Raw genomic sequence first — 115,343 nt, 5'->3', positions numbered from 1 at the left:
GCAGGACCTGTACAGCTATTTGGGTTTGTTCCCGTGCTTCGCTGTATCCCTCGCTGCGCTTTGGGGATGCCGCTGCGCCCAGGGCTAAGCACGACCTTTCTGCAAGGAATCCGATGCAAAGTCGCTAGTTAATTTTCTCCTGCAGTATCTTTTGTTCCCTAAACCTTATTGTAGCGGTTATCCTTTTTGTTGCAGGGCCGATCATCATTTACTTACTGTCACAAAAAGATAAGAGCGGAAAGAAGGGCTGCTGCAACAGAAAAGCAATGAACCTGCTTTACAAAACAAGGCATTATATATATATAAGTTTATCATTTTTATAGGAGCGCAATGACTGTGCAACTATTTGGGTTTGTTCCTGTGCTTCGCTGTATCCCTCGCTGCGCTTCGGGGATGCCGCTACGCCCGGGGCTATGCACAATCTTTTTTGCAAGAAATCTGATGCAAAGCTGGCTGTTAATATTTAGTGATCTCCTCCGGCCACTACAACTGGTTTTGTTTTATCTCTTTTGGCTACCAATATCAATAACGGAATGACGATCACGAAAAAAAGTCCGATTAAGAAATAGCCATCGAGATAACTTGCAAAGGATGATTGTTTAACCACTACTTTTTCCATTAACATCATGGCCTGTTGTTTCGAATCATTCCAGGTGTGTCCTTTCTGGTGAAACGCATTGGTATAAGCATTGATACGGCTCACAGCGGCCTCATTATAGGGATTGATATTCGATATCAGGTCGGTTCGGTGTGCAGCTACCCGTCTGGCAATGTAGGTATTGATGATCGATATCCCGAATGATCCACCAAGCTGACGCATCATATTATTAAAAGCTGTACCCTGGGGAATATCCTTAGCTTCGAGAGAAGAAACGGCAAGTGTGCCCAGTGGAACGGTTAACAGCGCCATACCCAGGGCCCTGAAAATTAAATTTCCGGTAATGGATGCAGCGCTCGAATCGAGATTTATGCCAAACATGGAATAGTTGAAGTAGATAAAAGATAAAAAGCCGAAGAAGATAATAAGGGCTGGCGAAACACCCTTTTGAAGCAATTTACCCGAAGCAACAAGTGCCAGAACGGCTAATATCGAGCCCGGTAACAACATCAAGCCTGTTTGTGTGGGCGTAAAACCAAGGATACGCTGGGCAACCACAGGAGTAAGATATATAGAAGTGTACATCCCGATGCCGGTAATAAAGGTAAGAATGGCCGCTACACTGAGTGATCGGCTTTTCAAAATCCGCAGATTGACAACCGGATTATCCACCTTTAATTCCCATAAAATAAAACTGGTGAGACTTACTACGGCTAAAACCGTTAAAAATATAATATAACCTGCATCAAACCAATCGTCGGTTTCGCCACGCTCGAGTACGGTTTGTAGGGCGCCCACGCCAATGGCCAAAAGTGCAATGCCAAGCCAGTCGATTTTTCGTTTTCCTGTACTTATGATGGGTTCCATCAATAAAAAATAACACGACACAGCGGCTGCAATACCCAAAGGAATGTTGATGTAAAAAATCCAGGGCCAGGAGAAATTTTCGGTAATAAAACCGCCAAGGGTAGGTCCGATTGTAGGGCCTATAAAAATTCCTATGCCGAACAAAGCTGCTGCAGTGGCCTGTTTTTCTTTTGGGAAAAGCTCGTAAACCACTACCGCCGAAACCGAAAGCAACGCCCCGCCACCCAATCCCTGAAAAAACCTGAAACCCACTAGTTCCCAGATGTTTGTGGCATTTCCACACATAAAAGAACAAAAAGTGAAGAGAATGATGGATCCGATATAATAGTTCCGCCTCCCCAAATTGGTCGTCAGAAAACTGGTCATTGGGATAATAATTACGTTGGCAATGGCATAGGAGGTAATCACCCAGGAGGTATCTTCGAGTGTTGCGCCAAGGTTTCCACTCATATAGTTTAGGGCCACGTTTACAATAGAGGTATCAATAAGCTCCATGATCGCCGCTGCAATTACCGTAATCAACAACATGATTCGTTTTAATCCATTCATCGTTTTGTTTGTTCTTATTTTTATACCAATCGGTATTTTTTAATTTAAAATTTTTTATGCCTTTATTTCATCAAAAAAAAATGTTGCATGCTATCCAATGTTAAACCCGTCTTTTCATATTCTAAAATCTTTTCCATATCATTCGCTTTTTTTCACTCGGGGCGAAATGTCGGGTTGATTTATAAAGAGTAGTATTCATGCTACGAATATACCGATTGGTATTTATTTGCTGCCTGGCTGGAATAAATATTACCGTTGCGTGGCAGAAATTAATTACGAAGAGGTTTTTTAATAGGAAGGTCAGAGATCTTTTGTTTTCGCTGTTAATCCACATTATTCTTTTGCATTCTGACGCAAAGTTAAAGTAATTGTATTATTTTTGTTGCACATGAATTGATCGTCTATCCATTCACTGTAAATAGGTCTGTTTAACTTGTGATGACTTTAAACAGAAAGAGGGCGAACATGATGAATGTTTGCCCCTTTTTTTTCTAAAAGATAATGTTGATGCACCGTATTATTGTTTGCTGAGTTTTTCCTTTAAGGCCTTAATTTCCAATTCTAAGGTTGTAATGTATTGTTTTTGAGGTTCAAATAACTCTTGTATTTCAGCTACGCTGTATTTAGGGCTAATGTGCTGCGGACAATTCCAATCGTATGCCTTGATATGAAAAACCATCATCCTTTCGGGTTTAAACTTATAATCTTCGGGTTTAAGAAGATCGTACAGCTTATGATTTTCATCAATTTCGACGATCTCTGCCTCTGCATAAATTTTTAACCTTGCCCGAAGTGGATAGGAGAGTAAAATGAGCGAAACTTTTGGGTTTTTAGAGATATTACCAGTGGAAATATATTGACGGTTGCCAATAAAATCGACAATCCCAATGGTGGCCTTATCGATCACTTTGATAAAACCTTTCGGTCCGCCACGGTGCTGGATATAAGGATACCCGTTTTCGCCAAAGGATGCGATGTAAAAACTATCGAGATGCGCAATAAACTCTGCTTCTGAATCCGTTAGGCCATCAACGTAGCTCATTTTCTCCATTCTTTCATAACTGAGCCTGCTGCCCAATCTTTCCTGCAGTTTTTTAATGGCACCTGTAAATGCCAGTTCCGAATAGTTCATCTTCGTTGGGTTTAGTTCATTAATTAAAGAGACTGGATTTGCCTGATCATTTGATTGGTAAATCCCCATTCATTATCATACCAGGCCATTACTTTAACCAGGTCGCCATCTACTACCCGCGTCATTTCCAGATCTACAATCGCCGCAAAAGGGCTTTTTATAATATCGGTCGAAACTAAAGGCTCGTTGCTTGTACTGATTACGTTTTGATATCTTTCAGTAGCGGCTTCTTCGGTTAAAATGCTATTGATTTCATCTATAGTAGTTGGCCGTTCGGAAATAAAGGTAATATCAGAAATTGAACCTATTGGCACGGGCACACGGATGGCTACTCCATCAAATTTACCTAAATATTGTGGTAATGCCTTGGTGGTGGCAATGGCTGCGCCAGTTGCAGCAGGGGCAAGGTTCATTCCTGCTGCTCTGCCCATCCTTGGCTCTTTTTTAGAGGGGGCATCAACCAGTGTTTGTGATGCGGTATAGGCATGGGTAGTATTTAATATGGCCTTTTTGATTCCTATCCTTCGCCCAATAATCTCTATAATTGGACTGATGTTATTGGTTGTACAACTGGCGCAAGAGAAGATATTTACTTTGCCATCCTCTGTATTTACGCCATGTACCACCGTTGGCGTATCTTTGGTTGGTCCCGAAATAACCACAAACCTTGCGCCGGCAGCGATGTGTTTTTCTGCATCTGCCTTATTTGTAAATACTCCCGTGCTTTCTATAAGCACATCCACATTCAATTCTTTCCAGGGCAAATCATTTATTTCTTTAAGGGAAGTATATCTGATCGCTTGATCATTAATGTAAATAACATTGTCTTTATGGCTGACTTCTTTTTCATAGGTTCCATAAATACTATCATGTTTTAACAGGTACACTGCGTTTTCGATGCTCATTAAATCGTTTATGCCAACTGGCCGAAGATCTTTAGTTTCTAAAATCACTTTTAGTGCTGCTCTTCCTATTCTGCCCAGGCCATTAATTGCTATATTTTTCATTTTCTGATTTTTTTAATTCATTTTATTAATTAAAACTGCAGGCTAATCCATTTCGCCTGCAGCATTATAATTTCTGTTACTTTACTACTTTTCTGGCCAGGAAATCGCTTATTAATACTGCGATTTCCGTTCCGTGACTTTCCAATGCGAAGTGCCCGGTTTCGAAAAGATGGAATTCGAGGTTTTTAAGATCTTTTTTAAATGCTTCGGCACCTGATCCAGGAAATATATAATCGTTTTTACCATATACAATCAAGGTTTCAGGCTGGTATTTTCTGAAATATTCCTGCCATGACGGATAGAGTGGCACATTGCTTTGGTAATCATAGAACAGCGCAAGTTGAATAGCGCCGTTTTCAGGTCTGTCCAGGTGGCGGAGGTCGATTTCCCAATTATCTGGCGAAATCACGCTTACATCAGGTACGCTATGGGTGTATTGCCATTTAAGGCCATTTTCGTCGTGAAATCCGCGAAGGGATGTTTCAGCTTCTTTGTTATTAATGTCTTTCCAGTAAGCTTTAATCGGATCCCAGAAAGTTTCAAGTCCTTCCTCGTAGGCACAACCGTTCTGAATGATTAACGCATCTACTTTTTCAGGGCTGGCACTGGCTATTCTGAAGCCAACCGGTGCGCCATAATCCATTAGGTAAAGACTGTATTTATTGATATGCAGTTCTCCTAAGAGTGCGGTCACAATTTTGGCGAAATTATCAAAGGTATAATCGAATTTGGCAATTGGAGGTTGTTCACTTCGGCCGTAACCAGGGTAATCTGGAGCAATTAAATGGTATTTGTCTGAAAGATCGTTAATCAGGTTCCTGTACATGTGGGATGAAGTTGGATAGCCATGTAATAACACCAATGTTGGTTTGTTTTTATCGCCGGCTTCCCTGTAGAAAATATCCACTCCCTGGATTTTTCTGGTATGATAAGTTGTTTTCATGATGGTTAGTGAATTGGTGTAATTTTTGGAAAATCGATGTCGGTAGCCGCAACAACATTGATGTAATTGGTATAAATACTCAGCGAAACCTTGGCTACGATTTCGATAATTTCGGCTTCATTGTAGCCTGCATTTTTGATTTGTTCGATAGACTCATCGCTAACGTGACCCCTTGAGTTCAGAATGTCTTTTGCAAATACCAGTGCTGCATTGATTTTTGGGTCTGTTGAAGTTCCTTTTCTAGCGTTACTGATTGCATCAGCATCTAATCCGATTTTGTTGCTCACATAGCTGTGCGCAGCATTACAATAGTTACAGCCATTTTCGTTTGCAACGGTTAAAGAAATTAACTCTCCGAGTTTACCGCCAATTGTAGCGCTGTTTAAGGCAGCACTAAATGCTAAATATCCATTTAATGCCGCGGGAGAATTTCCCATTGTTCTCATCATATTCGGAACCATTCCCATTTTACCTTTAACAGATTCGAATAGTTCTTTGGTTTTTCCGGTAGCTTCTTCCGGATCAATTGCTTTTAAGCGTGCCATAATTTTATTTATTAAATTGTTCTGCAATATTTTCATATTGTTAGTACAAATTTGCACCGAAAAACAAGGCTGCTGATAGGCAGCTTTTCCCGAAGAGTTGGCATTTTTTCCTTTATGTTTAAAAAAGGATCGAATGCGCTGGGAAATGGAAAAAAAAGAGCATGGCAATGCCCCTGAAGAGAACTTTAAAAGAGGGGAAGGGAAGTTTAATTTTGAAGCATGGCATTTTTTTCGCGGTATTGCACCGGAGATATGCCTTCTTTATTTTTAAAAAACCTGCTAAAGGTTTGGATATCTTCATAGCCCAACTCATAAGCAATTTCTTTAATCGAAAGGTTGGTGTAATTGATCTGTAACCGTGCATGGGCCATAATCCTATCGTGGATAATGTTTAATGGCGCACGCTGAGAAACAATAGAGAATAAATTAGAAAGGGTTTTAGGCGATTTATTCAGCTTCGAAGCGTAAAAAGCAACGTCGTGGTGTTTGGAAAAGTGGCCTTCTACGAGGTAATTAAATTCTCTGATAATATCGGCCTGACTGTTTTCCAACTTGTTTAAATTGGTCGATTTTCTTAAAATTCGTACGGATAGGATCAGCATCCGTTTAAGCATGGATTGTAACATGTCTTTTTGAAGAATATCATCCTGTCCCATTTCTCTCATGAAAATGTCCCATGAGATTTCAAAATCCCTAACAATCTGTTCATCCACTGTAACAACAGGTACGCCAGTTGCCCCAAAAAACAAGAGCCCTTTACTTCCCACCTCATTATCATGGTTAATAATGCAAAAAAATGATTGATTAAAGCGCACCATTCTTGCCGTATCAACATCAATAGCATCAATTTTATGAAATTCGGTCAGAAAGATGATTTCATTTCTCAAAAGGTGGTACGGAACTTTGTCAACTGTAATATTTAGCTTCTCACCAGTATTCCAAATAAAGGTCATATCTGTTTCCCGAACATTAAAAACGCTGTTTTGGTTTTCCTTGTTCAGTTCAGTCACACATAGAAACTCATTTGAGTTATTTTTAAAAACCATGGTTGTAATACGATCTGTTTCCAAATATAAAGCTGTTTTAAGTCTCAAGCAAGGAGTCTTTACCCAAGATGTGCTTAATTTCTTTTTACCATCCCTTCTTCACCTCAATAACCATTATAGTTGTTTTATAAATGTCGTGCTGGTGACAAACCGGATGTGTATTCCGCATGATCTTTTCTTTGAAAAAAACGAGTTAACTATAGCTTTTAAGGCCTTAATGGTATTATTCAACTTCGTTGTGGTACTTTTTGCTGTAAATTTTAAAATAAATTTTATTTCATCAAACGTTGAGTAATTTTAGGTAAAAGTTGAAAACAAAAAGACATGGAAAAGAAATTCCCTTTACCACCATTTACCCGCGAAACCGCAATAGAGAAAGTACAATTGGCAGAAGATGCCTGGAACAGCCAGGATCCCGTTAAGGTTTCGCTTGCTTATACCGAAAATACGGAGTGGCGAAACAGATCCGCGTTTATCAATGGGAGGGAAGCCGTTGTTGAATTTCTTTCAGGAAAATGGGAAAAAGAGTTACAGTATAAACTCAAAAAAGAGCTTTGGGCTTTTACCGATAACCGAATTGCCGTGAGGTTTGAATACGAATACTGCGATGTTAACGCACAATGGTACCGTGCTTATGGGAACGAAAATTGGGAATTTGATGAAAATGGCCTGATGCAAAAAAGATTTGCAAGCATCAACGATCTTCCAATACAAGAAGATGAACGTAGATTATAAATATAAATATGGAACATACAGCAGCACTGAAGGTCACCTATCTTAATGGGCCTACAGCAATTATAGAAATATCAGGTTTAAGGTTTATCACTGATCCTACTTTCGATCCTTCAGGAACAGTATATCCTTTGGGAAAAGACCTCACGGTAAGCAAAACAAAAGAACCTGAAAATTTTGATATTGGAACGATTGATTTTGTCTTGCTCAGTCATGATCAGCATTACGATAATTTTGATATGGGCGGTCGGGAATTCGCCAAGGGTATGAAACAGGTTTTCACCACCGTAGCGGGTGCGCAAAGAATGGGCAAGAATGTTACCGGTTTAGAAACCTGGGGAAGTGTATCTGTAGATGCACCCAATGGAGATAAAATAACGATAACAGGCACCCCTGCACGTCATGGTCCTGCGGGAATCGAAGAAATTTCGGGTCCGGTAACGGGTTTCGTACTCAGCGTAACAGGAAGTAAAAATTTCGAAATTTACATTACCGGCGATACGGTATATTATCAGGGCGTGGCTGAAGTAGCCAAAAGATTTAAACCCAGTTATGTGTTTATATTTGCAGGAGGAGCCCAACCCAGAGGCCCGTTTAACGTAACGATGGGTACAAATGATGCTATTGATACCTCAGCTGTTTTTCCGGATGCAACGATAATTCCCTTGCATTACGAAGGATGGTCGCATTATACCCAGGGGGGTGATGTGCTTAGCCAAACTTTTAAAGCACTCGGAATAGCCAGCCGCTTAAAGCTGCTTCAGTCTGGAATAACCGAAAATCTGGCGGTTTAAACGAAATATAAGCATTATAAAAACAGGCAATCTCCATACAGATTGCCTGTTTTATTTAGGGAAATACCGTTCTGCTATAATCAGCTGACATCCTGTTGTAGAGAGGACATCATTGATCGCAATAAAAAAGCCAATACTTCTTTGTGATTAACACGATCTTTTTTGACATGGGATCAGAGATAGTAAAACTTTAGCATCTGATATGCTTTTTTAGTTAAAATCTGCATCTGTTTTCGCTATATCTTATAAGATAATTTTGTGGTCTCATTAAAAAAACATTGATCCATAAATATCCTGATATGCGAAAAAATAAATCCATCCTCATGCATTTTGAAAGTGAGCATGATTTACTGCATGGTATTGATGTGCTGCAACAATATAAAATTTCCATTAATGAGGTTTATTCTCCAAAAAATATCCGTGGACTGGATCAAAAATTGAAAATAAAGGAAATTAAAACGGGGCTGGCCATTTTAAAGTTTGGTTGTTTGGGGGGCGCGGCGCTTAGCACCTTCTTGTATTACATCTTGCAACATGGCATTACCTTCAGTTTGGATAGCGAAAGCCTTATGGGACTGATGTTAAATTTGGTTGTTATGCTGGTTACTTTCGTATTGGCCATGCAGCTGTTTCCGGCAAAAGCCCCAAAATTATTCAAGATAAAATCACGCGATCATCGCTTCCTTGTGGTCATTAAATCAAATCATGTTACCTCCGACGAAAATGTCAGTAACCTTTTAAAATATTCGGAAGCGGTTGAATTAAGCCCTTCGATAAAAGACATGATCGCTTCTTGATAAGCCAGAAAATAAAGATCTATTATTAATTTAACACAATTTACAAATGATAACACCCCCTAATTTTGACCAGCAGTATGTATTTAAAGGAAAGGTAAAGGCCTGGAGTATGGCAATGGTAGCTGTTGGCATAATGGGTATCCTATATGGTTTTGCATCAGGCGGTGGCGAGCGTACCTTCGCGAACTTATTGCTTATGGCCTATTATTTTGCCGGCATATGCATTTTTGCAGTATGTTTTTGTGCCATGCAATATGTTGCGCAAGCAGGCTGGTCGGCATCTATTGTACGGGTACCACATGTTTTTGCCAAAATGCTGCCCATAGTGGCCGTTATATTACTTGCCGTAATTAGCGCAGGGATTTTTTTTACGCATACCAGCCTGAATGAAGAAGGAAAAGAAGCGGTTTTGCCTTACCTGTACAAAGTTTGGTCGGCCCATGGTGTTACAACCCCTGGTAATGTGCATTATGATGCCATAATTGCGGGAAAATCTACATTTCTCAATATCCCTTTCTTTTTTATCAGGTTATTTTCTTACTTGACTGCCTATAGTTTTATGGGTTGGTTATTTGTGAAATACTCTGCAAATGAAGATCAGGTAGGTGGTTTAACTAACCATAGGAAAAGTTTTAAGCTGGCCTGCATATTTTTGGTTGTTGTTGGCTTTACCATTCCATTGTTTGCGTTCGATACAGTAATGTCGTTAGAGGCGCACTGGTTTTCTACCCTTTTTGGATGGTATAATTTTATCGGATTTTTTGTAACCGGTATGGTTGCAATTACCTTAACGATTATTTATCTGTATGAAACAGGCTATTTAAAATGGGTAAATGAAAGTCATTTGCATACCTTAGGTATCCAGATATTCGGTTTCTCAATATTTTGGGCTTATCTATGGTTTGAACAGTTTCTCCTTATTTATTATTCCAACATTCCTGAAGAATCGGTCTATTTTTATAAAAGACTGGAGCCACAGTTTAATAGCTGGTTTTGGCTAAATATGGTAATCAATTTTATTGTTCCTGTGTTTGTGCTGATGTCGCGCGATGCCAAAAGAAAAATCAAGATTTTAAAAATTACCTGTATTATCCTTGTTGTTGGCCATTGGCTGGATTACTGGGTCATGATTATACCCGGAACCAGTGGCGCACAAAGCGAGCATTGGTATTCGGAAATTGGCTTGATTGAAGTGAGTACTTTCCTGGGTTTTGCAGGGCTTTTTATTTATTTAACCTTAAATACCTTAAGCAAATTTAAGGCACTTGCGCCCAAAAATCACCCCATGCTGCAAGAGAGCCTTGAGCATCATGCGGGTTAAGATTATCCCGCAAAATAATCCTAAAAATTACATACAAACAGAAATATCATGTTAGAAATTGCTTTTATTTTCGCTATATATTCTATAGTGAGTTGCTTTCAGTTGGCAGCAGGAATGCTTGCTTTGCGGATTGGCAAAAGTTTTTGGATCTGGTTCTGGATTTCCCTCTTTCTGCCCATAATATCTTTGTTTATGCTGATATGGATGTGGGATGATGAAAAAGTAAAAGAAATGGGAACTTCCTGGTAAGATATAATGGAAATTGACCACCGAAATGCTTCTGTTTAAATTGGATCAACCAAAAAGTTGTCTTATTCATCGTATTTTATCTGCAAGCCTTTAGCTTTATAGGAATTATTGTTAAATATTAGGGAAATTGAGCCAATCATTATTTGATTTTTTAACATCAAATTTGTTTGTCTAAAAAAACAATAGGGAAGCTAAGCTTGATAGAATGAAACAAGGACAGGGTATTTTTAGGTATGAAGAAATTGCCAGGAAAATTGAAGCAATTGTAACCAGTTTAAGCTTAAAGGCTGGCGATCGGCTCCCTTCTGTACGCAAGATATGCAGGGAATTACAGGTAAGTGCAACTACCGTATTCCATGCCTACACCATTTTGGAAAATAAAGGACTCATCATTTCGCGTGCGAGATCCGGCTTTTTTGTAAGTAGTACATTGCATGGTATTTTAGCGACAAAATCAGCAGAAAAATACATTCCCTTACCCTATCAGGTAAGTTTAAATAACTTGATAGGGAACATGCAGCGGAATATAAGTACGTTCGGATTGGTCAACTTTTCTATTGTGGCTCCGGTAAATGAACAATTGCCCATTTCTGCTATGAGTAAATGTATCCGGGAGGCTCTTAAGGATATTAACGGTCAAAGTTTTCAATATCCATTGATAGAAGGGCATCCCAGACTGGTAGAACAGATTGTTAGAAGAACTTTTGATTGGGATGCGACGCTTGCTATGGACGATATTTTGGTCACAAATGGTTGCATTGAAGCCATTAATCTTTGTTTGGATGCTGTTGCCAGGCCCGGAGATATCATTATTGTTGAATCGCCAGCCCCATATGGTATTCTTCAAAGTTTGGAAAGCAGAAAATTACTTGCGCTCGAAGTACCTGTAACGCCAGCGCATGGTATAGATCTGGAACAATTGGAAATAGCGGTTTCAGCACATAAAGTAACGGCATGTGTAATCACTACGGTTTGTGGTGTGCCGATTGGAGGTTCGATGCCAAAAGAGAATATCATCAGGCTATTGGAAATCTTAGGTAAATATAAAATCCCTTTAATTGAGGATGATGCATTGGGCGATTTAACATTTGAACATCCACGGCCCTTGCCCGCAAAAGCTTATGATAAAGAAAACCAGGTGCTTTACTGTACGTCTTTCTCTAAAACGCTTGGCTCTGGTTTCAGGATTGGCTGGGTTTCGGGAGGGCTTTTTCATGAAGAAGTGAAACGTTTAAAATACACGGCCAATTTTTTTACAAATGGTATTTTACAAGATGCAATAGGTAGGTTTTTGCAAATCGGTCAGTATCATGTGCATTTGAAGAAAATGAAAAGTGCCATTCAGAAAAATTTATTGCGCTATCTCCAATCCATTTATAAATATTTCCCTGCCGAAATTAATATCTCCAATCCAAAAGGTGGATTTAGCTTATGGATTGAACTACCAGCTAAAATAGACGGACTGGAACTCACCAGGCGTGCTTTAAAAGAAGGCATTGGGATTTTTCCAGGACAGGTGTTTTCTACTTCAGGGAAGTACGATAATTACATCAGAATCAATTATTGTCCTATTTGGAACACAAAGATCGATCGGTATTTAAGTAAACTTGCTTTACTGATCAAAAATTACAAATAATCGTATTGGCGAACGTTCATTCATATTTGATTAGCCCTAAATAATACCATTAATAAGTTGATTGATACAATAATTAATCTGCGCCTTGTTTTTACCTTTGGTAAAGGAATTTTATTATGGAAAACAGCACTAACAATCAATTTTCAGATTTGAAATTAAGTCATGAAAAACATACTGTATCTCAATGGAGTGGTTTTGTGCATTCTAAATGCCCGAGATGTAGGATGGGATCGGTTTTTACCGGGGCTGTTTATGGATTGAAAATTCAAAAGATGAACGAAGTGTGTAAAGTGTGTGCCTTAAAATTTGAACGCGAACCCGGATACTTTTATGTGGCCATGTTTGTAAGTTATGCCATGAATGTTGCAGAAATTATTTCGATCAGTGTAGCCGCTTATGTTCTAGGCCTTGATATTGTTTATGAAAACCTATGGTATTTCGTATTTGTGATCTTCACTGGCGTAGCCTTGCTTTCGCCCTTTAATTACAGGTACTCCAGAATGGTATTGTTGTATTGGCTTTCTCCCGGGTTACACTATGATCCTTCAAGAATTGGCGACAATACAAACGGAAAATAATTTCTATTTGAGGAGCTTTCTTAAATTGATTAGATTCGCAATACTTAAATTTGCGAATGAAAGAAGTTATACCTATTCTAGATTCTTGTACCATAACCGATAACGAACGGGGTGATATTTTAGTTGATCGGTTAAATCATTATTTGGATACACACAAAAATCTCGTTTTTCCACATCGGCATACGTTTTATCATTTTGTGGTTTTTACTTCTGGGGCTGGCAGGCATTCTATCGATTTCAATAAATATGAGGTAACCCCATGGCAGATTTATTTTATGTCGCCCGGACAGGTGCACACCTGGGATTTTAACGATGATGTAGATGGCTATATTGTTAATTTTGAAAAGGATTTTTTCCAATCATTTTTGCTAAAACCAGATTATCTGGAAAGTTTCCCCTTTTTTTCAGGTACCGATAATTCAAATGTTAAAGCAATACCCCGTGAAGTTAGGGCAGATGTAGAGATCATTTGTAAACAACTGTATAGCCAGGTTAATACGGTACAAAATAAAAATATCGATTTTCAAAAAGTGCTGTTACTTTCGCTGCTCATGTTGGTAGAGCAACATATGGCAGTTACGCAGTTACCACAGTTCCAAACGCACAATATGGTGGTGTTGCGTAATTTTCAAAAGCTGGTAGAAGAAAATTATCTCGTGAAACGGATGCCCAAAGATTATGCAGAAATGCTGTTTATAACACCAAATCACTTAAATGCAATTTGCAAGGAACTTATTGGGGCACAGGCAGGAGAGGTGATCCGGGAGCGGATTTTACTTGAAGCCAAACGTCTGTTAGTGAGTGGAGAAGTAAATATTTCCCAAATCGCAAACGAACTAAACTTTAATGATAATTCCTATTTCACCAAGTTTTTTAAAAAATATTCAGGTTTAACACCCGAGCAATTCAAAAGAGATTATGCCATGTAAACGCTTATTCTTTTAGCTTATAAATTACTTTTATTGATCTATTTCATGATCAAAATCGTCTTTTTCTTATGCAACCGGAAATAATATTGGACGCCTAGATTTTTTTTCAGGATTTCGATATCAATAACTTTACCCTGGTTGCCAAGGTTATCTTCTATTTGGTCGCCTATTTTAATGGCGTTAAGTATTCGGCTGGAGCTATGTCTGTTAATCTGCATGTACGCAATTTAACAGCCTGCCATTAACAGGCTGTTAAGCTGATATAAAAGAATTTAATTTATCTGGCTAATGAAGATAAATCTAGGCTTGTGTGATGTAGCGCTCAGCGGGCTGACCATGCTGTGAACCCTGGAATAATTTTATACGGGCATCCTCATAATTATCAATTAGTTTTTGATCGTGTACTGAAGGATGTGTAACCTGTTCACCTTTATCTAATCCCGAAAGGATGGCATCAACACAATCTTCGGTGGTCATAATTGTCGATTGCTCCAATGCCGATAATGGAACACCACCAACTTCCCATATTTCCGTTGCAGTAGTGGCAGGGTTTACCAGCTGAACCTGAACATTGGTTCCTTTTACTTCTTCTTGCAAACCCTGGGTATATTGAACTACAAAACCCTTTGTGCCACTGTAAACTGCACTGATTGGTAAGGTATAAAATCCCAGCACCGAGGCGATATTAATCAAGATACCTGTATTTTTTTCGATAAACCCGGGTAAAACAGCGTGCGATAGCACCATTAAAGCCGTAACATTCACATTAACCATTTCTTTTTGTTTGGCTACACTTGTTGAGGATATTGATGAAAGTGTAGAGGTGCCCGCATTATTAATGAGCAGTGTTATGCTATTGTCGCTTCTTAAGTTTTCAGCAACTTTTTCAAGTTCGCTATCCGAGCCTAAATCGGCAACAAGATTGGTTACCTTGATTCCATATTTACTTTCGAGTTTTTCAGCCAGCGCATCTAATCTATCCTTACGGCGGGCCACTAGTTTTAAATTATAACCACGCTCGGCCAATCTTTCGGCAAATACTTCGCCTAAACCTGAAGAGGCACCTGTTACTACAGCAGTCCCCATTTCTTTGTTCTCATTCATTTTTAAAATATTTAATTCGTTTCTGTTGCCAATGATCCACATCAAAACCTGATGTAAACCGATCGGTTTACTTTCTTGCAAATGTAAACCGTTTAGTTTACATTTGCAAAAAGAATTTTCAGTGATGGTTAAAGAAACAGATCAGGCTTCAAAATCCCTAAAAAGAGACGAAATGATCAGCAGTGCTTATCGCATTTTTTATAAAAACGGTTTTCATGCTACAGGTGTAGATGCTATAATCGAGGGTACAGGAATATCTAAACGTACCCTTTACAAACATTTCACTTCAAAAGAAGGACTGATTATCGCTGCCATCGGATATTATCACCAAACCGTGTTTGGGGCGATAGCTGCTTATGTTGAACAATCGGCCTCAAAAAATCCGGTTGATAAGGCTTTAAGGATTTTTGATTTTCTTGCTGAACGCGTTGATGCAGGCAATGTAGATGGTTGTTTTGCCATGAATGCCAAAACGGAATATGCGCACAAAGCGAAAGAAATAGAAGCAGCCTGCGATCTTCACGTTGCGGCGCTTCAACAACTTGTTGAACGTTACCTCATAGAAGGTGGCCTTAAGGATAGTAATTCGCTGGCCATCCAGATTATTATGCTTTTTGAGGGCGCTATTCTTCGGAGTAAAGGAACGGAAAATGCGATACCTATAAAATTGGCAAAGAAGGCTGCAAGAGTGATCTGCGATCAATAACACATGATAAAATACATGATTGTTCCTGGTTTTTTAATGCTAAACATGGATTTTTTTGATATCTAATAGGATTCTTCCTTGAAGTAAAAATTATTTCAGCTCATTTTCAGTGCTTTGGTAAATTTGGTTTGTAGATATGGCATAGGTTTTTATTTTTGCACACATGGTTGTTACGGTACTTGCTATTCTGGAAACTGATTTTGTTCCCGATAAGGCGCTTTCGAAGTTGATGAATGAACGTTTACAGCGTGCTGCAGAAGAGTTGCGTGATCAACATCTGGCATTCCTTTCGGATGTTGGGGAGCGTAACGCCGACGTCATCATTTACATCAGTTACAACCCAAAATATAAAATCCGTTTTCGTGTAGTAAACGACGTGCCTGCTAAAATTGAAGAGCAGGTAATCGAACGCTGTGGACTGTTAGGATACCTACACTGGCGAACAGGCGTGTTAAACGTGGTCAGGAATCAAGGCATTGCTTCTGCCGATGATGAACCAGGTGCATAAAAAATAATTTTCTCGATTATTTTCCTGATGGCTATTTCTGCCAAAGGTTATGGCGTGGTCTACGTCTATTAAAAAAAATAACGTGGCAACGATCATTTGCATTCAAAACCATTCTATTTTGTATTTTTATATTAATGGATAACATGAAGACCTTTTCGCTTTCGAGGCATAGCCGGCTATTTTCAGTGCCCGACAATAACAGGGAATATCTTTTTGTAGGCTCTGGCGATCATCCTTATCATGAAGAACCCTATAGGGCCGAAAGTTATGCCATTGCTTATATTAAAGAAGGCGGCGTAAGGCTTAATGTAGGGTTAAGTTCTTGGGATGTTGATGCACCGGCAATTATCACTTTGGGGCCATCTGTTATCCGTTATTTCAGTAAACGTAGTGATCTGCTGAAAATGGACGTCATCTTTTTTAAGGATAGCTTTTTATTGGAGCGTTATGCAGATCTGTTTTTTCTTTTTAAATATAATTTTTTCGAAAACAGCGATCTTATTGTCTTACCGCTCAAAGACGCCCACTTTATCAAGATCAACAAAATATACGAACTCATCCAGTTAACACAGCATTCAGGTGGTTTTCATCAGGAAGAACTGATCAGGAGTTATATTTTTGCCCTGGTTTATGAAATTGACGCTTATTATCGCCAACATATTCCTGATACCTCTTCAGCACCAAAAGACAATCTGCTTTTTAAAAAATTCAGGCATTTACTCGCCAAAAACTACATGCATGAACGTAAACTAGATTTTTATGCCAATCAGCTTTTCCTATTGCCCAAATCACTTTCAGCAGCCATAAAAAAACAAACTGGCAAATCTGCCGGAAAATGGATCGATGAAGCTGTGATGCTCGAAGCGAAGGTTTTACTGCAGAACAAAACACTTACTGTATCGCAGATCAGTAGCATGTTAAACTTTTCTGAGCAATCTGTTTTTGGTAAGTTTTTCAGGGCCAATTCAGGCATGTCGCCGGTTGAGTACCGCAAACAGTTTAGCTAGCGCTTTTTTTAAATGATCAATACCCAATGGATCAATCTCCAGTTTTCAAATTCAGCAGACTAAGGCTGGGGTGGAGTGTTTGGGTAAATGATTATGGTAAGGTTCTATAATCAGGTCTCATTCTTAGTTGTTGACCACCTAAGATACCTGAGTACATCTAAGTCTAACCATATCGCCTGAAAATATCCAACTAAGGTGGCCTAATCTGTCTAGGGTGGTAAACAATAAACATAAGTTGTCAATGGTAAGGCAACGAAGGTTTTTAACAATGGATTATAGTATCAAGTCCAATATCATTCAACCGATTACAGTTAAGAATACTTAATTGTATCTTATTAAGCCATTTCGACTAATATTAGCGCAATATAATCGAGTATAGGGCCATATTTTACAGGAATTTTGTCTAATCAAAAGACAATGAGCCATGTATAAATATGCTTATAACGGCAAAGAACCGTTTTTAATAATTGCGCTTTTATTGCTGAGTTTTTTTTTATCAAAGCCAATAAATGTAAGCGCTCAGGTATTGGCTGGGACTGGCTATAAGGTTAGCCTTGCCGAAGCCGTACAATTTGCTAAAAGCCAGAATAAATGGCTATTGGCGGCAAATATCGGGCAAGATGCCAGTGCCGAAGACCGTAAGGATGCGTACCGTAACGCCTTACCAACGGTTAATGCGAGTGCTTCTTATCAGCGTTTCTCAGGGCTTACGCTTTTTACTGAAGGCCTTAATCATGCTAATACAGGACCGAGAAAACCAAGTTCGAACAGTGCTACTTTAGGTATAGATGCTTTGTTCAATATCTACAGCGGAGGCAAGCAGCGGGCATTTGAAAGCGAGGCAAATTCGCGGTTAAGCCTTGCCAAACTAAATACAAGAGAACAGGCTGGGAATATTGCCCTACAAACGGCCAATCAGTATCTCGAATTGTTGAGGCTTTACGATTTGCGAAAATTTATCGGTGAGCAGCTTAAAAGAGCACAGACACGCTTAAACAATATCAGGTCGCTTTATAAAAATCAGAAAGTAACCCGGAGTGATGTGTTACGTGCAGAAGTGGCCTCATCAAATGTGGCACTTTCGCTCGAGCAGAATGAAAACAATATTTCGATAGCAAACCAAAAACTAGATGTTTTAATCAACGTACCAGATTCGGTAATGATCATTCCTGCCGATTCAGCTGGCATGCGTAAACCCGATATTGCTTCGCTATTGCCCCTTGTTGGCTTGGGAGATGTTTCTTCTTATCCAGTACAAAGAGTTACCGAAAATATCGGACTGCAAGCAGCGAAACTGAAAGGAATACAAAGTGGCAATTTGCCCAGTTTTAGCCTGTATGCTGCATATGGGTTAAATTATCCCAATTACCTTTTTTTTCCACCTGTAGATCAGGCATATTCTATTGGTTTTATCGGCTTGAAAGTACAGTATAGTATCTCTTCCATATATCAAAACAGAAGCAAACTTACCGCAAGTAAGCTACGGGTAAAAGAGCTTGAAGTACAGAAAGAGGCCTATCGTGATGATGCACGGATATTGCTGAAATCTTATGCTATCAGATACGCCGAAGCCCTTAAGCGGATTTCAGTTAATGAACATTCTGTAGCACAGGCCCAGGTAAATTACAAGATAGTAAATACAAAATACTTAAACCAGTTATCACTGCTGACGGATCTGCTTGATGCCGATAATCTCTATCAGGAATCAAGGTTTAATCTGGTAAAGGCCCAAACTGATGCCCTTGCCATTTATTATCATATCCTTTACAGCAGTGGCAATTTATAATCACAAATAGAAATGAAAAAAGAAAATCATAAAATACATCCGGGAAACGTAGTGATCACGGTTGCAGGAATAGTATTGGTGTTTGTTGGTATAATATATTTTTTTCAGTACTGGAAATATAGCAATGCTTATGAAGAAACAAACGATGCGCAGGTAGAATCGTATATCAATCCGGTTTCGGCAAGGGCGGGAGGTTATATTCAGGAGGTGCGTTTTAACGAACATCAGGTGGTAAAACAGGGCGATACGCTGGTTGTGTTAGACGACAGGGAGTACCGTGCCCAACTTCAGGTAGCAGAAGCTGCAATGGATGATGCCCAGGCACAGCTTACCGTGCTTAGCGCGGGTATCGGTTCGGCCGAAATGGGTACACGGGTTAATCAGGATCAGATAAATGGTGCGAAGGCGCGATATGTACAACAGCAACAAGACATCAAACGCTATACCAGCCTGGTAAACGAAGAGGCGGCCACGGGTGCCGATCTCGAACAGGTTAAAGCACGTTATGATGTAGCTGCAAGTGATTATAGCGGCGCAAAAAACGGACTTAAAACAAGTAAAGCCCGGATTATAGAACTAAAAAGCCATTTCGCCATTCTTCAGGCCGATATCAAAAGAAAACAAGCCGCATTGGAGCTGGCCAGACTTAACCTATCGTATACTGTTATCCGTGCGCCCTATAGCGGCAGACTCGGACGCAAAAATATTATGGAAGGCCAGCAGATACAAAGTGGGCAGCCATTGGTGAGCATTATAAACGAAAAAGAAAAATGGATTACGGCGAATTATAAAGAAACACAGGTGAGCGGAATGTATGTGGGGCAGGCTGTAGATATCAGGATAGATGCGATGGAAGGCAAAGTGTTTAAAGGCAAAATTATGGCAATTGCAGGTTCTACCGGTTCACGGTTCTCTCTTTTGCCACCTGATAATTCGACGGGGAATTTTGTGAAGATCATTCAGCGGATACCTGTAAAAATCAGCTTTGATAAGGGAGAGGAGCGAAACGTAATTGCGGGTATGAGCGTAAATGTTGCGGTTAAAAGACAGACGAAATCATGAAACCTGCTTATTTTAAAGATTGGATAACAGGCTGGCATTGGGGTGTGCGTATTGCACTTTTCCTTTTATTGCTATCGTCGTTATCACAACTGGGTATGTTCGTACTTACACAGAACTATATGGTTGGTTACCTTGGTGCACAACCCGAAGATATATCGTTTGCCGTAATGGCTACTTACGCTGGTATCATTACCGTTATCCCATTGCAGTTCCGCTTTTTCAGGTATTTCCAGGCGCGCAGCTATTTGCTGATGAGTTTAATACTGGCCATATGCTTAAATGCGCTTTGTATTTACTGTAAGGATATCAACCTGTTTTTGGTGATCAGGTTTTTTCAAGGCATTTTGACAGGCAATGTGTTGGTATTTACACTGCTCCTGATATTTACCAGGTTGCCAGCTGAAAAAGTAAAGGCTATTGCGCCTGCGGTATTTTATGGCACCATATTGAGCAATACCGTGCTAATCGGTTTGGTTGCGGGTATAGTGGTCGAATCGGCCGATTGGAAAGTGAGTTATGATTACCTGATCATGTTCCAATTGTTAATGGTGGTGATTATCCTGCTGATGTTGAAACGGTCGTCGGGTCATAAACCTTACCCGCTTTACCAGATTGATTGGAGTGGAATGGTGATTTTCGCCTGTACGGCACTTGCATTGGCCTATACCATTATCTATGGATCGAAATATTATTGGTTCGCCGATGGACGCATACGTTACAGCACCCTCGCCACGCTAACCGGAGCGCTAATGTTTCTGTACAGGCAACACATTGTTAAAAGACCTGTGGTACACCTCAAGGTTTTTAAACTGCGCAGTTTTGTGATAGGCATTTGTCTTTTGGCCATTTATTATGGCAGTAAGGATAGCATTAACCTAATTTATAATTATGCAACAGGAGTGCTGAAATGGAGCACACTGGAGGTAATCGAATTGGGGCTTTGCAATATTGTGGCAATGGTTGGAATGCTGGTGATTTCAATCCAACTGCTGCTTGCGCAAAGGGTAAGGCTAAAAATGCTTTTTACAATTGGATTTGGTTTAATGGGGGTGGTTAATATCTGGATGTCCTACTTGCTCACACCCGATCTTTCTTTTACAGATCTTCTGGTTCCGATATTTATCCAGGGAGCAGCTTCAGGTTTGTTGTTTGTTCCCCTGATGATATATGTATTGTCTTCGGCACCAGCGGATACTGGCGCAACAGGCTTGGTAATTGCGGCCTGTACGCGTTTTACCGCAACCCTAAATTCTTTTGCTGGCTTTTATAACCTGCAACTCTATTTTAACCAGCATTTCAAAGAAGGATTTCTGGGTTATTTAACACCAGAAAACCAGAATATGGTTGAAAGGTTGAGTTTTTACCGCGGATTATATATCACCAAAGGCTTTACTGCCGATCAGGCCTCGGCACTGGCAAACGCTGCCATCTGGCAAAACCTTAATCAACAGAGTCAATTGCTCACCAACCGTGCAGTATTTATGTTATTTGGTATTGTATTAATTAGCATTGCCTTGCTTATCCTCCTTATTCCGTCAATCGGTAAAACCTACCACTGGAGCAAGGGAAAATTTGCGCTTAACCGAACTAAGGCAACGGTTACAAGCTAACACGTTTGTGATAAGAACAGTTTTAACTCATGAAAGCTTCCCGCCATGTGCAGCGATAAATCATGAGTATCATGAGAGGTTCCTGCCGTTTGCAGCAATAAATCGTGAGGGTCATGAAAGCTTGCTGCTATGTGCAGCGCCATATCATGAGCTAAATGCTGGAAATGAAGAAAACAAGCAAAATATATTATAATAAGAATATAGATATGAATCAAAAATTAAATGAAATGGAAGCATCAGCACAGGAAACAAAACAATCAACAAAAAAGATCAACGATAGTAGTGACAATACTAAACTCAGGGAATCTGAAAAATCAGGCCACTTGGTAGATAATGTAGACAATATTTTATCAGCAGAAGGCCCAATAAATTTATTGTATAAGATGATAAATGAAGGAGCTGAATTACCTGATGATGACTATGCTAAACATTAATAGAGTGCAATAAAAAATCATCATTAAGTATCCGGGACTATTGCCAAGGAAAAATAATATGACGCCTTATGGAATTTCTACTATTGGTTTGAGATTGAGGAACAAGGAAAACTCAGGTGAGCTAAGGTGTTTAAGGCGGTGATGAAAAAACGAAAAATTGCAAGTCAATTGACCACCAAAGGCACTTCAGGACACCTAAGCTGTTGGATACTCTTTTACTAAGAGCCGAGAGTGCCTAAGCCTTCACCATTTAAGGAATATAAGGACATGTCAGCTTAAATGACCTTATATTCTTATATGGTAGAGGGACTTACAGTTTCCAGGGTCGGATGAGGCAATACGCAGAAAATTAGATTATTTGGAAATAACTAAGTATAACTCATGGTAATGTTTTACCAAATCACTAAGTGTAAACCCCCTGTTTAAGCCACTAGGATTAGGCAGTATCCAAACCGAGGCACCACAGAATTTTTCTTCCTGATGGCCCCATGCTAAATGTTTATTTCCCGAAAAAGCCATATAAGCTGCTTTGCCCAGAAATGCAATATATTTTGGCTGATAATGAATCATTTTTTTCTTAAATGCTTCGATTGAATTTGCAAATTCATCTTTAGAAAGTTCGTCAGCACGTGTGGTGGCCCTATCTACCGCAGTAGTTAGTCCATAACCAAAATCGAGAATACTTGCATCGTTCATCGCATCAATTTGGTTGGGTGTAAAGCCAGCCAGATAAAGTGTTTTCCAGAAGCGGTTGCTGCGGCCTGAAAAATGATGTCCATCCCAGGCCGATTTTAGTCCAGGATTAATCCCACAGAAAATTATTTTAAGGTCTTTGTCAATAATATCAGTTAGCATGCATGGTGGGGCTTATGAAGTATTCTTTTTTTTATCATCGGATCTGCTTGTCAATATCGAGTGCATCACGAAATCAGCTCTACCCAATTGCTCCTCCAGGCAGGCGCATCAAAACCTTCAGCAAAATATTGGGTTTCATGTACTACTTTTCCATCAGTAAATTCCATCATACTGATGGTATAAGCAGATTGGTTCCGGTAATCAATACGATATTCAGTAATCCAGAGATGGCCATTTCCAGTAATCCGCTTAATCTCAAAGCCAGAAGGTTTATCCGGATGGTGGCTCCTTAAAGCCTGCAAATTGCTGCGTCCAATAATGCGTTCGCCCGATTGCGGATAATCGCAGATCGCATCCTCATGATAAATCTCATGTTCTGCATTAAAATCACCAATTGCAGAAGCATGCCAGTGCGCAATGAGTGCTTCGCGTATTTTTTCGTCTTTCATAAACTTAACTTGTTTAGCTGCCTTGTGGAATGAAACCTGGCGAACCTGTTTTTACCACATGATTGTAGCGTTGTCTGGTTTCTATCGCATTAATTTCTTCCATCGCATCTTCAGGAAGGGGAGAAATGTCGAAATTTTCTTTTGCACGTTCTGCGGTTTTTGGTGTGGTAAGCAATGCTGTACCCCGTTGTACTGCCCAGGCCAAAAGTACCTGTGCGGCAGTTTTTTCTACCCGCGAAGCAATGCCTGTAATGACTGGATTTTCGAGTAATCCGGGTCTTATTCCATGTCCCAGTGGAGCAAATGCCAAAAATATGATGCCTTTTTCTTTACAATAGTCCAATAATTCTGTTTCTGGTAAATAGGGATGGGCTTCCACTTGTATAACTGCTGGTTTAATCCTTGCCGATTCGTAAATCTCTTTCAATTGTTCTATGTTCACGTCCGAAAGTCCGATAGCCCTGCAATTCCCGCCATCCACCAGATTTTCCATTGCTTTCCAGGTATCGAGCAAACTGGTGCTACTGTCGTAAATAATGTTTCCATCCGCATCTCTGGGATCCTGTTCGTCTCCAGGTTGAAATGCAAACGGCGTATGGATCAGGTAAAGATCGATATAGGTAAGTTGCAGTCTTTTTAAGCTGGCCTCAAATGCGGCCTCAACACGCTCTGGCTGGTGGTTGGTATTCCAGAGTTTAGTGGTTACAAAAATATCTTCGCGTTTAATGCCACCGGCAATTCCCTCTTGTAAAGCTATGCCAACCTCTGTTTCGTTGCGGTAGCGCTCTGCGGCATCAAAATGTCTAAATCCGGCCGCTAAGGCATGCTTTGTAGCACTGATTGTAGTAGCCGCATCTGGTATTAACGTGCCGAAGCCAAGCATCGGCATATTCAGTGTATTATTTCTGGTATTCATTTTAGGTTATGTTTAATGGTGTTTATAAATATTGATTAAGAAATTCAGTCAAAACGACCTTTGTCAAAAGCGTGTATCTATTAAATTTACGGTTTCTCTTTCACAAAGTAAGCCGGGCTTAGTGAGAGTTCCTGAGGGAGTGTAATATTGATTTCTTTTTTGAAACCATAACTGTCAAATAAATCCACATCAGTACTATCTTCGAAGGCACTTATCCAGATCACTTGTTGCATCGTAGATATCGAAAGGCATTTTTCGAACAAGGATTTACGAATTAAAGGGTCGTTATATTTAGCCAATACCCCAAAATCACTTATTCTTGCCAAAGTTTTGCCATTAAAAATCGACGGTCTTATTCCTTTAGAACTTACTTTGGCATAACCAGCAGCTTCATCGTCGGCATAAACAATCAGATATTGGTTAGACATGCTGTTTAGTTCGGCCATTAAGGTGTCTTTGTTAAAGTTTATATTCAAGTATGTTTCAAGTTCCTGATCAGAAATCTTTCCTGTAAAGCGCTCTTTTGCGATTTCCCTGCTGATCAAAAACAGGTTGTTAATCCCTTCTTCAGTTCCAATCGTGAATTTTGTGATGATTTTAGTTGCCATTTTTTTAATCTGTAAGTCCTTGGTTCTATTTCAGGAACTGTTAAATCCCTGTTTTATAAAGTTGATATTCCAGCAATCTTATTTTTCATATTCATTACTTTCTAATCAAATTTCAGGTTAAAAAGCCGTTTAGAGTAGGCAAAATTGCTTTGATATTAGTCGAAATAGCCTAGGCTTACAGATATTTGATCTGTGCCATGATATCATTAAGTTTATGACAAAACCATTAGAATTCAACTTTGAATATTCTTTATGTTTGCAACATACTAATTAGTATGTTATGCCGAAAGCAGCGGATACCCGTATGATGATTTTGCAGAAATCTTTTGATCTGATCTACCGCAGAGGTTATCAGGCAACAAGTATTGATGAAATCGTGGCAACCACCCAGTTAACCAAAGGTGCTTTTTTTTATCATTTTAAAACCAAAGACGAGATGGGCTTAAGCCTGATCAATGAATTTCTTTATCCAGGCATGTACAATGTATTGATTAAACCATTGGTGGAGGGCAATGATCCGAAAAAAGATATATACAGGATGATGGAAAATCTCTTGCTCAAGGATCCCTTTTTTGATGTCGATTATGGCTGCCCTGCAATCAACATGATTGAAGAAATGTCGCCAATGAACGGGACGTTTAAAAAGGCACTCTCCAAACTGGTTGTGCACTGGCAGAATGCAATTGTGACCTCTCTTAACAAAGGGCAATCTGCTCATCAGTTTAGCAGCGCTTTTGTTCCTGAAGAAACCGCTATGCTGATCATTTCAGGCTATGGAGGAGTGAGGAACGTTGGCAAGGCTTTGGGTAAAACCAGTTATAAAACTTATCTGAAAGGTCTTAAAGCCTATTTAACCAATCTATAATATTTTTTTATCCAAAAACATACTAATTAGTATGTTTTAAACTTTTATTTATGCATCAAATTCTTTTAACGCTACATTCAATTAACAGGTGGCTTGTTCTCCTATCGCTTCTTTACAGCATTTATATTGCAGGTAGGGGCCGTTGGCAACAAAAGGCATTTAGTGCCAACGATAACCTGATCAGGCATGGTACTGCTACAATCGCACAGATTCAGCTGTTGCTGGGATTAAGCCTCTATATGATTAGTCCGGTTGTTAAATACATGGTCGCGGAAACTGGAAGTAGTCAGTTGTTGAGTGAACATGTGTTTTTTAAGTATGTACACATTTGGTTAATGGCCGCATCTGTTGTGCTGATTACTATCGGATCGGCAACAGCCAAAAGAATGCAAACCGATAAGGAGAAGTTTTCTACCATGCTGATATGGTTTTCCATTGCATTACTACTTATTATCGCAGCTATTCCATGGCCATTTTCTCCGCTTGCTAACCGTCCATTTATAAGATCATTTTAAATCCATTCAATCGTTATGTTCAATCTTTTAAAAACCCCGATCGGAAGACTAAGAATTATTGGTTTTCTTGAAGGCATTTCTCTGTTGGTACTTGTATTTGTTGCCGTTCCCCTTAAATATTTTTTAGACCGGCCCGAACTGGTAAAGCTCATGGGCCCAATACATGGCCTGCTTTTTTGCTTGTTTGTTTTCATTACGCTCAGTGTTGGCATTTCCTATAAATGGATCTTTGCTAAAATAACTTGGAAAGTACTTGTTGCCTGTGTAATTCCTTTTGGAACCTTTTACGTCGACAGGTATATCTTAATCCCGCAATCCATCATTCACGAAGACTACGGCAATAGATTAAATTAAACGGCTTCTATATGAAATTAAAGAAATACCTTATCATTATCGCTGTTTTTCTCTGTCCGGTTTTTTATGTATTCTCCTGCCATCAATCGGGGACAAAAAGTATCGCTAATGTGATCAGTTTCGATAACAGGTTATCTTTTTATAAGCTTTTTAAGGGGAGTATGGCTGCGCTCGAACCCAATAATGGCGTGGAAACCTTGCAGCTTTCTTCCACGCTTTTTACCGATTATGCAGAGAAACAGCGTTTAATCAAATTGCCCAAAGGAAAGCAGGTGATCTTAAATGGGGAGGGCTTGCCCGTTTTTCCCGAAGGGACGATTATCGCCAAAACTTTTTATTATACGCATGTGGTAAATAAAGGCAGGCAGATGATAGAAACGCGGCTACTTATATTACACCAATCGAAATGGAATGTGGCTACTTTTCAATGGAATGCGGCGCAAAATGAAGCTTTTCTGGTGACCAAAGGTGCAACGGTTCCGATTCGTTTTACCAGACAAACTGGTGAGAAACTCAAAATCTCCTATCACATCCCCACAAGAGAAGAATGTGGAAGTTGCCACCGCTTAAATGAAACAATCCTTCCAATTGGACCAAAAATCCGAAACCTCAACATCAGTATAAAAAGAGAGGGCAAAAATATCAACCAGCTGATATACCTGATGGAGAAGGGAATATTTAAAAATACCTCAATAGATGCTTTAACGAACTTGCCCAGTTACCATGATCTGTCGTTGCCGTTGGAACAAAGAGCAAGGGCATATATGGATATCAATTGTGGGCATTGCCATCAACCAGGTGGTTTTGCTGGTCATACCACATTAAACCTCATTTATCAAACGGATCTAGACCATACCGGGATCAGGTTTAACAAAAGTAATATCCTGGTAAGGACAGCCGAAATGGGCGAGTACCACATGCCCAAAATCGGCACCACCATTATTGATCAGGATGGGGTGGCGCTGATCAAAAAGTACATCAGCGAAATCCCATAGACGCACTGACTAAGACCAAAATCCCTTTACGCGGATATTGTGATGTCCTAAGCTTTTCAATAATCTGCGCAATTCGCTAACAAAATGATCGTTTCCGATCAGGTAAAACCAGGTATGCGCAGTACAATACCCTTGTTTTAACAGCCATTCGGTAATTTCCGAAGCTGTTGGCAAGATATGCAATGGTGAAGAAAAATATTCCGATAACAGCTTCCCACAATTTGGGTTGGGAAGAAGCACTGCACCATCAAAACGGGCTTTGGGCATGGTGAGCTGTTGCAAAGCGAGCAGATGGCCCAGGCTGCTGGCATCGCCCAGGCCAACCACAAAATCTGTTGGGTGAGGTGCCTGGCGTGTACTTTCCATTTTCAGGTAATGAATGGTATCGCCGGTACGGAGTGATTTGGCCCAACGGCTTCCCGGACCGTCGTGATCTGCATCGATCAAGAGTGAACAGGTGGCTATATCTGCATCCCATCCAAATGGGGTGTAATCGCGAAATGTAAAGTCATCCACACAGAGTTTGATGTATGGGATTTGGTTCCAGCTCTGCATATCGGCAGTTGGAAGGTGCAGGTCGATTTCGATCATATCAGCAGATTCCCAATAACGCACATCCAGTACACGTCCGGTTTTCAGCAATTGATTTTCAATGATCTTTCCTGCTTTTTTTCTGATTTTATATAAAATAGAGGTTTCCATATAGTATATTTTTATTACTACAAAGAAACTGGGTTTTGGGTCTTGATAAAATAGCCGAATCGTTGTAATGATAGGACTATTTCCGGTATTGCTGTCGAAAGGCTATCGCAGGAGTTCCGGTTACTTTGCGGAATAACCGGCAGAAATAAGAGTGGTCATTATAACCCAAACTGTGTGCAATTTCTTTCACCGTTAGCTCGCTGTAATACAACAATCTTTTGGCTTCCATCATCACTTCCTGTTGGATCCAGTAGCTTGCATGAAAACCAGTATGTTTTTTAAGCGCCTCACTCAGATAAGATTCTGAAATATTTAAAAGTGAAGCATAGTCTGCAGGACTTTTTTTTGAGTGAAGTTCAGTACTCAGCAAACGTTTAAATTGTGCACTGATCTGTGCTGGGCGTGATAAATTAAGGTTTAATCCAGTATGTTGACTATAACAGCCTGCTGCCATACCGATAAAGGATTGAAGCAAGGAATGTACAATGGTGGTGTAAAACGGACTGCTGGTATCTTCGTCTTGTTTTTCGGTGAGCAGCAGCAGTAATTCACGACACTGCCTAAGCTCGTTGGTATGAAGCGGATAGGGCTGTTGAAGTGATAACTGACTTTCAAAAACATTTCTGCATTCGCGCGGAATGAGCGAGGTATCCACGGCAACAAACCATCCGGTTGCGGCTTCATTACGGATGCGGTGATGTACCTGGGCAGGCAATACATAATATAGCATATTTCCCGACAAGTGCACTTCACTGAAATCGATCATCAATGATCCGACACCTTCTTCCAATAAAAAGAAAATATAGTGATCATCGCGATGCGCACCAAGTGTGATCATGTCATCCTTAGGAAGCTCATCCTTATTAAAATGTTTAATCTGCAGGCCATGTGTAGTTCTGTCTTGTAATGAATGTACCGGGATGTGGTTCATGCCCAAAGTTAATCATTTTGTTTATTTGATGTGATCTGAAATGAGCGGTTCATGACTTTTAAATCTGCCCGAATAACATCACTATTTGGTTTAAGTGTGGGTATAAATTCGGGGAGAAATAAAACTAAATTGGCATGGTTTATGAATATTCTCCAAAACAGCGTGAAGAAAACCATGAACAAATTGATCAGTGCAGAAAAACTACTTTTCGAATGCCTTTTAGAACTCTCCTCAAAAGATGGGCACGAACAACTGGAGGTAAGCAGTGCAGTAAACGAAGCCGTATTGTGTGCCATGTACCGCCATACTGATCAATTTCTTGTACCGCTAGCGCAACTGTTGAAAAAAATTTCGAAGTTGAAACTGATGAAATCTGATCCCACCATAAAAGAACTCGAACGCTTCCGGAAAAAAATTAAAACTTACCTCAATCTTAATGGACAAAAGCGAGAGAAAAGTAAGTAGTGTGCCATCGGTAAGTTGAAAACATGAATTTTCTGATGCCTTAATTTGATTCCTCTAAAATCTTAATTTACAGATCGTGGACATATGGGTACAATCTAATAAGTGCTAACTGATGTCAAAATATTAAATAGCAGTATATAATTTACATATTTTAATGCAGAAAAAGCTGTGAGTTTAAATAACTTTGTTTTTTAGTAAAAGAATCGAGAAATCGATTTAGTTTTATTTTAAACCAAATAATTTCAAATGCTTTTAATTATTCTAAACATTATTTTTTGTATCTCGTTTTTGGGCTTCGCTTATGTAAATTTAAACGATAACGATGCTTTTCTTTGGGTTTCCATCTACTTAAGTGCCGCAATATCATGTGGATTGGCTGCGGCAGGGAAATTTTATCCTTTTGCTTATTTGTTTTTAATTGCCTTTTATCTCATTTACGCCATCATTCTGTTTTTTGCCAAAGATGGGGTGCGCGACTGGATTACAAAATATCGACGTGAAAGCCTGGTGCAGAGTATGCAGGCTACCAAACCTTACATCGAGCAAACACGCGAATTTTTTGGCTTATTAATCATTGCAGGTGCTTTGTTGATCAATTATTTTGTTTCGGCAGGCATGACCAGCTAATATTGTGTTTCTTTAATAAATATGCTGTGTAAAATGATAGATGATGATATTATAGCTGCACATCAAGCTTTAGCAAATATTGTAAAAAGCAATGTTAGTGCAGAATGCCAAAACTGGTTGGAAGGAGTGGTGCAATCATCAGATTCGGCCAAAATAAGTCAGGCTTTTGTGATGTTGCCGCGTAAAACGGGTAAGTTACCTGTTCAGCTAAGTGATGCGCAAAAAGTTTTGATCAATGGGCTTGGGATCGATTACATTAGTAGTTGGACCATCGACAGGCTTAGCCGCGTTTACTTATTGAGCGCTTTAAATACAGAAGAAAAAGATAAATGGTATTCGACAATCGATCGGTTATTTTTATCCGCCGAGATGAATGAGGCCGTGGCTTTATATTCGGCATTGCCCTTTTTAGCCCATCCCGAAATTTGGGTGAAACGTTGTGCAGAAGGAATCAGAAGCAATATCGGTTCGGTGTTAGAAGCCATCATGGAAAACAATCCTTATCCTTCGGCAAACCTTGATGAAGCCGCCTGGAACCAGTTGGTATTGAAGGCTTTTTTTACAGAAAAAGACATTAAGCTGATTATTGGCCTGGATGAGCGTGCTAATTTAGCGCTGGCCTTAACACTTACTGATTATGCGAAAGAACGTTGGGCTGCAGGAAGGGAAGTAAATCCACAGTTATGGCGTTTGGTAGCTAAATTTATTAATGCAGAAATTTTTGAAGCTTTAAAAGCTGGTCTGCAGCATTATAACCAAACCGAACAGCGTGCCATTGCACTTGCAATTGCACATTCGGATTATCAGCCCGCAAAAGATTATATTCATACCTTTCCAGAATTGAAGATTGCCCTTGCTGATGGGCAGTTAAACTGGGATTCATTTTAAAAATTAAAAACAGACATTATATGTGTTGCAGCAGTTCAATTGAAAGAGATAAAGCATTAATGGGTGAACCTGAAGCTTTTGATATCAGTGCGGTAAAGGGGATGAAATTTTTCGATCCGCACGTGCACATGACTTCGAGAACAACAGATGATTATCAGGCGATGGCCGATGCAGGTGTTGTAGCCCTGATAGAACCTGCATTCTGGTTAGGCCAGCCACGTACGGGATTGGATAGTTTTAGAGATTATTATAGCAGCTTAATCGGTTGGGAACGGTTTCGTTCTTCGCAGTTTGGCATTAAACATTATTGTACCATCGGTCTTAACTCCAGAGAGGCCAATAACGAAAGTTTGGCAGAGCAGGTAATGGAAATATTGCCCCTTTTTATCTATAAAGAAGGTGTAGTAGGTATTGGAGAGATCGGTTTCGACGATCTGACCGCTGCCGAAGAGAAATATTATAGGTTACAACTTGAGCTTGCCAAAGAAGCTGGTTTGCCTGTGCAGGTGCACACACCTCACCGCGACAAGAAAAAAGGTACACAACGCAGTATGGATATTGCTTTGGAGCATGGTCTTGATCCCTATAGTGTAATTATCGACCACAACAATGAAGAAACGGTAAAGGAAGTATTGGATAGAGGTTTTTTTGCAGCTTTTACCATTTATCCTTTTACCAAAATGGGTAATGAGCGTATGGTCGAAATTGTAAAACAATATGGTGCTGATCGCATTATGGTAAATTCGGCAGCTGATTGGGGCATTAGCGACCCCATAGCAGTGCCTAAAACCGCTGCATTAATGAAAATGCGCGGTTTGAGCGATCAGGATATTGAATTGGTTACTTACCGCAACGCAATCACCGCATTTGCACAGAGCGGACAGATTGACGAAGCCGATTTTAATGCGCAAAAAAGTGTAGACCTTACCGAAAAGTTTGAAGGCAATACCATTTTACGTGGCGGACAGCAGCCAAGAACTGATAAATCTTCAATCATCATCAGCTAAAGTATTGAAAAAAATAATTATTTACCTGCGCATGATGCGCCCGGCCAATATCATAACCTCAGTGGCCGATATTCTGGCTGGAATTGCCATTTCTGGTATTTTAAGTAGTGGGTTTTCCATCCCGTGGATGTCTATTATCCTTTTAGCCCTATCAACAGCTTGTTTATATGGCGGGGGCATCGTTTTTAATGATGTATTTGATGCTGATCTGGATAAAATTGAGCGTCCGGAGCGTGCCATTCCAAGCGGCTTGATCAGTCTGCAAAACGCAACCATTTTAGGGAGCGTATTGCTTATTGCTGGTATTGGTTTGGCTGCATTAAATAGTTTAACATCTGGGATACTCGCGCTTTTAGTCGCTGTTTTTGCGCTGCTTTATAATAAATTTGGCAAACACCATTCTTTTTTCGGGCCGTTAAATATGGGCTTATGCAGAGGCTTTAATCTGCTGCTGGGCTTAAGTATCGTACCCGAAATGCTTTATAGTCACTATTATTTGGCCATTATCCCTGTAGTGTATATTTTCTCAATTACCATGACCAGTCGTGGCGAAGTGCATGGCGGTAAGGCTAAAAACTTGTACCTGGCAGCCATTTTATATGCCATTGTGATCTGTTCCATTACTTATTTTGCCTTTGTAAACGATAGGCTGTTATGGTCGCTATTGTTTCTGGTTCCTTTTACCTTTATGATTTTTAAGCCTCTTTTAAAAGCGATCAAACAGCCTGTTGGTAAAAATATAGGCGCTGCGGTGAAGGCAGGGGTGATATCACTCATTTTGATGGATGCTGCCTGGGCAGTAACTTTTGATGCCCTGATTATTGCATTTGTAATTGCAGCGCTCTTGCCATTATCGATGTGGCTATCTAAATTATTCGCCGTTACTTAATCCGAACAACATTATCCAATTAAAATGGAACATTTACATCAATCTTTTACTGTACAATATCATTATAATGTTTTCTTTACTTCAGCGCTTTTTTCGCCTGAAAATGAATTGTTGAACAGTTTTTTAGTGGACCTGAATCCAGCTGTTACCGTAAAAAAAATCCTCTTCGTTATAGATGAAGGCGTAGCAAACACACACCCAAATCTTAACGATCAGATTAAAGCCTATTTCTCAACATACACGCAAACACAGCTTATTCAGGATATTTTAGTGATTCCGGGAGGAGAGCAGGTGAAAAACGATACGAGGTATTTCGACCGGGTATTGGAGGCCATCAATGTTCATGGCATCGACAGGCATTCTTTTGTGGCTGCAATTGGTGGTGGTGCCGTGCTCGACATGGTCGGTTACGCAGCTACAGTTGCCCACAGGGGCATTAAACACATTAGGATACCAAGTACGGTACTTTCGCAGAACGACTCAGGTGTTGGCGTAAAAAACGGCATCAATTATTTTAATAAAAAGAATTTCCTGGGTACATTTTCACCGCCCGTTGCGGTTTTTAATGATGAATTGTTTTTAACTACATTATCCGACCGCGATTGGCGTTCGGGCATTGCAGAAGCAATTAAAGTAGCATTGATTAAAGACCTCGAATTTTTCGAATGGCTTGAGACTAATGCTTCGGCACTTGCGGCCCGCGATATTGCAGCGATGAATTACCAGATCTGGAAATGTGCCAAACTTCATATGGAGCATATCCGAAGTGCCGATCCTTTCGAAAACGGCTCGGCCAGGCCACTCGATTTTGGTCATTGGAGTGCCCATAAACTCGAATACCTCACCAATTTCGAAATCAGGCACGGTGAAGCGGTTGCCATGGGCATTGCTTTAGATACTGTATATTCCAACTTATCTGGAAGGATCAGTACTGATGATGCCCAAAGGGTGATTACCTTAATTCAGGAACTTGGTTTCGAATTGACGCATCCATTATTACAGGTGACCGAAGGAAATAGTCCGATTTTACAGGGATTGGAAGAATTTAGGGAACACCTTGGTGGTGAATTAACCATCACTTTGTTAACCGGACTGGGCAGTGGGGAAGAGGTACATGAAATTGATGCCAATATTTTGAAAAAGGCCGCCGAAATTTTAAATAACCAAGCACTATTTATTCAACATTAAACGCATGAAATTAACTTCCGGACATTTAACCTTCTGTACCAATATTTATGCAGGCGAAAACTGGATGGCCCATTTTGCAGTGTTGAAAGAGAGCTTTCCGGTATTAAAAGCCCAATTATCTCCCGATGCCCCTATGGGGATCGGTTTACGTCTTTCAAACCTGGCCAGTTTAGAATTACTGCAGGAAGATCATTTAACAACATTTAAACAATGGCTTGACGAAGAGGGCGGTTATGTATTTACCATGAACGGATTCCCTTACGGTGGTTTCCACCATACCAGGGTAAAGGATCAGGTACATGCACCCGATTGGACCACCAGAGCACGTGTAGATTATACACTTCGTTTGGCTGAAATCCTTTCCGCATTACTCCCTGAAGATATGGATGGTGGCATTTCAACTTCGCCATTGAGCTATAAACCCTGGTTTAAGGATGCTGATGAAAGGCAAAATGCTACCCTTACAGCAACCAATCATATATTGGAGGTGGCCTATGCTTTAGCCGCACTCCATAACAAAACAGGAAAGATCATTCATTTAGATATTGAACCGGAACCTGACGGTTTTCTCGAATCCGGTCCTGAATTTATCAACTGGTATGAAAACGAACTTTTACCCGCCAGTAATGGAGAAAGCATCATTAAAACACACATCCGTTTATGTTATGACGTTTGTCATTTTGCCATCGGTTATGAGCCACATGCGGCCATCATCAATGAGTTGAACGAGAAAGGCATCCAGATTGGGAAAATACAGATTAGTGCAGCGCTGAAGGCAAAATTGCCAACAGTTGTTGCTGAAAGAACAGCAGTATTAGATCAATTGGCACGTTTTGATGAGCCAACTTATCTTCATCAGGTAATTGCCAGAAAAAATGATGGAAGTTTAGTCCGCTATGCAGATCTTCCTGATGCATTACTGGAAGGGGGGGATTTGACAGTAGAAGAGTGGCGGGCACATTTTCACGTACCGATTTTTGTGGAGGATATGGGTTTGGTTCAATCTACACAAACAGATATTATAGAGGTATTGAATTTGAATAAAAACAATCCTTTCACCAATCATTTAGAAGTAGAAACGTATACCTGGGAGGTTTTACCGACGGCTTTAAAAGCCCCTTTAAACGATTCGATTATCAGAGAATTGGCCTGGGTTAAAAATTTATTAGCATCTTAAAATTATGCACAAAACAGTTGTTATCGATATCGTAGCCTTATCTAATTCTGTAATTGGGGCACACACGCCATTTCTTCAGAAATATATTTCAGAAAACCATTTAACCACCATAGAACCTTTGTTGCCCGCAGTTACAACGGCGGTACAGTCGAGTTATTTAACTGGTAAATTTCCCTCAGAGCACGGTATTGTTGGCAATGGTTGGTACGATCATGCTGATGCTGAGGTGAAATTCTGGAAGCAGTCTAACAAGCTGGTTAATGCCGAAAAAATCTGGGACCAGGCTAAAAAAGAAGATCCTGATTTTACCTGTGCCAATATGTTCTGGTGGTACAATATGTATTCTACTGCGGATTATTCGGTAACACCACGTCCGAATTACCTTGCCGATGGCCGTAAATTGCCAGATTGTTATTCGCAACCTGCCGAACTCCGTGATTATTTACAGAACAAGTTAGGACAGTTTCCATTGTTTCAGTTCTGGGGGCCAGGTGCCAATATTAAATCTACCAAATGGATTGCTGATGCCGCGATGGAGACCGAAAAGCTTCACAACCCGACACTCACACTAATTTATCTGCCGCACCTGGATTATTGCCTGCAAAAGTTCGGACCGGATTTAAATCAAATCAGTACAGAATTAAAGGAAATCGATCAGGTGGTAGAAGAGCTGGTCCGTTTTTACGAAAGCAAGGGTGCACGCATCATTTTGCTTTCCGAATATGGTATTTCACCTGTAAATCATCCGATTCACCTGAACCGTTTGTTTAGGGAAAATGGATTACTGCAAATCCGTGAAGAAAGAGGACTGGAGCTGTTAGATCCGGGTGCATCAAAAGCATTTGTAGTGGCCGATCATCAGATCGCACATGTGTACATCAACGATAAAAGTGTAACTGAACAGGTTAAAGCATTGCTAAAAAAGGTGCCGGAAATAGAATTGGTGCTCGATAAAGAAGAACAGAAAGACCGTCATATTAATCACGAACGTTCGGGCGACCTGGTATTGGTAGCAAAAGGAAATAGCTGGTTTACCTATTATTTCTGGTTAGATGATGCCAAAGCACCTGATTATGCCAGGGTAGTTGATATCCACAAAAAGCCTGGTTACGATCCTGTAGAAATGTTTATGACATCTAAACTCAGGGCAGGTTATAAATTATTAAGAAAGAAAGCAGGCTTCCGCTACGTGATGGATGTGATTCCACTTGATGCCACGCTGGTTAAAGGATCTCATGGCCGTAGCAATGTTTCAGATGAATTTAAACCTGTTTTGGTGACTTCAAAAGCAGTGAATAAAACCTTGCAAGCACCGGATGTTTATCAGGTGATTTGGGATAGTTTAACGGCTTAGTTTGTCGTGCTTATCCGATGGCTATCGCATCAGGATGACACATCTTTCGCCTATCAACCGTGAGACACCGACCAATAGAAAAAATCTTGAAAAATAATTCTCCTATCGGTCGGTGTCACACCGACCGAAATTTAATAGCTGTTTTCGTTTTAAGGTACATAGAAAACACCCCGTCCTGCGGACACCCCTCTGAAAGAGGGGAATTGAATATGGTGGACAAGATATCGTTATTATAATATATTTTCACCTATCGGTCGGTGTTAAACCTACCGATGGAATAAGGGCATTTATGCCTGTTATCTAAGTATTCACTGCGTTCGTAATGACAGCGTAAATTGAGCTGTGTTCCGTGCCTTCTGTGTCTCCGTGGCAAAAACTGTGTTATTCTGTGGAAAAAAAGAAAAAATGGTCATATTTGATCATGAAAAGTGATGCAGAGTACTACGGTTATAGAATTGCAGTGCCAGCTGAATTTGAGGCGCTATTTTCGCACTTTTATTTTGCCGAGAACAAATCAGAAAATCCCATTACCCAAACCTTATTGCCCACTTTCCAGTCGATAATGGTATTTAGCTTTGGTGTACCACTTTCTCTGGTCACAAAGGAAAAGGAAGAAATATCGATGGATAAATGCCTGATTTTAGGCCCTATTAAACAGGCTTTTACTTATGTGCTCCCTGCAGGTGGTGAAATGCTGGTGGTTAACTTTAAGGATGATGCTTTTTTTCGGTTTTTCGGTACAGCATCACTCATGGAACACCTACATCCTGACGATTTGCTGAACGATAATTGTTTCACCATGCTCTGGACAAAGCTCAATAAGGTGCATTCAGTAAGTGATAAAGTAGCGCATCTGCTTGATTTTAGCAGACCTTATATTCAAAACCGTCACCCTTTAACTGAGCAGATTATTGCCTTAGGGAATACTGCCATTAGCCCGGTGAAAGAAATTTCTGCGCAACAAAAGTTATCAGAAAGGTCGGTACAAATGAACCTGAAAAAACATCTTGGTTATTCTTCCAGAGAGATTGGGCGTTATATGCGTTTTCTAAAAGCGGTTGAGCTGGTTCAGCAGTTGGCATCCGATCAAGATGCTGTAAATTGGTTTGAAGTGATCGAGCAATGTGGCTACTACGACCAAAGCCAACTCATCCACGATTTTAAACATTACCTCAATCTTAGCCCTTCGAAATATTTGAAGTTTCAGCAGGGGATCTGTAATTCGAGAGGCTAATGCTTCCCACTACTCCCGCACGAACCTGTAGCCGCACCCTTCAATGCAAGGTGGGTTAAGTTGTAGCGATTTCGCCGAAACTTTATAATAATAGGTTTGAGGCATTTTATAGGTATTGCTATAAACTTCCATTTTAACACTATCTAAAATCCTAAACGAAAATAAATCGGGAAGGGCATCTCCTTGAAATTTTCCTGATTTATCAAGTGTGAGATATTTTGCGGCGCCAGTTACCTTCCTGTATTTTCCACTACCGTCGCCGGGATCCTGCATGGTTTCGGTCAGTTTCCATTTGCCGTAAACTTCGCCGGGTCCATCGTTGTTATTGGTGGTTTTCTTACAGGATACATAGCTAATGCTTGCGGCAGCTAAGAGGATCAATAATATCTTTTTCATAAAGCTTTAATTTACAGCTTATACGTTTGGAATGATGAAAACGCTACTGAACAAAGATATTTTTTTGCTAATTAAACATTTTCCTAAATGCCAATGGCGAAACCTTGGTTTTTGCCTTAAACAGTTTGTTAAAAGACTGTGGATGTTCAAAGCCCAGCTCGTAAGCCACTTCGCTCACGGATAGGTTAGTGCCCGATAGTTTTTCTTTTGCTTTTTCAATCAGTTTCTGGTGAATATGCTGTTGTGCATTTTGCCCTGTAAGTGAGCGGAGGAGATCGCTGAGGTAACTCGGCGAAACATTGAGGTGATCGGAAAGGTATTGAACTGTTGGTAAGCCTTTGATCACCGGATTTTCATCATTAAAATAATTATCTAATAACTCTTCTAGCTTTTGTAACAGATCGCTGTTTAACACCTTGCGCGTAATAAACTGGCGTTTGTAAAAGCGGTTGCTATAATTTAATAAAAGTTCGATCTGGGAAACAATTACATCCTGACTAAAATCATCGATTCTATTGTTTAACTCTTCTTCGATAATTTTAAATACCGAAATAATGGTTTCTTTTTCCTTTTCCGAAAGATGTAGCGTTTCGTTGGCCGAATAAGAAAAGAAACCATAACTTTTTATTTTCTTGGCTATGGGGTATGATAATAGGAAATCGGGATGGATCAATAAAGTATATAGTGAACAGACGCTGGTCTCCAGATCATCAACATGACCAATAACCTGGTTAGGAGCAGCAAATAATAAACCGCCTTCATCAAAATCATAATAACTCTGCCCATATTTTAATCTGGGGCTTAATTTCGGTTTGTATGATATCTTATAAAAATTCAGGATATGAGCATTTGGCTGTCCGCTCATGGCAACAGGATTTTCTGCATTATTGATCAGGCTGATGAGCGGATGTTTTGGCTGAGGCAGTCCCAACATCCGGTGTGCTTCTGATAAGGAGCTAAATTTATATGGGGTATTTTCTTCCTTTTTCATCTTGAGTGATACAAATATAACCGATAAGCTTTGTTGTTACCGGTTATATATTTGTTTTCTAAATGATTTATCCCTGGGCAGCATTAGATATAGGTGCCCATTCCTCCCAGCTTGCCAGGCGCTCGGCATATGCAGTACGAACCCATGGCAGGTTGTGGCTTCCCAGAAAGAACCTTAATGGTGGGTTTTCCGAATCAACGATCTTGAAGATGGCCTCTGTAGTTGCATTTGGATTTCCCCGCTCCAGGTTTCTCAGGCCCTCGAAAAAGTTCTCTTTAAAATCCGTGTATTCTACCATGCCTGCTGCGAATTTTAACGATTCCTGACTTCCAAATTCAGTGGCATAAGCACCAGGCTCTACAATAGTTACTTTAATGCCGAAAGGTTTCACCTCTGCAGCCAGACTTTCATGAATGGCCTCAAACGCCCATTTTGAAGAACAATAATAACCGATAACAGGTAAAACAACATGGCCGAGATTGCTCGAAGTTCCTAAAATATGTCCATAACCTTGTTTCCTTAATATGGGCAATGCAGCCTGAATCACTGCAACCGGTCCGTAAACATTGGTATCGTACATCGCCTTAACCTCGTCGATAGCGGCTTCTTCGATGGTGCCTACCAGCGAATAACCGGCGTTGTTGAAAACGATATCGAGTCTTCCGAAATGTTGATGGGCTTGTTTTACAGCTTTCTCTACCTGATCTAATTTGGTTACATCGAGTTCCAGCGTGAGTATATTGTCAGCGTATTTTTCCTGCAGATCGGCTACGCTCGCAAGGTTGCGTGCAGTAACGGCTACTTTATCGCCACGCTCGAGCGCAGCAGTTGCCCAGATGCGGCCAAATCCACGCGATGCGCCAGTAATAAACCAAACTTTATTGGTGCTGTTCACAGCACCTTGATTTTCATGTTCCATAATTTTTATATCTGAATAAATGATAAACCAAAGGTGAGCTTATGGAGCAGGTGATTTGTATCCGAATTGAGGAGTTTTGTAGCCGAAATGAAGAAGGGAAGGCAACGACATGATTAATGAAGTAAAGGCAAAGAAAATTAACCACAGATAAAAAGGATCAACACAGATATGATATTTAAATCTGCGTTGATCCTTGCCTGACCGGCCGGACAGGTGTGAACATCTGTGGCAAAAGAAATAATGATATTTGGCTATAATATAATTATTTCCGCTTATTAATACTTTTAATCCACTGAATAGCAGCGTTAACAGGTTCCTGCGATTTAGCAGAGGCCGTATTATGGCCAAATGTGGGAAACAACTGGTATTCATAAGATTTACCCTTTGCTTTAAGCGCATCGAGGTGTTCTATTGATAAACCCACCGGGATCTGTATGTCTCTGCCTCCAAAAAACCAAAGTCCCTTAGTAGATATTGTGCTCAACACATCCTGTGGATCAGTGGCAACAAATTGATACCGGTCCGGGTCGCTGTTTACATGCTCACGGGCCTCAGCTTCTGAATGGGTGTCCCAAAATTTGGAATTTCCCTGCGTATAAAACTGAAACCGGAGCTGTTCGAGTGTAGATACCACTGGTCCGCTAAAGATGACCATGAAACTCACTCTGGGGTTCTTTTTTGCGGCTAAAGGGATGACCCAACCTGCCTGACTAAAACCCATTAAACCTACTGAGCCATGTTGACCAGGCAGATTTGCCATAAGTACATTGACAGCGGCACTTGCATCTAAAGCAAGTAAATCAAGATTGGAAGGATCGATGTTGTTGGTTCCAACTTCTGGGCCAGCATAAACGCCACCCGATTCTCCAACGCCACGTTTATCGTAGCTTAATACAGCAATGCCATTTTTTGCCAAAAGTGAGGCCATTTCGACCATTCTTTTTTCCTGACCAGAGCCATGTACAAGAACTAGTGCTGCATTGATATGTTTGGGTTTAAAAATCGTACCTGCCAGGCTGATCCCAACACTACTGATCTTCACATTCTCTATCGTAAATTCTTGTTGGTGGGTAGAATCAGGTAACTTTTGTGCGAACAGGTTAAAACTGAAGCAACAGAGCAGAAAAAATAAATAATGTTTCATGGTTGTTAATTTAAGGGATCTTAGTCCGGGGTTATGTATGGTTTAAATGTAGGGCAATATAAGCTGACGGCAATAGGGGTTGCAATAAATGGGATGGAGTATCCTGAAAATGTGATGGAATTGGTTTTTTCAACCTGTGCGGATGCGAAATACAACTGTGCGGATGCGATTTTCAATTAGACCGGAGCAATATTCACTTTGGGGGAAGCAATATTCACTTTGGGGGATGCGATATTCACTTTGGGGGAAGCAATATTCACTTTGGGGGAAGCAATATTCACTTTGGGGGAAGCAATATTCACTTTGGGGGATGCGATATTCACTTTGGGGGATGCGATATTCGCTTTGGGGGATGCGATATTCACTTTGGGGGATGCGATATTCGCTTTGGGGGATGCGATATTCACTTTGGGGGAAGCGATATTCACTTTGGGGGAAGCGATATTCACTTTGGGGGAAGCAATATTCACTTTAGGGGATGACGATATTTACTTTGGGGGATGTGATATTCACTTTTGGGGATGTGATTTTTACTTTGGGGATTTGATATCCAGGTTTTGTTCAATAAATGGTGTCATTGCCTGGTTTTCCGGTGAATAGGTTGTGAAATAATTCAGCAATTACTTAATATTGAATTAAAACTGCAGTGCAACTTTAACAATTTCATAACGCTAGCTAACCATCTTCCTAATAACATCGGTTCATCTTTGTAAATCATTCAGAATCATACAAATCCTGATTGAAATAATCCATGATGTAAATAATTTAAGCGATTTGATATGAGACTGATTTCGTGTATTGGCATGTTAATGGTTATACCAGCAATTGGCCTGCTTACCATTAAAAATGATCCGCAGGTTAAAAAAATACCTGCTGTTGATACGCATCATCGCGATAAGGTACATCATTATACCAAGGTTAAATCAATTGGCCATGTCGATTCTACACAACACACTGAAGTGGGGAATGTGGATCTGGCAACTTCAGTTCACCATGGTTCTTCGGGTGACAGCGATGCCAAAGACCATCCATTATTTAGCAAATGATAAAAGGGATTAAAGCCCTACAAAATATGAATAGAAGATCGTTATTAAAAGGCGGCTTATTGGCTGGCTTGAGTGTGCCATTAGTAGGGTTAAAAGATGTGCTGGCCACGCCAATTGGTGGACCGAAAAGAGCAAAAAACATCATTATGATGGTAAGTGATGGGATGAGTACCGGAACTTTGAATATGGCCGATCTGTATGCCAACCGTACCTTTGGTAAAAGCAGTAAATGGTTAGGTTTATACCGTGATAATAAAGCTGTACGTGCTTTGATGGATACTGCGTCAGCCAGTTCGATGGTTACGGATTCTGCGGCTGCCAGCTCATCGTGGGGTGGCGGAATGCGGGTGAAAAACGGTTCGCTCAATGTTGGCATGAAAGGGGAGAAACCTCAACCAATCCTCCAGAAATTTAAAGAAAAAGGAAAAAAAGTAGGTTGTGTAACTACTGTGCCGATTACCCACGCTACACCTGCGGGTTTCTGTGTAAATATCGATAACCGTGGCGGACAGGATATTATTGCAGAAATTTATCTAGGCCTGAAATTCGATGTGATGATGGGCGGTGGAAGTAAATATTTCGGTGAGAAAAGAACAGGTGGAAATTTATTGCCTAAATTTTTAACCCAGGGCTATAAAGTTGCAGAGAACCGGAATGAAATGTTGGCTTTGGATAAATCGAAGCCAGTTTTAGGACTGTTTGCTGAAGATGGACTTCCTTACGAAGTAGACCGTATGCATGATGCCGAATTGCAAAAAACGGTACCTACATTAGCGGAAATGACCATGAAGGCCATTGAGTTAATGAAAGACCATAAAGATGGTTTTGCGCTACAGATAGAAGGTGGAAAGGTAGATTGGGCAGCCCACTCGAATGATTTGGGCGGATTAATTTTCGATCAATTGGCTTTTGATGAAGCGGTAGGTAAAGTAATTGAATTTGCTGAAAAAGATGGCGAAACTTTGGTGATTATCACTACCGACCATGGTAATGCTAACCCTGGTCTTTTTTATGCAGATGAGGCCAATAAAAAATTCGATAGCCTGCAACGCTTTAAACACAGTAATACCTGGTTATTGGCTCAATTAGACCAATCTTTTAGCGAGCAGAAAATCATGGAAATGATTAAAGAGAACCAGGGTATCGAAATGAAAGCTGAAGATGTGAAATCGTTGCTTGCCCATTTTAAAGATATTGTTCCCGGACAGCTGTATAATGAAGCCAACCTTCCATTTTACGAATACGGGAAGATTATAAGCAAATACACCGATGTGCAATGGGCGGGTATGAACCATACTGGCGATTATGTGGAGTTAACCATGTTCGGTCCGGGTTCGGAGCAGTTAAAACCTTTTGTTAAAAACTACGAACTGCACAATTTTATGCTAAAAGCAGCCGAAATGCCGGAGCATTTTTTGGTGAGGGCTTAATTGTTTCATTTGGTTAACTGTAAATTGCCAACTGATATCTCGTGGTGTCAGATATTTCTATCTGACACTTTGTTGAATCTGTCAGGTGGTAACACCCGACAGCACTTTATGATATGGTTAATCGGTTAATTGTTTAAATTGGTTAACCGACTCTGAACTCCAAACGCTCAACTCCAAACTTAATTTTAATAATGGGACGTGGTATCAGATATTTCTATCTGACACTTTGTTGAATCTGTCAGGTGGTAACACCCGACAGCACTTTACTAAAGACTCCAAACTAAGCACTCCGAGCTCCAAACTACTTAGCTTCCCACCAGGTTAAAGGAAATGTAATCTCATCCACTGAGCTTGCAATCATATCAGGTTTAAAAGCATAATGACCTAAGGTATCTTTGCTCGATATGCCCGAAAGTACCAAAATGGTTTTGTAACCCATTTGTACACCGCCTTGAATGTCGGTTTCCATCGTATCGCCGATCACGGTGGTTTCGCTGGTTTCGAGTCCAAGGAATTTACGTGCCGAGCGCATCATCACCGGACTCGGCTTGCCAGTAACAAATGCCTTTCTGCCTGTAGCTTCCTCAATCATTGCTGTAGTTGCGGCAATACCCAAATTGTTCCAGCCTGGTTTTTTTGGTGATGGGTCTCTGTTTGTGGTGATGAATTTTGCCCCAGCAAGTATCATATCTACAGCGCGTTGCACCATTTCGAGGGTGAAATTTCTGCCTTCGCCCAATACCACAAATTCGGGGTCGGTGTTTACCAATGTGATGCCATGGTCGTGCAAACTGCTTAATAAACCACCTTCACCCAATACATATGCGGTACCATTCGGACTTTGATCGGACAGGAATTTACCTGTGGCCATAGCACTGGTATATACATGGCTTTCTTCAACCTTTATACCGAGACCTTTAAGCTTACGCACCACTTCTAAACCTGTTCTCTGGCTGTTGTTGGTCATAAAGGCAAAAGGGATATCCTCGTCGATTAGTTTCTTAATGAATTTATCGGCGCCAAATATCAGTTCTTCCCCGCTGTAAATCACCCCGTCCATATCTATTAATAATCCTTGTTTCATGTTTTTGTAGATTTAATCTGTTTATGCAAACTTAATATTTTCTTGTTCAATCTATGTTAAGATCATATTTCGACTGCCGGATTTTAACTTTATTTAGTTTTTCAGGTGCAAATGGTATATTTACTAATACTTAGTATTGATGTGTAGCGTATTCCTATTTTATTCCGTTTTAAGAAAAAAAAAACAGATGATGAAAACCGCTTTCAAAACAACCGCAATCTTTTTATTGGCTATGAGCATCTTGTGCGCTTGCAAAAAGAAAACAGATGATACAATGAATTTTACCATTGATGATCAAAATCTAACCGATTGTGTTCAGGGAACCTGTCGATACGAATACGTGAATAATGCTGCAGCTGTTGATCAACAGTTCGCACTTACCGCTGGCCGATACAGGGTGTTTTCGGCTAAGAAAGAAAATGCCTTTAGTAAAACATGGATATATTTTCAAGCCCCAATGCAGGGTGATAAATTTTTATTAACGGATGCCGATATTCTGGCTGGAAAAGTAAAACATTTATTTTCTTGCCCTACCTGTGATTATTATAACCTCAGGCCAATAGCGGGATCGGTTAAAGGGATTAAAGTGGCTAATACTGGTGCCGGGTCAGAAAGATGGCTGCTGGATGCACATGTTGTTGTAGGTGCTGAAAAATCTCAGATACCTGTAGATACCATCCACATTAAACAGTATTTTAATTTAGCCGTAAAATAGGCTAATGAGTAGCCATGTTCTAATTTAAATATAGATAGGCGCCATTTTTCGCCAATAATGGGGCCGGTGTGCATTGCTTTCCCAGGTATGAAACTGATTGGGTACACCTTTTTCCCATAACAAACTGCTGAGGTGTTGGTTCCCGCTTAAAAACGGATCGGTTTCGCCTACCGCTAAGATAATTTCCATATTTCTCACTTCCGAAAGTAATTTATCATCGCTGAGGTTGGCAATATACTGGGCTGGCATATTGTAATATACTTTTTCATCATGAAAACCATTCAAGAGGTCTCTAAAATCGCCAATATTATCGGTAAGGTCGTACCTGCCACTAATGCCAACAGCTTTTTTAAATAACCAGGGATACTTCATCGCCAGGTTTATCGCATGGTAGGCCCCCATACTGCAACCCGCCGCTTCTACATAATCACCACCATTTTTCTGGTAAATTAGTGGCATTACTTCTTCTAAAAGATATTTTTCGTATTGCAGGTGCCGATCAATACGTACTGATGGGAATACACTGTCATTGTAAAAACTTTCGCCATCTATACTGTCTACACAGAAAATCTGGAGTTCGCCATTTTCAATCTGATGGCTTAATGAAGCGATAATTCCCCAGTTTTCATAATCGTAAAACCTGGCCATCCGGGTGGGGAAAAAGAGTACCGCTCTTCCGCCATGACCAAAAACCAACAGCTCCATTTCGCGTTGTAAATTATGGCTGAACCACTTATGGTATTCCCTATTCATTTAGTTAAAATGTTTATGGAAAAATAGGGCTTCGATGTTACCAGGGTATTAATTAAAAGTAATGATTAACCTATTTTTTCGTTAACAGTTTCGGTCCACAAACGATAACCCTCATCGCTCAGGTGCAGGCCATCATGGTCGTAAAATGCAGGATTTGGATTGCCTTCTTTAGTGAGCATCTTCTTAAATACATCAATAAATTTCCAGTTGCCATTGAGTTTGATAATCTCGCTTTCGATAAGATTGTTGGTATATCTAAACTGATCGGCCATATGCCAGCGGGTAAGACTAGGCTTCAATGAAATAAAATAACAGGGCAATGTTCCAAATCTAAGATTAGCTTTAACCATTAACTGTTGAAAAAAGATAAAGATCTCTTCGGGGTTTCTGCCGTCGCCAAGGTCGTTATCACCTGCATACACCACGAGTGCCTTTGGTTTATAATCGGTCATGATCCGTTCGAAAAACCAAACACAGGCAGCCAATGTAGAACCCCCAAAACCTAAATTGATTACTTTAGTGTAATCAAAATCATCTTCTAAACTATTCCATAAACGTATAGACGAACTGCCATAGAAGATAATGCCCGGATGCTCTCGGTCTAACCGATGTCTTCTCTCCAATTGTTTAACTTCTTCTTCGTACCAATACATAATGGCTAAAGATAAAAAGATCTGCCATTTGAAGAAATGGATTGTATGTTAAGTTTGTGTGAAGTAGGGTTCATTAGTCATTAGTTCATTTGTCATTGGTTCATTAGGTTAACTGGTTAATTGTAAACTGCCAACTGAAAACTGGTTAACTGATTAATTGTGAAATCGGTTAACTGACTCCAAACGCCAAACGCCGAACTCCCAACTAATACGAGTTAATCAACTCCAAACTTAATGTCCTCAACTTCTTAATGGTAAAATGGTAGCCAAACAAATTCCGTGTAATCCGTGCTTTCCTGCCCTGCCGTTCAGGTGGGCGTGGCAAAAGAAGTTACCGAATCAACTTTCTAATCGCAACCAAATGCGCAAACAATACAATCGGAACAATAACACCCGGCAATAAAGCAAATGGGAAATACAATAACGCGATATTCGGTTGCGAAAAAGCGAATTGTTGTATCGGAAATGGGGCCGATAACACAGCAGTACCAACAATATTCGCCAATAACAAGAGGCAAATGATATTCCAGGCCAGCAGCACATTTTTATGAAATACATTTTTGATGTAACCGAAATAATAAACAATAGGGGCGGTAATGCCACATAAAATATCAAAATTTCTGCCTTCAAAAGTCATGATATCTGGCACGGCTTTATGGAGGAATAACCAGTAAAGCGTAATTTCTACCGGAATTCTGATGATGTGAAGGATGGTTAGTTTTCCTGGATCAAGACCATCTATAAATGTTTTCCCGCTTTTGGTCAAAAATGTAATTATAATCAGCACAACAGGAGGTAATACCAGTAGCATAAATCGGGGAGGCATAACATTGGTAACCTGATAAAAAGCCGAAATACTCAATACAGATTGTAAAATGATCCATAAAAAAAGTAAGCCAATTAAGGTTTTGGAAAAGCCAACGGCCTTTAAAAATAAAACCAGGGTGAGTAATGCGGTAAACGCAAATAGAATGTAGAGTGATGCTGGTAAATGTTCCATGAGTAAATTGTTTACACAAAGGAACTGCTTAAAACACTAGAACAACTTCGCATTTGGCAAGAAATATACTTTAGTGTTTCTTTGCGAATTCTTTTCTAATCCTGCTTAATGATGTATCGGTGATGCCTAGAAAGGAAGCAATGTTTTTTAATGGCGCTTGCTGAAAAATAGCTGGACTGGATTTCAGTAACTCCGCATACCGTTGTTCAGCAGTTTCGGTAATCATAGATAAGGTTCTGCTTTTTAGTCCGGCAAAACCTTGCACCAGTATGGATCTTCCAAAATCCCTAAATTCGGGGATGCTATGAAAGAGTGTATTGAGCTGTGCAAAAGTAATATACCAACCTTCACATTCGCTCATGGCATGTATATTCTCTTTAGATTTACCTCTTTTAAAAAAAGAAGAAACCTCAAATACCATTTCACCGGGTTCGTAGAAATTTGTAGTTACTTCATTACCTTCAGTATCATGTACAAAAGCACGCAGATAACCTTTTTCAAGGAATAAATATTCGTCGCATATTTTTCCTGCTGACAACTGAAACTCACCTTTGGCTAATTTCTTATAATTAAAATATTCAGCAATCCGCTGGTAAACAATTGGAGAAATGTTATTGCCCTGATGTAAAAAATCAATCAGTTTTTCTTTCGTCATGCTAAATCAGATCTACGCGAATATAGAAATAAATCATATCCGATCCCAAATTTGCCCTGAACGGTTACCTCGTGCTTGCATCATTATAAGGGTAATACCTTTGCCATTTCCATGGTGTGTACTGGTCGGCAATGCTGAGTGCCAGTAATTCTTTAAAAATACTTTCTCCATTATCACTGTTTGTCATGATCAACACGCCAATTTTTTGTTTGGGGAAAAGAATCATGTAATGTTGAAAGCCATCTCCGTGCCCTTCTTTAAAGGCTCCCCAGCCAAAAGGAGATTTTAACAACCCAAAGCCCAAACCATAACTCAAAGAGATGTTATCATTTGCACTGGTATCTTTCCTTGATAGTGGTCCCATCTGTTCAACCGAACGTATCCGGATCTGAGGGCTAAAGATTTCGTTTGTAGAGCGGCTATTGATTACTTTCTTCTGCATCAGGCCTGCTACGAAAAGTGTCATATCATCAAAAGTGGTTTCGAGTGTACTGGGCGAACGGGCTTCGTTATCCTTGTCCTTTTCGTAGGGTTTGCCTTTAGCATCGTGTCCAAGGATATAATCTTTCTCAAAAGCAGGAAGAAAAGTATAAGCTGAGTTCTTCATGTTTAAGGGGCCAAAAATCATTTCATCAGCCATTTGCGCTAAAGATTTTCCAGTCATTTTTTCGAGTACCACCTGCAGATATACCATGCCTTCGCCCGAATAGCTGTAGCGAGAACCTGGTTCTCTCAGTACCTTGAGTTTCTGATCGGCAACATCCCATCGCCAGTTAGGAAAACCTGTAGTATGATCGAGACACATCCGGGCGGTTATTTTTTGATATAGCGAATCACTTCTCAGGCTGCTGTAATCGTCGTGCCACCTGGTTTGTTTTTTATATTCGTAAATCGGTTTTGGTAAATATTGCTGTAGCGGTTTGTCCAGATCCAATTTTCCCTGCTCTACCAATTTCATTACCATCATGGTAAATATGCATTTACTTAAAGATGCTCCATAGAAATTAGCTGTTGCTTTTAGCGGGGTTTTCTTTATGCCGTCGGCATAACCAAAGGTATTTTTATATACCACTTTGTTCTGATTGAATATGGCGATGCCTAAACCAGTAACACTGGCTTTCTCCATTAATTTTGGTAGGTAATGGTTTAACGAATCGGTACTGATTATTGTTCCATCAATTCTTTTTACCTGTTGTGCCGTAACAGACGGGGAACAGCTCAACATCACCAGTAAAATGTAAATGGCCTGGAATGTAAGACTGAGTTTTTTAAGCTTAGCGGATTGGAATAACTTTCTCATGGCGTTTTTTCTATATGACTGTGCCCGAGTAGATTTGTTACTCCAAAAAAGAATTAGCTGCTTAGCGGCTCAGGTCTGCCCATTCGTTTTAAAATACGGTAATGGGAGCGGAGCGCCGATAGGAAAGTGCTGTTTTCGTGATAAGGTAAGCCAAATTCTAGAGCGGTTTGTTTTACGATGCCCGATATTCTTCCATAATGAACATGACATATTTTCGGAAAAAGATGGTGCTCAATCTGACGGTTTAATCCACCTAGAAAAAAGGCTGGAACGGGAGAATGGGTGGCAAAATTAGCCGTGGTACGCATCTGATGTTCGGCCCAGGCTTCTTCCATATTTCCTTCTGCATTGGTTAAAGGGAAAGTTGTTCCTTCTACCACGTGTGCCAATTGGAAAACCAAACCCATGGTTAAGCCTTGGGCCATATGTAAAACCACAAAGCCAATTGCGATTTGCCACCAGCTAAGCGGCATAATCAATATGGGTAAACCTATAAAAATGAAATAGTATAGAAACTTGTAAAAAAACAGGTTAAAGTATTCGATTTTTGGATGTGTATTCTGACAGGCACCAACACTTTTCTGGAAAAACTTTTTATAATCCTTACGGAACACCCACGAAAGTGAGGCCAGGCTGTACAAAGGGAAAGCATACCATTGCTGGAAACGCTGGTGTGGCTTTAACTCATCTTCGGTACAGATGCGGATGAGGCCCGGTGCCACTTCAATATCTTCATCATGCCCCGGAATATTGGTATAGGTATGGTGTACCACATTGTGGGTAATGTTCCAAACGTATGGATTGGCCCCAACCATATGGAACAGAAAACTAAAAAATGAATTGGTGCGTTTAGAACTCGAAAATGAGCCATGAATAGCGTCGTGGCAGATGTTAAAACCAATAAATGCACAGGTAGTGCCCAGTAAAATAGTTAAGCCTAATAGTACGGTAGGGTGGATGGGTAAAAGTAATATGCTCAGGTAAAGCGCCAGAAATATGCTCAGGAAAAGACAGGCTTTAAACCACATCAGCACATTGGCATTGGTACTTCTATTGTTTTCTTTAAAGTCGTTGTTTACCCTGCGGCGAACCTCAGCGTAAAAGGTGTTCCCCGGTAAACAGGGGAATTTTGCTTTTGATTTCATGATCTTGTGCTCTTATCTACCCCATGTACAAGGGCGATACTCCAAGTTCATTAAGCTTTTTGTTTATTAGGGCTATTGCCCAGCTTGTAATATAAACGTAAACCCAACAGATTTAGTTCTTGGCGAAGATAATAACTTTAATGGTGCATACACCCGTGTTAAATGTTAAATTATGATACCCATTTTTAACAATTAAAAGCTTAGTCAAGCTAAAAAAATGGTGGCAAAAAGGGTAGGTTAGGGAAATGTCATCGCGTTAAACCCTTGTCGCAGGCAAACATAATTTCGCTACAGATATGGAGAATGCACACACCTGCCCAGCCGTTCAGGCGGGGATACGTGAAATTTGTGTTCATCTGTGGTTAAAGATTCTTCATGTAGTCACCTTGGAGGTTGGGGAGATATTTGAGTAGGCTTAATGAGGGACCTAAATAATAAGAAGAGAAAAACTTATTGCATTGCAGTTTAGGCCGGGTGATCATTTCACCGGGAATCTAAATCATTTTAAAAAAGGCTACTCACTGTAGTTCCTCTTATCAGCAGCATAAACATGGTACCAGATGTACAGAATCCATATTAATACCACGGTGCTATAAACCAATTCAGGATCAAATGCATCCTGTGTAACCAATAGCGCAATGGAGGAGATCAGGGCAGTCAGGAAGAAATAAAGAATATTTTTCATAACGTACTGATTTAATGAATGTTGGATTTAGTAAATATAACGAAATATCTCTTTCTAACCAACTGTTTTAAAAAATAATTGACCAGAATATGATGAAAGTGCTTTATTGATCTATTTGTAAGGTGTTTTTTGTTCATTTATTTGTTTTTTAACAGGTTAAGTGAATAATAAGCGTTTATTATTATTCATTTAGATGCAGATTGTATTTACTGAAAGCAATTGGCTTAAATTCAAAGGTGTATTTGTCTTAGAAGACGTTTGTAAAGATGTTTTACTTTAAAACGGATCAGATTATTGTGGGTAAACAGTTTTGAAACCAATAAATAGTTGTAATTGGTTAAGAAGCGCATAAAACAACACAAAATTGTGGCATAAGAGAATTTATATTTTTTTGTAAGTTTACGCGACAACTAACCAGAAAATAATAACACACACAAATGATTAAATTTTCTTTAAGCTTAATTTCTTTTACATTAGTTTTTTTTGGACTAAAAGGCTTTTTTAGCGAACCGAAGATACCACAGGTATCCCCTCCCGAATTAACCATTACCAACTTTGCAGGTCCCGATGTTACGCCTAGTCCGGCATGTTTGGCCGTTGCCCCAACCGGAGAAGTGTATGTTGGGGTGGATATGATCGGCTCCTTGGGAAAAGATCAGGGTAAAGGCCATATCCTTAAATTAATTGATAAGGACAACGACGGTAAAATGGATCAACACATCGATTTTGCCGAAGTGGATAATCCCCGGGGCATTATTGTACAGGGAAGTCAGGTATTTGTATTACACACCACTTTTTCGAAAGAAACGAAACAGGCTACAGGCATGAACTTAGTCGTTTTTGAAGATAAAGACGGTGATGGAAAAGCTGATGGACCAGAGAAACCATTAATCGAGCACATCAGCAATGCCAAATATATCCGTGAGCGTGGTACCGACCATGCTACTAACGGTATCAGAATGGGTATTGATGGATGGATTTACATTTCTGTTGGAGACTTTGGTTTTCATGATGCTGTAGACCGCTCAGGTAAAAAACTAACCATGCTTGGCGGTGGGATTTTACGTGTTCGTCCGGATGGAACCGAGATGGAAGTATTTACACACGGTACACGTAATGTATACGATGTGGCCATCGATCCATATATGAATGTTTTTACCCGCGAAAATACCAACGATGGTGGCGGATGGAACGTTCGTTTCTCGCACCACATACAATCTGGAGAATACGGCTACCCGGTTTTATTCCAGAATTTTACAGATGAAATTATCCCTGCATTGGCCGATTTAGGCGGAGGATCGGGCACTGGCGCATTATTTATGGACGAACCAAACTGGCCAGAACAATATAACCATGTACCCATGATGGCCGATTGGGGTAGAAGTATGCTGTATATCCACCGCGTTACCACCGATGGACCAACCTTTACCCAAAAAGATGAAGAGTTTATTAAACTGCCTCAAATTACCGATCTGGATGTGGATGGTTCCGGAAGACTTTACCTTTCTGCATGGGATGGCGCCGGATATTCAGGAAGCCCCGATAAAGGATATATTGTTCGTGCCGTACCAAACAACTGGACGTACAAAGCTTTTCCGGATGTTAAAAAAGCCTCAATTAAAAAATTAACTGAACTGATTAAATCAAATAGTGCAGTGGCACGTCTTACCGCTTCCCAGGAACTGGTGTTGCGCAATGATAAACAGGCGATCAACGCCGCTTTAAAAATTGCTTCCGACCAAAGTTTAGCACTTGATGTTCGTGTGGCTGGAATATATACTTATGCACAGCTCACCAAAGAAAATGGTATTGCTACATTGGTCGACTTTACCAAAGATAAAACTTTGCGCGAATTCGCTTTAAAAGCACTTGCCGATCGTAAAGCCTATATCGATAAAGTACCGGTAGAACCATTTTTAGCAGGTCTTAAAGATTCATCACTACGGGTACAGGCAGCTTCCATAATCGGTTTAAACCGTTTAGGCAGGGCGGAAGTAGCCAATGTGCTTTTGCAAACCAAAGTGCCAGCTTCTTTTACTGCACCTGCAAAAGGTACAGAAGGACCGCATGCTTCACCAAATTCGGCCATTATTTTACCACATTTAGCCGTACGCGCTTTAGTAGACCTTAATGCTGTGGATGCTTTGCTTGCCGCAGTTAAAACTGAAAACGCTACCCTTGCACTTTGGGCATTGCGTTACATCCATAGTGAAAAAGCGGTGAATGGCTTGATAGAAAGTTATAACCAATCGAAAGATGCAAAATTGAAAGAACAGATCCTGGTTACTTTAGGCCGTTTATATAAGAAAGAAATCGCTTATGATGCTTCCTGGTGGTGGGGTACGCGTCCGGATTCTCATGGGCCGTATTTTAAAGCCGTTTCGTGGGAAGGTTCTCCTATCATTGAGAAATTTTTGAAAGAAGAAGCTGTAAAAGCAGGTGCGCAGGGAAAACAGTTTTATGTGGATTTAAATGCGCGCCAGCGTATGGACATCCCTGAATTTTCTGAAGAAGAAAAAGTAGCGGCCGCAGAGGAGCCTAAAATTGATTTAGAGAAAATTAAAAACCAAAAAGGTCAGGTGGGGAAATCATCTATCGAAGATGTACTTTTAGCCATTAATAAATTACAGGGCAACCCGTTAAAAGGCAGAAATATATTCAATAACCAAGGTTGTATTACTTGCCATAGCTTAAGCAGAGGTGAAAAAATGAAAGGCCCGTTTATGGGGCAAATCGGTTCGATCATGAACCGCGAGCAGATTGCCGAATCGATATTGAAACCTAGTGCTTCTATTTCACAGGGTTTTGCATCGGTATTGATCACTGCAAAGGGAGACCGTACCTATATGGGCTTTATTACTGAAGAAACAGCTGCTAAGGTTGTATTGCGTAATATTGCCGGAGAGGTTTTTACCATTAAAGCAGGTGATATTTTGACAAGAAAAGAAATGGAAAACTCGATGATGCCAGAAGGCTTGGCCAATTCTTTATCATATGAAGAACTAGCATCGCTGGTTACATTTTTGTCTGAACAGAAAAAATAACTGATCATAGCATTTCCGATTCCATGATGCAATCGGAAATGCTATTTTTCCTTGTCCCAATTCCTGCGGATGATAATCAATTCCCCGTTAACCAGCAGAAATACATAACTGGAAAGACTTATTGATTTGAAGATTGCAATGCGGTATACCAGGCCGGACTGCTTTTCAAAGGTAATTTCCTCCCCGATATAAATATTATCCAGCTCCTTTGTGCTTGTCTCTCTCGTAATCAACATGTAAAGGTAACATTGTCTTTCGCATCAGGGTTTTGGAAAAAACCAATCTTTTCTTCAAAGGCGTGGCTTGCCGTTATAATGCACCAATAATTTGAATATATATCACGTATAAATACGCGATATTGGCCCACAAATGGCATATTTACAGATTTTTGGTCTTTAAAACGGTATATTGTAGCACCATGCTATAAATAAAGTATAATGCAGAGAATATTGATTGAGGAAACCGATGAGGCTATTTTAGAAGTACTCAAAATTGCATTAGAAGAAGAAGGTTTTATTACTTTGGGTACTCTGGGTTTCGATCCAGGATTTATGGAAATGATCAATGATTTCAGGCCTCATGTGATCATTTTAGATTACAGGCTAGATGATGCGGAATCGGCCCGGGTTTGCCAGGAGATCAAAAATAAATATCCATATGTTCCTGTTCTGGCATTAAGCTGTAATTCAAACATTCATTTGGCTTACGACATTCATGGCTTCGACGATTATATCAGAAAACCATTTGATTTAAATATACTCTATAAAATACTCCGCAAACACATTGCTGTTTCTATGCAGCATATTAGCCGCTAGTCAAATTTTTCCATCCCTTTTTATTGTTAATATCAGGCAATTTTTATCATAAAACTGTGCAATTTGTTTTGGTTTAAAAAAACAAAACTTACATTTAGCGATTAAATCTATATACCTAGTCGATGAGCAGATCGGAAAGGTATAACCACCAGTTATGGAAGACTATTTTTTTGAGCAAATTTTTAAAAACCCCCAACAACAACCAAATATTCCACCAAATGTAGTGATATCGCTTTGGGCTGAAAGATTAATTCAGGTACTTTTCCCTGAAAATGCACCCAAAGCATTTTCGAGTGTAGAGGAAGTAAAAGAGTATATTAAAGTTTTAGAGCTGGAACTCTATGATATCATATCGGTGAGTTGCAAGCTAAAAAACAGTGAATGTAAAAATGCTGCAGGTCAGTTTTTTGCAGAGCTGCCAGAACTTTACAGGGTATTAAATACCGATATTGTGGCCATTTACGAGGGTGATCCGGCAGCGCAGAGCAGGTTCGAGGTCATTAGAACTTATCCGGGTTTTTATGCGATCTGTTTTTACCGGATTGCCCATACGCTTTTCAACTTTGGGATACCGCTGGTGCCACGCATTCTTACCGAATATGCGCACTCTAAAACAGGTATCGATATCCATCCGGCAGCCAGTATCGGCGAATATTTTCACATCGACCATGGTACAGGGATTGTAATCGGCGAAACCAGTACAATTGGCCGTTATGTAAAGTTATATCAAGGGGTAACATTAGGTGCCTTGAGTGTGAAAAAAACATTAGCAGGCAGTAAACGCCATCCAACGGTAGAAGACAGGGTGGTGATTTATTCCGGAGCAACCATATTGGGCGGTGAAACCGTTATCGGGCACGACAGCATCATTGGAGGAAACGTATGGCTTACTGAAAGTATCCCTGCTTTCTCTACCGCCTATCATTCGCCAATCGTTACCATTAGAAACCATAAAGAAACGAGTTAAATATATTATATAATATGGCAGGAATAATCGATCTGATTGGAAATACGCCAATGGCCGAGTTGCAAAAGCTGAATGTCAATCCAGCAGTAAAGATTTTTGCGAAATTAGAAGGTAACAATCCCGGAGGAAGCGTTAAAGACAGGGCATCGCTCAATATGATCAGAAGTGCGATAGAACGTGGTGAAATCACTCCAGGTACTAAACTGGTTGAAGCCACCAGTGGTAATACTGGTATTGCACTGGCTATGATTGCAAGTTTATACAACCTGGATATTGAACTGGTAATGCCAGCCAATTCTACACGCGAACGTAAGGTAACCATGGAAGCCTTTGGTGCCAAAGTAACGCTGTTAGAGAGTATAGAAGATTGCAGGGATTATGCAGAAGAAAAAGGGGCTACCAAAGGACATTTCCTGCTTAATCAATTTGCCAATCCGGATAATTATCTGGCGCACTATAAAAGCACAGGACCTGAAATATGGAAAGATACTGAAGGACAGATTACGCATTTTGTAAGTTCTATGGGTACTACGGGTACCATTATGGGCTGTTCACGATATTTTAAAGAAAAAAATACTGCTATTCAGATTGTGGGCTGTCAGCCAACGGAAGGCTCATCAATACCTGGAATAAGACGCTGGCCGATAGAATATCTGCCTAAAATTTTTGAACCAGAACGCGTAGATAGGGTGATGGATATTGCGCAAGAAGAAGCCACGGCCATGTCGCGGAGAATGGCCAAAGAAGAAGGTTTGTTTGCAGGCATGAGTTCGGGTGGGGCCTGTGCTGCTGCTTTAAAACTGGCGGGCGAAATGGATAAGGGCACAATTGTATTTATTGCCTGCGATCGTGGAGACCGCTACCTGAGCAGCGACCTCTTTGGTTGATCTTAAGTTAAGTTTGTTCAGCTTTTTTTGCTATCAGTATGCTTACCTTATTGACTATGGTTTCCATTTCAAAAGGTTTTTCGATATAATCATCCCAGTGGGGCTTGTAAAAATTGCACTTGTTTATGCCATTCCGCGACGACATGAGTAAGATCGGAATGGTTGCATATACAGATAGTTTTAATTCTTTACATATCGCCCGTCCGTCGGTAATGCCCAATAGAATATCGATTAAAATAATATCTGGGCAGAAAATGGCTATTTTACGGTGTAAATCCAAGGTGCTGGAAAGATCCATTACCTCATAACCTTCAAATTCGAAGATCATCTTTATCGCATCAAGCGTTGCAGGATGATCTTCGATAATCAATATTTTTGGCTTGTTAGAAGAGCGCATTTTTTAGTATTTAAGGGTAGCTGAACTTACCGGTACCCCGTTTTTTAATTAAGAGTTCAAATATTTTAGAATCTGTTCTGGTGAGACTATCGAGCGAGTTGCGCAAACTTTGGTTTACGAGACTCAAATTGGTAAACATGGTTCTCAAAGTTTCATTTTCATCCCTCAGTTCCAAAAGTTCGTTGGCTATGCTGCCAAAATCCCTGATCCAGGAGTCAAAACAATTTTTGTCAATTTCTAATGCGGCATAAATTTCTTCGGGTTCTCTACCATTGTAAAATTCCTGAATACTGCCAATAATCATGGCAGGTGTACTGTTCAATTTCATAGTTTGTTTTTATACTGTGTGCAGCAGGTTAAACCGTCCCGTGCTTAAGCCTTCTACGGCACAGCATGATTTTAAAGGTTTATTATAGAGATAGGGACAAAGAAATGGTGTGTTTAAGTAGAATCAAAATTTTTGTCTACGCAGTAATACGCAGTGTTTTTAAATGTTTGTTTTTCAGGTAGAAAGATAAAATCAAGTATAGGTGTGGTTATTCATGATATATGGTTTTTGGTGAATTAACGTTGTTTAAATAAGCCATGCCGTCAGTCGTGTAACAAATCATCCCGGATAAGACCGTTTCTGGCGACATGGCTAAAAAATGAGTACAACATAGACAAAAAGCATTAAGTCTATTTGCTTAATAAACGGTATCGCACCGCTTGCACTCTAATAAGCTATATGCAAAGAGGATGCGGTAGGTGATTCTGCCAATACGCACTTATACGCACGATGTTGTAAGTGGTTGTTTTAAAGTATTTTATATTGTAGTTGGTGACTGGCTCTGGAAATAAACTGAAAAAATGTAGTTGTGCAATTTTGTATGCTATTTAGGACGATTGGAGAGGCCTAACATCCAGATGTGCATATTTGTTTCACCATCTATACCCAGTTTTTTACGTATTCTATACTTCCGGCTTTCTACGGCACGTACGCTTAGTTTGCAGGTACGGGCAATTTCTTTTGTGTCGAAATTTAGCCTGATGTATGCACAAAGTTCTAATTCTGCAGGAAGTAGCTGTGGCGAAATCTCCAGATGTGCATGTATAAAAACAGATTCGGTTTCGCGGAATCTTTTCATAAACGATGGATCTTTGGCATGTGCAAGTTCGGTAAGCGCTTTTAAGGAGAAAGGTTCAATTGGTACTATGGCTTTTTGGTAAAGCTGTTTCCGGTAACCTTCCATCTGTTCCTGGAGGAGGCTACGCTGTTTGCGGAAATGTGCATTATGACGGGCCAATAATCTTAATCTTTGACCAAAAAGACCAAGACTGATCAATATTCCTTCAATTATACCCGAAAAGGTGAGCAGGTTAAAACTATAGGATTGAAAGGGGATGAGCTCCATCAAGCTAAAAACAAGATAAATTGATACCAGTGCCACAGGAATCCAGCCCAGCGCATAACACCAGATGAGGGGGTTCTTTTTGGCATAACCGCGAATAACAATCAGCTTAATACTGCTAAACAGAAATAAAATGGAGGTTAATAGAAATAAGATCTGTGTAAGTGCATTGGTAAAGGTTCTTACATCCCATAAAGAACAGAAGATAACTGAAGCCCAACCGACGATTAATAGGTTGAAAATTTTATGGAGCTGTGGCAGTTGACGTTTAATCTTTAAAAAATGATTATTAAAAAGAATGGTACAGATATAACCCAGCGCGATAAAAACGTAAGCATGTAAGAAAATGAATTCTGCTACATAATGGCCAAGCAGTAGCCCATAGCCCTGGAGATAGCAGGCCATAGCGATGAAATAGAGCAAAATGATCCTTGCAATATACAAGGAGAAAAGTTTGCTCCGCGTAATGATGAACATAAAAACATGAAAAATCAGAATCATCAGCACAATGCCTAAATAAATAAACTGAATGCTATACACCCTTATTAAAGCGTGGTTTAAAACGGGTTCTGTAACCAGTTTTACCGGGAGAAGGAGTGTATTCATTGTGCGTGCCCGGAGGTATATTTCGCCTACGGGCCCTTTTACCTGCTGTAAAGGAAATACATAGCCGGTGCCTAAAACTGCATCATTTTGCTGCACGCCAAACATATCAGAACGGATTTGCTTTACTACGCCAAACTTATCCCGATAAAATAGACTGATCGAATCGATACTTGCATAATCAATAAAAAGATAGGGCTGTGTTAGAGCATTTCGACTAAAACGGAGCTTCATCCACCACACTTTACCGCGTGTGCCGCCATTAAAAATCGCTGATTTCCCTTTGGTAAAACGTAATGTCTTAAATTGTTCTACCGCTTCGAACTTTGTTGTGCCCAAACTGTCCTGCCAGAAATATCCTGCTTTGCCAACGTTCACAAAAGTTTGTTTCTCGACCTGTATAGCCGGTTGAGCCATGCAAAGATTGCTTTCTATAAAGAAAGCGATAAGCATAAAAATGGTCCTCATTAATAAAACCAATGTAAAAGAGTTGGGATGACTTATTACAGGGGAGAAATTATAGCTTTATAATAGAAAATCCAAATTTTATCTGAAAAAAGAACACAAAGGCAATAGTTTGCGATTCATTCCAAATTTGTATTTTAGAGCAACTCTGATATTTTATGCACCAACTCATCATACAATACGCTTTTTTGCTTGCTGTAATTCTTTTTGTGGTTATGCTGGCCCAAAAAATCCGCGTCGCTTATCCCATATTATTGGTTATTGCCGGTTTGGCCTTAAGTTTTTTACCTATTCTTCAGGACATTGAGATTGAGCCTGAACTTATTTTTGTGATTTTTTTACCACCCTTGCTTTACGAAGCCGCCTGGAATACCTCCTGGAAAGATTTTTGGAAATGGCGTAGGGTAATCAGCAGTTTTGCTTTTCCCATTGTTATTTTTACCTCAACTGTTGTTGCTTTTGTTTCCAGAAGTTTAATTCCGGGTTTCACCCTGGCGCTGGGCTTTTTACTAGGTGGTATCATTTCTCCGCCCGATGCGGTATCGGCAACAGCCATACTTAAAAATGTAAAGGTGCCTAAAAGGCTAACCACGATTCTGGAGGGCGAAAGTTTATTGAATGATGCCTCCAGTTTGGTGGTATTCAGGTTTGCATTGGCTGCGGTAATGACGGGCAGTTTTGTATTTAGTAAAGCTGCAGGCAATTTTGTAGTGGTTATTGTAATGGGGATTCTGGTTGGCATTGCTGTAGCATTGGTTTTTTATGCCCTGCACCGCTGGTTGCCTACTACCACAAATGTTGATATTATCCTTACTTTTTTAACACCTTATGTAATGTACATGACCGCAGAGGAGTTTCACTTTTCTGGTGTATTGGCTGTTGTAAGCGGAGGTTTGTTTCTTTCTGCCCGCAGAGATCAGATTCTTACCCATCGAAGCCGTTTGCAGGGCATTAACGTATGGGAGGCCGTGGCCTTTGTGCTTAATGGTTTTGTTTTCCTGTTAATTGGTTTAGAGTTTCCGGTTATTATCAATGGATTAGGACAAGATGGTCTTTTGCCTGCCATCCGTTACAGTGCCATTATTTGTTTGGTGTTGATTTTGGGGCGCCTGGCCAGTACTTACGGTGCCTTGTATTTTACACGTTTCATAAGCCGGTATATTACCACAGCCGATCCGAACCCAAGCTGGAAAGCACCATTGCTATTTGGCTGGGCAGGTATGCGGGGCGTAGTTTCGCTTGCAGCAGCACTTTCTATCCCTGTGGCTTTAAAATCGGGCGAAGCTTTTCCTCAGCGTAACCTCATCTTGTTTATTACCTTCAGTGTAATATTGGTAACGCTGGTTCTACAGGGATTAACCTTACCCGCACTCATTAAATGGGTAGATATGCCCGATCCTGATTATACGGTTTCCTTTGAACAGCAGAAGCAGATGGTGCGGAAAAAACTTTCCATGTTATCGCTTAAAATACTCGATGAAAAATACCTTGATGCATTGGAACATAACGATATGATTCGGTCGATCAAAATCCGTGTGGAAGCCGAAATGGAGTTATTAAGAGATTGGGAGCGTGAAGATAATACTATAAGGGCTGAAGGGTTTTACCACGACTATCGCATTGCGCTCGAAGATATCATGGCAGAACAACGCACCTTACTTAAGGGATTGAATAAAAAGGAACAGATTAACGATGAGTTGATCAAAGAACAGTTAGAGTTACTCGATCTGGAAGAAGAAAAATTACGAAGGCATTTTAGTCAGCACGATTAATGCACACACGGGATAACATTACGCTTTTGTTGATGTGTAAAACTTATACAAGCCTTAGCTAAAAGCATTGAAATATTGTGATATATTTGCTAATTAATTTAGTAACATGTCGGTAAAGGTTAATATCACTTCCAAAGGAATACAAAAAGTACTTAAAAACTATAATGAAAAACAGGCCATTGCCGAGTACATCTGGAATGGTTTTGATGCCAATGCCGATACCATAAGGGTTGATTATGTAGCGAATGCTTTAGGGCTACTGGAAAGTTTAGCCATTGCTGATAATGGTTACGGCATTAATTTCGATAGTTTACAGCAAAAATTCGATCCCTTTTTTGAGTCAGAGAAATCACTTCAAATCGTTGCGCCAAAACATACTTCGAAAATGCATGGGCGTAATGGGGTAGGAAGGCTTACCTTTTTTACTTTTGCGCACGATGCCGTTTGGAGAACTTCTTACCAAACGGAACAGGGTTTCCAGCAGGGCGCAATACAGATCAGTACCGGTGGGTTAAACAGTTATAGTCATGATTATACGGCAGCGCCGAGCGAAAGTGGTGAAACAGGCACAACGGTTTCGTTTACTAATCTTCGTATCGGCCAACAAGAGATGGAAGAAATCGTGCTTCCATTTTTAATCAACGAATTTTGTTGGTTTATAGAGCTGAATAAACACAAAAACTATTCTATCATCGTAAACGGTGAAGCCTTAGATTTTAGCAGCAATGTTAAAACTTTAGAAGAGTTCAGTATTTTCTATCCCTATACAGCTGTTACTTTCAAAATTAAATATGTCCACTGGAAAGAAAACCTGCATAAAGAATTGTCCAAATACTATTTTTTGGCAGGAGGGGAAGAGATCTATAAGGATTATACCACACTGAATAAAAAGAGCGACGATTATTTCCATAGCGTTTATATTGACAGTGATTTCTTTCGCGATTTCGACTTCAAGAGTTTCGAAAACGAAGGTCAGGTGGCCATATTTGGTGCAGCAAAATCTTCTCCCGAGTACCGGTTTTTAATCAAAGAACTTACTGAATACCTTAAAGCTAAAAGAAAGCCTTTTTTAAAAGAATATGCCAATCGTTTGGTGGAAGGTTATGAGCAGGATGGGATCTTCCCGGCTTATGCATCGCAAACAGAGACGGAACAACATAAAACACCGCTGATTAATTTAATCAAGGCTTTGTACGAGCTAGAACCTAAATTATTCAGCAGCTTAAATACCGATCAGAAAAAAACTTTGGTGCGGTTAACCGATCTTTTATTGCGCTCAGGAAAAGAGGTGCAGTTATTTGAAATGTTTAGTGGAATGATCGAACTGGAGACTGACGAACATAAAGAGTTATCGGAATTGCTTCTTAATGAAGATGTTCGTGAATAAATATCTTGTGTTTGTAAATATTCAAAAAATCCAATAAATCTTTAGGAAAAATATCCAGTATCTTCGCGAGCTCAAAAATAGTTGATGGTTGAACATCAAATTTGCCATTCTCGATTTTTGAAATACTGCTATCATCAATATCAAAGTTTTTTGCCCTTTTATACGCTCAAAGTCTTAAGCTTATTTAACCATAAAGTAAATTAGTCTATATGGACGGTTCGTTATTCAATATAAATAACATCTGCTGATGCCAAAAGGAAGGCTATGTTGCAGATGAGCACTTTAATGCTTATATTTATATGTCGATGTATCTCATATTACTGATAGAGTACAGAAAATAAATACAAAAAAGACCTTTATCCCTAATAAAGGCCATTTTTCTGTCGTTTTAATATTCAAAATCATCCCAGGTTAACATCGTGTTACAATGCCCATTTAATTGGTTACATCATTAAAATAAAAAAGAATCCAGTTTTAAATGCATTTGCCCTACGGCTGCAGTCAAAATTAAATAGATGGTTTATTAATTGGCACGACTGCAGTTCGTAGGGTTTTTAACTCAAAATTATTTATAAGCCTTAAAGAAGCAATTTTATTTAAACATTTTCGTATACAATAGCTAATTATTGATGAATTTTAATAAACCTTTGCGATTTCGATATTATATAATCATTTTTATAGCTGAACCATAGTTTCTGTGCCATTGATGAAGGTAATTTATGTTAGATTTTGATCAGATTACTGATATGACTGAAGATGGGGCATATTTTGCATCTGATTATCCGGTTAATATTTATGGATTAAGTGAGCAATCGCTAACCGTTGAGTTTGGGGCGGTAATCACTGAAGAATTATTGAGCTTAATTACCGAATTTAACCAACTTTTATGGAGAAACCCTTTTCCTGGATTAATCACTACTATACCTGCTTACTGCACTTTGACTGTGTATTTTGATCCCCTTACGGTGCTGGGATCTGACCTTGCTGGTGCTTATTGTTTTGATAAAGTGTCTTCTTACCTCAAAAAGCTAGGGGAAACAAGAAGAGTGCACTCTAACACAGCGGCTAATCAATATGTAATACCAGTATGTTACGGTGGCAGTATGGGTGCCGATATATTTACCGTTTCCAAGGCAAATAAGCTTAGCGAAGCGGAAGTGGTTGAAAGACATACTTCGGCTCAATACACCGTATATATGATTGGCTTTGTTCCCGGTTTCGCTTATATGGGTGGCATGGACGCCAGCCTGGCAACACCCCGGAAGGCAGTTCCTGATGCGAAAATACCAGCCGGATCTGTAGGGATAGCGGGCATGCAAACTGGGATTTATCCGTTGGAAACACCCGGTGGCTGGCAGATTATAGGGAGAACCCCATTGAAAATGTTCGATGTAAACCGTTTGCAGCCGTCGTTATTAAAAGGTGGAGATATTGTTTCCTTTAAAGCCATTGGTTTTGAAGAATTTAATGCATACACCGAACGATGAGCATGAAGATCAGCATCATCAAACCCGGTTTGTTAAGTACCATTCAGGATATGGGCAGATATCACTATCTTTCGCAAGCTGTACCGGTTTCTGGTGCGATGGATCAGTTGGCTCATCGGTTGGCCAATAAAGCTGTTGGTAATGACGATCACTTAGCAACCATCGAGTTTACCTATGCCGACGCCTCATTTAAAGCTGAAACAGATGTTTTGCTTGCTTATTCTGGCGATGGTGCATTTCTGGTGTATAACGATCAGGTGATGCCTGCAGAAAAGCCACTGTTTTTTCCAGCAGGCGTTACCCTCAAATTGATCAATAATCCCATGGGGGTACGGACTTATCTCTCCATTGCGGGAGGTTGGGAAGTACCTGATGTAATGGAAAGTAAGAGCACTTATCTTACTGCTGGTTTTGGCGGTTTTGAAGGAAGAGCACTTCGGAAAGGTGATGTGTTGGATAATAATGATAGTTTAGCAAAAGTTTCGAAAGAGATACTCAATGAGCTTATTTATAGGGGTTTAAATTATCCAAACTGGCGCATCTCGCGAGAGAGTTTACTCCCTGAAAAAAGAAATACGATTAGGGTGGTATTGGCAAACGAGATTAGTTGGTTTGATGCCACGTCTATCATTTCATTTTTAACCCATACCTATACCATTGATATAAGGAGCAATCGGATGGGATACCATTTAAACGGTAAAGCCTTGGTTAGGCGGATTAAAAAAGAGCTGCTCAGCACTGCGGTAACCCCTGGCGTTATCCAGGTAACCGGAAGTGGTGAATTGGTGATTTTAATGGCCGATTGCCAAACAACAGGTGGTTACCCGCGGATAGCCCATGTTGCCTCCGTCGATTTGCCTTTATGTGCCCAGCTAAAACCTGGCGATGAAATCCGCTTTTCGGAAATATCGAGAGATGAAGCTGAAGAACTATATCTTGAACGTGAACGCGATTTATCATTGATTACTACGGCGATAAGCCTCAAATATATTAAAATATGAAAACCATTGATCTAAACTGCGACATGGGGGAAGCATTTGGAAACTATAGTATGCCCAATGATGAAAAACTGATGGACTATATTTCATCTGCGAACATCGCCTGTGGTTTTCACGCCGGAGATGCCGCTGTAATGCAGCAAACGGTAGCGTTGGCGGTTAAAAAGGGAGTGGCCATTGGTGCACATCCAGGTCTGCCTGATTTGCAGGGATTTGGCAGAAGGGAAATTAAGATTAGTCCCAAAGAGGCCTACCAGCTTACGCTGTATCAAATTGGTGCCTTAAGCGGTTTTGTAAAGGCAGCTGGTGGCAAGTTACATCATGTTAAAGCACATGGCGCATTGTATAATATGGCGGCCAAAGATGCGGCTTTGGCAAAAGCCATTGTTCTGGCAGTATATGATTTTGATCCTCGATTGATTTTATACGCGCTTGCAGGAAGTAAGATGATTAGCGAAGCGGAAGATAGGGGTATTGTAACTGCATCGGAAGTTTTTGCCGACCGCACCTACCAGGACGATGGTTTATTAACCCCCCGTGCTGCAGAAAATGCATTGATCAACAGTGAAGAAGAGGCCATTAAACAGGTATTAGATTTTGCCTTAAAACAAGAAGTAAAGAGTGTAAATGGGAATCGCATTGCCGTTCGGGCCGAGACCCTTTGTTTGCATGGCGATGGCGTGCATGCCGTAGCTTTTGCTAAATTAATATCCGAAAGGTTAAAAAAAGAAGGCATTTCGATTAAAGCACCGACAGCATGAAGCCAAAATACAATTGGAGTGTACTTTTAGGTGCCGCTTTTTTAATGGCTTCATCGGCCATTGGTCCTGGTTTTTTAACGCAGACTGCTGTTTTTACCCAGCAATTGGGTGCCAGTTTTGCTTTTGTGATCTTGTTATCCATCATATTGGATGCAATTGCACAGCTCAACATCTGGCGCATTATCGCCGTAGCGGATAAACCTGCACAGGATATTGCCAATAAAGTATTCCCTGGCTTAGGTTACTTCATCTCTTTTCTGGTTTTTTTAGGTGGCCTGGCTTTTAATATCGGTAATATCGCCGGGGCAGGTTTAGGTTTAAATGTATTGTTTGGCATTAGCGTTGGTCAGGGAGCGGTAATCAGCGCCATCATGGCCATCGGAATCTTCATTTACAAGGAAGCAGGTAAAGCCATGGATGTTTTTGCCAAAACAATGGGGCTGATTAAAATTGTATTGGCTTTGATTATCGCCTATACCAGTTCGCCACCATTGGCAGAAGCTGCACTAAGAGCAGTTAATCCAACGCAATTTAGTTTTACCGCGGTACTAACCATTGTAGGTGGAACGGTAGGCGGATACATTACCTTTTCGGGCGCACATCGCTTATTGGATGCTCGACAAACGGGGATACAGAATTTAGGTGCAGTAAATAAAGGGGCCTTAAGTGCAATAGGGCTTGCCTCTATTATGCGTTTGTTGTTGTTTATTGCGGCTTTAGGTGTGGTGAGTAAAGGTTTTGCTTTAGATCCTGCTAATCCTGCAGCTTCGGTTTTTAAACTGGCCAGTGGCGAAATTGGGTATAAGATTTTTGGTGTGGTGATCTGGGCAGCGGGAATTTCTTCAGTGGTAGGCTCGGCCTATACCTCAATCTCTTTTATCAAAAGTTTTCACCCCACCATATTAAAATACAATAGAGAAATCATTATCGCTTTTATATCCATTTCTTGTTTTATTTTTATCCTAATTGGTAAACCCGTTAAAATATTGCTTACGGTAGGCGCTATTAATGGCTTTATTCTGCCTATTGCCCTGGGGATTATGCTTGTTGCTGCCTACAAGACCAAAATTATCGCGAATTACAAGCAACCGCTTTGGTTAACGCTAACAGGTTTAGCTGTGGTGCTTACTATGGTTTGGATGAGTTATGGTACCATTTTACAGATGATTAACGGAGAATAATTTTTATACAATGAATACGATTACAAAATATTTTGGCTTTTTCTTGTTATGGAGTACTTCTTGTTTTGCGCAAAAGGCTACCCAGCACGTTGTGGTAGAACCAGGTGTATCTCTGGCGCTGGCAAGTTCCAGAAGTGCATCAATAAGCAGTATCCAGTACCAGCTTCATTTTAATGTACCCGCACAACAAACAGATGTAATTCAGTCAACGCAAAGTATTGATTTTAAATTAAATAAGTTAGCGCAACTACAAATAGACTTTAAGCAAAATCCGGACCATTTAAAGAAGGTTTCGGTGAATGGGAAAGCCATAGTTATTGATTTTAAAGAAGAGCATATTCTGGTTGATCAGAAGTATTTGAAGCTGGGTAACAACCAGATCGGAATTGAATTTATTGCAGGTAACGAATCATTAAACAGAAACAAGGATTTCTTGTATGCACTCTTTGTTCCGGATCATGCCCGCACGGTATTCCCGTGTTTTGATCAGCCCGATCTGAAAGCTAATTTTTTGCTTTCGTTAACGGTTCCAAACGACTGGAAAGTAATGGCTAATGCCATTAAAAAAGATTCATTGGCTAAGGGTAGTTCAGTTACTTATCACTTTAACAACTCAGATAAGTTGCCAACCTATCTGTTTTCGTTTACAGCAGGAAAATATACATTTATCAACAAGAAGATGAACAGCCGCAACATGGAGTTTCTATACCGTGAAACCGATTCGGCTAAGATCAAATTCAGTATAGATTCTGTTTTTGTGGCACACCGCGATGCGATCGATTTTTTAGAAGACTGGACAGCTATTCAATTTCCTTTTCAGAAAGTGGGTTTCGTTGGCATCCCTGATTTTCAGTTTGGTGGGATGGAACATCCTGGAGAAGTACAGTATAAAGCATCGGCATTGTTTCTGGATCAGGGGGCAACTAAAGATCAGTTTATTTCGCGCTCCAATCTGATTTCGCACGAAACGGCACACATGTGGTTTGGTGATCTGGTTACCATGAAATGGTTTAATGATGTTTGGATGAAAGAGGTGTTTGCCAATTTCATGGCCGATAAGGTAACTGAAAAGCTGATGGGCAAAAGTACCTTCGACCTTAAGTTTTTGCAGGATCATTATCCGGCAGCATATGGCGTAGACCGGACTTTAGGGGCTAACCCCATCCGTCAGCAATTGGATAACCTGCAGGAAGCCGGTTCGATGTATGGCAATATTATCTACCATAAAGCCCCGATTATGATGCGTCAGTTGGAGCTATTGATGGGAAAGGATAATTTTCAGAAAGGAATACGGGAATACCTTAAAAAATACAGTTATGGCAACGCTACATGGAACGATCTGATTGCCATTTTAAGTAAATACAGTAAAAGCGATCTGTATAGTTGGAATAAGGTTTGGGTAAACGAGCCCGGCAGGCCTGTTTTTAGTTATGACATTAAATACAATGGTAATAAAATAAGCGATTTCAGCATCAGTCAGAAAAGTGAAGTAGGTGCACAACGGGTATGGCCGCAGTCTTTTACCCTTAAACTCGTATATCCAGGCAGTAGTAAGGTTATAACGGTTAACGCCATGAATGCGAAAACAGTTTTAAATGAAGCGAAAGGCCTGGCGAAACCTCAATATATTTTATTTAATGCCAATGGCGCTGGTTATGGGCTTTTCCCAATTGATCAGCTTTTAATGGCCAATCTTTATGATCTGGCTGATCCTTTAGAACGGGCATCGGCTTATATCAATGTTTATGAAAATATGCTTTCGGGCAGGGGCAGTAAACCTGAGGAACTTTTAAATACATTGCTTAAAGGATTAAGTGTGGAGCAGAATGAAATGAACCTGAGGTTGCTCTCTGGCTACATGACCAATATTTACTGGACATTTCTGACTTCAGAAAAACGAAAAGCGATGCATGTTGAAACGGAGAAAACGATATGGGAAGCTATGGAGCAGCAGAAACCGGCAAATAATAAGAAAATTTTGTTCAGTGCCTATCAGAATGTATACCTGAGCGCAGAAGCAGGTAAAAGGATGTACAACATCTGGTTAAAACAATCGGCTCCTGAAGGAATCAAACTGTTGGAAGATGATTATAGCGCCTTAGCTTTAACCTTAGCCCTTAGAACCGATACCGCGAATAACATTTTGAAAGAACAATTGGCAAGGACAAAAAATGAGGACCGTAAAAACCGCCTGATTTATTTAATGCCCGCGTTATCGTTAGATGTAAAAGAAAGAGATGCTTTTTTCTATAGTTTAAAAGAGCGTAAAAACCGCCAGAAAGAAGCCTGGGTAACTACAGCCTTATCTTATCTTCATCATCCTTTAAGGCAAAATACTTCAGTGAACTATCTCCCTGAAAGTTTAAATTTATTAGCAGAGATACAGAAAACAGGGGATATCTTCTTTCCGCAATCGTGGCTGGCTGCTATATTTTCTAGCTATAATAGTAAAGAGGCAAATGCTGTGGTTCAGGGTTTTCTAAAATCTCATCCAGGATACAACCCCAAATTAAAAGATAAGATTTTGCAGACAACCGATCATCTCCGGAGGGCGCAGTTCATCATGCATTAAGCTTATCATAAATAATTTGTTCCACTAATTTAGTTAGGAAGGGGTAGACATTAATTTGTTTACCCTTTTCTTTTTTCAACGGGTGTTTATTTACTACGAATCGTCATGCTGAATTTATTTCAGCATCTTTTTTGCTGTAAAGACCCTGAAATAAATCCGATAGCAATCGGATATGGGTGACGCAAATATTAAATATAAAGCATATATCCCTTAAATGTCTAATTCTTATAAGGCAAAGCAATAAAATTCAATGTTATAATCAACCTTAATTAAAAGATTCCGTTTCGCTATTTAGGGTATCCAATAAACCAGTCAGTAAAATTTCTCTCTTATCTTCAATCGAAGTATCATCCTGGATGTAAACAGTTAGGTTTGTGTTTTCTGTCGCTTGAGTCTGCATTGGATTAAGGATTTATGTTTGTCAATTAAATGTCTATAATGATCTAACGTCGATTTTTAAATATAGTTTGTAACTTTTTTATTCGAACTTAGGATTGAGCAAAGAATAACTAGCATTGACCAAACATTGATCGATCTATTTAGGTTATATCTGTCAGAACAAAACAAATCCTTTTAACCGAAGCAATCAATGAAACATTACGATGCAATAATTATAGGAGCAGGGCAGGCAGGTACGCCATTGGCTAAGAAACTTGCAGAAGCAGGGAAAAAAACATTGATCATAGAAAAGAGACTGGTGGGCGGCACTTGTATCAATGATGGCTGCACACCTACCAAAGCCATGGTAGCATCGGCAAGGGCAGTTTATCAGGCTAAAAAAGCGATCGAATTAGGCGTTGAGGTTGGATCTGTAAAAATCGATTTTAAAAAGATAAAACAACGCAAAGACGATATTGTAAACCAATTCAGGTCATCGTCCGAAAAAGGGATAAATAACACTAAAGGACTGGAGCTTATCTTTGGAACAGCGAAATTTAGCGGAAAGAAGGAGCTTATCATATCACTTAACGATGGCGGCGAAGAAAAAGTAAGTGCCAATTGGATTTTTATCAATACAGGTGCAAAAACCACCATACCCGATATTGAGGGATTAACTGAAGTTGATTACCTCACATCGACAACCATTTTAGATCTCGAAGCTGTACCTGAGCATTTGGTGGTTATCGGTGGAAATTACATCGGATTGGAGTTTGGACAAATGTTTAATCGATTTGGCAGTAAAGTAACCATTCTGGAAAAATCAGCTGGCATAATAGCCAAAGAAGATCAGGATATTTCATCGGTACTGACCGAAATCCTAACAGACGAAAAGATCGAACTGATTACCGATGTCGAAATCAATAAAATTGTAAAGGACAAAAAACAGATCCATATTGAACTCCACTCGGGTAAAAGCAAGAAAAAGATAAGTGCCAGTCATGTATTGGTGGCCGCAGGCCGCACGCCTCAAACAGCCGATCTAGGCCTCGAGAACTGTGGCGTTAAGCTCGATGATCGCGGGCATATTCTGGTGAATGAAAAGTTGGAAACGAATATTAAGGGCATTTATGCACTTGGAGATGTAAAAGGCGGTCCGGCGTTTACCCATATCGCCTATAACGATTATACCATTGTTTACCGTAACCTGATCGAGGGTACCAATTATTCCATTCACGATCGGCCAGTGCCCTATTGCATGTTTACCGACCCTCAGCTCGGAAGGATCGGGATTTCTGAAAAGGAAGCAAAAGAAAAGAAACTGAATTATAAGGTTGCTGTGATCCCAATGACACAGGTGGCGCGTGGCATCGAAACTAACGAAACATTAGGCCTGATGAAGGCTGTTGTTGATGTAGACACCAAAAAGATACTGGGAGCTGCTATTCTCGCTTCAGAAGGCGGAGAGATTATGTCTGTTTTGCAGATGGCGATGGAGGGCGGTATTACTTATGATAGGATCAGATATTGTGTCTTTGCGCATCCTACCTACTCTGAATCGTTGAATAATCTATTTATGAAACTCGATAAATAAACATGATCGAATTAAAGGCGATAAGTAAGAAATTTGGTGATACCCAGGCTGTAAATCAGGTCTCTTTTAAAGTAGCTGAAAAGGAAACTTTGGTGTTGTTGGGTACCAGTGGGTGCGGCAAAACCACTACTTTGAAGATGATTAACCGTTTAATTGAACCCGATGCAGGGCAGATTATCATCAATGGTGAAGATATTACCAGTCAGGATCCAGATGTACTCCGCAAAGGCATTGGTTATGTGATGCAGAATATCGGGCTTTTTCCACATTATACCATTGCCGAGAATATTGCTGTTGTGCCTAAACTTTTAAAATGGGAGAAGGAAAAAATTAAAACCCGAACAGAGGAACTGATCAAAAAACTCCATCTTCCCGAAAGTGCGTTAATTATGTTTCCGCACGAACTGAGTGGCGGGCAACAACAACGCGTTGGGCTTGCACGTGCCTTGGTTACCGATCCATCTGTGCTATTAATGGATGAACCCTTTGGCGCATTAGACAACGTTACCCGCAGCAGCATCCAAAAGGAATTTAAAGCATTAGAAGAGCTAAAAAGAAAAACCATCGTGATGGTAACGCATGATGTGCAGGAAGCTTTCGAGCTGGCCGATCGCATCTGTTTAATGGATAAAGGGCAAATCATCCAGATTGGAACACCAAAAGAATTGCTTTATCAACCAGTTAACGATTTTGCTATAAAATTCCTGGCCGGACAAAGACTTGCCTTAGAGTTTAAAGTAGTTCATATACAGGATATTTGGTCGTTTTTACCTGAAGAAACACTACAGGATGGCGAAGGCCTGTCTGCTGATTTAAATGTATGGGAAGCCATGGAGTTGTTAAGGCGTAATGATCGGTCGGAACTGCGCATTTCGGGGCAAAATAAAGAAAGCAAAACCATTAATTTTGAACAGTTAACGAAAGGGTTTAATCAGTTTCAAACTATGCAGTCACATGAATGAGCAACAGCAAAGCTTATGGCGGTTTATGCAGGGGCAATCTGATAAATTGCTCAACCAAACCTTGCAACATGTAGGTTTAACCTTTATTTCGCTGTTATTTGCGATCGCGATCGGCTTGCCATTAGGCATATTGATTGCGCGGAAAAGAAAACTTTCGGGTACGGTTTTGGGTATTGCAGGTGTGCTTCAAACTATTCCGAGCATTGCCTTGTTGGGTTTTATGATCCCTGTTTTGGGCATCGGCGCCAAGCCGGCTATTGTAGCCTTGCTCATTTATGCGCTGTTACCGATAATCCGCAATACCTATACAGGCATTATTGGCATCGATCAGCATGTTAAGGAAGCCGCCAGGGCCATGGGAATGAGCAAAGGCCAAATATTGCTAAAAGTAGAGTTGCCTTTAGCCATGCCCGTAATTTTAGCTGGTATCCGTACGGCGACGGTGATTAATGTAGGCGTGGCCACATTGGCCTCCTTTATTGCTGCTGGCGGATTGGGCGAGTTTATATTTGGCGGTATTTCGCTTAATAATACTAATATGATCCTGGCGGGAGCAATCCCTGCGGCACTACTTGCCATTATTCTCGATGCCTTGCTTTCGCTGGTTCAAAAAATGGATTTTAAGAAATTGAGGAAAGCGTTATACGTTTTTCCTGTTGTCATATTGGTATTAGGCGGCTTTTATGCACTTCCATCGGCTTATGGTTCTACTTTAACCGCAGGATTTACCCCCGAATTTATGGGCAGACAGGATGGTGATCTGGGATTGAGATCTGTATATGGTTTAAAGATTCATACCATCGTGATCAGTGATGCGGTAATGTATAAAGCTGCTTTCTCAAAAGAATTGGATGTAATTAGTGGCTATTCTACAGATGGCCGTTTAAAAGCTTTTGACCTGAAAATCTTAAAAGACGATAAGAATATCTTTCCGCCATATTATGCTGCACCAATTGTCAGGAATGAGGCATTAAAGCAATTTCCACAATTGGAAGAAACATTGAATTTGCTTGCGGATAAAATCACAGATGCTGTGATGACTGACCTGAACTATAGAACTGATTACCTGCACCAGGCTCCTGAACGGGTAGCCAAGGATTTTTTGATCAGTGCCGGTCTTTATAAGGCCCCTAAAAACGGACATAACGGCACGGTAAGGATAGGATCGAAGATTTTTGGTGAGCAATATATTCTGGCCGAAATGTACAGCATGTTGATTAAGGGAAATACAGATTATGAAGTATCAACAAAAACCGGATTGGGTGGCACAAAAATCTGTTTTGACGCGCTAACAAACAATCAGATCGATTTTTATCCCGAATATACGGGAACAGGTCTGTTGGTTTTGTTACAGCCCGACCCAAAAGTGGCAAAGGAAATGGCGCATGACAAAGAAAAAACCTACGATTATGTGTCGGCAGAATTTGATAAGAAATATCAGATCAAATGGCTTAAACCTATAGGTTTTAACAATTCGTATGCTTTAATGATGCGGCAAAAACAATCAAAAGATCTGAATGTTAATACCATCACAGATCTCAAAAACTATCTAGATAAAAATTAATGACACTGGTAGAAAAATACTTGGAGATTAGAAAATACTCCGAACAAATTTGCGAACCGCTGCAAACAGAAGATTACGTGGTGCAACCTGTGGCAGACGTAAGTCCTCCTAAATGGCATTTGGGGCACACCACCTGGTTCTTCGAAACCTTTATATTAACGCCATTTTCGGTTAACTATCAGGTATATAACGATGATTACAACTTCGTTTTCAATAGTTACTATGAAACCATTGGCAACCGGGTAATCCGTACCGATCGAGGCAATTTAAGCCGCCCAAGTGTAAATGAAATTTATCAATATAGAGCTTATGTAGATGAGGCCATGGTGAAATTTTTAACCACGGTGTTAACGGATGAAGTAACAGAGCTGTTGATTTTGGGCTTTAACCACGAACAACAGCATCAGGAGCTATTGCTTACCGATATTAAATATATTTTAGGCAACAACCCGCTATTTCCAGTGTATTCGAGAGATCGGAAAGAGGTTTTTTCCATAAGTGAAACAGGATCTGATTTTGTGAATGTTCCAGAAGGTATTTATGAAATCGGCTATAATGAAGAGGATTTCAGTTTCGACAACGAACTGAACAGGCACAAAGTTTATCTGCACGATTTTGCGATCAGTAAAACATTGGTTAATAATGCCGAATTTATAAAGTTTATCAGTGCCGGAGGTTATGAAAACTTCAATTTCTGGCATGCTGAAGGCTGGGATTGGGTAAAAAACAATCATATAACCTCGCCAATGTACTGGCATCTGATTGATGGACAGTGGTTTAATTATACATTAAATGGCCTGTTATCCATTGACTTAAGTGCTCCAGTGAGCCACATCAGTTATTACGAAGCTTATGCTTTTGCCAGCTGGAAAGGCATGCGTTTGCCAACAGAGTTTGAGTGGGAAATAGCAGCACAACACTTCAGTTGGGGAGAACGGTGGGAGTGGACAGAAAGCGCATATTTACCTTATCCAGGTTTTAGTAAGGCACCAGGTGCAATTGGCGAATACAATGGCAAATTTATGGTGAACCAAAAGGTACTGCGCGGAGCATCCATTGCCACTCCCGAAAATCATTCGCGTATTACTTACAGAAATTTCTTCCACCCACATTTAAGGTGGCAATATACAGGCATCCGATTAGTAAAATAGTATAGATATGACCACCACCACTATCGAAACAACAACAGACCACAAAACACAGTTCCTTCAAGAAACCTTAGCAGGCTTGCAATCTGAACCGAAATTTATGCTTTCCAAGTATTTTTACGATGCTACCGGAGACCGTATTTTTCAGCAGATTATGGAGATGGAAGAATATTATTTAACGAATGCGGAGATGGAAATCCTGAAGTATCAGGCCGAGCAGCTTTCGCAGGCAATTGCTGCCGATGGAAGCCCTTTTGACCTGATTGAACTGGGTGCCGGCGATGCGACCAAATCTATACATTTGTTAAAATATCTGACTGGTAATGGTTTGGAATTTAGCTATTTACCGATTGATATTTCGGAACATGTAATTGCTGATCTCGAAGAAAATCTCCCTAAAAAGCTTCCGGGATTAGATATGAAAGGTTTAAACGGAGATTATTTTGATATGCTTAAAAGGGCTACAGAATTATCTGGCAGGAGAAAGGTAGTGTTGTTTATGGGTGCCAATATCGGGAACATGAATATTGCCGATGCAGAAAAATTCTGTCTGTCGTTAAAAGAGATACTTTCCCCAAACGATTTCTTAATCATTGGCTTCGATCTGAAGAAAAACCCTCAAAAGATCCTGGCTGCCTATAACGATAAGGCCGGCATTACCAAAGCGTTTAACCTTAATCTGTTACAGCGAATTAATAAAGAACTGGATGGAGATTTCAATCTTGAACATTTTGATCATTATGCCAATTATGATCCTGCCTCAGGTGCCTGCAAAAGCTACCTCATCAGTTTAAAGAAACAGATCGTTAATATTGGTCAAAATGCCATTCATTTTGCAGAAAATGAACATATCTTTATGGAAATCTCACAGAAATATTCACTTACTGATATTGATAACTTAGCCGAAAAGGCTGGATTTAAACCGGTTCAACGCTTTTTCGATCAGCAACAGTATTTTGTAGATGCGATTTGGATGGTAGATTAATTTCTACCATCCAAAACCTGTAATAGCTGATTCAAATCTTCATCTGTATTGTAAAAGTGGAATGAAATGCGTGTGCCCGTTCCTCTCGGCGAACAGAGTATTTTTGCCTCGGCAAGTCGACTTACGGTTTTTTGATCTAATGGCATACTCATAATCGTCGACTGGTAGTTTCGTTCCAATGTCCAGTCTGGAATTAATCCTCTTGAATTTAATTCCAATCGTGCTTTATTACTCAAGGCCTGGGTCGTTTTTTCAATCGAATTGAAACCAATTGCGCCGAGGAAATTTAAGCTTTCGTTTAAAGTGCCAAAATTTAAGGTATCTAAATGTCCTGGTTCGAAACACATCGATAAATGATCTTTACCCTTTAAAAACGGTGCGGTTGGCAATTCTGCCAGTTTATTTTTATGGTAGATGGCATCTTTCATCTGATCGGAAAGAAAAGCATATCCGTTTCCGTAACCGCCCAAAAGCCATTTGTAGCCACTGCCAATTAAGGCATCCAAACCTGATTTTTCAAAGTTAAAGTTGATAGTGCCTAGAAACTGGGTACCATCTCCAATCAATAAAAGATCGGGATAAGTGGTTTTTAATTTCTGGATAAAGCCATCATCCATTCTTAGTCCACTGATGTATTGCACCATGCTAAAAGCAAGTACTGTAGGTTTAAATGTATCAATAGCCTTGATCATATTTTCTTCCAGATTTTCATCAATGGCAATGCTATGGTAATCAAAACCCATGCTAATTACAGGGTAACTTACCGAAGGATATTCCTCTTCCAACAATAAAAAACGATGATTTTTGTCCAATCCAGCCAATAAAGTATTAAAACCTACTGAAAAATTCTGAACCAGATAGGTATTGTTTGGTTTTGATCCGAAAAGCCTGGAAATGTTATTTCGAAGGTCGCCAATCATCGGCAGGCTTTCCATTCTGAAAATACTTCCACCTGTAATAAAGGCTTCATCATGTTTTTTTCGCCAGTCGGCCAGATTGGTAGATAAGATGCCCGAATTTGCAGTATTGAGATAGGTATATTCTTTTAGGATCGGAAAAGATAGGTTCATGCCCAAAATTAAAAGATTTAGGCATAAAAAGAATAAACATGGTTTTAAAATTGAATTTTATACAAACCTATGAGAATCACGTTTGTTAGGTTAATAGAATCTGCTTATGTTATTATGGAAAATCAAAAATCGATACTGGTTACGGAACTCAAAAAATTATTAAATGGAGGTGGAGCCCATGTAGGGTTTAAAGATGCGGTTGCCAATTTGTCCTTTAACCTTCTAGGAGAAAAGCCGCACAACCTGCCATACAGCATTTGGCAACTGGCGGAACACATTAAAATAGCGCAATGGGATATGCTCGAATTTAGTAAGGATGGATCGCACCAATCGCCCAAATGGCCGGATGAATACTGGCCCAAAGAACTGGCACCTAAAGATGAAGAAACCTGGAATAATACGCTAAAACAGATTGATGATGATCTGAAAGCATTTATTGCGCTGTTAGATTCTGCTGATTTGTTTGAAGCGATTCCTCATGGTGATGGACAAAGCGTATTACGTGAAGCCTTGCAGATCGCTGATCACAATGCGTATCACATTGCTGAAATCGTGGTGATCAGACGTTTATTGGGAGCATGGAAAAGCTAGGTATTTTAACCACGGATGTACACAACTTCCTGTCATTCAGGTGGGTTAATACGGGTTTAAAATCCGTGTGCATCCTTTCCATCTGTGGTTAAATTAGAATACCTGTGCTAAAAGCTTAACTGAATGATATTGTCTCGTTTAGGCATGTACTTTGCCGCTTATGCAACCTGTTATTATGGTTCTATTCAGCTAAATTTAATGATGCGTTCTCTTGATAATTGAATAAAAAAAAGAAATCATGTTAGAAAAATCAAAAGCATTCAGCTCATTTTCTGTAGACGATATACAGAAAGCAAAAGACTTTTATATTGGGGTATTAGGCCTCGAAGTAAAAGATAATCCAATGGGCGTAATTGAAGTGGCTATTGCTGGTTCAACAAACGTATTACTGTACCCAAAACCCAATCATGTTCCGGCCACCTTCACAGTGCTTAATTTTCCGGTCGAGAATATCGATCAGGCGGCCGACGAATTGATTGCCAAAGGAGTAAAGTTCGAGATTTACAATCAGGAATATATCAAAACAGATGAAAAAGGTATTTCGCGTGGAAATGGCGGACCAAACATTGCCTGGTTTAGAGATCCAGCAGGCAATATTTTGTCTATTTTGGAAACAGCCTAGGCCTAAACTTCCGAAGGTGTGCTGTGGCCCAGCGCCAACTTCGGAAGTCTTTTCCCGCAAAATCGGAAGTCTTAGCCCAGAAGTCCAAAACACTGGTGTGCAATCTCGTATTCTTCGTTAGTTGGTATCACCAATATCTTAACCTTTGCATCAGGGCTGTTAATTTCTTTCAGTTCGCCTTTGTAGGCTATATTTTGGTCTCGATCCAATTCGATGCCAAGGTAACCGAGTTCAGTGCATACCGCCTCACGCATATTGCTGTCGTTTTCGCCAACACCGGCGGTAAATATAATGGCATCGATACCATTTAAAACGGCCGCATAAGCACCGATAAATTTCCTGATCCTGTAAGCATATAATTTAAGGGCCAAAACTGCAGCCGGATTTCCTTCACTTACCATCTTTCTGATGTCGCGCATGTCACTTGAACCACCGACGCCTAACAGCCCCGATTGTTTATTCACCAAGGTGCTCAGCTGTTCTAAAGTATATCCTGCATGTTCCATCAAATGAAAAATAACCGATGGATCAATATCTCCTGAGCGTGTTCCCATCATTAATCCACTTAAAGGGCCAAAACCCATACTGGTGTCGATTGATTTGCCATTTCTAATCGCCGCCATGCTACAACCGTTACCCAGGTGGATACTAATGATTTTGGTATCTTCCTTCTTTAACCAGTTTATGGCCTGTTCGCTTACATATTTATGGCTGGTGCCATGAAATCCATATACCCGAATGCTGTGTTCTTTATAATACCATTCCGGGATAGCATAACGGTAGGCTTGCGCTGGTATGGTTTGGTGAAATGCAGTATCGAATACGGCAATCTGTTTGGCGTTTACAAAAGTTTGCTCCGCCACTTCGATACATTTGTAATTAACCGGATTGTGCAAAGGCGCCAGTGAAAACAGCTTTTTAATCTGTTGTTTTACTTCGTCGGTAATGATTGCCGGGCCTGAAAAGTGTTCGCCGCCATGTACCACGCGGTGACCAACAGCTTCAATATCATCTGGACTTTTAATTACGGCGTATGGTCCTTCCGTTAATAAAGTTAACACTTGTTTTAATCCTTCTCCGTGATTAGAGATAAAACCAGAGTTTTCGATACTGTGTTTTTCCCCATTGCTATAAACGCTATGTTTGATAAAGGATCCTTCAATGCCAATGCGTTCTACCAAACCACTGCAAACTGGTGCCTTTTCAGGCATTTTGAAAAGCTGGTATTTTAAGGAACTGCTTCCTGAATTGATTACTAGAATGTTCATATTAATTATCTTGGCATTGGATCGCTGTAATCACAACGGTATTAAAAATATCATCTACGGTACAACCACGGCTTAAATCATTAATGGGTTTATTTAAACCCTGCAACATTGGACCAATGGCCAGTGCACCTGTTTCGCGTTGTACCGCTTTGTAAGTGTTGTTTCCGGTGTTTAAATCGGGGAAGATAAGTACACTTGCCCTTCCGGCTACTTCAGAGCCTGGTAGTTTTTGTTTGCCCACAAGTGGATCAACGGCAGCATCATATTGTATTGGCCCTTCAATTTTTAACTCCGGATGTCTAGCCTTAACGATTGCAGTTGCTTCCCTAACACGTTCTACGTCTTCACCTTCGCCAGATGTCCCTGATGAGTAGGAAAGCATCGCTATGCGCGGTTCAATGCCGAATTTCGCACTGCTTTCTGCTGATGAAATGGCGATTTCTGCCAATTGTTGGGCAGTGGGATTGGGGTTTACCGCACAATCGCCAAATATGGCCACACGTTCTGGCAAACACATAAAGAAGATTGAAGATACTACAGATACACCCGGTTTGGTTTTAACAAACTGCAATGCGGGCCTGATGGTGTGTTGGGTCGTATGTACAGCGCCAGAAACCATCCCATCCGCATCGCCTTTGTAAACCATCATGGTGCCGAAGTAAGAAACATCGGTCATCATATCCCTGGCCATTTCGAGGTTAACATTTTTAGCTTTCCGCAATTCGTGCAGGGTATCTACATAATCATTGTAATGAGCAGATTGCCCTGGGTTATGGATTTTTATGGTACTCGTATCTAAATTTAATCCCAATCGTTTAATGCTATTGGTAATTTCAACCGGATCGCCTAACAGGGTAATGTCTACAATATCCTGGGTAATGAGTTTTTCTACTGCTTTTAAAATGCGTTCATCGTTTCCTTCTGGCAAAACGATATGTTTTTTGTCGCGTTTGGCCCATTTAACCAATTGATACTGGAACATATGTGGGGTAATGCCTTGATAACTGAAAGTAATGATCTTATCATCTAAAGCTTTGATGTCTACATATTTCTCGAAAAGCTCTATCGCTATGGCAATTTTCTTTTTGTTTTCGATGGTGATTTTAGAGTGGATACCACCAATCGTGGTAGTGGTTTCGAAAGTTCCTTTTTGTACCGCAATAATTGGGATGATGGTCTGCAAACCTTCAATCAGTTTAATAATCGGCTCATCGGGTAAACTGCCTGCGGTTAATACAATACCTGCGATTTTTGGATAATTGGCTGATAAATTGGCCTGTAATGCGCCAATAATGATATCTCCACGGTCGCCAGGCGTTACAATAAGCAGGTTATCTTTAATGTGCCTTAAAAAATTAGGCAACATCATGGCTCCGGTTACAAAATTATCAACCTGATTATCCAGTAATTCAGACCCGAAAAGAACCTCGCCACCCAGTGCCAAGGTGATTTCTTTCATGGTTGGGCTTTGCAAACCTGTTTCCGTTGGGATGACCGCGATAAGTAGTTCTGCTGGCAACTGGTTACTAAGCGCTTGTTTAATGCGATCAGCCTCTTCAGGATTTACCATATTGGCCACCACGCCCAAAACCTGTACATCGCGTAGCAAAAAGTTCCTGTAAATGTTAATGGCTGATTTAAAAAGCTGACTGGCCGTTTTATTTTTACCGGATACCACAATTAACACAGGTGCCCCCAGGTTTTTGGCCATTAAAGCATTCGATTCAAATTCAAAGGCCATGCCTTCACCTAAAAAGTCGCTGCCCTCAATTACCGTAAAATCATAGTTATCTTCTAGTTTTTTATATTTACTGATGATGGTATTGATAATCGCCCCGCTGTCTTCCGATTGATGGAGCATTTCCTGCCTAGTAAAAGCAAAGGCATCCTCATATTTAACAGGAAGTGAAAAATAATCCAGCATGGCTTCTACATGTTCGTCCTTTTGATTGGGATCATCTTGTGCAATAATGGGTTTGAAATAACCCACTTTTTGGGTTTTTGCCAATAACATATTGATCATTCCGAAAGCAATTACTGATTTTCCGGTGTAGGGTTCGGCCGAAGCAATGAATATATTTTTAGTCATAAATAGGGATCAATTATATAGGAATAACCATTTCCGCCCAATATAGTTGGAAATATTTATTTTAAAAACTAAAGCGTGTTAAGTTTTAAAGGCAATAGGGAAAAGCTGTTAAAATGACTTTAAAGAAATCACCATCATTTTAAAAGCAGAAAGTCAAATTGATTTATACAGTATTTTTAAGCGTTCGATTCGATCAATAACTTTAACATTTTTAACCTATGGATAAGGGGAAGGTTCACCTTTGCATCAGGGTTGAGCCTTAGCGGCATCAAATGGCTTTCCAGGAAATGGGCATAATCCGTAATGATGGTCGCTTCATTAAGATAAATTGGCACCTGCTGTTTTCCGGCTTGGGCAAAAAAATCTTCTAACTGCTGTACTTCTTGGATGGTCATACTGCAAAGTTATCATTCTGTAACGAGTAGCGGCAAATAAAATGAAGCATGAACAAGTATCTGTCTCATGTTCAATCTAAATAAATTTAACTTGGAATATCTCTTGTACAGGTATCAGTGTGGCAAAACTTCCGATAATTATCCAAAATATATTCCTTTTAAGCAAGATGCGTTGTGGTGCTAAAAATTTTAGTTTAAATTTGTTTACCCTAATAAAATGTATTTGGCCTTCTAATCCCTTTAAAGAGAATGGACAATAGTGAAATGAAAAAAAACATCCCTAATCCTGTGATCATACAGGATATTTCATTGATTAAAAAGGAATTTTATAGAAAAGAAACCGCCTGGCACCGCGACTGGAAGTTGGCTTTCCCTCCATCTTTTCGAGAAGTCGCCTTTTTTGATGCCGCCAATACTGATATCCACCGTGCTGATGTATTTACCCCCTCAGGTTATACCATTGAATTTCAGAATTCTCCGATTACAGTTGCCGAACTGAACAGCAGGGAAGCTTTTTATCCAAACCTGATCTGGGTATTAAACGGTAAAAAGTTTAAGGGTTTTAAAATTTTGAAACACTTACCAAATGTAGATGATCCAAAACTTGCTGATTACGAGTTTTGCCATTCCGATCACTTGTCGATGGTGAGAAAAACCGATGTGATGTTAGGAACACCCAATCCTAAAATACTCAATTTTTACCATCCCGAACTCAAGGATATTAAACTCACCTCCAACCTGTATTCTTTTTGCTGGAAACAACCGCATAGTGTATGGTATTTAGCTACCGCAAAAATTATTGTAGACTTAGGCGGACATTTTTTGTATGAGCTAAAACAGCGCAAACAATTGAACGGAAATTATCCTTATTTAAAAATGCTGAGCAAGAAAACCTTTATCGATTGGCATACTCCACCAGAACTTTAATAAAAATATGCCCTATATGCGTTTCACAGCTATTGCAATGGGTTTATAGTAAGGCCGGTAAGCTTTGAAAAAATTGATTCGATAATTATAGACTTGATCGGGAAAGATAATGACTGGAAAAAATAAATCCCCCACGGTGAGGCAAGGGATTTAGTACGTTAAACATGAATTATTTCATGCCATCGTTAATCTTGTTGATCATCACCAAATGGCTTTGAACAATTGGAGCTGTTTTAGTCGCAAATGCCTTTAGATCTGCGTCTTTACCATCTCTTGATTCATCTTCCATTAATTTAAGGGTCGATTTATGTCCGCCAACCATCGCATCAACATAAGCCTTGTCAAAATCTGCACCTGTTTTTTTACTTAAGTCTTCCATTTTTTTCTTGTGCTCATCGTCAACAGTACTAGGAAGGGTGATGTTTTTCTGTTTAGCAATAGCCATCAACTCGGTATTGGCCATGCCATGGTCTTTCACCATCATGGTTGCAAATTCTTTAACCTGAGCATTACTACTTTTTTCGAGCGCCAGTTTTCCTAACTCTACTTCGGCCATACCGCCAACTGCCGCCTGAGTAGTGAATTTCGAATCCGCTTCGTCTACTGCAATTCCACCAGTGGCCATCGCATTAGTGGTGGTATCTTTCGCCATATTTAAACTATCGGCACTTTCTTTGGCATCTTTATTCCCGCCTCCACAAGCCTGAAAGGCTAGGGCTGAAATCGCCATTACATACATTAACTTTTTCATATTTATTGGTTTTGTTGTATGTAGATAACATGTTTAATGCAAAAGGGTTTTAAGCTTTTTGAATAATTAATGGGCTCAGTAACGGTCAGATGCTCAGAAGTGTATGGGGGTTTGCCAATTAAAAAGGTTGAAACAGTCTAATAATTAACAGTTCTTATTTGGACTTGATCTAAATAGAGGCTATATTTGCGGCAGATAAGAAAGCCACACGGTTCGGACCCGTGTGGCAATACCGGAAATCCGGCTCACCTTTAATCTCCATTAAAAGCCATGCAAATTAAGAAAATTTTGCTATTGGGCATATTATGTGCCTGCGTAATTTTTACTTCTGCCCAAAATCGACTCTCGAGCATCTCAGGGCAAATCAAAACCAATGATGGAACGCAAATTCCTGGTGCTACCATTAAACTCCACAAAAGCAACTACGGTACTTTAACAGATCAAAATGGAAATTTTAAAATCTTAAATATTCCTGTTGGCAGTTATACCATACAGGTATCTGCAATCGGTTTCAAAACACAGAAAAAGGAAATCAATATTACCGACGGGCAGACCGTGAATTTCAATTTCAGTTTGTCTGAATCCTCAGAGCAAATGGAAACCGTTAACGTAATCGGAAGAACGGCTAGCCAGGAAGTGAACCGGCAGGCTTTTAATGTAACAGCTGTTGATGCTAAAAAATTATACAATACCACGCTTGATATTTCTGGAGCATTAGATCGAGTAGCAGGTATTCGGGTAAGGGAATCGGGAGGCGTTGGTTCAAACTTTAACCTTTCACTAAATGGTTTTTCTGGCAACCACGTGCGGTATTTTATTGATGGTATCCCAATGGATAATTTTGGATCATCATTTCAGATCAATAACATCCCCATCAATATTGCCGACAGGATCGAGGTGTATAAAGGTGTGGTACCGATGTGGCTGGGGTCTGATGCTTTGGGTGGTGCCATCAACATTGTAACTGGCGACCGTTATCGCAATTATATCGATGCTTCCTATTCGTTCGGATCTTTTAATACCCATAGGAGTGTAATCAATGCAGCTGTGACTTCAAGAAGTGGTTTAACTTTTCAATTAAATGCCTTCCAGAATTATTCGGATAATGATTATAAGGTAAATGTAGAAGCTTCTGATATCTATACCGGGGCATATGCACCCATTGCTTCATTAAGAAGATTTAATGATACTTATCACAACGAAACCTTAATTGCAAATGTAGGTGTGGTGGGTAAAAGTTATGCAGACAAACTGTTGTTCGGGATAACCGTTGGTCAGAATTATAAAGAAATCCAAACCGGTGCCAGAATGGTCTCCGTTTTTGGAGGCTGGCACCGTAGAGGGAATATTTTAATGCCCACCCTAAAATACAAGAAAGAAAACCTGATTAAAGGGTTAGACGTAACCATTAATGCCAACTACAATTTAGGGAATGAGCAGAACATAGATACCTTAAATGTTCGTTACGATTGGTACGGGAACAGCAAACCAAACGGAACAAATGGTGAACGTGCCAGGAGTTTGTACAAATACAAAAACAACAATGGTTTGGCAACAACCATGTTGAATTATAAGATAGACGACAAGCAATCGGTAGCCCTGAGCAATGTATTTACCACTTTTAACCGCAAAGGCAGTGATGAGTTAAATCGCAGCAATGCAGATTACGAACGTCCAAAGAAAACCAATAAAAACGTATTGGGACTTGGCTATAGTTTCGATGTAAAAGACCGTTGGAGCGCAACTGTATTTGGCAAATACATCAATCAGGGCAATGTTAACGGAAGTGGGGGCACAGCCGGTAAAAACAGTATCGACAGATTGGGGTATGGTGCTGCGGCAACTTATTTTGTAAACCGGAATATGCAGTTAAAGGCTTCCTATGAACTAACCAACCGCATGCCGGAAGCACAGGAGATTTTTGGTGACGTAGAAAACCAGGATGCCAACCCAGGCTTGAAACCGGAAAAAAGCGACAATTTTAATTTAGGCCTTAGCTATGCCTTTTCAGTAAATAAGGAACATAATTTCTCTTTTACAGCCAATGCTATATACCGCAATGCAACCAATTTTATTTATAACAGGTTAAACCAGAATCAATCAAAATTGGTTGCCGATAACCGCGATGGCGTGCGTACAGTTGGTGGAGATGCCGAAATCAGGTATTCGTATAAAAACTGGTTAAGTGTGGGTACCACAGTTACTTACCAAAACCTCAAAAACCTTCAGAAATACGAGATTAATCCAAGTACGGGAGAAAAGTTTACTAGCGTAAGCAACGTGTACCTGGATCAGATGCCCAATATTCCTTACCTATACGGCAATAGCGATGTATCGGTTTCTGTAAAAGATGTGGGTCGTAAAGGGAATAATCTATCTATTGGTTATAACCTGCTGTATGTACATGCTTTTTGGTTGTATTGGCCAAGTCAGGGCGCGGTTGGTGATAAAAAGGTAATCCCTCAGCAGTTCAACCATGATTTAAACTTTGTTTACAGCTTAAAAAAAGGCCGCTATAACATTGGCCTTGAAGCGAAAAACATTACCAATGCCGACCTCTTCGACAATTTTAGTCTTCAAAAACCAGGTAGAGCCTTCTATTTAAACCTGAGATATTTCATCAATTAAATCAATAATTAATATAAAAAAAGTAATATGAAAACAAATTTTACCAAAGCGTTTATCGCTTTAGCTTTTGCTGCTGTACTTAGCTCGTGTTCAAAAAAAGAAGAAGGTGAAAGTGTACCTGAAAACCCAGGGAATTTTATTTTGGCTGTTACGCCAGTGGCTTCTACAGGTGTTGCCGATTATTTGCTTACAGCAAGTGATCTGGATAAGGGGACGATTTCTACTGCAGGAAATGGCGTAGAGCAGGATGGAACCTACCGTTATTATGTTACACACAACAATAAGTTTTTCAGTATGCTTTACGGACAGGGAAATCCGGGAGCCGTAACCACTTACAATATTTTAGCCGGTAAGTTAAATAAGGTTTCTAATTTTCAAACTGAAACTGTACAGGCTTTTGCACCAGTAAACGATGATTTGTTATTGGTGAAAATCCCAAGGAACCTGGCCGCGCCAACAGCAAACTTTTACCGTGTAAATACCAACAGCCTTTTAATTTCTGGTGAAGGAACATTAGATGCCACAGCACCAGGAAATAATGGAGAAATCGCACATTTTAGCTGGATTAAACAAGTTGGAAACAAAGTATATGCACCATTTTTCTCGATCAATGGCAGCAGATTCTGGACAAAATATCCAAACACCGCCTGGATAGCCGTTTATTCTTATCCTGAAATGAAACTGGAGAAAGTAATTAAAGACGACCGTACCAGTTTTATCGGAAGATATTTTACGGATGGATTAGGTGTAGTTGAAAATGGAGATGTATATGCATTTTCGAGTTCGGTGGCTGTTGATGACAATACCGAAACGCCTGATGTGCTTACCGATTCTAAAATCACCTCTACCAAACCATCTGCCATTACCAAAATTAAAGCAGGTACAACTGAGTTTGATTTAACTTATTTCCTTGATTTCGAATCGGTATCTGGTGGTTATGTAATTACCAACTGGATTTATATTGGTGGTAACAACTTCATCGTAAATGCGGTATTAAAAGCAAATAAAGGTGCTTATGTAGTAGGTAAAACAATCGGTGTTTTAAATGTTGTTGATAAAACCTTTAAAAAAGTTTCCGGACTTCCTGCCGAAACCGCAATCTCTAGCATCACTACAAACAATTATACCCCTAAAGACGGGAAATTGGCTTACCTGGGTTTCAATTTAAGCGATGGAACAAGTTACGTGTATAAAATTGATGCTGCTACAGCAACGGCTACAAGAGGCTTAAAAGTAGAAGGTGGGGTAATAACTGCCGTTCAATATTTAAAATAAGCATACAATTCTCAAAAAACTAAACAAACAGAACAATGGCAATGGTAAACAAAACGACTTTGGCAAAGAAAAAAAATAAAGATTCGCTATTTAACCGGATCAATAAATGGCTTCACCTCTGGCTTGGCCTAATATCGGGTATCATTGTTCTGATTGTTTGTTTAACAGGTTGTATCTGGGTTTTTAATGAAGAGATTACAGGTTTATTAGAACCTGAAACCAAAATTGAAAAACAGAACAAAGCCGTGATTACCCCGTCGCAACTCAGCGCCATTGCCTTTAAACTATATCCAGGGAAAGTACCTTCTTATGCTCAATACCAGCAGGGAAGGGCAATCAGTTTAAATTTGAGGGGAAAAAAGGATGAAGGAAGACGGGGCGGAGGAACCAGTTTAAAAATTAATCCTTACACTGGTGAGGTCATCAGCAAGGTAGTACATAAAAAAGGAGAGGTTGATTTTTTTAGATTTATCCTCAACGGTCATCGTTTCTTGTGGCTGCCTTACGCTATCGGCAGACCGATCGTAAATTATGGTACCATGATATTCGTAATCTTATTAATTACAGGCTTAATCTGGTGGTACCCGAAAAAATGGAATAAATCTACCCGCGATAAGAGCTTCAAAATTAAATGGGGTGCTTCTTTTAAAAGGGTAAACCTCGATCTACACAATGTAATGGGCTTTTATTCATTAATATTTCTACTTTTTATTGCGTTAACCGGAATGGTGTATGGCATCAAATGGTATAGTGAAGGTTTATACTGGGTAACTTCCGGAGGTGATAAATTAGGTGGTTTTCAACGTTTGGAATCTGATTCTTTAGCCCTTGGGAAATTTTATACCCCACAGAAAGCAATGGATCTGGCCTGGCAAAAAGTAATCAGCCGTCATCCTAAATCGCAGGGCTTTTACTATAATTTTCCTGACACTTCAAAGGCGAAAGCAACGATCAATATTACGGTTTATCCCAATACAGGTCAGTTTTACAATAACCAGGGTTATACTTTCGATCAGCATACCTTAAAAGAATTTAAGCGCGAAGGGGTTTATGCCATTGCTTACGAAGAAGCTGGTTTTGGCGGGAAACTCAGAAAGATGAACTACGATATCCACGTGGGCAGTATTTTAGGCTTTCCTGGTAAGGTAATGGCTTTTTTAGCATCATTAATCGGCGCAAGTTTGCCAATAACAGGTTTTCTAATCTGGTATGGCCGGAAATTTAAGAAGAAAGCGGTAAAGAAAGAACCAGCCTTAACCGAAAGTAAAGATAAACCAGCTGCTTATAAGCCAAGAGCAAAATTCCCAGTAAAAAAAGCTGAAGAAGTTATAGTGTAGGATTAAAATATTAAGGTATGGTTAGTTGAATTCCCGGACATTCGTCCGGGTTTTCTTTTTTTAATGCTTTACAATTTTACCTTTTTAGCTTTTGGTTCAGGTTTTTCAGGTAATTGTATCGATAAAATCAAATCAATGCTTTCCGAATTGGTTTCATAATCGGATGCAATTTTTTCCCATCTTTTTAATTCTGCCTGTAAGGTTTCGATTTCCTTACCTAATGATTCGATCTTATTCTGGATTGATTTTCTAACGTTTGTATTTGCCATAACACAAAATTATGATTTGATGGCATATCTTTAAACTGCTTTGTGTAAAGCTTGCGGATAAAAAATGCTAAGTGTTCTAATTCAGGGAGTTTTATTCTGATTAAATTTTCAACAATAGTGAAGAACCTGAGAAATTGCAACAGGCAGGAGAAAAATGTGCAATCATTTGTTATTTTTACCCAACATCCCCCGATAAATATGAAAAAAAATAATAGCTGCGATCTTAAAACCTGCTTTATGTGCCGACTCACATTAAAAGAATGGCATCCTGCTATTGAAAACCATAAACGAAATTTTATTGCTAAAAAAGGGGAGGTGATTATCAAAGAAGGTGATCCGGTGAGCGGAGTTTATTTTGTTACTTCAGGCAATGTAAAAGTGCATAAACAGTGGGGTGACAAAGAGTTGATTTTGCGGTTTGCGAACGATGGAGCCATATTTGGGCATCGCGGAATCAGCAACAACACATCTACCTATCCAATTTCGGCAACCGCTTTAGAAACGACTAAACTTTGTTATGTCGATATCGAATTTTTTAAAACCACACTAAAAGTGAACCAGGAATTTGCCTATGGTTTATTGATGTTTTATGCGGACGAACTGCATGCTTCGGAGAAGAAAATGCGTAATCTGGCATTAATGTCAGTTAAAGGACGGCTGGCTGTTGCCATTTTAGGATTAAGAGATCAATTTGGTCTGGATGAACAAGGGTTTTTAAATCTTTCTTTAAGCCGTCAGGATTTGGCTGCGTTTACAGGAGCAACCTACGAAACCGTTTTTAGGACCATGAACGAACTGCTTGCTGAAAAATTAATTGTTGTCAATGGAAAACAGATCGGTATTTTAAACGAAGCGGGACTTACTGAATTAAGTAGCAGATAATTGGATTAATATGTTGGGAATCGTTTTATGTGGTGGTCAGAGTTTGCGTATGGGCACCGATAAAGGCTTGCTCAGTCATCGGGATAAGCTTTGGGCACAATTGGCATATGATAAATTGAGTTCGCTTGATTTACAAGTAAAATTTTCGATTAACCCATTGCAGCAAGAAACCTATACTAATTATTTCGAAAAAGAAAAGCTGATTACAGATCATCAATCGCTCGATATCAAAGGACCATTATTGGGTGTCCTCTCTGCTCACTTATCAAACCCAACAGAAGATTTATTCGTATTGGCCTGCGATATGTTATTAATGGAAAGCAGGCTATTGCAACAGCTTCTGTATTCGCTTAAAACTGAAAATGCTTTCGATGCTTATATTTTCACCAAAGATGACCAACAAGAGCCCCTGTGCGGGATTTATAAGTCGCAGGGGTTAAAAAAGATTCTGTTTATGCTACAGAATAATATGTTGGTGAAACACAGTATGAAATACATTCTGGGCAATTTACAGGTTTGCGAAATAACTATAGCTGATCAGGATTATCGCTATTTTGGAAATTTTAATTCGCAAGGGGAGATAAATGACTATTCCTATTGATTTACAAAAGCTGTAATACCGATTGATCAATTTTAATGAAATTACCTTTCTCTCCTTCACAAAGTGGGCAGCAATAATCTTCTGGTAAATCGTCAAATGTGGTTCCAGGGGCGATATTGTTTTCAACTTCTCCAATGTATTCGTTGTAAACCGTTAAGCAAGTGTTGCATTGGTGTAAAAATACAACATTCTTTTTTGCAGCTTCTTCCGGTTTGAAACCATGCTTTTGGTTGTCTGTTTTAGTTGCGTTTAAACGGTATTTATAAAACTTAAATATGGAACGCCTGATCTGCTCTGGTAATAAAAACCGGGGATTGCTGCGGCTAAAAATTTCCCCTGTACGCGCATTAGGATTAAAGTCTTTTGCACATAAAATATCATAAACAGGAAATAATCTAATCCCTAAAAAATTGATGATATGGCGCTTCTGTATCAAAATACTACTAAAAACCTCACTTTTTTTACGTGTTTTAATGCCAAAACAAATACCAAAAGTACGGGTATCATCCATGCTTAATTGTTTAACCAAAAAGTTTTTTAATGCTAAACCTTCGTTACAGTTATCTTCTACCTGAAAATTTAACTCGTTTGCAGCATGGCGCATATTGATCTCAAATTCTTCAAGCAGTGCATTCCAAAGTTTTTTGTCTTTCTCATCGATGCCCTTTACTATGATGCTTTTCCATGATGTGCAGCACAGCTGACCAAGTTTGGTATCTAAACACAACTGACAGAGTTTTTTTAAAAAGGCAATATTAAACAGTTCATCACGCCTGTAAATACCCAACCAATATTTGTTGTTATATCGGTTTAAACCTTCGTAATAAGGCAGGTTAAATGCAGATAGGGAAACTGTATTTTCAGCAGGTTTAAGGATGATATTTTCCATATCTAATAAATCAAAAAGTTCGCCTCCATTTGCCAATTCATTGTCTATATAATCTAATGGGTTACTTTTGATGATATCTTCCAGTACTTTGGTAACCTGAGCGATATGATTGGTATAACAAAGCTGGTTCCATTCGTATATTACATTGGTTTTTGGAAACCTGATAATTAAATGCCAGTAGTGTTCTGATTGTGAAGAGGCTATCCAGTTGATGTTGCCTGTTAGCATAGGGGTAAAACTTTGATCGCTATCGCAGATGTTTACCTTTATAGAAGGTTTAAAGTCGATTTCATCTAATATGTCTTTATATACACCTTCGGTAAGCCAGGTTTTACGGATAAAAATTTCTTCAGCAGGGTAAGAACTGATAATATTCGGAAAATGATTACTATCTACTTCGTAATCGGTGCCAAGTTTATCCAATTCGTCAGTAAAAATGGCAATGTTGTAAATAGTGGTATCCAGCAATAACTGTTGGCGCAGACCAAAGCGCACATTTTGCATCCGTGCTTTTGTAGCCGCAACCAGAATGTTATACAAGTTTCCTGGCGATATGATGCCCCCGGGAAAGTTTATGATGACAGTATGATACATCATTTAATGGTTTAAAAGTCCAAATTCTGTTATTGCCTTTGGGAAGTTTTTGTTTTCATGTCCAGGTCTACACAGTTTTAATAGGGCAAACCTTTGGATATTGGTCAGTTTGCGCCACTGGCTGATGGATAGCTGAAACTGGAATTCTGCTGATTTTTCTTGTAACATAGCCGGAATTTGATGTAAGTTCCCCCAGTCAGGTAACGGATCAATAGGCATTGTTGTGGCTTGGTTACCGGTGTATTTCGTGATCAGGCCAATCAGAAACTGATGGTACCGGTCTGTTTGATCATGAGTTATTACCGGTAGTAAAGCCAATTGGATCCGTTCGGAAGGCTGAAATTTGCTCCATTCTGCCAGTTTTAACTTTATTCCTGCGGCATCCATTTTAAAGCGGACAATCATTGGGATACAGCGCATGTTTTCTTCGATAAAATCTTCTTCGAAGTTAAAATATTCAATCCCCTTAAGGTTTTTGAATTCCGAAGGACTAATTTTTACTTTCATCATCTTTTTATTCTAATCATCTCTTTAGTGTTTCAATACGTTACGTCATGCTGAACTCGTTTCAGCATCTTTTTTACTGGATAGATCCTTAAATAACTTCAGGATGACGGACGGACAAAACTTATAATCTATCTGCCAAAGCGGGCTCAGCTTCTGTTTTTAAAACGTTTACAAACGAATCTAAAATAGCTTTAACTTCAGGTCTGCAGCTGCCGCAGCCCATCCCGGCACCTGTGAGCTGGCAAAGCTGCAAATGATCTTTACAGCCATCTTTTATTTTGTTGATCAGATTGCCTTCGCCAACGTTATTGCAGCTGCAAACGGTTTTACCGATAATAGGCTCGGTTGTTTTTCCGCTCCTTAACAGTTGAAGCCGTTTTTCGCTTAGCTCCATTTTATTTTCGATCAGGTTTCGGAATTCTAAAAATTCACTTTTATCGCCAATTAATATGGCTCCAACCAATTTGTCGTTATGTACAATGCATTTTTTGTAATAACGTTTAGCTTTATCGATGAAAACAATTTCTTCATAAGTCGGATCGTTGTTTGGTATTTCGGCCAGTCCCAAAGAGCAGAGTTCCAGGCTGTGCATCTTAAGGATATTCATCAATAAACTCCCCTGGTAAAATTTGGCTATATCTCCACAGAGAAACCGGGCAACAATTTCGGCCTGTTGTTCTGCCGCTGCGGTAATGCCATACATCTGGCCTTTAAATTCAGCAATTTCGCCAATGGCATAAATGTCCGGTTCGTTCGTCCTCAAATATTCATCAACCACTACGCCGCGTTTACATTCAATGCCGGCTTCTTTAATCAGTTCGGTGTTTGGGACTGTACCGATGGCAATTACTAAAGATTCGCAGTTGAGCAATAAACCACTTTTTAAACGGATGCTCGATATACTTTTTTCACCGATAATGCGGTCTACCTCATCGTTATAGAAAATTTCGATGCCCTTACTGATCAGTTCTTCATGAAGCAATTGACTGCCAAGGGCATCTAACTGGCGGCCCATTAATCGGGATATCCTTTGAATGATGGCTACTTTTGATCCGGTTTCGGCAAGGGAAGTCGCCAGTTCGATCCCCAATAAGCCACCACCTACAATTACAACCTTTCCATTTGTGGTGTCGATATGGTTTTTAAAGCTATCGGCATCATTTCGACTGCGCATGGTAAATACCCCTTTTATTTTGGGGATGTCTTTAAGTACAAAAGCCCTGCTGCCAGTAGCGAGAAGCAGAATGTCGTAATGGTGAATTTTGCCGTTGCTGTCGATAACCGTTTTATCTTCTTTGTTAATCTTGTCGATGCCCAAACCACGATGGAGTTTGATGCTGTAATCGCTTTCCTCATTATCGCTCATTTTAATGAGGCTGTGCCAGGGTAAAGTACCGATGATATAATCGGGGAGCAACACCCTGTTGTAAAAAGGAAAGTTTTCTTTGCTGAAAATCTCAATCTCATCTTCGGTATTCAAAGCCCTGTAGCTTTTAACAAAACCGCACGCTCCGGCGCCTGCACCAATTACAATAATTTTTTGTCTGGCTTTTTTGTACAGTTTCACCTGAACCGCACTGAATTTAAAATCGGGTTCTTTACTCTGTTGATCTACAAGATTATTGGTGAGGTTATTTACGCGGTTTAAATCACTTTTTAAGATTTTGCCCCAGTGCATGGGCATAAAAACAACTCCCGGTTTAATGTCTTCAGAGAACTTTGCTTTTACCCGAACATTTCCACGTAAGCTGGAGATTTCGATGATATCATTGTCTTTAATGTTTCTGAATTTTGCATCAACGGGGTTAATTTCTAAGAAAGATTCGCTAATGTGCTGATTCAGTTTATTTACCTTGCCTGTTTTACTACGGGTGTGCCATTGATCACGGATTCTCCCCGTAGTTAAAATCAATGGATGTGCTGGTGTTAAGGCTTCTGATTGGTTCTGGTCATCGAATGATAAGATATTGGCTCTTTTATCTGGCGTATAAAACTGGTGATCGGTAAATAACCTGGCTGTACCGAAAGCTTTCACTTCTTTTGGATATGGCCATTGCACAGCTCTTTTATCTTTTAAAATCTGATAGTTCAAGCCGCTGATATCGATGTTTGTCCCTGCAGTTAAAGCTGCATGTTCGTCGTATATTTCGGATGCATTTTTAAAGTCGAAACCATGGTAGCCCATCTTTTTCGCAAAGCGGCAGATGATTTCCGAATCGGCTAAAGCCTCGCCGGGTGCTTCCGTTACTTTACTCAGGTAGGAGATGTACCTTCCTGCATTGGTCATGGTGCCTTCTTTTTCTACCCATGCCGCTGCAGGTAACACCACATCAGCGTATTTTAAGGTTTCCACTTTATTGCTGATGTCCTGAACAACAACAAATTTTGCCTTTTTTAACCCTTCTTCTGCGGCGCGTACATCGGGTAGACTAATTAGCGGATTGGTACATAAAATCCATATGGCTTTAAGTTTTCCACTATTCAGTTCATCGAACATTTCGGTGGCGGTTAATCCTGGCTTAGCTTGAATGGTACCCAGTGGAATCTGCCAGAATTTTTCTACTTCATTGCGGTGACTTTCATTGCTTAAAATACGGTGTGCAGGTAATAAGTTACTCAAACCGCCAACTTCACGGCCCCCCATGGCATTGGGCTGTCCGGTTAGAGAAAAAGGACCGCTGCCAGGTTTTCCAATGCAACCGGTTATCAGGTTTAAGTTAATGAGTGAAAGGTTTTTGTTTGTGCCTACTACACTCTGGTTAAGGCCCATGGTCCACATGGTGATAAAACCTTTTGCATGGCCAATGTAAGACGCCACCAAACGGATATCGCTTTCCGTTATACCGCAGATTGTTGCAGCTTCAGTTAAGGTGGTGCCAAAAACGGTGTTATGGTATTTTTCATAACCGTTGGTGCTGTTCATGATAAAATCGGCATCCACTTTTCCATCTTCGATTAAACACCTGCCGATGGCGTGGTGAAGCGTAATATCAGTCCCTGGATTAAGCTGTAAATGAACATTGGCGAGCGAACAGGTTTGCGTTTTCCGTGGATCGCTCACAATGATCTTTAAATCTGGGTTTTTCTGTTTCGCGGCTTCAACACGGCGCCATAGGATAGGATGGCACCATGCCGGGTTTGCGCCTGCCACAAAAATACAATCGGCAATTTCAATATCATCATAACTAATGGGTACGGTGTCTTCACCTAAACTCATTTTATAACCAACAACCGCGCTGCTCATACATAAACGGCTGTTGGTATCGATGTTATTGCTGCCGATAAATCCTTTAATCAGTTTGTTTACTACATAATATTCTTCTGTTAAACACTGTCCGCTGGCATAAAAAGCTACACTATCCGGACCATGTTTTTTGATGAGTGCTTTAAAAACGGCTGCTGTTCTATCCAATGCGGTATCCCAGCTTACCCTTTGTAAAGGCATATTTTTATTGTAGCGCATTTCAGGGTAAAGCAATCTGTCGCTTTTATCATTTGCGGTATAATGAAGATTCATACCCTTGCTGCACAACATACCTTTGTTTACAGGGTGGTTTTTATCTCCTTCAACTGTTATTCGCTCGTGGATATCTTTATTGACCACAATACCACAGCCTACTCCGCAATAACAGCAGGTAGTTGATTTGCTTGGCGATATGTTTTTTTCTGCTTTCAAATGAGATCGGCTTGTGTGGTTGATGGTTTACTTGCTCGGGGTAAGTACGAGATCTTCTACTGTTGATCTTTTCTGCGCCATCACTGTTCTGAAGATGAATACTGCAACGCCGATCCCCAGTATAATAAAACCTAGAAAAGTAAATGCGCTGGTATAATCAATCAGGTCTTTTTGAACACTAAGTCCGTTTTCGATTACATTTTTGGTTGCATGGTTGGCTTTGGCTTTAAACATAAAAGCAATTAGCATGGCGCCAATATTCCCACCAGCACCTACAATACCCGCTACACTGCCCACTGCGAGTGGATTGATGAAAGGAACAAGACTGTAAGTGGCACCATTGGCCATTTTTAAACTCAAACCAAAAACGAACATCATAAAGATGGCCATCCCGATATTGCCCGATTTGGCAAACCAGATTAAACCGACGCCCTCTAAAAGGAGTAACAGGGCCAATAAAAGTGTTTTACCATCAAATCCCCAGGTTTTACCTATTTTATCGGCTACAATGCCGCCCAATGGCCTGGCAAAAACATTGATCCAGCCAAAAATTCCGGCAACCATACCTGCAATGGCAATGGTTGCGCCGAATGAGTCGGTAAAGAAGATCGGCGCAAAGTTATCTACCGTTATTTCTACACCGAAGCAAGCGGCATATGCAATGGTTAAAATCCAGGTGCGGTAATCTTTTGCGGCGAGCAAAAAAGTGTTTTTGGTACTTTTTACATTTTCATCTTTCAGATCCTTAAAATCTCCTTGCGGAGTATCTAAGGTATACCGGTTGTATAAAAAGGCGCAGATTAAAAGCATTACACCGGGAAATATCATGGCATATCGCCAACTGTCGGCAGTACTGCAAAAGCCCAGCGCAGTAATGCCCGATGCAATTAATGGCATAAATAAATTGGCTGCGCCACCACCGGCATTGCCGAAACCACCCGCTGTTGCATTTGCCGTTCCCTTAATGTTGGAAGCAAACATAATCGAAGTGTGAAACTGGGTAATTACAAATGATGCACCGATTACGCCAATCGCCAGGCGGAAAAGTAAAAAAGAAGTATAGGAATTGCTCGTGCCAATTAATAAAACTGGAATGGCGCAGCTCACCAAAAGCCAGGTATAGATGAGCTTGGGGCCAAATTTATCAATTAACCGCCCGATGAGTAAACGGGCAATTATGGTGGCCGATACCGATGCAATCTGAATATTGCCCACCTGGTCTTTGGTGAGGTGAAGCTGTTCTCTTGCAATTTTCATTAAGGGAGCCATCCCGAACCAGGCAAAAAAGCAAAAGAAAAAAGTTAGCCAGGTGATGTGGAAGGTTTTCATCTGGACACCTTTGAGTGAGAATATATTTAATTTATCTAACGGTTTCGTAATGGAGTTGAGTGTCATAATGATCAGTTTAAACGTAATAAATTGGATCTTTTAAAATTTATAACCTATGCCCAGGCCAGCATTCCATTCGCCATTTTTGAGTGCAGTTTTAGGATTGTAATATAGCGGGACTTGTAACGCGATATGGCGAAATGCTGCCGTTAAACCAAAGCCAAGATTGGGCGTGAGTGCCGCATTTTTTGGCGCACCTGCAGCAACTTTATCTTCTTTGATGCGTAAGCTGGGAAGAAGTCCTAGTAATACAGTGTATGGTTTTTTGCTAAACTTGATACTCGGGCCAGTGCAGTTTATAAAAGCGCCATGGTCAACATATCCGGCAACTAAGGTGCCATCAAACAGAACAGCTTTGGTTTGCGATTTAGCAGAAAAAAAGAACAAGGAAAGTGCAAGGCAGCCTGTTATGGCCGCATAATTAGAAATCTTCATGTTGTTTTGGTTTGGGTTAAATTTTTATCCGGAAAGGTTTAAATCTTAGTGGGTCAGGTTAAGATTTTGGTGTTGTACCAATATAAACAGTTCCGTTTTCTATCTTTACAGGATAGGTTTTTATGGCGCATTCGTCGCCACTTAAACATTCGCCAGTGCTCAGCGAGAATGTTTTTTTGTGAAAAGGGCAGGCTACCTTAGGTTCATCGGTAGTGGTTCCAATCATTCCACGGCTCAATGCCATCTGTTTTTTATGCGGGCATTCATTTTGTGTGGCGTACCACTCATTTCTTCTGGTGAAATAGAAGAGCGCAATCTGATGTTCACCATGTTTCACACAAACGCCACCGTTCTCAATGGCCTCCTCGACTCGGCAGGCTGCCAGCCAATTTGATTGTTCGTTCATAATTTTGGGTTTTATAAGGATTTAATGTTAAATAGTTTTCCATTCTGCAGTTCTTTTTTGGCCGCGCATTTCAACAAATTCTATCGTAGGGTCTTTGTCTTCAGGTGCATTTACAAAATGAGAGAACCTTTTTCTGATCGCCGGATTTTCTACCGCCTCTTTCCATTCGCATTTATAAGTAGCAATCAAATTTTCTATTTCTTTTTCCCATTGTGCTGCCATTCCTAGACTATCATTGATGACTACATTCCGTAGGTAATCGATTCCGCCTTCCATTTTGTTTAACCAGGTTGCGGTTCTGGTAAGCGGGTCGGCGGTGCGGATGTAAAACATCAAAAATCTGTCGATGTATTGAATACAGGTTTCGCTGTCGAGGTCGGTTGCCAATAAAAGGGCGTGTTGTGGTTTGCTTCCTCCATTTCCACATACGTATAAATTCCAGCCTTTTTCGGTAGCGATAATACCGAAATCTTTACTTTGGGCTTCGGCACACTCTCTGATACAGCCACTTACTGCCGATTTAAATTTATGCGGTGCACGAATGCCCCTGTATCTTTCTTCGATCCTGATGGCAAAACTTACACTGTCGTGCAAACCAAACCTACACCAGGTACTGCCGACACAGCTTTTAACCGTTCTTAAACCTTTTCCATAAGCATGTCCGCTTTCAAAACCCGCTGCAATTAATTCTTCCCAGATAATGGGCAGATCGTTTAGGTGTGCGCCAAACATATCAATACGTTGGCCGCCTGTAATTTTGGTATAGAGGTTATATTTTTTGGCAACTTCGCCGATTACGATCAATTTATCGGGGGTAATTTCGCCTCCAGGAACCCTTGGTACCACAGAGTACGAACCTCCTTTTTGAATATTGGCCAGAAAACGGTCGTTGCTATCCTGTGCCACATCGTTTCCTTTTTTAAGGATCATTTCGTTCCATAGGCTGGCCAGAAGTGAGGATACCAACGGTTTGCATACTTCGCAACCATCGTTTTTACCCAAGGCATCCAATACTGCGTCATAACTTTTTAATTCATGAATATGGATGAGGTCAAAAAGCTCTTGTCGGCTATAATTAAAGTGCTCGCAAATTATATTTTTAATGTATTTGCCCTGCGATTTTAAGGTATAAGTCATTAAATCTTTTACCATTGGCAAACAGCCACCACAACCTGTACCTGCCTTGGTGCATTTTTTCAGGTCATCAATATTTTCGCAAGAACCATCGGCCACGGCCGAACAGATGTCACCTTTACTTACGCCTTCGCAACTACAGATTAATGCGCTATCGGGCAGGGTTGTAATTCCAGTTCCGCCGGCAGACTCAATTCCGCCTCGCGCACCCAGAATGAGTTCTTCAGGATTTTCTGGTAATACGATGCGGTTATTAGAGGTTTGCAACAGCAGGTTATAGGCTGTTGCATCTCCAATTAATATACCTCCTAAAAGGTATTGCCCGTCATTACTCACATTTATTCTTTTATAAACGCCTTTATGTTTGTTTTCGAAGATGATGGTACGGCAATCGGGTTCGGTGATAAAATTATCACCAAAACTGGCCACATCAATACCGATCAGTTTGAGTTTGGTGCTCATATCAAAGCCTGTGAAAGTTTTGTCACCTTCGCAAAGATTTGCCGCCAGTACTTCGGCCATTTCGTAGCCAGGAGCAATCAGTCCATAAATCATCCCGTCGTATAAGGCACATTCACCGATCGCAAATATTGCAGGGTCGTTAGTCTGCATTTTTTCGTCAACCACAATCCCACCGCGTGGACCAACCTCAATGCCGCAGGCTTTCGCCAGTTCATCGCGTGGTTTTATCCCGGCAGAGATCACCAGCATATCTACATTCAAAGCGGTATCATCACTAAACTTTAAGGCGGTTATTTGGCCATCACCTTCAATACTGGTGGTGTTTTTATTTAAATGGATCTGCAATCCAAGATCTGCAAGTTTAGATTTAAGCATGTCGCTGCCAGCCGCATCAATTTGCCTTGGCATTAGGCGGGGTGCAAATTCAATGATACTTGTTTTTTCGATGCCTAGATCGATCAGGGCCTTGGCGGCTTCCAGTCCTAGCAAACCACCGCCGATAACAGAAGCCGTCTTTGCCTTTTTAGCGTAGGCGCTGATGAGGTCCAGATCTTCTATAGTGCGGTAAACAAAAACACCGTCTTTTTCAATTCCAGGGATATTGGGTACGAAAGCACCAGAACCCGTAGCGAAAACAAGAATATCGTAACTATAGTCTGAACCATTGGCGGTATACACTTTTTGAAGTTCGCGGTCTATTTTGGTCACCGGATGATTTAAAAAAAGTGTGATATCTTTTTCCTGGTACCAGTTTTCGGTAGAGAGCGAAAGGTCGTCGGCAGTTTTACCATTAAAGTATTCACTTAAGTGAACACGGTCGTAAGCCCTGCGGGGTTCTTCGCCAAAAACAATAATTTTAAAGAAACTTGTTTTTGATCTTAACTTTTCGCAGAATTTATAGCCTACCATTCCATTTCCTATTACGATTATCTGTGGTTCTTTCATAAATCTTAAAGGTGTTTTGAGTTTGTTAGTTGTTTTAGTTCTTTTTTTTGTATTGAATTATTTGTCGATTGTGATTTTTGTTGCGAATAGTTAGTAAATAAAATCGATATACTAATTAAATATGATTTTTGATATTCAAATATATGTTATAATTGTTTTAAAACTTGTAATTAAATGATTTTTATCATAAAATATTTAATTTTTTAATAAAATTTAATCACTTTTATATTTAAATAGCTAAATCCTTAAAAATATGAATGAAAAAACAACTGATTTTGGGCTTTTTATAATGGGTGGTGGGCCCGGTGATCCGGAATTGATCACTATGAAGGCATTTAATGTGCTGAAAAGAGCAGAAGTTATACTGTATGATAACTTAAGTAGCGATAAATTGCTAGAAATTGCACCAAAAACCTGTAAAATGATCTATGTTGGGAAGCAACCTTATGGGAATTATACTCCACAGGAGAAAATAAATGAATTAATTGTCGAAAATGCTCAGAATTTTAAGGTAACAGTGCGTTTAAAGGGCGGAGATCCCTTTATTTTTGGCAGAGGGTTCGAAGAATTGATATATGCGGAGGCAAGAGGTATAAAATGCCACTATATTCCAGGAATTAGCAGTATGCAGGGAGCAGGTTTTATTGATGTTCCTTTAACGCATCGCGGCATTAGCGAAAGTGTTTGGATTCTTACCGGCACCAAAAAAGATGGTAGTTTAACCGACGACTTGAAATGCGCTATGAAAAGTTCTGCTACAGTGGTGATATACATGGGGATGAAAAAAGTTGGCGAAATTGCCAAAGCCTACTGCGATGCAGGTTTAGGTAATATGCCAGCTGCAATTATTCAGCACGCTACTTTACCCAACCAAAAACAGGTAGTGTGTTCGGTGCAACGTTTACAGGAATCGGCTGAAGAAGCTGGACTAACTTATCCGGCTATTATTATTATAGGTAATGTGGTGCAGGCGAAAGCATATGCGAATTTAAATCAAGGAGAGTTGTTGTCGGCGTAGGCTGGTTCATTGTTCATTGGTGATTAGTTTATTGGTGATGCCCAGGCTGCTTACAGCGATCGCTAAACTTAATGTTTTTAACTGCTTAATGCTCGCCTTTGGGGTTAATTGTTTAAACTGGTTAATCGGTTAATTGACTGCAACACTAAACTAAAATAGCTCTTCGACCTCGCTTAGGGTGGTTTCTCACGGTAATGGAATCAAGACTAAGGACTTCAGAACACGGACTTGTCAATTGACTATACACTTAAATGATCTTATATTTCTTAAATGGTGAAAAATTTGTAACCGGTTATCTGGTTAACGAAAAAGATCCTTCACTGCGTTCAGGATGACAAATCAAGGGTAATCGACTAAGGACTCAAGACTCTGGACTTCAGACTATTAAAAATACTTATCAAGCGTCAATCCATACGTTAGGTTGAGGTTTTCGCTACGGGTAATATTTAGTTTATTATAGGTGAGCGCAGTGGTGAGGCTAATCCATTTGCGGAGTTTTAAGCCAACTGTGGTGCTAGAGCGGATAATGTAATCGCCTTTTCTAGTGAATGAGTTTTGGAGAAAATGGTTTCCGTCGATCGTAATCAGCTCCTTTATAGCAAAATGATATTGTAATCTTAACGAATTTCTATAGGTATGATAACTATCGCCAACAATTAAGCTACTTTGATCAAACAACACGCCATTGCTTAAATTAACGTAGGCATTTGTCCTATCTAGTATGCTGTAAGCAATTCCGCCACCGGCAAGCAATTGGTTTTTTAATTTTAGCGAATAACTGGTGTTGTAATTCACCAAACCCCAATAGTAAAAATGAGGAATGGTTTTGTATAGATTGAAGTTAAGCGTTGTCGAAAAGTCGTTATTGGTTAAATTGTTGTTTTGTTTACCATAAAGCCAGGCCGAGCTGGAGTTTAAAACAAAACTTTCCTTTTTCATGCCGAAATTAAGCGCATTGTTTAATAAATAGGCCCGATCTTCATTTGTTCGGTTAATCGATCCGGTTGAAGTAAGCAATACATGGTAATTGGTGCTATCCGTATATTGACCAAAAGATTTAGCATAACATGAACAGAGTAAAAGTAGCGGTGCAAAAAACTTCATAAATCTTTTAACATCTATTGCCCTTAATATGTTTAGCCTGAATTTAATTCAGATCATACCATTTAGGTACCGGAATATATTCGGGGTTCCATATCATTTCATCCTTTTCGTTTTTATAACCAGCAGAAATCAGTTCGATACGCGGCTCTTCTTCTACAATTTCCTTTTTAAATTGGTAAGCGTCTACCGTTAAATGATGGTAGAGTTTATCTTGTTCTATTTTGCTTTCGGTTAACAGGATCAAAGCATTTTCACCCGTTTTCAGGGTATAAATAAATGTGCCTTTTACTTTCATGATGCGTTTTTTTATTTGAAGACAATAAAACACGCGATAAGTTTTGTTCTTTTTTGGTTAAAACCCATGTTTTTGCCCAATAAAAAAAGCCTGCAAGATTTAACATGCAGGCTCTCTGATTAATATAGGTAAGCTTAATTTAACGTTAATTCGATTACGGGAATCTCGAAATCGGGTTTTTTCTTAGGTAGTTTTAACACCAGGTTATTTCCGGTAGATTTTTCTGTATCAATCTGTAGTTCGGAGTTATCGTGTAAAAACTGGGCATACTTTGCTTTGTCTTTATAACCCTCTAATGTAATGTATCCTGTATTTGGGTATTCGAAAAGGTGTACATATAATTTTTTCGCATCTTTATTGTAGGTGAGTTTTACGCCTTCTGCCGCTTTAAACTCCGCTGGTGCAAAAGTGCAATGGTAAATGGATTTCGAATTGGCATGCATCCATAAACTCAGACTGTCTAATGCCGTAACCGCACGATTGTCGAATTCGCCACGGGCGGTAGGACCAACGTTTAATAATAAATTACCTCCATTGGCCACCGAAGTAATCAACAGGTCCAATAATTTCCTGTTGCTTTTCCAGGTATTTTCGTCGCGGTGATAGCCCCATGAACCAGAGAAAGTTTGACAGGTTTCCCAAACTTTGCCACGGTACTTTTCTAATTCTTTAGGACCAACCTGTTCTGGTGTTTCGAAATCGGTTCCGTCTTCATAATCATTCAGGTCTAAACGGTTATCTACTATAATTTGAGGCTGCAATTTTCTGATCTGCTTCAGCAAAGCTACCGAGCCCCAATCGTCGCGGCCCTTACCATGTTTGCCAGGATAAGAGAAATCCGCCCAAAGGATATCGATTTTGCCGTATTTGGTTAATAACTCAGTTACCTGGTTGTACAGGTATTTACGGTATTTGGCCATATCCCTGTTTTTATTGAGTGCTGCATACGCTTCGTCGCTTTCAGGCTGCGGCCTTAAAGGGTGATATTGGTCGACAGGGAAATCAGGATGGTGCCAGTCAATCAGCGAATAGTAAAAGCCTACTTTGATACCCTCTGCACGGAAAGCCTCCACAAATTCTTTAACAAGATCTCTTTTAGCCTGCGTATTGGTTGCTTTATAATCGGTGTATTTGCTGTCGAACAAGTTGAAACCTTCGTGGTGTTTGGTGGTTAATACCGCATATTTCATTCCTGCAGCTTTGGCTTCCTTTGCCCACTTTTTAGGATCGAAAAGATCAGGGTTAAACTGATCGAAGTATTTTTGGTAAGTTTCGTTGGTAATGCGTTCGTAATTTCTTATCCATTCGTGTCGGGCAGGTAAAGCATAAAGCCCCCAGTGGATAAACATCCCGAAACGGGCGTCCGTCCACCATTCCATTCTTTTTGTTTTTTGAGCGGCAGTTTCGTTACCTAATCGCTTTTGGGCAAAGCCTGGTAAGATTAAGCTGAGTACCAGCAAAGCCGATAAAATTGTTTTTTTCATTTTGTGGTTTTTTGGTTAGGATTAAAGGACTAATTTACTGCGCTATAGGTTTCGAAAATGTTGGCGTATGAGCAAAATATTAAGGGAAATTGGTTTATGTTCCGATGGATAAGATAATCCTCATTAAAACTTTGAAGATGTTATTCTTGTTTAAATGGCAGCATGAAGGAATTTTAATTTGATAAAAAAGCCATGAAGACTCAAAAAACACCTGCTAAACAAAATAAACAACCAGGCATAGAAGCCAAAATGAATCCGAGACCTGAAGTGATTAAGGCCAGTTATAAAGGCGCAGGCAAGCTAAGCGATAAAGTAGCACTGATTACCGGCGGCGATAGTGGAATTGGCCGTTCGGTAGCTGTTCATTTTGCAAGGGAAGGTGCCGATGTGGCCATTGTTTATCTCGATGAAGATGTAGATGCAAAAGAAACCCAGAAAATGGTGGAGGCTGAGGGTAAAAACTGCTTGTTAATTAAAGGTGACGTTAAAAAGCCTTCATTTTGTAAAAAAGCGGTAGAAACTACTGTTAAAAAACTTGGAAAGATTAATATTCTGGTGAACAATGCCGGCATGCAGGTGCCACAAAAAGATCCAAAGAAAATTGATGATCACCAACTGGAAGATACTTTTCGCACCAATATATTTGGTTATTTCTATTTCGCGCACGAGGTGCTTGAACATTTAAAGGCAGGCGATACCATTATTAATACTACGTCGGTTACGGCTTACCGTTCTTCGCCAAACCTGATTGATTACTCTTCTACCAAGGGGGCCATTACCTCCTTTACCCGATCGCTGGCCACCAATCTGGCTAAAACCGGAATTCGGGTAAATGCGGTTGCGCCTGGTCCGGTATGGACACCCCTTATTGTTTCTACCTTTGATAAAAAAAAGATCAAATCGTTTGGATCGGAAACGGCAATGGAAAGGGCAGGGCAGCCTTCAGAACTTGGTCCGGCTTATGTGTTTTTGGCTTCAGACGACGCGTCTTTTATCACCGGACAGGTTATACATGTGAATGGTGGGGAAGTTGTAAATGGTTAATTTCTGTTAACTTTAACCCTAATCAACTGTTTATATGGCATCAGAACCTTCAAAAGATTGGCGTTTCAAACTACATGAAGTTATTTACGAATCGAATACGCCTGCGGGTAAAGCTTTCGACGTTGGTTTATTGATCGCCATTTTTTCGAGTATTACCGTGGTCATGCTCGATAGTGTGGTGAGTATTCATCAGCAATACGGCAAGATATTCAATATTACCGAATGGATTTTTGCCGCGCTCTTTACCATCGAATATATATTAAGGTTGGTGAGTATCAGAAAACCGATCAGGTATGTATTTAGTCCATTGGGAATTATCGATCTGATTGCGCTATTACCTTCTTATTTAAGTATCTTTTTTATTGGTGCACAGTCGTTACTGGTTTTCAGGGCATTAAGGCTTTTGCGGGTTTTCAGGATATTTAAACTTGGACACTTTCTAACGGAAATCAACTTTTTAACCCAGGCGTTAAAGAACAGTGTCCGTAAAATAAGTATCTTCCTTTTAACGGTTTTAACCATCACCGTGATTCTGGGATCAATTATGTATTTGGTCGAAAAGCGTGAAAATGGTTTTTCTAATATTCCGGAAAGTATTTATTGGGCCATCGTTACCATTACCACTGTTGGTTATGGAGATATTTCACCCATTACCCCATTGGGTAAGTTTGTGGCTTCGGTGGTGATGCTGATCGGTTATGCCATTATTGCTGTACCTACGGGTATCATTACGCATGATATTGCAGTTGCAGCCAGGCAGAAAAAAGAATTACCCGAATCGTGTCCAAGCTGCAGCAGAGAAGGGCATGATAGCGATGCGCTGTTTTGTAAATATTGCGGATCTTCCCTTTTTAAATAAAAAAATGCCAGACCGGTAAGATCTGGCACTTAATTTTGATTAACGATTATTTTACAGCATTTCGCCGTCTTCCTTTTCATAGGCATTTGGATCCTTATCCAGTTCTGCTATGTCAGATTCATTACCCTCTTCAGTTTCATTTTCGGCTACATCTTCATCATCCTCAGGACCTTCTATTTCTTCGTTTAACTGTGTGCCTTCGCCATCAGCAAAGGGAATTTCATCTTCAGTATATTCATCATCTTCTGTTGGTTCAGGAGTTGCGTGTCCTTCAGAGGCATTGCCTTCCGAACGGTTGATCTGGAACTGCTCAATATTTTGAATTTCTTCTTCTGGTTGGTTGTTTTCTTGATTTTCCATAGTATAAGTCTTTTATAATAGAACAGGATCAAATTGGATTAAGTTTAGTGAAAATTTAAAATCTCTAACCCCTTTCGTTGTATAATTGCTAAATGGGCAGGAGATTATTCAAACTTTTTAAACCTTTGCCGGGTTTTATTAAGGTGTTTACCTTAACTAATAACCATGAAAAACCATTTCAATACCAGGAAAATAGCAGTAGTGGGCATGATCATTTCGGCTACTTCATTTAATGCCATTGCAAAAGCGGATTGGCATTATACAACATCACTCGATGATATCCATCAACAGGACAGTTTGACAACTGCCCAATTTTTGCAGCAGGCGGCAATTGCAGGAATGAAAGAGGTTTTAACAGGGAAGCTTGCCGAAGATAAAGCTTCTGATAAAAAGGTAAGGGCCTTTGGTAAAATGATGGTTGACGACCATACCAAAGCCAACGAAGAATTGAGAGGACTGGCAAAACTTAAAAAGGTTGATTTGCCTATGAGTATGCCCGAAGGTGGGCAACGACCAGATGGTAGGGTTGATTCAGCACCTGAAAATTTGAAAGATACTTCCCGTACCAAGAATGCAGGAGGTGAAGCGGGTAATACTGGTTTGGCAAAAGAAACTGGTAATGGTGTTACTGAGGCCGAAGTGACTAATGCAACCGAAAAGCTCAATGGTTTAAGCGGAGCTTCATTTGACAAAGCTTATGTGGAGATGACGGTTGCGGATCATCAAAAGGCTGTTGTACTGTTCGAAAAAGCATCGAAGTCTACCGATGCTGCAGTTAAGTTATATGCCAATAAATACCTGCCCATATTAAAAAGACATTTAAAACAAATTAATACTTTAATTAAATAAATCAGGATAGAATGATGTGTTTTATAAATATCTAAATCGATTTATATTGGTTTTGCAAGTTTAAATAATTAATATATTTGTTTAAACCTAACCGAATATATGTCGTCAGTAAACCATCATTTAATTGCCGGGTTGTTCTTCCGACTGCAACAGGAAGATAGAAGCTTTGGCGGAGAGATCTGCGTTAAACGCTATCTGTTTCGCTTGTTTATATCATTCAATAAGTTCTGCATCTGCTTTATAGCTTGCACTTGTACCTTTTTATTGGCTTATGGTCATTCTAAAGAGGGGCGCCATCAGGCAGATATCGTCATTTATGGCGGAACATCGGCCGGTGTAATTGCGGCTGTGCAGGCTACTAAAATGGGCAAAAGCGTTATTATAGTGTCTCCCGATCTACATTTGGGCGGTTTATCTTCTTCAGGCCTTGGATTTACTGATACTGGTGATAAATCCGTAATTGGTGGTTTGGCCAGAACATTTTACCAAAGAGTTTACCAGCACTATCAACAGGCGGGTGCATGGAACTGGCAAAAAAAAGAAGAATATGGCAACAAAGGACAGGGTATACCCGCCATCGATGGAAAAGACCGTACCATGTGGATTTTCGAACCCCATGTCGCGGAACACATTTTTGAAGATTTGGTAAGGGAAAACAAATTAAAGATTTATCGCAACGAATGGCTAGACCGCAAAGCAGGAGTGGAGATGAAGGGTGGTAAAATCATCAGCATTAAAACGTTATCAGGAAAAATATTCTCTGCCAAAATGTTTATCGATGCTACTTATGAGGGTGATTTAATGGCTGCGGCAAAGGTGAGTTATCATGTGGGGAGAGAAGCAAATGCCACTTATCAGGAACATTGGAATGGTGTACAGGCCATGGTTTTTCAGCACTCCCACTATTTTAAAAATAACATTGATCCCTACAAAACTGCAGGGAATAAAAGCAGCGGTTTGATAACGGGTGTTTCTAATGGTCAACTCGGACAAAATGGAACGGCAGACCATAAACTCCAAGCCTATTGTTACCGGATGTGCCTTACCAATCAGCCCGAAAATAGAATCGAATTTCCAAAACCCGACCGTTACAATCCAATGGATTACGAATTGCTTTTAAGGGTATTCAATGCCGGGTGGAACGAACTTTTTAGTAAATATGACCCTATTCCAAACCATAAAACAGATACCAATAACCATGGGCCCTTTAGTACTGATTTTATTGGGATGAACTATGAATACCCGGAAGCGGGTTATGCAAAGCGAAAAGAGATTTTAAAAGCCCATGAAAATTACCAAAAGGGATTGATGTACTTCATGGCAAACGATCCACGGATGCCAAAAGATATTCAACAGCAACTAAAAACATGGGGATTGGCAAAAGATGAATTTAAAGATAACGGGAACTGGCCATATCAGATTTATGTCCGCGAGGCCAGGAGAATGGTGGGCGATTTTGTCATGACAGAAAATGAAGTGCTTGGCAAAAAAGAAGTACTAAATCCGATAGGGATGGGCTCTTACGCCTTGGATTCTCACAATGTGCAACGTTTCGTTACACCTGAAGGCTTTGTGCAGAATGAAGGTGATATTGGTGTTAAGGCACCAAAACCTTATAGCATTTCCTATCAGGCAATTGTACCAAAGAAAACCGAATGCAAGAATTTATTGGTTCCGGTTTGTTTATCATCATCACATATTGCCTATGGATCTGTGCGGATGGAACCTGTGTTTATGATTCTGGGCCAATCGGCTGCCACGGCTGCATCTTTAGCGATCGATACTCATATCAACATTCAGGATGTAGACTACAATCAATTGAAAAAAATGTTGCTAAATCAAAAACAGTATTTAACTTTAGCTGACTAAAACGATTTATTAAAATAGTTTTAACCGTACGAAACCAAAATAAATTTCTCACAAAGAAACCTGATCAAATATGAAAAAAAACTTATCATTAGTCATTTTGCTACTGCTAACCACAGTAAAACTCTTTAGCGCACCGATAGAATTGTTATCGCCCGATAAAAGGATTAAAGTATCGGTAAACATTAAAGATAAAATCGGCTATGCAGTAACTTTTAACGGGGATCCTTTTTTGACCAACTCATACTTACAGTTAAACCTAGATCAGATCAAGCTTGGGGCCAATGCAAAACTATTGAAAAAAAAACTTTCTTCAGTTAACAGCAGTTCGAATCCGATTGTTTCGCTTAAAAACAGTACCGTGGTAAATCAGTATAATTTATTGCGATTGGATTTCAAAGGCGATTTCAGTGTAGAGTTCAGAGCCTATAACGATGGGATTGCTTACCGTTTTTTGACCAATAAAAAAGACTCGATTACTGTAAATAGTGAGGATGTGCACATCAATTTTAACGATGCTGTTAAAGCTGATTATTTAGAAACAGGAGGATTTAAAACTTCTTATGAAATCCTTTACCGCCAAAATGAGCTTGGAAAGGTGAACAAAGATAAAATGAGCGTACTGCCGATTTTATTTAATACCGGCAAGTACAAAGCTTTGTTGTCAGAAGCGGATCTGTACGATTACCCTTGTTTGTTTGTTAAAGCGGTAGATGATAAAACTGTTGATGCTGTTTTTCCTAAAGTGCCTTTGGCTTTTGGAGAAGATGGCGACAGAAGTAAAAAAATATTAAAAGAAGGAGATTATATTGCCAAAACAACAGGAAAAAGAAGCTTTCCATGGCGTTTTTTAGTAATTACAGATAAAGATACGCAGTTGGCCGCCAACCAAATGGTTTATAAATTAAGTACACCTAACCAATTGCAGGATACCAAATGGATAAAACCTGGTCAGGTAACCTGGGAGTGGTGGCACAATGCTTATGTTTATGGAGTTGATTTTAAATCGGGTTATAACCAGGATACCTATAAATATTATATCGATTTTGCTTCAAAATTTGGTATTCCTTATATTATTATGGACGAAGGATGGGCAAAAACAACGCTTAATCCTTTTGAACCAAATCCAACCATCAACCTACAGGAACTGATTGCTTATGGCAAACAAAAAAATGTAAAGATTGTACTATGGTTTACCTGGCTGGCAGTAGAAAATAACTTCAATATTTTTGAAACTTTAGAGAAATGGGGTATTGCAGGGGTAAAGATCGATTTCATGGACAGGAGCGATCAGTGGATGGTGAATTATTATACCCGTGTGGCCAAAGAAGCAGCTAAACATCATATCCTTGTCGATTTTCACGGCGCATTTAAACCAGCCGGTTTGGAAGTTGCCTATCCGAATGTGCTTTCGTATGAAGGTGTTATAGGAATGGAGCAAAATATAGGTGGTGGCCTTGCTACCCCAAACAACAATTTATTCCTTCCGTTTTTACGTAACGCGGTAGGTCCTATGGATTATACGCCAGGGGCCATGCGTTCTGCTCATAAACAAGATTATAAACCGAGCTGGGTAAATACCATGAGTATAGGTACAAGGGCACATCAACTGGCCATGTATATCGTTTTTGAGAGTGGCTTCCAAATGCTGGCCGATAATCCATTCAATTATTTAAGAGAACCTGAAACCACATCTTTTATTACCAGCGTTCCGGTAACCTGGGATGAAACTAAAATTTTGGAAGCAAGTGTTGGCGAATATATCGTTACAGCGAAACGCAAAGGCGAAAAATGGTTTATCGGTGCCATGGGTAATGATCAGAAGCACGATTTAAAAGTTGAAGCCGGTTTCCTGAAAGCAAATACAAATTATCAGATTACATTGATCAAAGATGGTATCAATGCAGATTTTCAGGCGATGGATTTTAAACGGATTTTAAAACCAATTAAAGCCGGAGAAACAATCGATATTAATATGGTGAAGGATGGTGGTTTTGTCGCTGTAATCGAACCAACCAAGTAGAGGTAAGAAGGTGGAGGGTAGAAAGGTAGAGGGTTGAAAATATTATTCTCAGGAATACATTTATAGTAAAAGGTAGTTTAGCAAAGGGGAGCATTATAAAAAGATCTGCTCCCTTTTTTATTTAAAAAGAATAACCACTATACCAAAGGATAGCACTATCCTTTGGTATAGTAATAGCTTTTTGATACTTCGTATCCATAATTTTGCCAAGCATAAAAAGGCAAAAAAATGAAAATATTACATCTTATATCAAGCCCAAGAGGCGGTGCATCTTTCAGTATTAAATTGGGAAATGCCATAGTAGAAAAATTGCAGGCTGCAAATCCTGATAGTGCTTTAACCGTTCGTAATTTGGCCGAATCGCCATTTCCACATTTAGAAGAGGTGCACATCAATTCTTTCTTTACACCAAAAGAAAACCATACATCAGAATTCACAGAAGCGATAAAACACTCTGATGAGGCCATTGCCGAACTCAAAGATGCTGACGTATTGGTAATTGGGGTGCCATTGTATAATTTTGGTATTCCTTCTACATTAAAATCATGGATTGACCACATTGCACGTGTTGGTCAAACATTCAGCTACTCTGAAAAGGGCCCTGAAGGTTTAGTGAAAAACAAGAAGCTGTATTTAGCCATTTCATCAGGCGGTGTATATTCTGAGGGGCCAATGAAAGCTTACGATTTTACCGAATCTTATTTAAGGTCTGTGCTGGGTTTTCTAGGCATGACAGATGTTACCGTTTATAGAGCAGAAGGTTTAAACATGCCAGACCTCAAAGAAGTGGCATTAGATAAAGCTATTGAAAGTATAACATTTTAAATAGTTCATTAGTCATTAGTTCACTTGTCATTGGTTCAAATTGACTGAAGACCGTGGACTAATGACTTTATACTGAAAATTAAGCAGCCAGATATTTTTCTACCCGATTGGCAAAGTCGTTCAAATCAAAGGGTTTATTGATGAAATCTTCGGCATCACATTTGGCTTTAACTGCATTCAAATGGTTGTTGGCCGACATCATCATCACGGGAATATCGTGTGTTTTGATGTTTCGCTTTAAGCTATTGCAGATATCTAGGCCGTTTCCATCGGGTAGCATAATGTCTAAAATCACCATATCTGGTTTCTGTTTACCCATCTGAAGCCAGAAATCATTGGAATTGGGGCAGGTCTTCACCTCATATTGTTCTTCAATTAATAGAAATTCGATTATTTCCCTAATATTCGGATTATCTTCAACTACATAGATGCACTTTTTCATAAGCTCTACTTTTAGTATTGTTATAACCTATCTTGTTATCAGATGTTTAAGATAGTTATGCACAATGGATGAGTTATTAACCTAATTCCATTTTGCTGGAATGCTCTTATAGCATTTTTAACTTTACTAAAAAAATACACTAATAATTTTTATTACTAATATTTTTAGTATAAATTTGTTTTAGAGGTAGAACAATATGTTATTGATACAATTAGATACGCTGACATATTGATTTAATTATTTAAAACAAAAGGCTTTTTGCCTACCAATATATTTTTTATGACCGTTACCGTTTTACCTATATTCGAAACCGATTTCAGACCAGATGCTTCATTGGGCAGGATTATGAATGAACGCTTGCGGGTTGCTGCGGCAGATCTACAGGATATTCATTTACAGCATTTAAGTGCTATTGGGGAGCGCAAGGATGATTTGGTCGTGTATATGAGTTATAATCCAAAATATACCATAAGATGGCGAGTGGTAAACGATGTGCCGGAAGAGATCGAAAATTTTGTAGCCCAGATTTGTGGCAATTTGGGTTACATCCAATGGAAAACAGCATCCATTAATGTTTTTAAGGGAAGTGAATAATTGTATTTTATAGTGTCGTCATCCTGAATTTATTTCAGGATCTATTAGGTATGACCGTGGCTATAGTGTGTTGATCATTTTGATTGCAACTTATCAGGGCCAAAAAAAGATGCTGAACTGAATCGGATAGCTATCGGATCAGCATGATGATTCCTCCTTTATGGTATAACAAAAGCAATCAATAAAAAAAAGAGTTGCCAAATAA

General features: G+C 39.9%; 112 protein-coding genes and 1 pseudogene. 63 read left to right on the top strand and 50 right to left on the bottom strand.

Annotated features, from left to right (window positions below):
* Positions 1-463: 463 nt before the first annotated feature.
* From R2S57_RS05845 to R2S57_RS05820, 6 genes are all read right to left on the bottom strand, one after another.
* Positions 464-2,014, bottom strand: a complete 1,551-nt coding sequence (locus R2S57_RS05845) for a DHA2 family efflux MFS transporter permease subunit (protein WP_316844130.1) — start codon at positions 2,012-2,014, stop codon at positions 464-466.
* 517 nt (positions 2,015-2,531) lie between these two features.
* Positions 2,532-3,146, bottom strand: coding sequence for a pyridoxamine 5'-phosphate oxidase family protein (locus tag R2S57_RS05840; RefSeq protein WP_316844129.1), 615 nt, complete (start codon positions 3,144-3,146; stop codon positions 2,532-2,534).
* Positions 3,147-3,169: 23 nt separating this feature from the next.
* On the bottom strand, positions 3,170-4,153 hold the full coding sequence (locus R2S57_RS05835) for a type I glyceraldehyde-3-phosphate dehydrogenase (RefSeq protein ID WP_316844128.1): 984 nt from the start codon (positions 4,151-4,153) through the stop codon (positions 3,170-3,172).
* Positions 4,154-4,229: 76 nt separating this feature from the next.
* A complete protein-coding gene (locus R2S57_RS05830; RefSeq protein WP_316844127.1) occupies positions 4,230-5,096 on the bottom strand; it encodes an alpha/beta hydrolase in 867 nt (288 codons plus the stop codon).
* 5 nt (positions 5,097-5,101) lie between these two features.
* Positions 5,102-5,641: a carboxymuconolactone decarboxylase family protein gene (locus R2S57_RS05825; protein ID WP_316844126.1), complete on the bottom strand. Its 540-nt coding sequence runs from the start codon at positions 5,639-5,641 to the stop codon at positions 5,102-5,104.
* A gap of 206 nt (positions 5,642-5,847) precedes the next feature.
* Entirely contained in the window at positions 5,848-6,711 is an 864-nt protein-coding gene (locus tag R2S57_RS05820) for an AraC family transcriptional regulator (protein ID WP_316844125.1), read from the bottom strand.
* Positions 6,712-7,011: 300 nt separating this feature from the next.
* On the opposite strand from R2S57_RS05820, the gene R2S57_RS05815 reads away from it, so the two are divergent.
* The 8 genes from R2S57_RS05815 (at position 7,012) to R2S57_RS05780 (ending at position 13,723) form a co-directional block, all read left to right on the top strand.
* Positions 7,012-7,422: a nuclear transport factor 2 family protein gene (locus tag R2S57_RS05815; RefSeq protein WP_316844124.1), complete on the top strand. Its 411-nt coding sequence runs from the start codon at positions 7,012-7,014 to the stop codon at positions 7,420-7,422.
* 8 nt (positions 7,423-7,430) lie between these two features.
* A complete protein-coding gene (locus R2S57_RS05810; RefSeq protein WP_316844123.1) occupies positions 7,431-8,213 on the top strand; it encodes an MBL fold metallo-hydrolase in 783 nt (260 codons plus the stop codon).
* 299 nt (positions 8,214-8,512) lie between these two features.
* The gene (locus R2S57_RS05805; RefSeq protein ID WP_316844122.1) at positions 8,513-9,010 is read left to right on the top strand and encodes a quinol:electron acceptor oxidoreductase subunit ActD; all 498 of its coding nucleotides are present in this window, start codon (positions 8,513-8,515) and stop codon (positions 9,008-9,010) included.
* Positions 9,011-9,056: 46 nt separating this feature from the next.
* Positions 9,057-10,331, top strand: a complete 1,275-nt coding sequence (locus R2S57_RS05800) for a quinol:cytochrome C oxidoreductase (protein ID WP_316844121.1) — start codon at positions 9,057-9,059, stop codon at positions 10,329-10,331.
* A gap of 48 nt (positions 10,332-10,379) precedes the next feature.
* Positions 10,380-10,580, top strand: a complete 201-nt coding sequence (locus R2S57_RS05795) for a hypothetical protein (protein WP_316844120.1) — start codon at positions 10,380-10,382, stop codon at positions 10,578-10,580.
* A 205-nt stretch (positions 10,581-10,785) separates the two neighbouring features.
* Positions 10,786-12,216: a PLP-dependent aminotransferase family protein gene (locus R2S57_RS05790; protein WP_316844119.1), complete on the top strand. Its 1,431-nt coding sequence runs from the start codon at positions 10,786-10,788 to the stop codon at positions 12,214-12,216.
* A 116-nt stretch (positions 12,217-12,332) separates the two neighbouring features.
* Positions 12,333-12,794 (top strand): DUF983 domain-containing protein, encoded by a 462-nt coding sequence (locus R2S57_RS05785; RefSeq protein WP_316844118.1) that lies wholly within the window; start codon positions 12,333-12,335, stop codon positions 12,792-12,794.
* Positions 12,795-12,850: 56 nt separating this feature from the next.
* On the top strand, positions 12,851-13,723 hold the full coding sequence (locus R2S57_RS05780; RefSeq protein WP_316844117.1) for a helix-turn-helix transcriptional regulator: 873 nt from the start codon (positions 12,851-12,853) through the stop codon (positions 13,721-13,723).
* Positions 13,724-14,023: 300 nt separating this feature from the next.
* On the opposite strand, the gene R2S57_RS05775 is transcribed toward R2S57_RS05780, so the two are convergent.
* Positions 14,024-14,908 (bottom strand): SDR family oxidoreductase, encoded by an 885-nt coding sequence (locus R2S57_RS05775; RefSeq protein ID WP_316844116.1) that lies wholly within the window; start codon positions 14,906-14,908, stop codon positions 14,024-14,026.
* 43 nt (positions 14,909-14,951) lie between these two features.
* Here R2S57_RS05775 and R2S57_RS05770 point away from each other — a divergent pair, with 43 nt between their 5' ends.
* From R2S57_RS05770 to R2S57_RS05740, 7 genes are all read left to right on the top strand, one after another.
* A complete protein-coding gene (locus R2S57_RS05770; protein ID WP_316844115.1) occupies positions 14,952-15,533 on the top strand; it encodes a TetR/AcrR family transcriptional regulator in 582 nt (193 codons plus the stop codon).
* A gap of 163 nt (positions 15,534-15,696) precedes the next feature.
* Positions 15,697-16,041 (top strand): hypothetical protein, encoded by a 345-nt coding sequence (locus R2S57_RS05765; protein ID WP_316844114.1) that lies wholly within the window; start codon positions 15,697-15,699, stop codon positions 16,039-16,041.
* 134 nt (positions 16,042-16,175) lie between these two features.
* Complete coding sequence (locus tag R2S57_RS05760; protein WP_316844113.1) at positions 16,176-17,048, top strand: AraC family transcriptional regulator; 873 nt, start codon at positions 16,176-16,178, stop codon at positions 17,046-17,048.
* Positions 17,049-17,472: 424 nt separating this feature from the next.
* The gene (locus R2S57_RS05755) at positions 17,473-18,834 is read left to right on the top strand and encodes a TolC family protein (protein WP_316844112.1); all 1,362 of its coding nucleotides are present in this window, start codon (positions 17,473-17,475) and stop codon (positions 18,832-18,834) included.
* A 12-nt stretch (positions 18,835-18,846) separates the two neighbouring features.
* Positions 18,847-19,896 (top strand): HlyD family secretion protein, encoded by a 1,050-nt coding sequence (locus tag R2S57_RS05750; RefSeq protein WP_316844111.1) that lies wholly within the window; start codon positions 18,847-18,849, stop codon positions 19,894-19,896.
* Positions 19,893-21,506 carry an MFS transporter gene (locus R2S57_RS05745; RefSeq protein WP_316844110.1) on the top strand — a complete coding sequence of 538 codons (1,614 nt, stop codon included), beginning with the start codon at positions 19,893-19,895 and terminating at the stop codon, positions 21,504-21,506. The genes R2S57_RS05750 and R2S57_RS05745 overlap by 4 nt, the downstream gene beginning before the upstream one ends.
* A 164-nt stretch (positions 21,507-21,670) precedes the next feature.
* Positions 21,671-21,940: a hypothetical protein gene (locus R2S57_RS05740; RefSeq protein WP_316844109.1), complete on the top strand. Its 270-nt coding sequence runs from the start codon at positions 21,671-21,673 to the stop codon at positions 21,938-21,940.
* Positions 21,941-22,294: 354 nt separating this feature from the next.
* Here R2S57_RS05740 and mug read toward each other — a convergent pair whose 3' ends face one another.
* From mug to R2S57_RS05720, 4 genes are all read right to left on the bottom strand, one after another.
* Positions 22,295-22,795, bottom strand: a complete 501-nt coding sequence (gene mug / locus R2S57_RS05735) for a G/U mismatch-specific DNA glycosylase (RefSeq protein ID WP_316844108.1) — start codon at positions 22,793-22,795, stop codon at positions 22,295-22,297.
* 65 nt (positions 22,796-22,860) lie between these two features.
* On the bottom strand, positions 22,861-23,244 hold the full coding sequence (locus R2S57_RS05730; protein ID WP_316844107.1) for a nuclear transport factor 2 family protein: 384 nt from the start codon (positions 23,242-23,244) through the stop codon (positions 22,861-22,863).
* 13 nt (positions 23,245-23,257) lie between these two features.
* Entirely contained in the window at positions 23,258-24,160 is a 903-nt protein-coding gene (locus R2S57_RS05725; RefSeq protein ID WP_316844106.1) for an aldo/keto reductase, read from the bottom strand.
* Positions 24,161-24,246: 86 nt separating this feature from the next.
* Entirely contained in the window at positions 24,247-24,768 is a 522-nt protein-coding gene (locus tag R2S57_RS05720; protein ID WP_316844105.1) for an N-acetyltransferase, read from the bottom strand.
* A 280-nt stretch (positions 24,769-25,048) separates the two neighbouring features.
* Between R2S57_RS05720 and R2S57_RS05715 the strand changes: the two genes are divergently transcribed.
* The 4 genes from R2S57_RS05715 to R2S57_RS05700 are packed head-to-tail and all read left to right on the top strand — an operon-like array spanning position 25,049 to position 27,497.
* Positions 25,049-25,633 (top strand): TetR/AcrR family transcriptional regulator, encoded by a 585-nt coding sequence (locus tag R2S57_RS05715; protein ID WP_316844104.1) that lies wholly within the window; start codon positions 25,049-25,051, stop codon positions 25,631-25,633.
* Between the two features lie 50 nt (positions 25,634-25,683).
* Positions 25,684-26,148, top strand: coding sequence for a hypothetical protein (locus R2S57_RS05710; protein ID WP_316844103.1), 465 nt, complete (start codon positions 25,684-25,686; stop codon positions 26,146-26,148).
* A 15-nt stretch (positions 26,149-26,163) separates the two neighbouring features.
* On the top strand, positions 26,164-26,502 hold the full coding sequence (locus tag R2S57_RS05705) for a DUF3817 domain-containing protein (protein ID WP_316844102.1): 339 nt from the start codon (positions 26,164-26,166) through the stop codon (positions 26,500-26,502).
* 11 nt (positions 26,503-26,513) lie between these two features.
* Positions 26,514-27,497, top strand: coding sequence for a c-type cytochrome (locus tag R2S57_RS05700; protein ID WP_316844101.1), 984 nt, complete (start codon positions 26,514-26,516; stop codon positions 27,495-27,497).
* Between the two features lie 9 nt (positions 27,498-27,506).
* Here the strand turns inward: R2S57_RS05700 and R2S57_RS05695 are convergent, their stop codons facing one another.
* Both R2S57_RS05695 and R2S57_RS05690 read right to left on the bottom strand, forming a co-directional pair.
* The gene (locus tag R2S57_RS05695) at positions 27,507-28,199 is read right to left on the bottom strand and encodes a hypothetical protein (protein WP_316844100.1); all 693 of its coding nucleotides are present in this window, start codon (positions 28,197-28,199) and stop codon (positions 27,507-27,509) included.
* A 76-nt stretch (positions 28,200-28,275) separates the two neighbouring features.
* Complete coding sequence (locus R2S57_RS05690) at positions 28,276-29,130, bottom strand: AraC family transcriptional regulator (protein ID WP_316844099.1); 855 nt, start codon at positions 29,128-29,130, stop codon at positions 28,276-28,278.
* 141 nt (positions 29,131-29,271) lie between these two features.
* Here R2S57_RS05690 and R2S57_RS05685 point away from each other — a divergent pair, with 141 nt between their 5' ends.
* From R2S57_RS05685 to R2S57_RS05645, 9 genes are all read left to right on the top strand, one after another.
* A complete protein-coding gene (locus tag R2S57_RS05685) occupies positions 29,272-29,595 on the top strand; it encodes a hypothetical protein (RefSeq protein ID WP_316844098.1) in 324 nt (107 codons plus the stop codon).
* Between the two features lie 246 nt (positions 29,596-29,841).
* On the top strand, positions 29,842-30,222 hold the full coding sequence (locus R2S57_RS05680) for a transmembrane 220 family protein (protein ID WP_316844097.1): 381 nt from the start codon (positions 29,842-29,844) through the stop codon (positions 30,220-30,222).
* 33 nt (positions 30,223-30,255) lie between these two features.
* The gene (locus R2S57_RS05675; protein ID WP_316844096.1) at positions 30,256-31,110 is read left to right on the top strand and encodes an EboA domain-containing protein; all 855 of its coding nucleotides are present in this window, start codon (positions 30,256-30,258) and stop codon (positions 31,108-31,110) included.
* Positions 31,111-31,130: 20 nt separating this feature from the next.
* Complete coding sequence (locus R2S57_RS05670; RefSeq protein WP_316844095.1) at positions 31,131-32,117, top strand: TatD family hydrolase; 987 nt, start codon at positions 31,131-31,133, stop codon at positions 32,115-32,117.
* 4 nt (positions 32,118-32,121) lie between these two features.
* Positions 32,122-33,006, top strand: coding sequence for a UbiA-like protein EboC (gene eboC / locus R2S57_RS05665; protein ID WP_316844094.1), 885 nt, complete (start codon positions 32,122-32,124; stop codon positions 33,004-33,006).
* A 24-nt stretch (positions 33,007-33,030) separates the two neighbouring features.
* Positions 33,031-34,194, top strand: coding sequence for a 3-dehydroquinate synthase (locus R2S57_RS05660; RefSeq protein ID WP_316844093.1), 1,164 nt, complete (start codon positions 33,031-33,033; stop codon positions 34,192-34,194).
* A 4-nt stretch (positions 34,195-34,198) separates the two neighbouring features.
* Positions 34,199-35,371 (top strand): metabolite traffic protein EboE, encoded by a 1,173-nt coding sequence (eboE, locus tag R2S57_RS05655; RefSeq protein WP_316844092.1) that lies wholly within the window; start codon positions 34,199-34,201, stop codon positions 35,369-35,371.
* A gap of 4 nt (positions 35,372-35,375) precedes the next feature.
* A complete protein-coding gene (locus R2S57_RS05650; protein ID WP_316844091.1) occupies positions 35,376-36,725 on the top strand; it encodes an alkaline phosphatase family protein in 1,350 nt (449 codons plus the stop codon).
* A 388-nt stretch (positions 36,726-37,113) separates the two neighbouring features.
* Complete coding sequence (locus R2S57_RS05645) at positions 37,114-37,959, top strand: AraC family transcriptional regulator (protein ID WP_316844090.1); 846 nt, start codon at positions 37,114-37,116, stop codon at positions 37,957-37,959.
* A gap of 9 nt (positions 37,960-37,968) precedes the next feature.
* Here R2S57_RS05645 and R2S57_RS05640 read toward each other — a convergent pair whose 3' ends face one another.
* The 5 genes from R2S57_RS05640 to R2S57_RS05620 form a co-directional block, all read right to left on the bottom strand.
* Positions 37,969-38,355, bottom strand: coding sequence for a hypothetical protein (locus R2S57_RS05640; protein WP_316844089.1), 387 nt, complete (start codon positions 38,353-38,355; stop codon positions 37,969-37,971).
* Between the two features lie 67 nt (positions 38,356-38,422).
* Positions 38,423-39,346 carry a helix-turn-helix transcriptional regulator gene (locus tag R2S57_RS05635; RefSeq protein WP_316844088.1) on the bottom strand — a complete coding sequence of 308 codons (924 nt, stop codon included), beginning with the start codon at positions 39,344-39,346 and terminating at the stop codon, positions 38,423-38,425.
* Between the two features lie 67 nt (positions 39,347-39,413).
* Positions 39,414-40,265 (bottom strand): SDR family NAD(P)-dependent oxidoreductase, encoded by an 852-nt coding sequence (locus tag R2S57_RS05630; RefSeq protein WP_316844087.1) that lies wholly within the window; start codon positions 40,263-40,265, stop codon positions 39,414-39,416.
* Between the two features lie 262 nt (positions 40,266-40,527).
* A complete protein-coding gene (locus tag R2S57_RS05625) occupies positions 40,528-41,409 on the bottom strand; it encodes an alpha/beta hydrolase family protein (RefSeq protein WP_316844086.1) in 882 nt (293 codons plus the stop codon).
* Positions 41,410-41,585: 176 nt separating this feature from the next.
* Entirely contained in the window at positions 41,586-41,879 is a 294-nt protein-coding gene (locus R2S57_RS05620) for a hypothetical protein (protein WP_316844085.1), read from the bottom strand.
* A gap of 309 nt (positions 41,880-42,188) precedes the next feature.
* On the opposite strand from R2S57_RS05620, the gene R2S57_RS05615 reads away from it, so the two are divergent.
* A complete protein-coding gene (locus R2S57_RS05615; protein ID WP_316844084.1) occupies positions 42,189-42,455 on the top strand; it encodes a hypothetical protein in 267 nt (88 codons plus the stop codon).
* Between the two features lie 26 nt (positions 42,456-42,481).
* Positions 42,482-43,885: an alkaline phosphatase gene (locus tag R2S57_RS05610; protein ID WP_316844083.1), complete on the top strand. Its 1,404-nt coding sequence runs from the start codon at positions 42,482-42,484 to the stop codon at positions 43,883-43,885.
* A gap of 301 nt (positions 43,886-44,186) precedes the next feature.
* Here R2S57_RS05610 and R2S57_RS05605 read toward each other — a convergent pair whose 3' ends face one another.
* Positions 44,187-44,969: an HAD-IIA family hydrolase gene (locus R2S57_RS05605; RefSeq protein WP_316844082.1), complete on the bottom strand. Its 783-nt coding sequence runs from the start codon at positions 44,967-44,969 to the stop codon at positions 44,187-44,189.
* Positions 44,970-45,156: 187 nt separating this feature from the next.
* Between R2S57_RS05605 and R2S57_RS05600 the strand changes: the two genes are divergently transcribed.
* Positions 45,157-45,684 carry a hypothetical protein gene (locus R2S57_RS05600; protein ID WP_316844081.1) on the top strand — a complete coding sequence of 176 codons (528 nt, stop codon included), beginning with the start codon at positions 45,157-45,159 and terminating at the stop codon, positions 45,682-45,684.
* 24 nt (positions 45,685-45,708) lie between these two features.
* Here R2S57_RS05600 and R2S57_RS05595 read toward each other — a convergent pair whose 3' ends face one another.
* From R2S57_RS05595 to R2S57_RS05565, 7 genes are all read right to left on the bottom strand, one after another.
* Positions 45,709-46,437 (bottom strand): esterase family protein, encoded by a 729-nt coding sequence (locus tag R2S57_RS05595; protein WP_316844080.1) that lies wholly within the window; start codon positions 46,435-46,437, stop codon positions 45,709-45,711.
* Positions 46,438-46,502: 65 nt separating this feature from the next.
* Positions 46,503-47,090 carry a GDSL-type esterase/lipase family protein gene (locus tag R2S57_RS05590; protein ID WP_316844079.1) on the bottom strand — a complete coding sequence of 196 codons (588 nt, stop codon included), beginning with the start codon at positions 47,088-47,090 and terminating at the stop codon, positions 46,503-46,505.
* Between the two features lie 331 nt (positions 47,091-47,421).
* Positions 47,422-48,090, bottom strand: a complete 669-nt coding sequence (locus R2S57_RS05585) for a hypothetical protein (RefSeq protein WP_316844078.1) — start codon at positions 48,088-48,090, stop codon at positions 47,422-47,424.
* Positions 48,091-48,160: 70 nt separating this feature from the next.
* The gene (locus R2S57_RS05580) at positions 48,161-48,745 is read right to left on the bottom strand and encodes a Crp/Fnr family transcriptional regulator (protein WP_316844077.1); all 585 of its coding nucleotides are present in this window, start codon (positions 48,743-48,745) and stop codon (positions 48,161-48,163) included.
* 64 nt (positions 48,746-48,809) lie between these two features.
* A complete protein-coding gene (locus R2S57_RS05575; protein WP_316844076.1) occupies positions 48,810-50,045 on the bottom strand; it encodes a serine hydrolase domain-containing protein in 1,236 nt (411 codons plus the stop codon).
* Positions 50,046-50,098: 53 nt separating this feature from the next.
* Positions 50,099-51,190, bottom strand: coding sequence for an acyl-CoA desaturase (locus R2S57_RS05570; RefSeq protein ID WP_316844075.1), 1,092 nt, complete (start codon positions 51,188-51,190; stop codon positions 50,099-50,101).
* A 514-nt stretch (positions 51,191-51,704) separates the two neighbouring features.
* Complete coding sequence (locus R2S57_RS05565) at positions 51,705-51,875, bottom strand: hypothetical protein (protein ID WP_316844074.1); 171 nt, start codon at positions 51,873-51,875, stop codon at positions 51,705-51,707.
* A 437-nt stretch (positions 51,876-52,312) separates the two neighbouring features.
* On the opposite strand from R2S57_RS05565, the gene R2S57_RS05560 reads away from it, so the two are divergent.
* Positions 52,313-54,919: a hypothetical protein gene (locus R2S57_RS05560; RefSeq protein WP_316844073.1), complete on the top strand. Its 2,607-nt coding sequence runs from the start codon at positions 52,313-52,315 to the stop codon at positions 54,917-54,919.
* A 41-nt stretch (positions 54,920-54,960) separates the two neighbouring features.
* On the opposite strand, the gene R2S57_RS05555 is transcribed toward R2S57_RS05560, so the two are convergent.
* Complete coding sequence (locus tag R2S57_RS05555; RefSeq protein ID WP_316844072.1) at positions 54,961-55,155, bottom strand: hypothetical protein; 195 nt, start codon at positions 55,153-55,155, stop codon at positions 54,961-54,963.
* Between the two features lie 201 nt (positions 55,156-55,356).
* On the opposite strand from R2S57_RS05555, the gene R2S57_RS05550 reads away from it, so the two are divergent.
* From R2S57_RS05550 to cysM, 3 genes are all read left to right on the top strand, one after another.
* On the top strand, positions 55,357-55,734 hold the full coding sequence (locus R2S57_RS05550; protein WP_316844071.1) for a response regulator: 378 nt from the start codon (positions 55,357-55,359) through the stop codon (positions 55,732-55,734).
* 154 nt (positions 55,735-55,888) lie between these two features.
* Positions 55,889-56,701, top strand: a complete 813-nt coding sequence (locus R2S57_RS05545; protein ID WP_316844070.1) for a serine O-acetyltransferase — start codon at positions 55,889-55,891, stop codon at positions 56,699-56,701.
* A gap of 14 nt (positions 56,702-56,715) precedes the next feature.
* Positions 56,716-57,588, top strand: a complete 873-nt coding sequence (gene cysM / locus R2S57_RS05540) for a cysteine synthase CysM (RefSeq protein ID WP_316844069.1) — start codon at positions 56,716-56,718, stop codon at positions 57,586-57,588.
* Positions 57,589-57,595: 7 nt separating this feature from the next.
* On the opposite strand, the gene R2S57_RS05535 is transcribed toward cysM, so the two are convergent.
* From R2S57_RS05535 to R2S57_RS05525, 3 genes are all read right to left on the bottom strand, one after another.
* Complete coding sequence (locus tag R2S57_RS05535) at positions 57,596-57,985, bottom strand: two-component system response regulator (RefSeq protein WP_316844068.1); 390 nt, start codon at positions 57,983-57,985, stop codon at positions 57,596-57,598.
* A gap of 10 nt (positions 57,986-57,995) precedes the next feature.
* Positions 57,996-58,313 (bottom strand): hypothetical protein, encoded by a 318-nt coding sequence (locus R2S57_RS05530; RefSeq protein ID WP_316844067.1) that lies wholly within the window; start codon positions 58,311-58,313, stop codon positions 57,996-57,998.
* A 544-nt stretch (positions 58,314-58,857) separates the two neighbouring features.
* The gene (locus tag R2S57_RS05525) at positions 58,858-60,447 is read right to left on the bottom strand and encodes a 7TM diverse intracellular signaling domain-containing protein (RefSeq protein ID WP_316844066.1); all 1,590 of its coding nucleotides are present in this window, start codon (positions 60,445-60,447) and stop codon (positions 58,858-58,860) included.
* Positions 60,448-60,602: 155 nt separating this feature from the next.
* On the opposite strand from R2S57_RS05525, the gene R2S57_RS05520 reads away from it, so the two are divergent.
* Positions 60,603-62,216, top strand: coding sequence for a Na+/H+ antiporter (locus R2S57_RS05520; RefSeq protein WP_316844065.1), 1,614 nt, complete (start codon positions 60,603-60,605; stop codon positions 62,214-62,216).
* 106 nt (positions 62,217-62,322) lie between these two features.
* Positions 62,323-63,603 (top strand): ATP-binding protein, encoded by a 1,281-nt coding sequence (locus R2S57_RS05515; RefSeq protein WP_316844064.1) that lies wholly within the window; start codon positions 62,323-62,325, stop codon positions 63,601-63,603.
* On the opposite strand, the pseudogene R2S57_RS30480 reads toward R2S57_RS05515, so the two are convergent.
* A pseudogene (locus R2S57_RS30480) lies at positions 63,581-63,745 on the bottom strand (helix-turn-helix domain-containing protein); the annotation flags it as partial. The gene R2S57_RS05515 and the pseudogene R2S57_RS30480 sit on opposite strands and share 23 nt — an antisense overlap.
* Before the next feature lie 577 nt (positions 63,746-64,322).
* Here R2S57_RS30480 and pxpB point away from each other — a divergent pair.
* Genes pxpB through R2S57_RS05490 form a run of 5 tightly spaced genes read left to right on the top strand, consistent with a single transcriptional unit; the run spans position 64,323 to position 70,602 of the window.
* Entirely contained in the window at positions 64,323-65,090 is a 768-nt protein-coding gene (gene pxpB / locus R2S57_RS05510) for a 5-oxoprolinase subunit PxpB (protein ID WP_316844063.1), read from the top strand.
* Positions 65,087-66,091 carry a biotin-dependent carboxyltransferase family protein gene (locus tag R2S57_RS05505; protein WP_316844062.1) on the top strand — a complete coding sequence of 335 codons (1,005 nt, stop codon included), beginning with the start codon at positions 65,087-65,089 and terminating at the stop codon, positions 66,089-66,091. The genes pxpB and R2S57_RS05505 overlap by 4 nt, the downstream gene beginning before the upstream one ends.
* Positions 66,088-66,849 (top strand): 5-oxoprolinase subunit PxpA, encoded by a 762-nt coding sequence (locus R2S57_RS05500; protein ID WP_316844061.1) that lies wholly within the window; start codon positions 66,088-66,090, stop codon positions 66,847-66,849. Before R2S57_RS05505 ends, R2S57_RS05500 begins: the two co-directional genes overlap by 4 nt.
* Positions 66,846-68,030: an NRAMP family divalent metal transporter gene (locus R2S57_RS05495; RefSeq protein WP_316844060.1), complete on the top strand. Its 1,185-nt coding sequence runs from the start codon at positions 66,846-66,848 to the stop codon at positions 68,028-68,030. The genes R2S57_RS05500 and R2S57_RS05495 overlap by 4 nt, the downstream gene beginning before the upstream one ends.
* A gap of 10 nt (positions 68,031-68,040) precedes the next feature.
* Entirely contained in the window at positions 68,041-70,602 is a 2,562-nt protein-coding gene (locus R2S57_RS05490; RefSeq protein WP_316844059.1) for a M1 family aminopeptidase, read from the top strand.
* Between the two features lie 265 nt (positions 70,603-70,867).
* Here the strand turns inward: R2S57_RS05490 and R2S57_RS05485 are convergent, their stop codons facing one another.
* Positions 70,868-71,002 carry a hypothetical protein gene (locus tag R2S57_RS05485; protein ID WP_316844058.1) on the bottom strand — a complete coding sequence of 45 codons (135 nt, stop codon included), beginning with the start codon at positions 71,000-71,002 and terminating at the stop codon, positions 70,868-70,870.
* A gap of 189 nt (positions 71,003-71,191) precedes the next feature.
* Here R2S57_RS05485 and R2S57_RS05480 point away from each other — a divergent pair, with 189 nt between their 5' ends.
* From R2S57_RS05480 to R2S57_RS05460, 5 genes are read left to right on the top strand one after another with little or no spacing between them, the layout of a single operon-like run.
* Positions 71,192-72,574 (top strand): mercuric reductase, encoded by a 1,383-nt coding sequence (locus tag R2S57_RS05480; protein WP_316844057.1) that lies wholly within the window; start codon positions 71,192-71,194, stop codon positions 72,572-72,574.
* A 2-nt stretch (positions 72,575-72,576) separates the two neighbouring features.
* The gene (locus R2S57_RS05475) at positions 72,577-73,536 is read left to right on the top strand and encodes an ABC transporter ATP-binding protein (protein WP_316844056.1); all 960 of its coding nucleotides are present in this window, start codon (positions 72,577-72,579) and stop codon (positions 73,534-73,536) included.
* Positions 73,529-75,100: an ABC transporter permease/substrate-binding protein gene (locus tag R2S57_RS05470; protein ID WP_316844055.1), complete on the top strand. Its 1,572-nt coding sequence runs from the start codon at positions 73,529-73,531 to the stop codon at positions 75,098-75,100. Before R2S57_RS05475 ends, R2S57_RS05470 begins: the two co-directional genes overlap by 8 nt.
* Positions 75,100-76,251, top strand: coding sequence for an ergothioneine biosynthesis protein EgtB (egtB, locus tag R2S57_RS05465; RefSeq protein ID WP_316844054.1), 1,152 nt, complete (start codon positions 75,100-75,102; stop codon positions 76,249-76,251). The genes R2S57_RS05470 and egtB overlap by 1 nt, the downstream gene beginning before the upstream one ends.
* A 7-nt stretch (positions 76,252-76,258) precedes the next feature.
* Complete coding sequence (locus tag R2S57_RS05460) at positions 76,259-77,233, top strand: L-histidine N(alpha)-methyltransferase (RefSeq protein WP_316844053.1); 975 nt, start codon at positions 76,259-76,261, stop codon at positions 77,231-77,233.
* On the opposite strand, the gene R2S57_RS05455 is transcribed toward R2S57_RS05460, so the two are convergent.
* Positions 77,230-78,303, bottom strand: a complete 1,074-nt coding sequence (locus tag R2S57_RS05455; protein ID WP_316844052.1) for an aminotransferase class V-fold PLP-dependent enzyme — start codon at positions 78,301-78,303, stop codon at positions 77,230-77,232. The genes R2S57_RS05460 and R2S57_RS05455 overlap by 4 nt on opposite strands.
* 69 nt (positions 78,304-78,372) lie before the next feature.
* Between R2S57_RS05455 and R2S57_RS05450 the strand changes: the two genes are divergently transcribed.
* Positions 78,373-78,894, top strand: coding sequence for a DinB family protein (locus R2S57_RS05450; RefSeq protein WP_316844051.1), 522 nt, complete (start codon positions 78,373-78,375; stop codon positions 78,892-78,894).
* Positions 78,895-79,132: 238 nt separating this feature from the next.
* A complete protein-coding gene (locus R2S57_RS05445) occupies positions 79,133-79,516 on the top strand; it encodes a VOC family protein (RefSeq protein WP_316844050.1) in 384 nt (127 codons plus the stop codon).
* 71 nt (positions 79,517-79,587) lie between these two features.
* On the opposite strand, the gene R2S57_RS05440 is transcribed toward R2S57_RS05445, so the two are convergent.
* From R2S57_RS05440 to R2S57_RS05430, 3 genes are all read right to left on the bottom strand, one after another.
* Entirely contained in the window at positions 79,588-80,784 is a 1,197-nt protein-coding gene (locus R2S57_RS05440) for an acetate kinase (protein WP_316844049.1), read from the bottom strand.
* A gap of 1 nt (position 80,785) precedes the next feature.
* On the bottom strand, positions 80,786-82,873 hold the full coding sequence (pta, locus tag R2S57_RS05435) for a phosphate acetyltransferase (protein WP_316844048.1): 2,088 nt from the start codon (positions 82,871-82,873) through the stop codon (positions 80,786-80,788).
* 176 nt (positions 82,874-83,049) lie between these two features.
* On the bottom strand, positions 83,050-83,268 hold the full coding sequence (locus tag R2S57_RS05430; RefSeq protein ID WP_316844047.1) for a DUF6965 family protein: 219 nt from the start codon (positions 83,266-83,268) through the stop codon (positions 83,050-83,052).
* Between the two features lie 249 nt (positions 83,269-83,517).
* Between R2S57_RS05430 and R2S57_RS05425 the strand changes: the two genes are divergently transcribed.
* Positions 83,518-84,195, top strand: a complete 678-nt coding sequence (locus tag R2S57_RS05425; protein WP_316844046.1) for a competence protein — start codon at positions 83,518-83,520, stop codon at positions 84,193-84,195.
* A 169-nt stretch (positions 84,196-84,364) separates the two neighbouring features.
* Here R2S57_RS05425 and R2S57_RS05420 read toward each other — a convergent pair whose 3' ends face one another.
* Positions 84,365-84,946 (bottom strand): DUF4142 domain-containing protein, encoded by a 582-nt coding sequence (locus R2S57_RS05420; RefSeq protein WP_316844045.1) that lies wholly within the window; start codon positions 84,944-84,946, stop codon positions 84,365-84,367.
* Between the two features lie 270 nt (positions 84,947-85,216).
* On the opposite strand from R2S57_RS05420, the gene R2S57_RS05415 reads away from it, so the two are divergent.
* From R2S57_RS05415 to R2S57_RS05405, 3 genes are read left to right on the top strand one after another with little or no spacing between them, the layout of a single operon-like run.
* Positions 85,217-87,574, top strand: coding sequence for a TonB-dependent receptor (locus tag R2S57_RS05415; protein WP_316844044.1), 2,358 nt, complete (start codon positions 85,217-85,219; stop codon positions 87,572-87,574).
* Between the two features lie 27 nt (positions 87,575-87,601).
* Positions 87,602-88,849 carry a DUF4374 domain-containing protein gene (locus tag R2S57_RS05410; RefSeq protein WP_316844043.1) on the top strand — a complete coding sequence of 416 codons (1,248 nt, stop codon included), beginning with the start codon at positions 87,602-87,604 and terminating at the stop codon, positions 88,847-88,849.
* Positions 88,850-88,884: 35 nt separating this feature from the next.
* Positions 88,885-90,186, top strand: a complete 1,302-nt coding sequence (locus R2S57_RS05405; protein WP_316844042.1) for a PepSY-associated TM helix domain-containing protein — start codon at positions 88,885-88,887, stop codon at positions 90,184-90,186.
* 68 nt (positions 90,187-90,254) lie between these two features.
* Here R2S57_RS05405 and R2S57_RS05400 read toward each other — a convergent pair whose 3' ends face one another.
* On the bottom strand, positions 90,255-90,455 hold the full coding sequence (locus R2S57_RS05400; protein ID WP_116249634.1) for a hypothetical protein: 201 nt from the start codon (positions 90,453-90,455) through the stop codon (positions 90,255-90,257).
* A gap of 237 nt (positions 90,456-90,692) precedes the next feature.
* On the opposite strand from R2S57_RS05400, the gene R2S57_RS05395 reads away from it, so the two are divergent.
* Positions 90,693-91,337 carry a Crp/Fnr family transcriptional regulator gene (locus R2S57_RS05395; RefSeq protein WP_316844041.1) on the top strand — a complete coding sequence of 215 codons (645 nt, stop codon included), beginning with the start codon at positions 90,693-90,695 and terminating at the stop codon, positions 91,335-91,337.
* A 10-nt stretch (positions 91,338-91,347) separates the two neighbouring features.
* Complete coding sequence (locus R2S57_RS05390) at positions 91,348-91,938, top strand: molybdenum cofactor guanylyltransferase (RefSeq protein ID WP_316844040.1); 591 nt, start codon at positions 91,348-91,350, stop codon at positions 91,936-91,938.
* A 1-nt stretch (position 91,939) separates the two neighbouring features.
* On the opposite strand, the gene R2S57_RS05385 is transcribed toward R2S57_RS05390, so the two are convergent.
* The 7 genes from R2S57_RS05385 to nirB form a co-directional block, all read right to left on the bottom strand.
* Positions 91,940-93,424, bottom strand: coding sequence for a rubredoxin (locus R2S57_RS05385; protein WP_316844039.1), 1,485 nt, complete (start codon positions 93,422-93,424; stop codon positions 91,940-91,942).
* Entirely contained in the window at positions 93,425-93,931 is a 507-nt protein-coding gene (locus tag R2S57_RS05380; protein ID WP_316844038.1) for a nitrate reductase associated protein, read from the bottom strand.
* Positions 93,932-94,049: 118 nt separating this feature from the next.
* A complete protein-coding gene (locus R2S57_RS05375) occupies positions 94,050-97,604 on the bottom strand; it encodes a molybdopterin-dependent oxidoreductase (RefSeq protein WP_316844037.1) in 3,555 nt (1,184 codons plus the stop codon).
* A 27-nt stretch (positions 97,605-97,631) separates the two neighbouring features.
* The gene (locus R2S57_RS05370; protein ID WP_316844036.1) at positions 97,632-98,999 is read right to left on the bottom strand and encodes an MFS transporter; all 1,368 of its coding nucleotides are present in this window, start codon (positions 98,997-98,999) and stop codon (positions 97,632-97,634) included.
* Between the two features lie 33 nt (positions 99,000-99,032).
* Positions 99,033-99,428 (bottom strand): hypothetical protein, encoded by a 396-nt coding sequence (locus R2S57_RS05365; RefSeq protein ID WP_316844035.1) that lies wholly within the window; start codon positions 99,426-99,428, stop codon positions 99,033-99,035.
* A gap of 58 nt (positions 99,429-99,486) precedes the next feature.
* On the bottom strand, positions 99,487-99,834 hold the full coding sequence (gene nirD / locus R2S57_RS05360; protein ID WP_316844034.1) for a nitrite reductase small subunit NirD: 348 nt from the start codon (positions 99,832-99,834) through the stop codon (positions 99,487-99,489).
* A 27-nt stretch (positions 99,835-99,861) separates the two neighbouring features.
* The gene (nirB, locus tag R2S57_RS05355) at positions 99,862-102,375 is read right to left on the bottom strand and encodes a nitrite reductase large subunit NirB (protein ID WP_316844033.1); all 2,514 of its coding nucleotides are present in this window, start codon (positions 102,373-102,375) and stop codon (positions 99,862-99,864) included.
* A 253-nt stretch (positions 102,376-102,628) separates the two neighbouring features.
* On the opposite strand from nirB, the gene cobA reads away from it, so the two are divergent.
* Positions 102,629-103,393 carry a uroporphyrinogen-III C-methyltransferase gene (gene cobA, locus R2S57_RS05350; protein ID WP_316844032.1) on the top strand — a complete coding sequence of 255 codons (765 nt, stop codon included), beginning with the start codon at positions 102,629-102,631 and terminating at the stop codon, positions 103,391-103,393.
* Positions 103,394-103,777: 384 nt separating this feature from the next.
* Here the strand turns inward: cobA and R2S57_RS05345 are convergent, their stop codons facing one another.
* The 3 genes from R2S57_RS05345 to R2S57_RS05335 form a co-directional block, all read right to left on the bottom strand.
* On the bottom strand, positions 103,778-104,497 hold the full coding sequence (locus R2S57_RS05345) for a DUF481 domain-containing protein (RefSeq protein WP_316844031.1): 720 nt from the start codon (positions 104,495-104,497) through the stop codon (positions 103,778-103,780).
* Positions 104,498-104,540: 43 nt separating this feature from the next.
* Positions 104,541-104,792 (bottom strand): hypothetical protein, encoded by a 252-nt coding sequence (locus tag R2S57_RS05340; protein WP_316844030.1) that lies wholly within the window; start codon positions 104,790-104,792, stop codon positions 104,541-104,543.
* 134 nt (positions 104,793-104,926) lie between these two features.
* Positions 104,927-106,276 (bottom strand): alpha-L-fucosidase, encoded by a 1,350-nt coding sequence (locus tag R2S57_RS05335; RefSeq protein WP_316844029.1) that lies wholly within the window; start codon positions 106,274-106,276, stop codon positions 104,927-104,929.
* 192 nt (positions 106,277-106,468) lie between these two features.
* On the opposite strand from R2S57_RS05335, the gene R2S57_RS05330 reads away from it, so the two are divergent.
* Both R2S57_RS05330 and R2S57_RS05325 read left to right on the top strand, forming a co-directional pair.
* Positions 106,469-107,320 carry an SDR family oxidoreductase gene (locus R2S57_RS05330; RefSeq protein WP_316844028.1) on the top strand — a complete coding sequence of 284 codons (852 nt, stop codon included), beginning with the start codon at positions 106,469-106,471 and terminating at the stop codon, positions 107,318-107,320.
* A 34-nt stretch (positions 107,321-107,354) separates the two neighbouring features.
* Positions 107,355-108,179 carry an ion transporter gene (locus R2S57_RS05325; protein WP_316844027.1) on the top strand — a complete coding sequence of 275 codons (825 nt, stop codon included), beginning with the start codon at positions 107,355-107,357 and terminating at the stop codon, positions 108,177-108,179.
* Between the two features lie 51 nt (positions 108,180-108,230).
* Here the strand turns inward: R2S57_RS05325 and R2S57_RS05320 are convergent, their stop codons facing one another.
* Positions 108,231-108,539 carry a hypothetical protein gene (locus R2S57_RS05320; RefSeq protein ID WP_316844026.1) on the bottom strand — a complete coding sequence of 103 codons (309 nt, stop codon included), beginning with the start codon at positions 108,537-108,539 and terminating at the stop codon, positions 108,231-108,233.
* 165 nt (positions 108,540-108,704) lie between these two features.
* Here R2S57_RS05320 and R2S57_RS05315 point away from each other — a divergent pair, with 165 nt between their 5' ends.
* The 4 genes from R2S57_RS05315 (at position 108,705) to R2S57_RS05300 (ending at position 114,102) form a co-directional block, all read left to right on the top strand.
* Entirely contained in the window at positions 108,705-109,388 is a 684-nt protein-coding gene (locus R2S57_RS05315) for a DUF4142 domain-containing protein (RefSeq protein WP_316844025.1), read from the top strand.
* 99 nt (positions 109,389-109,487) lie between these two features.
* Complete coding sequence (locus tag R2S57_RS05310) at positions 109,488-111,257, top strand: FAD-dependent oxidoreductase (RefSeq protein ID WP_316844024.1); 1,770 nt, start codon at positions 109,488-109,490, stop codon at positions 111,255-111,257.
* Between the two features lie 70 nt (positions 111,258-111,327).
* Positions 111,328-113,277 carry a glycoside hydrolase family 97 protein gene (locus R2S57_RS05305; RefSeq protein ID WP_316844023.1) on the top strand — a complete coding sequence of 650 codons (1,950 nt, stop codon included), beginning with the start codon at positions 111,328-111,330 and terminating at the stop codon, positions 113,275-113,277.
* A 228-nt stretch (positions 113,278-113,505) separates the two neighbouring features.
* A complete protein-coding gene (locus R2S57_RS05300) occupies positions 113,506-114,102 on the top strand; it encodes an FMN-dependent NADH-azoreductase (RefSeq protein WP_316844022.1) in 597 nt (198 codons plus the stop codon).
* A gap of 79 nt (positions 114,103-114,181) precedes the next feature.
* Here R2S57_RS05300 and R2S57_RS05295 read toward each other — a convergent pair whose 3' ends face one another.
* Positions 114,182-114,544 carry a response regulator transcription factor gene (locus R2S57_RS05295; protein WP_316844021.1) on the bottom strand — a complete coding sequence of 121 codons (363 nt, stop codon included), beginning with the start codon at positions 114,542-114,544 and terminating at the stop codon, positions 114,182-114,184.
* A gap of 258 nt (positions 114,545-114,802) precedes the next feature.
* Between R2S57_RS05295 and R2S57_RS05290 the strand changes: the two genes are divergently transcribed.
* Positions 114,803-115,138 carry a hypothetical protein gene (locus tag R2S57_RS05290; RefSeq protein WP_316844020.1) on the top strand — a complete coding sequence of 112 codons (336 nt, stop codon included), beginning with the start codon at positions 114,803-114,805 and terminating at the stop codon, positions 115,136-115,138.
* Positions 115,139-115,343: the final 205 nt, after the last annotated feature.

Origin of the sequence: Pedobacter psychrodurus (genome assembly GCF_032678585.1) — a bacterium.
GTDB classification, from domain to species: domain Bacteria; phylum Bacteroidota; class Bacteroidia; order Sphingobacteriales; family Sphingobacteriaceae; genus Pedobacter; species Pedobacter psychrodurus_A.
The sequence above is the reverse complement of the archived record's forward strand: the minus strand, read 5'-3'. Positions and strand labels throughout refer to the sequence as shown.

Coding starts and splice junctions, on each gene's coding strand:
- R2S57_RS05505 (WP_316844062.1), top strand. CDS start 65,087: ATGAGCATGAAGATCAGCATCATCAAACCCGGTTTGTTAAGTACCATT.
- R2S57_RS05480 (WP_316844057.1), top strand. CDS start 71,192: ATGAAACATTACGATGCAATAATTATAGGAGCAGGGCAGGCAGGTACG.
- R2S57_RS05340 (WP_316844030.1), bottom strand. CDS start 104,792: ATGAAAGTAAAAGGCACATTTATTTATACCCTGAAAACGGGTGAAAAT.
- R2S57_RS05500 (WP_316844061.1), top strand. CDS start 66,088: ATGAAAACCATTGATCTAAACTGCGACATGGGGGAAGCATTTGGAAAC.
- nirD (WP_316844034.1), bottom strand. CDS start 99,834: ATGAACGAACAATCAAATTGGCTGGCAGCCTGCCGAGTCGAGGAGGCC.
- R2S57_RS05640 (WP_316844089.1), bottom strand. CDS start 38,355: ATGAAAAAGATATTATTGATCCTCTTAGCTGCCGCAAGCATTAGCTAT.
- R2S57_RS05795 (WP_316844120.1), top strand. CDS start 10,380: ATGTTAGAAATTGCTTTTATTTTCGCTATATATTCTATAGTGAGTTGC.
- R2S57_RS05390 (WP_316844040.1), top strand. CDS start 91,348: ATGTTGGGAATCGTTTTATGTGGTGGTCAGAGTTTGCGTATGGGCACC.
- R2S57_RS05385 (WP_316844039.1), bottom strand. CDS start 93,424: ATGATGTATCATACTGTCATCATAAACTTTCCCGGGGGCATCATATCG.
- R2S57_RS05365 (WP_316844035.1), bottom strand. CDS start 99,428: ATGAAGATTTCTAATTATGCGGCCATAACAGGCTGCCTTGCACTTTCC.
- R2S57_RS05380 (WP_316844038.1), bottom strand. CDS start 93,931: ATGATGAAAGTAAAAATTAGTCCTTCGGAATTCAAAAACCTTAAGGGG.
- R2S57_RS05835 (WP_316844128.1), bottom strand. CDS start 4,153: ATGAAAAATATAGCAATTAATGGCCTGGGCAGAATAGGAAGAGCAGCA.
- R2S57_RS05685 (WP_316844098.1), top strand. CDS start 29,272: ATGAATATTCTCCAAAACAGCGTGAAGAAAACCATGAACAAATTGATC.
- R2S57_RS05760 (WP_316844113.1), top strand. CDS start 16,176: ATGGATAACATGAAGACCTTTTCGCTTTCGAGGCATAGCCGGCTATTT.
- R2S57_RS05395 (WP_316844041.1), top strand. CDS start 90,693: ATGTGCCGACTCACATTAAAAGAATGGCATCCTGCTATTGAAAACCAT.
- R2S57_RS05750 (WP_316844111.1), top strand. CDS start 18,847: ATGAAAAAAGAAAATCATAAAATACATCCGGGAAACGTAGTGATCACG.
- R2S57_RS05720 (WP_316844105.1), bottom strand. CDS start 24,768: ATGGCAACTAAAATCATCACAAAATTCACGATTGGAACTGAAGAAGGG.
- R2S57_RS05565 (WP_316844074.1), bottom strand. CDS start 51,875: ATGAAAAATATTCTTTATTTCTTCCTGACTGCCCTGATCTCCTCCATT.
- R2S57_RS05700 (WP_316844101.1), top strand. CDS start 26,514: ATGAAATTAAAGAAATACCTTATCATTATCGCTGTTTTTCTCTGTCCG.
- R2S57_RS05525 (WP_316844066.1), bottom strand. CDS start 60,447: ATGAGGACCATTTTTATGCTTATCGCTTTCTTTATAGAAAGCAATCTT.
- nirB (WP_316844033.1), bottom strand. CDS start 102,375: ATGAAAGAACCACAGATAATCGTAATAGGAAATGGAATGGTAGGCTAT.
- R2S57_RS05420 (WP_316844045.1), bottom strand. CDS start 84,946: ATGAAAAAGTTAATGTATGTAATGGCGATTTCAGCCCTAGCCTTTCAG.
- pta (WP_316844048.1), bottom strand. CDS start 82,873: ATGACTAAAAATATATTCATTGCTTCGGCCGAACCCTACACCGGAAAA.
- R2S57_RS05560 (WP_316844073.1), top strand. CDS start 52,313: ATGATTAAATTTTCTTTAAGCTTAATTTCTTTTACATTAGTTTTTTTT.
- R2S57_RS05715 (WP_316844104.1), top strand. CDS start 25,049: ATGCCGAAAGCAGCGGATACCCGTATGATGATTTTGCAGAAATCTTTT.
- R2S57_RS05415 (WP_316844044.1), top strand. CDS start 85,217: ATGCAAATTAAGAAAATTTTGCTATTGGGCATATTATGTGCCTGCGTA.
- cysM (WP_316844069.1), top strand. CDS start 56,716: ATGGCAGGAATAATCGATCTGATTGGAAATACGCCAATGGCCGAGTTG.
- R2S57_RS05485 (WP_316844058.1), bottom strand. CDS start 71,002: ATGCAGACTCAAGCGACAGAAAACACAAACCTAACTGTTTACATCCAG.
- R2S57_RS05440 (WP_316844049.1), bottom strand. CDS start 80,784: ATGAACATTCTAGTAATCAATTCAGGAAGCAGTTCCTTAAAATACCAG.
- R2S57_RS05600 (WP_316844081.1), top strand. CDS start 45,157: ATGATGAAAACCGCTTTCAAAACAACCGCAATCTTTTTATTGGCTATG.
- R2S57_RS05410 (WP_316844043.1), top strand. CDS start 87,602: ATGAAAACAAATTTTACCAAAGCGTTTATCGCTTTAGCTTTTGCTGCT.
- R2S57_RS05570 (WP_316844075.1), bottom strand. CDS start 51,190: ATGAAATCAAAAGCAAAATTCCCCTGTTTACCGGGGAACACCTTTTAC.
- egtB (WP_316844054.1), top strand. CDS start 75,100: ATGACACTGGTAGAAAAATACTTGGAGATTAGAAAATACTCCGAACAA.
- R2S57_RS05730 (WP_316844107.1), bottom strand. CDS start 23,244: ATGAAAGACGAAAAAATACGCGAAGCACTCATTGCGCACTGGCATGCT.
- R2S57_RS05425 (WP_316844046.1), top strand. CDS start 83,518: ATGGACAATAGTGAAATGAAAAAAAACATCCCTAATCCTGTGATCATA.
- R2S57_RS05455 (WP_316844052.1), bottom strand. CDS start 78,303: ATGAACCTATCTTTTCCGATCCTAAAAGAATATACCTATCTCAATACT.
- R2S57_RS05810 (WP_316844123.1), top strand. CDS start 7,431: ATGGAACATACAGCAGCACTGAAGGTCACCTATCTTAATGGGCCTACA.
- R2S57_RS05765 (WP_316844114.1), top strand. CDS start 15,697: ATGGTTGTTACGGTACTTGCTATTCTGGAAACTGATTTTGTTCCCGAT.
- R2S57_RS05370 (WP_316844036.1), bottom strand. CDS start 98,999: ATGACACTCAACTCCATTACGAAACCGTTAGATAAATTAAATATATTC.
- R2S57_RS05470 (WP_316844055.1), top strand. CDS start 73,529: ATGAATGAGCAACAGCAAAGCTTATGGCGGTTTATGCAGGGGCAATCT.
- R2S57_RS05740 (WP_316844109.1), top strand. CDS start 21,671: ATGAAGAAAACAAGCAAAATATATTATAATAAGAATATAGATATGAAT.
- R2S57_RS05660 (WP_316844093.1), top strand. CDS start 33,031: ATGGAACATTTACATCAATCTTTTACTGTACAATATCATTATAATGTT.
- R2S57_RS05575 (WP_316844076.1), bottom strand. CDS start 50,045: ATGAGAAAGTTATTCCAATCCGCTAAGCTTAAAAAACTCAGTCTTACA.
- R2S57_RS05400 (WP_116249634.1), bottom strand. CDS start 90,455: ATGGCAAATACAAACGTTAGAAAATCAATCCAGAATAAGATCGAATCA.
- R2S57_RS05710 (WP_316844103.1), top strand. CDS start 25,684: ATGCATCAAATTCTTTTAACGCTACATTCAATTAACAGGTGGCTTGTT.
- R2S57_RS05635 (WP_316844088.1), bottom strand. CDS start 39,346: ATGAAAAAGGAAGAAAATACCCCATATAAATTTAGCTCCTTATCAGAA.
- R2S57_RS05830 (WP_316844127.1), bottom strand. CDS start 5,096: ATGAAAACAACTTATCATACCAGAAAAATCCAGGGAGTGGATATTTTC.
- R2S57_RS05695 (WP_316844100.1), bottom strand. CDS start 28,199: ATGGAAACCTCTATTTTATATAAAATCAGAAAAAAAGCAGGAAAGATC.
- R2S57_RS05800 (WP_316844121.1), top strand. CDS start 9,057: ATGATAACACCCCCTAATTTTGACCAGCAGTATGTATTTAAAGGAAAG.
- R2S57_RS05550 (WP_316844071.1), top strand. CDS start 55,357: ATGCAGAGAATATTGATTGAGGAAACCGATGAGGCTATTTTAGAAGTA.
- R2S57_RS05825 (WP_316844126.1), bottom strand. CDS start 5,641: ATGGCACGCTTAAAAGCAATTGATCCGGAAGAAGCTACCGGAAAAACC.
- R2S57_RS05680 (WP_316844097.1), top strand. CDS start 29,842: ATGCTTTTAATTATTCTAAACATTATTTTTTGTATCTCGTTTTTGGGC.
- R2S57_RS05315 (WP_316844025.1), top strand. CDS start 108,705: ATGAAAAACCATTTCAATACCAGGAAAATAGCAGTAGTGGGCATGATC.
- R2S57_RS05690 (WP_316844099.1), bottom strand. CDS start 29,130: ATGAACCACATCCCGGTACATTCATTACAAGACAGAACTACACATGGC.
- R2S57_RS05625 (WP_316844086.1), bottom strand. CDS start 41,409: ATGAAACATTATTTATTTTTTCTGCTCTGTTGCTTCAGTTTTAACCTG.
- R2S57_RS05780 (WP_316844117.1), top strand. CDS start 12,851: ATGAAAGAAGTTATACCTATTCTAGATTCTTGTACCATAACCGATAAC.
- R2S57_RS05545 (WP_316844070.1), top strand. CDS start 55,889: ATGGAAGACTATTTTTTTGAGCAAATTTTTAAAAACCCCCAACAACAA.
- R2S57_RS05840 (WP_316844129.1), bottom strand. CDS start 3,146: ATGAACTATTCGGAACTGGCATTTACAGGTGCCATTAAAAAACTGCAG.
- R2S57_RS05325 (WP_316844027.1), top strand. CDS start 107,355: ATGGCATCAGAACCTTCAAAAGATTGGCGTTTCAAACTACATGAAGTT.
- R2S57_RS05295 (WP_316844021.1), bottom strand. CDS start 114,544: ATGAAAAAGTGCATCTATGTAGTTGAAGATAATCCGAATATTAGGGAA.
- R2S57_RS05535 (WP_316844068.1), bottom strand. CDS start 57,985: ATGCGCTCTTCTAACAAGCCAAAAATATTGATTATCGAAGATCATCCT.
- R2S57_RS05460 (WP_316844053.1), top strand. CDS start 76,259: ATGACCACCACCACTATCGAAACAACAACAGACCACAAAACACAGTTC.
- R2S57_RS05495 (WP_316844060.1), top strand. CDS start 66,846: ATGAAGCCAAAATACAATTGGAGTGTACTTTTAGGTGCCGCTTTTTTA.
- R2S57_RS05615 (WP_316844084.1), top strand. CDS start 42,189: ATGAGACTGATTTCGTGTATTGGCATGTTAATGGTTATACCAGCAATT.
- R2S57_RS05590 (WP_316844079.1), bottom strand. CDS start 47,090: ATGTATTGGTACGAAGAAGAAGTTAAACAATTGGAGAGAAGACATCGG.
- R2S57_RS05320 (WP_316844026.1), bottom strand. CDS start 108,539: ATGGAAAATCAAGAAAACAACCAACCAGAAGAAGAAATTCAAAATATT.
- R2S57_RS05785 (WP_316844118.1), top strand. CDS start 12,333: ATGGAAAACAGCACTAACAATCAATTTTCAGATTTGAAATTAAGTCAT.
- R2S57_RS05430 (WP_316844047.1), bottom strand. CDS start 83,268: ATGACCATCCAAGAAGTACAGCAGTTAGAAGATTTTTTTGCCCAAGCC.
- R2S57_RS05845 (WP_316844130.1), bottom strand. CDS start 2,014: ATGAATGGATTAAAACGAATCATGTTGTTGATTACGGTAATTGCAGCG.
- R2S57_RS05755 (WP_316844112.1), top strand. CDS start 17,473: ATGTATAAATATGCTTATAACGGCAAAGAACCGTTTTTAATAATTGCG.
- R2S57_RS05345 (WP_316844031.1), bottom strand. CDS start 104,497: ATGAAGTTTTTTGCACCGCTACTTTTACTCTGTTCATGTTATGCTAAA.
- R2S57_RS05305 (WP_316844023.1), top strand. CDS start 111,328: ATGAAAAAAAACTTATCATTAGTCATTTTGCTACTGCTAACCACAGTA.
- R2S57_RS05445 (WP_316844050.1), top strand. CDS start 79,133: ATGTTAGAAAAATCAAAAGCATTCAGCTCATTTTCTGTAGACGATATA.
- pxpB (WP_316844063.1), top strand. CDS start 64,323: ATGTTAGATTTTGATCAGATTACTGATATGACTGAAGATGGGGCATAT.
- R2S57_RS05605 (WP_316844082.1), bottom strand. CDS start 44,969: ATGAAACAAGGATTATTAATAGATATGGACGGGGTGATTTACAGCGGG.
- R2S57_RS05300 (WP_316844022.1), top strand. CDS start 113,506: ATGAAAATATTACATCTTATATCAAGCCCAAGAGGCGGTGCATCTTTC.
- R2S57_RS05745 (WP_316844110.1), top strand. CDS start 19,893: ATGAAACCTGCTTATTTTAAAGATTGGATAACAGGCTGGCATTGGGGT.
- R2S57_RS05310 (WP_316844024.1), top strand. CDS start 109,488: ATGTCGTCAGTAAACCATCATTTAATTGCCGGGTTGTTCTTCCGACTG.
- R2S57_RS05405 (WP_316844042.1), top strand. CDS start 88,885: ATGGCAATGGTAAACAAAACGACTTTGGCAAAGAAAAAAAATAAAGAT.
- R2S57_RS05790 (WP_316844119.1), top strand. CDS start 10,786: ATGAAACAAGGACAGGGTATTTTTAGGTATGAAGAAATTGCCAGGAAA.
- R2S57_RS05675 (WP_316844096.1), top strand. CDS start 30,256: ATGATAGATGATGATATTATAGCTGCACATCAAGCTTTAGCAAATATT.
- R2S57_RS05770 (WP_316844115.1), top strand. CDS start 14,952: ATGGTTAAAGAAACAGATCAGGCTTCAAAATCCCTAAAAAGAGACGAA.
- R2S57_RS05725 (WP_316844106.1), bottom strand. CDS start 24,160: ATGAATACCAGAAATAATACACTGAATATGCCGATGCTTGGCTTCGGC.
- R2S57_RS05475 (WP_316844056.1), top strand. CDS start 72,577: ATGATCGAATTAAAGGCGATAAGTAAGAAATTTGGTGATACCCAGGCT.
- R2S57_RS05450 (WP_316844051.1), top strand. CDS start 78,373: ATGAGAATCACGTTTGTTAGGTTAATAGAATCTGCTTATGTTATTATG.
- mug (WP_316844108.1), bottom strand. CDS start 22,795: ATGCTAACTGATATTATTGACAAAGACCTTAAAATAATTTTCTGTGGG.
- R2S57_RS05585 (WP_316844078.1), bottom strand. CDS start 48,090: ATGGAACATTTACCAGCATCACTCTACATTCTATTTGCGTTTACCGCA.
- eboE (WP_316844092.1), top strand. CDS start 34,199: ATGAAATTAACTTCCGGACATTTAACCTTCTGTACCAATATTTATGCA.
- R2S57_RS05595 (WP_316844080.1), bottom strand. CDS start 46,437: ATGAATAGGGAATACCATAAGTGGTTCAGCCATAATTTACAACGCGAA.
- R2S57_RS05670 (WP_316844095.1), top strand. CDS start 31,131: ATGTGTTGCAGCAGTTCAATTGAAAGAGATAAAGCATTAATGGGTGAA.
- R2S57_RS05330 (WP_316844028.1), top strand. CDS start 106,469: ATGAAGACTCAAAAAACACCTGCTAAACAAAATAAACAACCAGGCATA.
- R2S57_RS05630 (WP_316844087.1), bottom strand. CDS start 40,265: ATGGAACATGAAAATCAAGGTGCTGTGAACAGCACCAATAAAGTTTGG.
- R2S57_RS05650 (WP_316844091.1), top strand. CDS start 35,376: ATGCACAAAACAGTTGTTATCGATATCGTAGCCTTATCTAATTCTGTA.
- cobA (WP_316844032.1), top strand. CDS start 102,629: ATGAATGAAAAAACAACTGATTTTGGGCTTTTTATAATGGGTGGTGGG.
- R2S57_RS05515 (WP_316844064.1), top strand. CDS start 62,323: ATGTCGGTAAAGGTTAATATCACTTCCAAAGGAATACAAAAAGTACTT.
- R2S57_RS05610 (WP_316844083.1), top strand. CDS start 42,482: ATGAATAGAAGATCGTTATTAAAAGGCGGCTTATTGGCTGGCTTGAGT.
- R2S57_RS05805 (WP_316844122.1), top strand. CDS start 8,513: ATGCGAAAAAATAAATCCATCCTCATGCATTTTGAAAGTGAGCATGAT.
- R2S57_RS05335 (WP_316844029.1), bottom strand. CDS start 106,276: ATGAAAAAAACAATTTTATCGGCTTTGCTGGTACTCAGCTTAATCTTA.
- R2S57_RS05530 (WP_316844067.1), bottom strand. CDS start 58,313: ATGAAATTGAACAGTACACCTGCCATGATTATTGGCAGTATTCAGGAA.
- R2S57_RS05580 (WP_316844077.1), bottom strand. CDS start 48,745: ATGACGAAAGAAAAACTGATTGATTTTTTACATCAGGGCAATAACATT.
- R2S57_RS05490 (WP_316844059.1), top strand. CDS start 68,041: ATGAATACGATTACAAAATATTTTGGCTTTTTCTTGTTATGGAGTACT.
- R2S57_RS05705 (WP_316844102.1), top strand. CDS start 26,164: ATGTTCAATCTTTTAAAAACCCCGATCGGAAGACTAAGAATTATTGGT.
- R2S57_RS05555 (WP_316844072.1), bottom strand. CDS start 55,155: ATGTTGATTACGAGAGAGACAAGCACAAAGGAGCTGGATAATATTTAT.
- R2S57_RS05815 (WP_316844124.1), top strand. CDS start 7,012: ATGGAAAAGAAATTCCCTTTACCACCATTTACCCGCGAAACCGCAATA.
- R2S57_RS05520 (WP_316844065.1), top strand. CDS start 60,603: ATGCACCAACTCATCATACAATACGCTTTTTTGCTTGCTGTAATTCTT.